This is a genomic window from Pleomorphomonas sp. JP5 (genome assembly GCF_023721815.1).
In the GTDB taxonomy this organism is placed as follows: Bacteria; Pseudomonadota; Alphaproteobacteria; order Rhizobiales; family Pleomorphomonadaceae; genus Pleomorphomonas.
Genome location: NZ_JAMDLI010000002.1, coordinates 281878 through 368086, shown reverse-complemented (window position 1 = coordinate 368086; position 86209 = coordinate 281878). Strand labels below are relative to the sequence as shown.

At 64.5% G+C, this 86209-nt stretch carries 71 protein-coding genes, 1 tRNA gene and 1 pseudogene (1 of these 73 cut by a window edge); 43 read left to right on the top strand and 30 right to left on the bottom strand.

Features of this window, described 5'->3' with window-relative positions:
- The 3 genes and pseudogenes from M4J40_RS03565 to M4J40_RS03555 form a co-directional block, all read left to right on the top strand.
- Positions 1 to 315 (top strand): annotated as a pseudogene (locus tag M4J40_RS03565) (UxaA family hydrolase); the annotation flags it as partial.
- An 18-nt stretch (positions 316 to 333) separates the two neighbouring features.
- Entirely contained in the window at positions 334 to 1269 is a 936-nt protein-coding gene (locus M4J40_RS03560; RefSeq protein WP_251752155.1) for a sugar kinase, read from the top strand.
- Between the two features lie 30 nt (positions 1270 to 1299).
- A complete protein-coding gene (locus M4J40_RS03555) occupies positions 1300 to 1932 on the top strand; it encodes a bifunctional 4-hydroxy-2-oxoglutarate aldolase/2-dehydro-3-deoxy-phosphogluconate aldolase (RefSeq protein ID WP_251752154.1) in 633 nt (210 codons plus the stop codon).
- A 150-nt stretch (positions 1933 to 2082) separates the two neighbouring features.
- On the opposite strand, the gene M4J40_RS22590 is transcribed toward M4J40_RS03555, so the two are convergent.
- The gene (locus M4J40_RS22590; protein WP_405030709.1) at positions 2083 to 2355 is read right to left on the bottom strand and encodes a DUF5110 domain-containing protein; all 273 of its coding nucleotides are present in this window, start codon (positions 2353 to 2355) and stop codon (positions 2083 to 2085) included.
- 399 nt (positions 2356 to 2754) lie between these two features.
- Between M4J40_RS22590 and M4J40_RS03550 the strand changes: the two genes are divergently transcribed.
- The 6 genes from M4J40_RS03550 to M4J40_RS03525 all read left to right on the top strand — a co-directional run bounded on the left by M4J40_RS03550 (position 2755) and on the right by M4J40_RS03525 (position 7907).
- Complete coding sequence (locus M4J40_RS03550) at positions 2755 to 3258, top strand: rubrerythrin family protein (protein WP_251752152.1); 504 nt, start codon at positions 2755 to 2757, stop codon at positions 3256 to 3258.
- A 292-nt stretch (positions 3259 to 3550) separates the two neighbouring features.
- The gene (locus M4J40_RS03545; RefSeq protein WP_251752150.1) at positions 3551 to 4747 is read left to right on the top strand and encodes a site-specific integrase; all 1197 of its coding nucleotides are present in this window, start codon (positions 3551 to 3553) and stop codon (positions 4745 to 4747) included.
- 162 nt (positions 4748 to 4909) lie between these two features.
- Positions 4910 to 5119: an AlpA family transcriptional regulator gene (locus M4J40_RS03540; protein WP_251752148.1), complete on the top strand. Its 210-nt coding sequence runs from the start codon at positions 4910 to 4912 to the stop codon at positions 5117 to 5119.
- A gap of 7 nt (positions 5120 to 5126) precedes the next feature.
- On the top strand, positions 5127 to 5450 hold the full coding sequence (locus M4J40_RS03535) for a hypothetical protein (protein ID WP_251752146.1): 324 nt from the start codon (positions 5127 to 5129) through the stop codon (positions 5448 to 5450).
- Positions 5451 to 6123: 673 nt separating this feature from the next.
- Positions 6124 to 7614: a YfjI family protein gene (locus M4J40_RS03530; protein WP_311134063.1), complete on the top strand. Its 1491-nt coding sequence runs from the start codon at positions 6124 to 6126 to the stop codon at positions 7612 to 7614.
- Positions 7611 to 7907, top strand: coding sequence for a hypothetical protein (locus M4J40_RS03525; protein ID WP_251752142.1), 297 nt, complete (start codon positions 7611 to 7613; stop codon positions 7905 to 7907). Before M4J40_RS03530 ends, M4J40_RS03525 begins: the two co-directional genes overlap by 4 nt.
- Before the next feature lie 93 nt (positions 7908 to 8000).
- On the opposite strand, the gene M4J40_RS03520 is transcribed toward M4J40_RS03525, so the two are convergent.
- Entirely contained in the window at positions 8001 to 8507 is a 507-nt protein-coding gene (locus tag M4J40_RS03520) for a hypothetical protein (RefSeq protein ID WP_251752140.1), read from the bottom strand.
- Positions 8508 to 9451: 944 nt separating this feature from the next.
- On the opposite strand from M4J40_RS03520, the gene M4J40_RS03515 reads away from it, so the two are divergent.
- From M4J40_RS03515 to M4J40_RS03500, 4 genes are all read left to right on the top strand, one after another.
- A complete protein-coding gene (locus M4J40_RS03515; protein WP_251752139.1) occupies positions 9452 to 9712 on the top strand; it encodes a hypothetical protein in 261 nt (86 codons plus the stop codon).
- A gap of 52 nt (positions 9713 to 9764) precedes the next feature.
- Positions 9765 to 12533, top strand: a complete 2769-nt coding sequence (locus M4J40_RS03510) for a glycoside hydrolase family protein (protein ID WP_251752137.1) — start codon at positions 9765 to 9767, stop codon at positions 12531 to 12533.
- 9 nt (positions 12534 to 12542) lie between these two features.
- A complete protein-coding gene (locus M4J40_RS03505; protein ID WP_251752135.1) occupies positions 12543 to 16286 on the top strand; it encodes a hypothetical protein in 3744 nt (1247 codons plus the stop codon).
- 74 nt (positions 16287 to 16360) lie between these two features.
- The gene (locus M4J40_RS03500) at positions 16361 to 17050 is read left to right on the top strand and encodes a hypothetical protein (protein WP_251752133.1); all 690 of its coding nucleotides are present in this window, start codon (positions 16361 to 16363) and stop codon (positions 17048 to 17050) included.
- A gap of 38 nt (positions 17051 to 17088) precedes the next feature.
- Here M4J40_RS03500 and M4J40_RS03495 read toward each other — a convergent pair whose 3' ends face one another.
- From M4J40_RS03495 to hemC, 7 genes are all read right to left on the bottom strand, one after another.
- Entirely contained in the window at positions 17089 to 17562 is a 474-nt protein-coding gene (locus M4J40_RS03495; protein ID WP_251752131.1) for a hypothetical protein, read from the bottom strand.
- Positions 17552 to 18055, bottom strand: coding sequence for an ImmA/IrrE family metallo-endopeptidase (locus M4J40_RS03490; protein ID WP_251752130.1), 504 nt, complete (start codon positions 18053 to 18055; stop codon positions 17552 to 17554). The genes M4J40_RS03495 and M4J40_RS03490 overlap by 11 nt, the downstream gene beginning before the upstream one ends.
- 290 nt (positions 18056 to 18345) lie before the next feature.
- Entirely contained in the window at positions 18346 to 18834 is a 489-nt protein-coding gene (locus M4J40_RS03485) for a hypothetical protein (RefSeq protein ID WP_251752128.1), read from the bottom strand.
- Between the two features lie 241 nt (positions 18835 to 19075).
- Positions 19076 to 19151 (bottom strand) — tRNA-Thr (locus tag M4J40_RS03480).
- Between the two features lie 103 nt (positions 19152 to 19254).
- Positions 19255 to 20925, bottom strand: coding sequence for a heme biosynthesis protein HemY (locus tag M4J40_RS03475; protein ID WP_251752127.1), 1671 nt, complete (start codon positions 20923 to 20925; stop codon positions 19255 to 19257).
- 30 nt (positions 20926 to 20955) lie between these two features.
- On the bottom strand, positions 20956 to 23049 hold the full coding sequence (locus M4J40_RS03470; protein ID WP_251752125.1) for a uroporphyrinogen-III synthase: 2094 nt from the start codon (positions 23047 to 23049) through the stop codon (positions 20956 to 20958).
- 3 nt (positions 23050 to 23052) lie between these two features.
- Complete coding sequence (gene hemC, locus M4J40_RS03465; protein ID WP_251752123.1) at positions 23053 to 23973, bottom strand: hydroxymethylbilane synthase; 921 nt, start codon at positions 23971 to 23973, stop codon at positions 23053 to 23055.
- 211 nt (positions 23974 to 24184) lie between these two features.
- On the opposite strand from hemC, the gene tsaD reads away from it, so the two are divergent.
- On the top strand, positions 24185 to 25264 hold the full coding sequence (gene tsaD, locus M4J40_RS03460; RefSeq protein ID WP_251752169.1) for a tRNA (adenosine(37)-N6)-threonylcarbamoyltransferase complex transferase subunit TsaD: 1080 nt from the start codon (positions 24185 to 24187) through the stop codon (positions 25262 to 25264).
- Positions 25261 to 26244: an NAD(P)H-dependent glycerol-3-phosphate dehydrogenase gene (locus M4J40_RS03455; RefSeq protein ID WP_251752121.1), complete on the top strand. Its 984-nt coding sequence runs from the start codon at positions 25261 to 25263 to the stop codon at positions 26242 to 26244. The genes tsaD and M4J40_RS03455 overlap by 4 nt, the downstream gene beginning before the upstream one ends.
- A gap of 255 nt (positions 26245 to 26499) precedes the next feature.
- Here the strand turns inward: M4J40_RS03455 and M4J40_RS03450 are convergent, their stop codons facing one another.
- Positions 26500 to 27711, bottom strand: coding sequence for an NAD(P)/FAD-dependent oxidoreductase (locus M4J40_RS03450; RefSeq protein WP_251752119.1), 1212 nt, complete (start codon positions 27709 to 27711; stop codon positions 26500 to 26502).
- A gap of 344 nt (positions 27712 to 28055) precedes the next feature.
- Between M4J40_RS03450 and M4J40_RS03445 the strand changes: the two genes are divergently transcribed.
- Both M4J40_RS03445 and M4J40_RS03440 read left to right on the top strand, forming a co-directional pair.
- A complete protein-coding gene (locus M4J40_RS03445) occupies positions 28056 to 29084 on the top strand; it encodes a hypothetical protein (RefSeq protein WP_251752118.1) in 1029 nt (342 codons plus the stop codon).
- A 2-nt stretch (positions 29085 to 29086) separates the two neighbouring features.
- Positions 29087 to 30103, top strand: a complete 1017-nt coding sequence (locus tag M4J40_RS03440) for a carbohydrate kinase family protein (protein ID WP_251752116.1) — start codon at positions 29087 to 29089, stop codon at positions 30101 to 30103.
- A gap of 45 nt (positions 30104 to 30148) precedes the next feature.
- Here M4J40_RS03440 and M4J40_RS03435 read toward each other — a convergent pair whose 3' ends face one another.
- Positions 30149 to 31621, bottom strand: a complete 1473-nt coding sequence (locus tag M4J40_RS03435; RefSeq protein WP_251752114.1) for an FGGY-family carbohydrate kinase — start codon at positions 31619 to 31621, stop codon at positions 30149 to 30151.
- Positions 31622 to 31883: 262 nt separating this feature from the next.
- Here M4J40_RS03435 and M4J40_RS03430 point away from each other — a divergent pair, with 262 nt between their 5' ends.
- The 3 genes from M4J40_RS03430 to M4J40_RS03420 are packed head-to-tail and all read left to right on the top strand — an operon-like array spanning position 31884 to position 35361.
- On the top strand, positions 31884 to 32816 hold the full coding sequence (locus M4J40_RS03430) for a substrate-binding domain-containing protein (protein WP_251752112.1): 933 nt from the start codon (positions 31884 to 31886) through the stop codon (positions 32814 to 32816).
- A gap of 53 nt (positions 32817 to 32869) precedes the next feature.
- Positions 32870 to 34399 carry a sugar ABC transporter ATP-binding protein gene (locus tag M4J40_RS03425; protein ID WP_251752111.1) on the top strand — a complete coding sequence of 510 codons (1530 nt, stop codon included), beginning with the start codon at positions 32870 to 32872 and terminating at the stop codon, positions 34397 to 34399.
- A gap of 11 nt (positions 34400 to 34410) precedes the next feature.
- A complete protein-coding gene (locus tag M4J40_RS03420) occupies positions 34411 to 35361 on the top strand; it encodes an ABC transporter permease (protein WP_251752109.1) in 951 nt (316 codons plus the stop codon).
- Between the two features lie 59 nt (positions 35362 to 35420).
- Here M4J40_RS03420 and M4J40_RS03415 read toward each other — a convergent pair whose 3' ends face one another.
- The 8 genes from M4J40_RS03415 to M4J40_RS03380 form a co-directional block, all read right to left on the bottom strand.
- The gene (locus M4J40_RS03415; protein WP_251752107.1) at positions 35421 to 36686 is read right to left on the bottom strand and encodes an AGE family epimerase/isomerase; all 1266 of its coding nucleotides are present in this window, start codon (positions 36684 to 36686) and stop codon (positions 35421 to 35423) included.
- A 121-nt stretch (positions 36687 to 36807) separates the two neighbouring features.
- Complete coding sequence (locus M4J40_RS03410; protein WP_251752105.1) at positions 36808 to 38895, bottom strand: alpha-galactosidase; 2088 nt, start codon at positions 38893 to 38895, stop codon at positions 36808 to 36810.
- Positions 38896 to 39098: 203 nt separating this feature from the next.
- The gene (locus M4J40_RS03405; protein WP_251752102.1) at positions 39099 to 40028 is read right to left on the bottom strand and encodes a metal ABC transporter substrate-binding protein; all 930 of its coding nucleotides are present in this window, start codon (positions 40026 to 40028) and stop codon (positions 39099 to 39101) included.
- A gap of 99 nt (positions 40029 to 40127) precedes the next feature.
- Positions 40128 to 40358, bottom strand: coding sequence for a sulfurtransferase TusA family protein (locus M4J40_RS03400; protein WP_251752100.1), 231 nt, complete (start codon positions 40356 to 40358; stop codon positions 40128 to 40130).
- A 2-nt stretch (positions 40359 to 40360) separates the two neighbouring features.
- A complete protein-coding gene (locus tag M4J40_RS03395; protein WP_251752098.1) occupies positions 40361 to 40531 on the bottom strand; it encodes a hypothetical protein in 171 nt (56 codons plus the stop codon).
- 4 nt (positions 40532 to 40535) lie between these two features.
- Positions 40536 to 41135, bottom strand: a complete 600-nt coding sequence (locus M4J40_RS03390) for an SCO family protein (RefSeq protein WP_251752096.1) — start codon at positions 41133 to 41135, stop codon at positions 40536 to 40538.
- Between the two features lie 90 nt (positions 41136 to 41225).
- On the bottom strand, positions 41226 to 41726 hold the full coding sequence (locus tag M4J40_RS03385) for a disulfide bond formation protein B (RefSeq protein WP_251752094.1): 501 nt from the start codon (positions 41724 to 41726) through the stop codon (positions 41226 to 41228).
- 304 nt (positions 41727 to 42030) lie between these two features.
- A complete protein-coding gene (locus M4J40_RS03380; RefSeq protein WP_251752093.1) occupies positions 42031 to 42228 on the bottom strand; it encodes a DUF1674 domain-containing protein in 198 nt (65 codons plus the stop codon).
- A gap of 89 nt (positions 42229 to 42317) precedes the next feature.
- Between M4J40_RS03380 and htpX the strand changes: the two genes are divergently transcribed.
- The 9 genes from htpX to mbfA all read left to right on the top strand — a co-directional run bounded on the left by htpX (position 42318) and on the right by mbfA (position 52360).
- Entirely contained in the window at positions 42318 to 43298 is a 981-nt protein-coding gene (gene htpX, locus M4J40_RS03375; RefSeq protein WP_251752091.1) for a zinc metalloprotease HtpX, read from the top strand.
- Positions 43295 to 44737 (top strand): RsmB/NOP family class I SAM-dependent RNA methyltransferase, encoded by a 1443-nt coding sequence (locus M4J40_RS03370; protein WP_251752089.1) that lies wholly within the window; start codon positions 43295 to 43297, stop codon positions 44735 to 44737. The genes htpX and M4J40_RS03370 overlap by 4 nt, the downstream gene beginning before the upstream one ends.
- A gap of 113 nt (positions 44738 to 44850) precedes the next feature.
- On the top strand, positions 44851 to 46632 hold the full coding sequence (locus M4J40_RS03365; protein ID WP_251752087.1) for a heparinase II/III family protein: 1782 nt from the start codon (positions 44851 to 44853) through the stop codon (positions 46630 to 46632).
- A gap of 116 nt (positions 46633 to 46748) precedes the next feature.
- Complete coding sequence (gene purH, locus M4J40_RS03360) at positions 46749 to 48338, top strand: bifunctional phosphoribosylaminoimidazolecarboxamide formyltransferase/IMP cyclohydrolase (RefSeq protein WP_251752086.1); 1590 nt, start codon at positions 46749 to 46751, stop codon at positions 48336 to 48338.
- 101 nt (positions 48339 to 48439) lie between these two features.
- A complete protein-coding gene (locus M4J40_RS03355; protein WP_251752084.1) occupies positions 48440 to 48724 on the top strand; it encodes a PepSY domain-containing protein in 285 nt (94 codons plus the stop codon).
- Positions 48717 to 49277 (top strand): cytochrome b/b6 domain-containing protein, encoded by a 561-nt coding sequence (locus tag M4J40_RS03350; RefSeq protein ID WP_251752083.1) that lies wholly within the window; start codon positions 48717 to 48719, stop codon positions 49275 to 49277. Before M4J40_RS03355 ends, M4J40_RS03350 begins: the two co-directional genes overlap by 8 nt.
- Positions 49277 to 49978, top strand: a complete 702-nt coding sequence (locus tag M4J40_RS03345) for a response regulator transcription factor (RefSeq protein WP_251752081.1) — start codon at positions 49277 to 49279, stop codon at positions 49976 to 49978. The genes M4J40_RS03350 and M4J40_RS03345 overlap by 1 nt, the downstream gene beginning before the upstream one ends.
- Positions 49975 to 51375, top strand: coding sequence for a HAMP domain-containing sensor histidine kinase (locus M4J40_RS03340; protein WP_251752079.1), 1401 nt, complete (start codon positions 49975 to 49977; stop codon positions 51373 to 51375). Before M4J40_RS03345 ends, M4J40_RS03340 begins: the two co-directional genes overlap by 4 nt.
- A 7-nt stretch (positions 51376 to 51382) precedes the next feature.
- Positions 51383 to 52360, top strand: a complete 978-nt coding sequence (gene mbfA / locus M4J40_RS03335; protein ID WP_251752077.1) for an iron exporter MbfA — start codon at positions 51383 to 51385, stop codon at positions 52358 to 52360.
- A 59-nt stretch (positions 52361 to 52419) separates the two neighbouring features.
- Here the strand turns inward: mbfA and acs are convergent, their stop codons facing one another.
- From acs to M4J40_RS03310, 5 genes are all read right to left on the bottom strand, one after another.
- Complete coding sequence (gene acs, locus M4J40_RS03330; RefSeq protein WP_251752075.1) at positions 52420 to 54363, bottom strand: acetate--CoA ligase; 1944 nt, start codon at positions 54361 to 54363, stop codon at positions 52420 to 52422.
- Positions 54364 to 54538: 175 nt separating this feature from the next.
- Entirely contained in the window at positions 54539 to 55210 is a 672-nt protein-coding gene (locus tag M4J40_RS03325; protein WP_251752074.1) for a methyltransferase, read from the bottom strand.
- Positions 55207 to 55620, bottom strand: coding sequence for an EVE domain-containing protein (locus M4J40_RS03320; protein WP_251752073.1), 414 nt, complete (start codon positions 55618 to 55620; stop codon positions 55207 to 55209). Before M4J40_RS03320 ends, M4J40_RS03325 begins: the two co-directional genes overlap by 4 nt.
- Positions 55621 to 55651: 31 nt before the next feature.
- Positions 55652 to 55936: a YciI family protein gene (locus M4J40_RS03315; RefSeq protein ID WP_251752072.1), complete on the bottom strand. Its 285-nt coding sequence runs from the start codon at positions 55934 to 55936 to the stop codon at positions 55652 to 55654.
- Between the two features lie 246 nt (positions 55937 to 56182).
- Positions 56183 to 56506 (bottom strand): hypothetical protein, encoded by a 324-nt coding sequence (locus tag M4J40_RS03310; protein WP_251752071.1) that lies wholly within the window; start codon positions 56504 to 56506, stop codon positions 56183 to 56185.
- 313 nt (positions 56507 to 56819) lie between these two features.
- Between M4J40_RS03310 and M4J40_RS03305 the strand changes: the two genes are divergently transcribed.
- From M4J40_RS03305 to pyc, 5 genes are all read left to right on the top strand, one after another.
- Positions 56820 to 57344: a peptide deformylase gene (locus M4J40_RS03305; protein WP_251752070.1), complete on the top strand. Its 525-nt coding sequence runs from the start codon at positions 56820 to 56822 to the stop codon at positions 57342 to 57344.
- 55 nt (positions 57345 to 57399) lie between these two features.
- Positions 57400 to 58191: a DeoR/GlpR family DNA-binding transcription regulator gene (locus M4J40_RS03300; protein ID WP_251752069.1), complete on the top strand. Its 792-nt coding sequence runs from the start codon at positions 57400 to 57402 to the stop codon at positions 58189 to 58191.
- Positions 58192 to 58410: 219 nt separating this feature from the next.
- Positions 58411 to 59970 carry a glucan biosynthesis protein gene (locus M4J40_RS03295; protein ID WP_251752068.1) on the top strand — a complete coding sequence of 520 codons (1560 nt, stop codon included), beginning with the start codon at positions 58411 to 58413 and terminating at the stop codon, positions 59968 to 59970.
- Positions 59958 to 62144: a glucans biosynthesis glucosyltransferase MdoH gene (mdoH, locus tag M4J40_RS03290; RefSeq protein WP_251752067.1), complete on the top strand. Its 2187-nt coding sequence runs from the start codon at positions 59958 to 59960 to the stop codon at positions 62142 to 62144. The genes M4J40_RS03295 and mdoH overlap by 13 nt, the downstream gene beginning before the upstream one ends.
- A 282-nt stretch (positions 62145 to 62426) precedes the next feature.
- Complete coding sequence (gene pyc / locus M4J40_RS03285; RefSeq protein WP_251752066.1) at positions 62427 to 65867, top strand: pyruvate carboxylase; 3441 nt, start codon at positions 62427 to 62429, stop codon at positions 65865 to 65867.
- A gap of 75 nt (positions 65868 to 65942) precedes the next feature.
- On the opposite strand, the gene M4J40_RS03280 is transcribed toward pyc, so the two are convergent.
- Positions 65943 to 66770, bottom strand: coding sequence for an inositol monophosphatase (locus M4J40_RS03280; protein WP_251752065.1), 828 nt, complete (start codon positions 66768 to 66770; stop codon positions 65943 to 65945).
- Positions 66771 to 66900: 130 nt separating this feature from the next.
- Here M4J40_RS03280 and M4J40_RS03275 point away from each other — a divergent pair, with 130 nt between their 5' ends.
- The 4 genes from M4J40_RS03275 to M4J40_RS03260 all read left to right on the top strand — a co-directional run bounded on the left by M4J40_RS03275 (position 66901) and on the right by M4J40_RS03260 (position 73637).
- Complete coding sequence (locus M4J40_RS03275) at positions 66901 to 67782, top strand: YhjD/YihY/BrkB family envelope integrity protein (protein WP_251752064.1); 882 nt, start codon at positions 66901 to 66903, stop codon at positions 67780 to 67782.
- A gap of 111 nt (positions 67783 to 67893) precedes the next feature.
- Positions 67894 to 68205, top strand: coding sequence for a hypothetical protein (locus M4J40_RS03270; protein ID WP_251752063.1), 312 nt, complete (start codon positions 67894 to 67896; stop codon positions 68203 to 68205).
- A gap of 196 nt (positions 68206 to 68401) precedes the next feature.
- Positions 68402 to 73141, top strand: a complete 4740-nt coding sequence (locus tag M4J40_RS03265; RefSeq protein WP_251752062.1) for an NAD-glutamate dehydrogenase — start codon at positions 68402 to 68404, stop codon at positions 73139 to 73141.
- Between the two features lie 181 nt (positions 73142 to 73322).
- Positions 73323 to 73637: a DUF2794 domain-containing protein gene (locus M4J40_RS03260; protein WP_251752168.1), complete on the top strand. Its 315-nt coding sequence runs from the start codon at positions 73323 to 73325 to the stop codon at positions 73635 to 73637.
- A 3-nt stretch (positions 73638 to 73640) separates the two neighbouring features.
- On the opposite strand, the gene M4J40_RS03255 is transcribed toward M4J40_RS03260, so the two are convergent.
- From M4J40_RS03255 to M4J40_RS03245, 3 genes are all read right to left on the bottom strand, one after another.
- Complete coding sequence (locus M4J40_RS03255; protein ID WP_251752061.1) at positions 73641 to 74693, bottom strand: aldo/keto reductase; 1053 nt, start codon at positions 74691 to 74693, stop codon at positions 73641 to 73643.
- A gap of 18 nt (positions 74694 to 74711) precedes the next feature.
- Positions 74712 to 75245, bottom strand: coding sequence for a DinB family protein (locus M4J40_RS03250; RefSeq protein WP_251752060.1), 534 nt, complete (start codon positions 75243 to 75245; stop codon positions 74712 to 74714).
- Between the two features lie 134 nt (positions 75246 to 75379).
- Positions 75380 to 76009, bottom strand: a complete 630-nt coding sequence (locus M4J40_RS03245; RefSeq protein WP_405030708.1) for an arylesterase — start codon at positions 76007 to 76009, stop codon at positions 75380 to 75382.
- 118 nt (positions 76010 to 76127) lie between these two features.
- On the opposite strand from M4J40_RS03245, the gene M4J40_RS03240 reads away from it, so the two are divergent.
- The 4 genes from M4J40_RS03240 to M4J40_RS03225 all read left to right on the top strand — a co-directional run bounded on the left by M4J40_RS03240 (position 76128) and on the right by M4J40_RS03225 (position 80943).
- On the top strand, positions 76128 to 76823 hold the full coding sequence (locus M4J40_RS03240; protein ID WP_251752059.1) for an ABC transporter ATP-binding protein: 696 nt from the start codon (positions 76128 to 76130) through the stop codon (positions 76821 to 76823).
- Positions 76820 to 79390, top strand: coding sequence for an FtsX-like permease family protein (locus tag M4J40_RS03235; RefSeq protein ID WP_251752057.1), 2571 nt, complete (start codon positions 76820 to 76822; stop codon positions 79388 to 79390). The genes M4J40_RS03240 and M4J40_RS03235 overlap by 4 nt, the downstream gene beginning before the upstream one ends.
- 135 nt (positions 79391 to 79525) lie before the next feature.
- Positions 79526 to 80275: a Bax inhibitor-1/YccA family protein gene (locus tag M4J40_RS03230; protein WP_251752056.1), complete on the top strand. Its 750-nt coding sequence runs from the start codon at positions 79526 to 79528 to the stop codon at positions 80273 to 80275.
- A 134-nt stretch (positions 80276 to 80409) separates the two neighbouring features.
- Positions 80410 to 80943 (top strand): GNAT family N-acetyltransferase, encoded by a 534-nt coding sequence (locus M4J40_RS03225; protein WP_251752054.1) that lies wholly within the window; start codon positions 80410 to 80412, stop codon positions 80941 to 80943.
- Between the two features lie 61 nt (positions 80944 to 81004).
- Here the strand turns inward: M4J40_RS03225 and M4J40_RS03220 are convergent, their stop codons facing one another.
- The gene (locus M4J40_RS03220) at positions 81005 to 82036 is read right to left on the bottom strand and encodes an aspartate-semialdehyde dehydrogenase (RefSeq protein ID WP_251752052.1); all 1032 of its coding nucleotides are present in this window, start codon (positions 82034 to 82036) and stop codon (positions 81005 to 81007) included.
- Between the two features lie 628 nt (positions 82037 to 82664).
- On the bottom strand, positions 82665 to 85361 hold the full coding sequence (acnA, locus tag M4J40_RS03215; RefSeq protein WP_251752051.1) for an aconitate hydratase AcnA: 2697 nt from the start codon (positions 85359 to 85361) through the stop codon (positions 82665 to 82667).
- 316 nt (positions 85362 to 85677) lie between these two features.
- Between acnA and ccmA the strand changes: the two genes are divergently transcribed.
- Positions 85678 to 86209 carry the 5' portion of a heme ABC exporter ATP-binding protein CcmA gene (gene ccmA / locus M4J40_RS03210; protein WP_405030707.1) on the top strand. The gene runs 110 nt beyond the window's last position, so 532 of the gene's 642 nt are visible here — the first part of the coding sequence; its start codon is at positions 85678 to 85680; its stop codon lies beyond the right edge, outside the window.

Genomic DNA, 86209 nt, shown 5'->3' with positions numbered 1-86209 from the left:
GGCAATGACGGCGTCGCCGTCACCGCGCTCGCCGCCTCGGGCTGTCACATGGTGCTGTTCACCACCGGTCGCGGCACGCCGCTCGGCGGCGTCGTGCCCACCATGAAGATCGCCACCAACTCCGACCTTGCCAACCGCAAGCCGCACTGGATCGACTTCGACGCCGGTCCCATCGCCACCGGCGAGACCACCGTCGAGGGCCTCCGCGACAGCTTCGTCGAGGCCGTCCTCGATATCGCATCCGGAAAGCCGACCAAGAACGAAACAAACGACATCAAGGAAATCGTCATCTTCAAAACAGGCGTGACGCTGTGAAGAAAGGGCGAGTGAAACATGCTCACACTCGGAGACTTCGCCAGCATCGGTGAATGCATGGTGGAACTGGCGCCCACCGGCGATGGGCTGTTCCGGCAGGGCTTTGCCGGCGATACGCTGAACACCGCCTGGTACGTGCGTGGCCTGACACGTCAGGGCACGCGCAAGGTGCGCTATGTGTCGGCGATCGGAACGGATGCTCTGTCGGAAAGCATGTTGAGCTTCCTGTCTGACGCCGGCATCGACACCCGTTCGATCATCCGCCTGGATGACCGGACCGTGGGACTCTATCTCATCACGCTGGTTGGCGCCGAGCGTTCCTTCACTTACTGGCGCAACAACTCCGCCGCCAGACGCCTTGCCTCCGATGTCGAGCGGCTGAAGGTCGGGCTCGACGGCGCTGGCACAGCTTATCTCTCCGGCATTACCCTGGCCATTCTGGAGCCTGAGGATCGGCTGAGATTGCTTTCGGTTCTCGCAGCATTTCGGAGTGGCGGCGGCGAGGTGATATTCGACCCCAACATCCGTTCTCGTCTCTGGAGCGATCGAGAGACCATGGCACGGGTGACGACCGAGGGATACAAGGTGGCGAGCATCGCGCTGCCGACCTTTCCCGACGAAGCCGATCTCTATGGCGACCATACGCTGTCCGATACGGCCGATCGCATCGCCGCTCTCGGCGTCCGCGAGGTCGTCGTCAAGAATGGCCCCGAGCCGGCCTTGCTGCGCCTTGCGGGGGAGCCTGACATCTCCGCACCAGCCCTGACCGAGGTGAAGCCGATCGACACGACCGGCGCCGGCGACAGCTTCAATGGCGGTTACATCGCGGCGCGTCTGGCCGGCCGCTCGCCGGAAGAGGCCGTGCACCTCGGTCATGCGGTCGCGGCGCGGGTGATCCGTCATCGCGGCGCTCTCGCCCCCTTTGAGGCCTTCGCCGACCTCAGCGTCTTCTGACCCATCGCCTCTGGAACAGGATCCGTCATCATGTTCGACACCTCCGCCCTTCTCGCCGTTCTCCGCCGCGCGCCGGTGGTTCCCGTTCTGATCATCGATCGGTTGGAAGACGCCGTGCCGCTGGGCACAGCTCTGGTCAAGGGCGGACTGCCGGCTCTGGAAGTCACCATGCGCACCCCCGTGGCGCTTGAAGCCATCAAGGCCATGAGCGCCATCCCCGGCGGTGTGGTTGGTGCCGGCACCGTGCTCGACCGTGTCCAGGCCAAGGCGGCCGTCGAGGCCGGCGCCAAGTTCCTGGTCAGCCCCGGCGCTTCGCCTGACCTTCTGGATGCCGCCATCGAGCTCAACGTGCCGCTGCTGCCCGGCGTTGCTACGCCTTCCGAGGCAATGGTGGCCCGCGAGAAAGGCTATCGTGTCGTCAAGTTCTTCCCGGCCGGTCCGGCTGGTGGCCCAAGGTATCTGCAAGCGCTGGCCTCGCCGCTCGGCGAGATGGCGTTCTGCCCGACTGGCGGCGTCAGCCTGGACAACGCACGAGATTATCTGAAGCTGAAGAACGTCGTCTGCGTCGGTGGTTCCTGGGTGGCGCCGACCGACGCCATCAAGGCCGGAGACTGGGCGAAGATCGAACAGCTCGCTCGGGAGGCGGCGAACATCGTGGGCTAAGCACCCTCATTGGGTCGTCGCTCCCGAGGTGGTTCCACATCAGTACGACACGTTCAGCCTCGTGTGTCGTCCCTAGGGATGGGGTTCGACAATACTGACGAACGACCAAAGCCTTGCCAATGCTTTTGGCACTTGTAGGTTGGGCGAAAGTCACTCCAAGAGGACGGAAACACGGTCGCCGCGAGACTCCACCGAAATGGCGTCGGACAACGCTGTGAGCGATACTCTTGGACGAACACGGCAGATCGTCAGATGGCGGACCGGTGACATCCCCGGGTAGGTTCCCTGGCACTGGCCGATATCGAGGATGCTCCGAGCATCGTCCCAGCGGAACGGGATACAGGCGGATTCTCCGCGCTCGTAGCCAAGGCCGATACCGTCATCCTCGTAGAGTTCGAACGCGCCATCGGATCCCGGAAACACGAGAATGGTCAGGACGTCCCTGCCACTTGCTTGCACTTCTCAACGGATGTGGTTGCGTTTTACTGGCTAGGCCATGCTCGGTTTGGCTTCAGAATCATCCATCGGGCCGCATACGCTGGGCTTCGTTGCCGAACAGACGCTGGCACCGCAGCTCGCCGAGCTCGGCGTCATTCTGTTGAGTTTCAGGGTGTGAACTGCACCTCAAGCGTGAGGCTAACCGGGAGGTTGGTTCCGTCCGGCTTCACCCTTCCGGGCTGGCGATCTTTCCTTAGAAAAAATCTCAAGTCCGTAGGGTATTTCACGGGGTTGTCCCGATACTCGGGCACAGGGCGTAGGGCTAGTCTCGCTGGTTGGGGACCCGCGCCGTCCCCCGTCGTTCAATCAAAGAAGGCAAGCATCATGCCCACCACAACGGACAACCTTAAGGAAGCCTTTGCCGGCGAAAGCCAGGCAAACCGCAAGTACCTCGCCTATGCCGATGCCGCCGTCCGGGAAGGCAAGCCGGGCGTCGCCAAGCTGTTCCGCGCCGTCGCCGCCGCCGAGACCATTCACGCCCACGCCCACTTGCGCGCGCTCGGAGCAATCAAGGGCACGCTCGACAACCTTGCCGACGCCATGGAAGGCGAAAGCCACGAGTTCACCTCAATGTATCCGGCAATGGTGGCAACGGCCAAGGCCGAAGGACACAAGCGCGCCATTCGCTCGATGAGCGAGGCGATGGAAGTCGAGAAGATCCACTACGGTCTGTTCGGCGATGCGCTCGAGGCCGTGAAGGCCGGTGGCGATCTCGGTGAAGTCGTCATCCGCATCTGCCCGAACTGCGGACACACGGTGATCGGCGATGCGCCCGAGGCCTGCCCGGTCTGCGCTTGCGCCGGCGAACACTACAAGATCATCGAGTGATCCGATTGGCGCCGCCAGGACGGGCGGCGGCGCCGATCTGCCGACAGTCATGAGAGGGGCCATCGCACGAGCGAAACCGCTGCGATGAATGCCGTGCCGTGAACTGGGATGGGGAAATGGTGCCGCACGACGGCATCGGAATCCCTACTCGCTTGATTTCATTTATGTTCATCCGTGAGCGAGCACGGAAATCGTTGCCGAATATCAATAGGATATTGAGGCGACGGTATGCAGGTTCATTCAACGATGGCCACCCAAGCCCATATCGAAAGGTGGAGCGAAGGGTGGAGCAATGTCGAGGCCTTTGAACAAGCTGGGCGCGCGATCGGTCCAGACTCGCCCCTCTGGCAAACACAGCGACGGCGGCGGGCTTTGGCTCGTCAAGACAGATCAGAAATCCGGCTATTGGGTGCTGCGTTTCACCATTCACGGCAGGCGCCGGGAGATGGGGCTTGGCTCGATCGCCGTTGTCTCGTTGAAAGCGGCGCGCGAGGATGCCGCGAAATGGCGCGCCGTTGCTGCGGCCGGGCTTGACCCCATCGTTGAACGCGAGCGGCTGGCGCGAGAGGCGGCGCACAATCTCCACCTGTTCAAAGACGTTACCGACGACTGTTTCGAGGCGCTGAAAAAGTCGCTCAAGAAGGAAGGCAAGGCCGGGCGCTGGCGCTCGCCGCTCGATCTTCACGTTCTGCCGAAGCTCGGCAAGATGCCCGTTTCGCAAATCGGGCAGATCGACATTCGCGACGCCCTCAAGGGCATTTGGTTGAGCAAGCCGGATGTTGCCAGGAAGGCGCTCAATCGCATCAGCGTCGTTTTCAAACATGCCGCAGCGCTCGGCCTCGATGTAGATCTTCAGGCGCCGACGAAGGCCAGGGCGCTGCTTGGCGCGCAGGGATATAAGCCCGAACACATTCCCGCCGTGCCTTGGCCTGATGTCGCGGACTTCTATGCCTCCCTCAATGACGGCTCGCTGACCCACCTCGCTCTTAGGCTGCTCATCCTGACCGGCGTTCGTTCCGCGCCGTTGCGCTTCATTCGGCTGGACCAAATCGACGGGGATGTTTGGACCATTCCAGCGCAAAACATGAAGGGAAGGGAGGGCAAGACGGAGGATTTCCGGGTTCCACTGTCTGGCGAGGCGTTGCGCGTTATCGAGCAGGCGAAACCGCTCGCCCGAGACGGATGGCTATTCCCGTCGGTCAGGAAGGGCGTGATTTCAGACGCGACCATGGCGCGCTTGATGGAGCGCCGAGGCATGAAAGAGCGGCCGCACGGTTTCCGCTCGTCCTTGCGCGACTGGATGGCAGAGGCGACCAACACACCGCACGACATCGCGGAGACCATGCTTGGCCACAGCGTCGGCGGATCTGTCGAGCGCGCCTATCGCCGCACTGACTTTCTTGCTCAGCGGCGCGCCATCCTGGAGCAATGGGCGTCGGTCGTGACGGGGAAGACTGTTGCCGAAAGCTCCGTTGCCGATGCGGCTTGATTCGCTGGAATCGATAGGATCAGCCAGCGACGGGCCGTAACCGCTCGCCGGCTACCGGTTCAAGAGCCCCGGAAGCTGGTCTATTTCCCATTAATGGGCACGGCGCAAACCGCCTGATGCAAGCATAGCCACATCGGATCAATCCAACCCGATGAGGTGAAAATGAACCAGGTACTAGTCAACACGGCTCATCCAGACCCGTGGCTTTCTGACGCGGAAGCCGCCGCTCTTGTTGGCGTCAGCAAATCGACCTTCAGGCGCGGCGTGACCGATGGGCGCTTCCCCAAGCCCGTGCGTCTCGGCGGATTGGTGCGCTGGCCACAATCTGAAATCTTCCAGGCGTTGGAAGCCCTCAAAGCCAACCGGGCATGAGGGCTTTATGCAATCCCGGAACAGCACTTCAAAAATCGACTTCGACGGCATCAACCGGGCAGCGTTGCGTTGTCTCCCGGCCCTTCTTGCGCGCTGGCTCCCCGATGGCCGGCGGATCGGTCACGAGTGGACCGCCCGCAATCCCCAGCGGGCGGATCAGCGCGCCGGCAGCTTCCGCATCAACCTGAAAACAGGGAAATGGGCGGACTTCGCAACGCAAGACAAGGGCGGCGATGTCGTCTCGCTGCTGGCTTATCTCACTGGCGAAAATCAAGCCGATGCGGCCTGCACACTGGCCGGTATCGTAGGGGTCGACATCTATGAGCATTAATCTGTCGCCCCTCACCGCAGACGAGCGAGGCAGCATTCCGGCCGACGCGGCAAGCGCCGAAGAGTGGCGCCCGGTCATGCCGGTTCCCGAAACTGCCCCGCCGCTGACGGGCGCCCTCCTGGACCAGTTCGCGCCGCGCGGTTTCCAACGGGCCGGCGCCTGGAAGTATGTCGACGCCGAGGGACGAATGCTCGGCGCTGTCGCCCGCTTCGATCGGCCCGGCAGCGCGCCGGCAAAGCAAGTGCTGCCGATCACCTATTGCCAGGGTGTCGGCGGCCGGGTCGAATGGCGCGCCAAGGGTTTCCCGGCGCCGCGCCCGTTGTTCGCCCTGGACACACTCGCCGGCCGGCCCGACGCGCCGGTGATCGTGGTGGAAGGCGAGAAGACGGCAGCGGCGGCCGGCAAGCGCTTTGCGGAGTATGTCGCCACCACCTCGCCCGGCGGTTCCAAGGCGGCGCGCAAAGCCGACTGGTCGCCGCTCAAGGGGCGGCGCGTCATCATCTGGCCGGATGCCGACGCGCCAGGCGCCGCCTATGCTGCTGACGTTGCCGAACTGGCACGCGCGGCGGGCGCCTCGTCGGTGGAGACCGTCAAGCTACCCGCGAGCCTTCCCAAGGGCTGGGATGTCGCCGACGCGTTGCCGGCCGGACTGACCGACGCGGATCTTGCTCGCTTGCTGGAAGCGGCAGGCTCGCCCGCTGCCTGGGCCGCTCCTGTCGCGATCACATCGAGCCTGCCTCCGGTCGATCCATTCGAGCCGGAAATGCTACCGGAAGCCCTGCGCGGCTATGTGTTCGATGTGGCCGATCGTCAGCAATCGGTGCCCGACTTCGTCGCCGTCGCCGCGCTTTGCGGTCTCGCAGCGATGATCGGCAACCGGGTTCGCGTCGGGCCGAAGCAAAACGACGACTGGATCGAAGTCCCCAACCTCTGGGGCGCCATCATCGGCCCGCCGTCGGCCATGAAGTCGCCGGCCATGCAATCGGCGCTCGCCCCGGTCTACGCCCTTCAGGATGAGATGCGGCAAGTGTGGCAAGCCACCATTGAGGCCGGCGACATTGACGACTTGCTCACGAGCTTCGACGAGAAGGAAGCCAAGAAGCGCGCGGCCAAGGCGATCAAGGACGGCGACCGGGAAGCGGCTCGCGCGATCCTCGCCGGCCTTCAGAAGGACGACGAGGACGCGCCGCCGTGCCCGCGCATCGTCGTCAATGATGCGACGGTGGAGAAGCTTGGCGAACTGCTCAACGAGAACCCGCGCGGCCTGCTGCTGATGCGCGACGAACTGCCGGGCTTCCTCGCGCGAATGGAGAGTGAGGAATACGCCAGCGAGCGGGCGTTCTACCTGGAAGCCTTCAATGGCTCCGGGCGCTTCACCTATGACCGCATCGGGCGCGGCACGGTCCACATTGCCAATTGCACCTTGAGCCTTATCGGCGGTGTCCAGCCGTCTCGCATTGCGCCGATCGTGCGCGGCGCCATCACCGGCACCTCAAACGACGGCCTTATCCAGCGGCTTCAGCTCGCCGTCTGGCCGGATCTCCGTTCGTCGTGGCGGTGGGTGGATCGCCACCCCAGCAAGGAGGCGCGCGACGCATTCGAGAAGGTGTTTCGCGATCTGCACGAGTTCCCGCTGGGCCGCCCCGATCAACCGTTGGTGCTGCGCTTCTCGCCGGATGGACAAGACCTTTTCCGCGTGTGGATGGAAGAGATCCAGTCCGAGGCACGAGCCGGCAACCTGTCGCCCGTCCTGGAGGCGCATTTGCTGAAGATGCCGAAGACGGTGGCGAGCCTCGCCTTGCTGTTCGAGTTGATCGACGGGGGCAAGTTCGAAATCGGCCGAACGGCGACGCTGCGAGCGCTCGCCTGGGCCGACTATCTGCGCAGCCACGCGCGCCGGCTCTACGCATCCGGCGGGACGATGGTCGAGGACGGCGCCCGTCTGATTGTGGAGCGGCGCGGCCAGCTTCCCGACGAGTTCTCGGCGCGGGATGTCTATCGGAAGCATTGGGCCGGCCTGAGCGACGGGGAGACGGTGGCCGATGCCATCGAGCTCCTGATCAAGACCAACCATTGCCGTGAGACCAAACGGGGCGAAACCCAGATGGGCCGGCCGGCGATCGCCTACCAATGGAACCCGGCGCTTGGAGCGTCCACACAATGAACCGGTGGATCACGGCGCTAAAAAATCACGGAAACGCGCCTGAGACGAAGCGCCAAAAGTGCCAAAACGCTCCTTGGAGGACTTTCGGCACTTCTGGCACTGCCGGTTCCAAGCAGAACGCGGATTTTTCGGAGCCGCGAGACGACCAAGCGAGGCGCTATGCCGACTGGACCAAGGAGGGGCGGCGCGACCTCTACGAGGAGCGGGCGGCGATCATGGAGTATGACGGCGGGTTAGCTCGGGTGGATGCTGAAGCGAAGGCGCGGCGTGAGGTGAATTGTCTGTGCTTCTAAGGTTCTGGGACCTATATACGTGCTTGACCTGCTTTAGGCGGGTACAAAAAAGCCCGGCGGCGAAGGCCGAGCTCTTTGTAAGTATTTAGAATATCAGATCAAATCGTCGTCGTCGATAGCATCATCGTCATCTATCATCGCTTCTAATGCTGCCTTTTGAGCCTGAAGCACCTTTATAAGCCGATCGATATCCCTGACGGACCGAATGGCCAGAGTTCCTGTTAGCGTCGATCCATCGAACGAAACCGTGAATGGCCTCCCGGCCAGCGGCGGCGGTGTAGGGACGGGCGCCGGCACGACCGGAGCAATGGCGGGGGCTGTTTCCATTGAGGCATCCTTAATGATCGGCGCATGGCGTCCATCATTATCAGCCGGTTCAGAGGCAGATGCGATGTCTAATGTCTCGCGATAAAACTGGATAACCTGATCTAGTGCCCCCTGGGAAAAGCCATTACGCGTCAGATACGACCGCAGGGCTTCATCGCTAGGCGCCCTATCTGGCCACTTCTCCCTTAGCTCATTAAAAAGCGCGGGCTTAAAAGCAGCCTCTTGCAGCGCAGCGGCTTTTTCCTCCGGTTCATGTGGATACAAAATCCGCATGGCCAGATCGCTAACTCGAGCTTCTCCGTCGCCGACAGACTCGATTAGACCATACTTCCCAAGCGCTGACAGAACCGTAGCTGAAGCTCCGTTCAGACTGCTGAACCCTAAGTGCTTAGCAATAGCCTCTCGGGAAGCAGGATTGCGAGCCTCGACTTTATGTAGCGTCCGCACTCGCTCTAAAGCAGCCGGGAGGCTAAGAGCCGGATAATTTGGGCTTCGGACGCGGGCCATGACGATTCTCCCCAAAGTTGGTAGAACGGTATTTAGTCCATTACGCCGATAAAATCAAGATAACGCGAATAAGACGAATTGCGCGTAATTGGCGTTGCGATACGCGCCGGGACTGATATTATATCTACGACGCGAATCGCGCCGGACAGGAGTGGTGCTAATGAGAGTTGGACGGCCCCGCCGCCAGGCCACCAGCCCAGCGGGGAGACCAACAAAGAAGGCCAGAACCCGGTTGCAACGGGAACTGGCCTTCGTGGTGGCAAGGTAACCGGGCGGTTAGGCTCGATTCATTGCGTGTGCAAACCAAGAATCGCATGCCGACCGCCCACCCGCAACTCCTTTTTGAAAGGAGCCTGCCATGGCTTGCGCTCGCGCTTGTCATCGCGTCCGTGCCTATGTGCGGATTCGTTTTGGGCGGCTTGAGCACGTTTGTGCTCATTTCCGCTGCTGCGGCTAATCACTCTGGTTAGCGTTACGATTTCTTGGGCCGCCGCAGGGTCGCATCCTGCGGCGGCTTTCCTTTTTTCGATCTCTCGACGGTTTAGTTGAGTTCTTTCGGACCGGTACGGACGAGGCGGCCAAGCAAATCTCAATCGCCCAATTTGGCTTAAGTGGCCGCTCCTGCATTATCCAAGTCCAAGAACGGCTTCCCGTGATCCTCGAAACGCCCGTTCACTAAAATAGCAATCGTTAGTGAACGAGGGCGATAAATGCCAAGGGGATCGGCTCCAGGTGAGCGGCGGGGCGGACGGCAGAAGGGCACACCGAACCGGCCGGCTTCCGTGCGAGCCTTCCTTGAAAGCGCTGGCGTCAATCCGGCCGAGCGGCTGATTGTCTTGGCACAGCGGGCCGAAAGTGCCGGCCAGATCGCGCTCGCCGCTGACATCTGGAGCAAGCTCGCCGTCCTGGCGCATCCGAAGCCCCAGCCGGCGACACCGCCCGCAATTTCCGACCCGCACGACAATCCGTGACGCGCTGAACCGGCGCGGCTAACGCTCATCTCATGACATTTTAGGGGGCTCAATGCCTGTTGTACCGACCTACGGCGAGCCGCGCGCTCAGCTTCAACCAGGGCTGAACTTCCGCGACAACACCCACGCGACCGGCGCCATGTTCGGTGCCCAAATCGGCCAAGCTCTCGGCACCGTTGGGAAGGGACTGGCGGACGTTGGCGAGGCCTTGGCCGTCGTGCGAGATCACGACGAAACCAACTATGCGAAGGAAGCCGACAACAGCTTCGCCGGAGCCATCCGCGAATTCGGCTATGGCGAGAATGGCTATTTCAGCAAACAAGGTGCTGCCGCCATCGAGGGCCTGAAGCCTTTTGAGGAGTCGTTGCGCGAGGCAGCGGAGAAGAGCGGCGCCGGCTTGTCGCCAGTGGCGCGGGAGAAATTCCAGGCGGCCGCGAACCAGCGCATCCAATCGACCCTTCAGACCGCCTACGCATACGCGATGGACCAACGGAAGACCTGGACCATCGCAACCGGCAATGCCCGCCTGGACGGCTTCCAGAACGACGCGCTCACCCACTACACCGACCCCGACGCTGTCAATCTGGCGATTGCTGCGGGACAAGCCGAGATCCGCAGCAACCCGGCCTATTCGCCGGACGTGATCGCGATGAAGGAACGCGAGTACGTCTCGACCGTTCGCTATAACACCGGCCTGCGGCTGCTCACCGACGATCCGAAGGCAGCGGAGGCCTATTTCAACGCCCACAAGACCGAGTTCACCGGCGAAGATCAGTACAAGTTCACCGAGGCGCTGAAGACGCCCTTGCTCAATGCCAATGTGCGGGCGAACACGGCGAACTATTTCAAAGGCGGCGCCGGAGATCAGGCCGCGCCGACCGATGCGGCGAGCCTCATTCGCGCCAGTGAGGGCTTCCGCACCCAGCCCTATTGGGATGTGAACGCCTACCGCATCGGCTACGGCAGCGACACCATTACCAAGGCAGACGGCTCGATTGTCAAAGTCGCGCCTGGGATGACCGTGACACGCGAGGACGCGGAGCGCGACTTGGCGCGCCGCATCAACACCGAGTTCGTGCCGGGCATCATCCAGAAGGTTGGCCAGGAGGCTTGGGCGAAACTGCCGGCGAGCGCGCAAGCGGCTCTCGCCTCCGTCGCCTACAATTACGGCTCCCTGCCGTTCCGCGTCGCGAATGCCGTGGTCATGGGAAGCCCTGAAGAAATCGCACGCCAGGTCGAGGCGCTTCAGACTGACAATGACGGCGTGAACAAGGATCGGCGTTTGCATGAAGCGGCGATCATTCGCGGCGCGGCCGGCATTGGCGCCACCCAGCTTTCGGACGGCGGCACGGCTCCCGATGTGGAGGCATTCGTCTCCACCATCGCCAACCCCGATGAAGCGGCGCTGACGCGCAAGGCGATCTATGAGCAGATCGGCCAGCAGCAGACCGCGTTCAAGGCCATGAGCAAGGCTCAGGAAGATCGGTACGAGAACCGCATTGCCCTGGGTGACGGCTCGCTGACGGTCGACGAGATCCAGGGCGACCCCCGGCTTGATGACGGACAGCGGGCGAAGCTCACCAACTCGCTGAACGCGAAGAACAAGGACATCGTCGAGACGCGCCAAAGCGTCGATGCCTTCGCCGCCGGCCGCTTGGTTGTCGACGGCTACAGCGAGGCGGGCCGCAAGACCAACGATGCGGTTTGGCAAGCCGTATCAGTGAGTGCCCCGCCCGAGCAGCGGCCGAAGCTCCTCGATGCGCTCATCGGTCAAACCGGCGTGGTTCCGACGCCCGTCATCAACGCGATGCGCTACAACCTTTCCAGCGGCAACGCAGAGAACGCCCAAGCGGCGCTTCAACTCGGCTCGCACCTCCGCGCCGTCGACCCGGCGGCGCTGGCTCGCTCGCCGTCGGGCGGCGCGCTGGCCGATCAAGTCGCTCTGTTCGATCACTACACGTCGACGGTCGGGCTTTCTCCGGCTGAGGCCACGCGGCGCATTCTCGATGCCCAAGATCCGGACAAGGTCCGCCAGCGCGCCGCGCTGATGGACACCGAACCGATGAAAAAGGCGATCGACGCGGCGGCCACCGAAAGCAACGTTCGCTCGCTGTTCGGCGGCGGCTGGTTTTCCAGTCCGCCAACGCTTGGCAAGACGGCGGCGCAATCCGCCGCGATCGTCAGCGACTACCGCGAGACGCTGACCGAGGCCGTGTTCGATGCCGGCGGCGACATCGACGCGGGGACCAAGCTCGCCAACGATCGGTTTCAACGCCGCTACGGTACGTCCGCCCTGTCGATGGACGGCCCTGATACTGTGATGTTCCTGCCGCCGGAGAAGACCTATCCGGCCGACCCCAAGGGAAGCCACGATTACATCCGCGAGCAGGCGCTTGCCGATCTCACCGCCAAGGGCATTCAGCCCAAGGCCGTTTTCCTTGTCCCCGACGAGACGACCGAGGCCGACTTTCGCGCCGGCCGGGCGCCGCGCTATCAGGCTTGGTACGTGGACAGCGAAGGGAAGTATCAGCTCGCGCCATCGCGCTTCTTCGCCACGCCGCCGGCCGGCAGCGGAAAGCCGGCGACAGATCCCAGCCTTATCCCCTCGCTGGAGGCCATACGCCAGGGCGAGATTCAGTGGAACACGGACATCAGCCCGGCCGACATGGCGCCCGGGCCGATGGTGACCGGCCCGGCACCGAAAATCGAGTTGAGCAACCCTGAGCCCGACAAAGCGACGACTTCGGACATCAGCCCGTCAGACATGCCGCCGGGGCCGATGACCGTCCCAGCCGTCAAGCCAGCCAAAGCCAGCGAGTGAGGCCCAAAGATGCCGTTCGATGAAACCAGCCCCGTCGGCCCCGTCGACGATTACCTCGCGAGCCAGAAGCTCGGCGCCGTGCCCGATGCCGATCCGAGCGTCGCCGATTCCGCCGTCGCGTCGTTCCGGCAGAACAACCCGATCACGTCGACGCTGACCAACAAGACCCTTTACGACAAAGCCACCGGCGGCTTTTACGACGTGGACCCGTCCTTCTCGCCCTATGCCGGCGATTACCTCGAGGGATACGAGGACCAGCCGGAACGCTTCCTCGAGGTGTTCAACGCCAAGGCCGGCGACCAGGTCAAAGCGCAGATCGACATGGAGCGGCGCGACAAGGCGACACGCGAAAAGTCGGGCTGGGTCGGGACGGCTTTCGACATCGGCGCCGGCATCGCCGATCTGACAATTTTGTTTCCCGGAACGGTCGGCTTGCGCGGTGCGCGCGCTGGCGTTGGCTTTGTCCGCGCCGGGCTCGACGTTGGGCTCGCTGCCGGCAGCGCCACATTGGCTCAGGAAATGGCGCTCCAGGCCAGCCAGGAGACGCGGACGGCTGAGGATAGCCTCTATAACGTCGGCGGCTCGGTGCTTCTTGGTGGCCTTCTGGGAAGCGCCGCGCACGGCGCGCTGTCGGCGATCGACCATTTCCAGGGATCGGCGGCCATCGACAAGGTGAAGGCTCCCGGCGCCGACATGGCGACCGATGCCCTCCATCGAGAAATGGCGGCCTATGCAAACGGCCTAGGCGGCAACCAGCCACTGCCGCAGGGTGTCAGCGCCCAAGGCGTCGCCCCCGAAAAGCTCGCCGATTACGACATCGCCGGCAAGGCCGCGCGTGCCACAGCGAAAGCCACGGCGCAGCTCAACCCCCTCCTGCGAACTCTCCAGAGCCCGGCTCTCATCGTGCGCCAGGTTGCCGCCGGCCTGATGGAGAACCCCGTCTATCTGATGAAGAACCTCGACGGCGCGGGCGACGCGGCGGCGGAAAGCGCCATGCGGCAATGGTCGATCGGCGCCACCGCCGACGCCATCGAGGCGAACCGCGCCGCCTACGCCGACGCCCGAAAGGCCGGGCTCGCCATGAGCCTGGACGATTTCAACGCCGAGGCCGGCCGGGCCATGCGGCGCGGCGACACGAGCAGCGTTCCCGGCGCCAGCGAAGCGGCCGAGGCTTGGCGCTCCAAGGTGTTCGATCCGTTGAAGCAACAGGCGATCGACGCCGGTCTTTTGCCTGCCGATGTCGACGTGAAAACAGCCGAGAGCTATTTCAGCCGCATGTGGCGCCGGCCGGTCCTGGAAGCGCGCGAAGGCGAGTTCCGCGATATCGTGCGGCGGTGGGTCGACGATCAGATCACCTTCCAGGCGGAAAGCCAGGCTGCGAAGGCCGCGAAGAAAGCCAACGCGCTCCGGTCGGAAATCGATGATCTCGAAATGACCATTCTTCGCCGGGCCGAGGATGCGAAGCGCCGGGAAGCCGGCGGCGAGATCTCCGTCGATGCCGAGACGGAACGGCAGATCTTGCGCGCGGTCGACCACATCCGCGCCAGGACAAAGGCGCCGGCGCCCGAAACGCTGACGCAGTTCCTCCACCGCAAAGGCGGCTTGTTCGACGAGCGCGGCGAGTTGGAAGCGCTGGGCATTTCCAGCAAGACCCGGCCGGGCTTCGTACGGAAGCAAAAGCGGACGCTGTCGAACAAGGAGGGCGGGCTAGATCTCGATACCGCCGCGCGTCTGGCTTGGGATGAAGGCTTCATCCAGTCCGCAGACCGGCCGACGGCCAACGATCTCCTGGACCACTTGGCCGAGGATTTCGGCGGCCGTCGGCGGGTGGTGAGGGAAGCGGACCGGGCCGCCGCCGCAGATGCCGACGTGTTCGACCAAGTCGTCGCCGATCTCGGCCGCATGGGTGTCGACGTGGGCGTGAAACAGCAGATGTTCGCCACCGCCGACGACCTGAAGAACTTCGCAAAGCGCGTTGCCGAAAGCCTGAATGCCAAGGACCGGCAAACCGTCGCCAAGCTGAGGGCGGCGCTCGCTGCCACGGCGGCCGGCACCGGTCATCGTGGCGCCGTCGATTTTGTCAGTGCTGCCGACCGGGCCGATTACATCAATGGGATTGTCGACGACGTTTTCGCCCAGCTCACCGGGCGCGGTGGCGCGTCGACCAATTTCCAGCCGGTCATGGCGGCGCGCGGCCCGCTCAAGGAACGGACGTTCAACATTCCCGATCACCTCGTTGAGGACTTCCTGGAGAACGATATCGAGTTGGTCGGCCGGCGCTATGCTCGCATCATGGCCGCCGACATCGAGCTCGCCAAACGCTACGGCTCGCCGACGCTCAAGGACCAGATAGCGGAGATCCGCGACGAGTATGCCCGCCTTCGAGAGGTGCCGGGCGCTGACCGGAAGAAGCTGGGCGCCCGCGAGCGTGCCGACATTCGCGATATCGAGGCGGTGCGCGACATGCTGCGCGGCGTCTATGGCATGCAGTCGGCCGGCGAGCCATGGGCGCGGATGCTCGCGGCGGCGCGCCTCTTCAACTACACCCGCATGATGGGCGGGGTTGTCATCGGCTCGCTTGCCGATGCCGCCCGGCCGGCCATGGTTCACGGGCTGCGCGCCTACGTGAAGGACGGTCTCGGCCCGCTGCTCCATGGGCTTGAGGCCGTCAGGATGAGCGCCAAGGAGGCCCGGCTTGCCGGCGCCCTGGGCGAGACCATCCTTCATTCCCGCATGGCCGCGCTGTCGGAAATCACCGATCCGTACCGGCATGGCACGGTCATTGAGCGGCTGATGGAAAACCTGTCGACGCGGTTTTCCCGAATGACCGGCCTCGATCTCTGGGACGATTTCAACCGGGCCTTTGCCTCTCGCATGACCCAGAACCGCATTTTCGACAACGCTATGAAGGCGGCGAGGGACGGCTTTGCTTCGCTGCCGGAGCGCGAGCGGGCTTACATGGGATATCTCGGCATTGGCCAGGAGCGCGCCGAACGGATCGGTGCGCTATTCCTGAAGCACGGCGAGACGGTCGACGGTGTCCACGTCGCCAACACCGAAGCATGGAGCGCCGACCCGGCCGGCGACGCCTTGCGCCAAGCGTTCCGCGCCGCCGTGGCTAAGGATGTCGGCTCCATCATCGTGACGAAGGGCGTTGGAGACGTGCCCTTGCTGGCAAGCACGCCGATCGGCAAGTCGCTGCTCCAGTTCAAGAGCTTCGCCATCGCCGCGAACCAGCGCGTGCTTCTTCGCGGCCTTCAGGAAGGGCAGACGCGTTTCATCGGCGGGGTCACCGGAATGGCGACGATCGGCATGTTCATCTATTGGCTGCGCCACGTCGCTTTTGGAACGGACGTATCCGACAATCCGGGAACGTGGCTCGCCGAAGGCCTGGACCGGAGCGGCATCTTCTCGGTCCTGTTCGAGGCGAACAACACGTTCGAGAAAATGGGATTGCCGGGCATCTACACGGGCGCGGCGGCGGCGTTCCCCGGCAGCAGCCAGCGCGCCCCGGCCAGCCGGTTCGCCTCGCGTGGCGTGGTCGACAGCTTGCTAGGTCCGACCGCCGGCACGGCGCGCGATATCGCGACGGTGCCGGCGACGATTGCCAATCTCATGAAGGGGAACCCGGCGGCGCATTCCGATTATGTGCTTGCGAAGCGATTGGCACCGTTCATCGGGCTTTGGTTCGTTCGTCCGCTGTTCGCGCATGTTGTTGATCCGGCGCTTGATCCTCATTCAAGGGTGCAATGACGGCCTATTTGCTTATCGACTGCGGCGAGACCTGGTGGAACTAATCATCTCAACGTTGAACGGAGAGGATGAGCATGGGGCTTCGCAGCTGGTTCGATAAGCGAGCTTCAGCCGTAATGTCCGGCGAAGCGCAAAGGTTTCTTATTTCGATACAGGGAGCGGATCAATCAGTTCTGGATTTGACCATGGCCCAAACGCTGCTTTACGCGGCGGTGCTTAAGAGCAAGGGAAGAGATTTGTATTTGATGGACCATTGGATCCACTCAGAGGCTCATTTCCCTACCGAAATTGCCGGAACTATAAGGATGATGCAGAAAGACGGGCGCCCGGAAATGGCTGTTGGCGCTATGACTTGGCTCCATAGTTCAAGAGCGCTTCTCTATCCTGAGATCCGCCTCTACGGGCGCCAAATTTGGACCGAGCTTGCAAAGGCGACGGATGAGGCTGAACACCTCGCCGAAATAATGGCAGCTAACGCGGGAGTGGCACATTACCTCGAAGACAGAGAATACGTTCCTGACGGACTGGAGCTCAGTTTTCGTCAGACCGACGTAAGTAGCGTGCCAGATCGAGGAGGCCCCGCCCTGAAGGCAGACACCGCAAAAGATGCGATTGTCCAGAAAGCAATAATCGGCGCCAAATTCCTTGGGATGCAGACTCCCAGGGACGCAGCGGAACTTACGATGGGGAGGTCTCTAACTGATAAGGAATGGGAGCAGTATAAGGAACCCTGGGGGCGCAATTGGTTCAATGCGAGTAATTGATCAGCCCAGCAGCTGGCTTGTACATTCTCTCGGGAGCGCTATTCTTTAAAGCCGTCAAAAAGCGACCGAACAACAACGTGCGCCAACCCGATGATTTGGGCGAAGTTTTGAACTAGCAGAACCGGGAGCAGCCATTCGTATTTTGTGAAGTCCCAGCTACCGGTACCTACTTTTCTTAGTAGATAGATTTGGAAAACAATAAGCAAAAATATGATTCCCATCATGAACCAGGACCAGTTCTTTTTATTTTCATGATGGGCTTTGAAAGCTTTCAGCGCCTCGAAGGCACGCTCTCGGCTTAGCTCGTCGGACAGCGTACCTTCGGTTGGCTCGGGCGGCTCAGGCTTGTTCGTAGGGACGGGATTTCCGCCTAACTGAATTTCCTTGAGCACTTCTTCGACCGTGACGTCTAAAAGAGTTCCCCCGCCGTTACCTTGTTCTTGCTCGGGGCAAGAAGAAGCCGGCGAAGCGGTGGCGCTCTCTGACGAAACTACGGTCGAACTAGGTGCCATATTTGAGGCGATTCTCGATCATCGAGCGGCTCACATTGAACACTTCGGCGAGCGCAACGACTGGCGCGCCAGATACTTGCTTTAACAGCCGCTCAGGAACCAGGAGCTCCGCAGCGAAGGCATTCGCCTCCTGCTCGAACGCGTTGCTCCTTTCAACAGACTGGAATCTTGGCAAAACCGGATAGAGTTTAGGGTTCGCCTCGAAAGCAGAACGATGCAGAATCCAATGCCCAAGCTCATGTGCAACGGTAAATCGCTGCCGCTGCGGCCGATCTGCCATGTTCACATAAATTCGGTGTGTGTTGAAATCTACAAAGCCCGCGACCTTGTCGGAAAACTTCCCCATGTCCGTGAAGACAACGTTGACCCCGCTGTTTTCCGCGATCTCAGTCACCGGAATTGACGGCGCGCTAATATTCTTCACCAGTTCGGAAGCTTTTTCTCTAGCCCCTCTCCAGTTGGGAGAGGCAGAGGCATGCGTTGCGAACGCCATAATTGACCCTCCTTCTGAATTGAACGGCTGTCGTAAGCCACTGTACTGATTTGCCCGCATATGGGCTCTACCTAGCTTGATATATGGCGATTGGTCTTTCGTCGCAATCGAGATGATTGATTATATCGTCGGGGATTTCACGATGGCGCGCCGGAGACGCAAACGGGACAGCAGCTTCCTTAGCTAGAGCGCAGCACCTTGCAGTCGGGTCACTGACGATTGGCTGCATGCCCGTAAGGGTAGTTTCTGCCGGCGGCATTCTGACGCATATGTTGGATTTTCTATCTAGATTATTGTCTATTGTTACAATCCATTGAAAATATAGGGGGGTCGATATCCCTTCTGTTCTTTGCAAAGATCGCCCATTTAGTAAAATAGACGAAATCCCTGGATATACTATCTAAGTAAGAACCGTATTTTACGGATATGTACGAGGTATCATATCCGTCATAACAGTATATCAAGAACCCCTCATTCGACAGGATCAGAGATCCATCAAGTAGATCCGTCGACGAGTTCCATTCCATGGAGGCGTATTCAGGAATCACGATAGGGTCATCAAATATAAGGGCTGGACGCTCGATATGGCCGTGCAAATTCGTTCTTATCGGCCTGTCCGGAAAGCGGGAATTAAGAAGGAGAGTTGCGTAGCCCTCTCCCTCTATTGCAGGAGTGGTGACGAGGCCGAAAACTCTGTCTTTATATGCCTTGGCGCAGAAGAGGCTTCCAACATCGCTCTCTGAAATCAGCGCGATCCGTCCCGCGAACTCCGCTTCCATCTCGCTCCCCTCCGACTCACAATCCATTGATGCGAACGAAAGCCCTCGCTAGCGCAGGATGCAATCCGTCAAAAGGAGTGCCTATAGCGAGGATTTGGAAGCACCAAAGGTAAAAGGCGGTGTGAACGGAGCGCCCCGCTTACATTGTGTGAGCACTTTACAAAAGGTGGAGCAAAAGAGGGATGGCGGAGGTATCGGCCGCCCTTAATCTGTTGATTAGTCTACATTTAGTTGATAAAAATGGTGCCGCACGACGGATTCGAACCGCCGACCCCATCATTACGAATGACGTGCTCTACCAACTGAGCTAGTGCGGCGCCAGCGCGGGAGTTGACCCCCGCGCGACGGGGCGTTGATACCGGCATCCCCGGCTAATTTCAAGCACCGCTTCGGAAGAAAATGAAGCTGGCGCCTATCGTCTTACGAGAACGGCGATTCCGGCGTCAGACTTCGCGCCAACCCCTTGCCGTTGGCCGGTCCTGGATCGTCGGGCGGCGGCGGCAGCACCGCCAGGGGATCGACCGCGACACTGCCCGTCGCCGGGGTGGGGGTAACGGTCGCCGTTGGCTTTGCCTGCTCTTTGGAAATGATTGGAAGAGGCGGAGCCTCGGCCTTCTCCTGCACGACAGGCGGCTCGTCCTTGGGTTCGGCGACCGGTGCCGGCGGTTGCTCTTCGAGCTCGACGACGGAGGGCGGCGCGGCTGGCGTTTCCTTCGCTTCCACGACCGGCAACGCCTCCGGAATGGTTGGCTGGTGTGGCTTGGCCGCGATGACGGCAAGGTCGTTGCCGTCGATCGCCTCGCCGATCTCGCGCTCGGCGGGCACACGCCATTCCACCGCGTCGAGGCGGCCGGACAGCGGAGAGAGCGGTTGCCAGGCGTCGAGCACCAAGCCATCGGCAGTCCAGGCGGAATCGCGCGGCGCTCGCACGGCACGCGCCAGCCACTCGCGGACACGGCCGACGTCGCCGCTCTCGCTCTCTTCGAGTTCCGCCATCATCAGGCAGACGCGCTCGGTCGGCGCCTGGCGGAGCGCCTTGGCAAGCGCTTCGCGGGCCAGTGTGAACTCACGGGCGTCGAGGGCGGCACGGGCCACGGTCACGGCGCTTTCGGGATGAACCGGCTTCAGGTTCTCAAGCATGTGGGCGCGCTTCAGGCGATCGCGAGCCGAATCGCCCGGGCGCAGATGCAGATAGGCGATGGCAAGATCCGGATGCGGGTTCAGCTTCCAGGTGGCTTCCAGTACCTTGGCCGCCCGACGCGTGTCGAGTTGGCGAGCCAATGTGCGAGCGGCGACGGTGGCTGCCGGTACGAAGTCGGGCGCGATCTTGTGCGCTTCGAGGGCGAAGGCGCGCGCCTTTTCCGGTTCGCCATCCTCGATTTCGAGGGCGCGTGCCGTAAGTAGCACCGCGCGCGTACGGTTGGCGTCTCCCTTGCCGACCAAGCGTCCCGCGACGCTCTGGTCGAGGACGGACAGTGCTTCGCTCCAGTTCCTGTCGGCGGAGAGATAGTCCATCATGGCGGCGCCGGCCCACGGTAGGGCAGGGTTTTCCTTCTGCGCCTCGGCGGCGAATTGACGGGCGGCGGCCGCTTCACCGGCGCGTGTCGCTTCGATGTAGAGCCCCCGCAGACCGAGCAGGCGCGTTTCCGGCGTCTTCAGCATGCGCGTGAAGGCCTGCCGGGCAGAATCGCTTCGCCCCTCGAGCTGGGCGGCTTGAGCGGAAAGCAGCAACACCAACGGCTCGCTCTCCAAAACGCGATTGGCTTCGGCGGCTTCGCGCTGGGCAAGACGATAGTCGCCCGAGCCGACGGCGATCATGCCCCGCGAAAGCGCGCGGTAGCCACGGTCGCGCCGACGCCCGGCGAAATAGGTGCGAAGGCCGCGAGGCGCGCGCCAAAGGCCGGATGAAATCTTCCAGACGACAAGAAGGGCAACCGCGAGAACCAGCAGCGCGACCACGACGACGCGCAGGGGCGGCGCCGCGGCGCCGCCCGGCCAACTGACCGAGACGGCAACCGGCACGCCACCCAGCCAGTCGAAGGCGAGGACGGCGAGAAACAGCGCGGCGACCGACAGAAGAATGCGGATCATCTCGGAGCCTTTCCGAAGCGGGCGGCGGGGTCAGTTGGTGGCGGGCACCGACAGACGGTCGACGATACGGGCGGAGATGGCCTTGATGCCGGCATCGACGCGAACGCGGGCATCGAGTTCGGCGAGCCAGGTCTCGGCCGGGGGGCGGGCCCAGGCGGGCAGGGTGTCGGCGGCCGCCTTTGCCGCGGCTGCGTCGCCGCGCTTCAGGGCGTCACGGATCGCTTCGACGGCGCCGGAGGCCGGGTCCGTCGCGGCCGGACCGGTCTCGCGATAGTTGACCAGGGACTTGGCGCTGTCGAAAAATCCATCCACCCAGCCCTTGCCGGGCTCGACCGGTCGCCGCGCCAGCATGGCATCGACCGGCAGCGTGGCCAGCAGCCGGTCACGGGTTGGCACGCCTCGGTCGGCAACTGCCCTGAGATCGTCAAGGCCGGGCAGATCGGGGGCGGCCGCGGCAATCACGGCCAGGTCTGCTGCGAACGGTTGGCCGGCGTCGATCTTGCCGGACAGCGAGGTGAGAGCGAGCGACAGGGCGGCGATCTCGCCGCCCCTGGGAGCGTTGGCGAGACGTTCTTCAATGGCTGCGAGGCGAGGCTCCAGGGCAGAATTCTCTGCCTTCAGGGTGTCCGCTTCCGTGGTCAGGTCGGCGAGGCGGCTTTCCAGCGTGGCAATGGCGGCGGGATCGACGGTCGGCTTGTCGGTCGCCGCTTTCTCGGCTGCGTCCAGCCGAGCGGCAAGGTCATCGATGCGGGTTCCGATCGGGGCGAGGTCGGTGGCCGGGGCTTCGCGCCCTTCGAGAGCGGCGATGCGGTCGCCGAGCGTTTCCATCGCGGCCTGACCCGCCGCCAGCCGATCGGCAACCTCTCCGAGGCGCGTTTCCAGCGTCGCCGGATCGATGCCGCTGCTGCCCTCGCCGTTGTCACGGACCGGCAGAACGGCGAGCAACACCAAGGCTGCGGCACAGCCTCCGACGAGACCGGCGCCCAGAAGAGGCAACAGCGTCTTCATCTGGCTGGGGCGGTCGGTTCGTGGTGGAGCGGCGGCAGCCGCTCCCGTATCCGTCGAATCCATCATCGGTCTGTCCGGCTTGGGCGGGTCACCGATCGGGGGCTGATCCCCCGGCAGCGGTTCGATGGGAGTAACGTCCGGCCCGGGAGGTTCGATGATCGGCTTCTCCGGTTCCGGAGGTTTGGGCGCGGGCGGCTCGGGAGCGGGGGGCTCGCGAGGTGGTTCCTGGGGCGGCTTGGGCGGTTGGGCAGACTTTGCCACCTCCTTCGCCTCAAGGTCGATGACAGGCGCTTTCGGGCGATTGCGCCGGCCGGCAGCGTCCTTGCGGTGGTCTTCGGATGTCATGGTCTCAAGTCCCTCCGCTTCTTGCTCGCCGCCGACAGTTTCGCGCAGCCGGGCGGCGAGCGCAACGCTAGCGTCAACCAGAGCCGGTCCGGTTGGTTCCGGCGCCACCACGAGGTCGGCGACGTGGCCGGCCAACGGAGCGGCGGCGGCTTCCGATAGTGCCACGACGCCGAGGCGGGCGAGGCGCGTCTCCCAGCCCATCGTGTCCATGAGATCACGGAAAGCTTGCGCGGAGCGGCGCGAGGCGACGATCAGTCCGGTAATGCGTTCCTCGTTGAAGGCATCGACGACCTCGGGCGCGAGTGTTTGGCGCGGCTCGGCACGATAGAGTTCCGCTTCGGAGACCGTGACGCCAAGCGCGGCCAGCCGGCCGGCGATGTCGCCGGCCTTGTCTCGGCCTCCGGCGTGGACGAGCCGATGGAACCCGGCGCGGGCGACAAGGTCGACGAGATCATCGGCGTTGCCATCGGCCGAGCGAACATCGGTGAACCCGGCGGCACGGGCATCGTGGGCGGTACCACCGCCGACGGCGATCACCGGCAGCCGGGTGAGCGTATCGAGGCCTTCCGCGCCCTTCAGGATTGCCACCGTCTGGCGCGAGGTAAGGATCAGCGCTTCGGCGTCAGGATCGGCCGTGCGTACGCGGTCGACAGGATCGGCCGCCGGTTCGATGCTCAGCATCGGTTCCGCAAGAGCCGGAACACCACGGGCGGCGAGGGCCGCCACCATGTCGCTCGCCTGCGGTTCCGGACGGAGGACGAGTAGGACCATGGCTCAGTTCCCGCCGAAGAAGCCAGGGCCGGCCAGCGCGGCGAGGCGGTTGCCAAGACGATCTCCAACCCCCTCGGGGTCGGGGCCGCTTTCCCATCCCTCGTGCGCGACGCGCCCGTCCGGTGTCAGGATCAGGCCATGAAGATCGACGCACTCGTCCGATACCACGGCGTAGCCGGCGATCGGCGTGCGGCAGGAACCATCGAGCCGAGCGAGATAGGCTCGCTCGCAGGCAAGCGCGATGGCCGTGGGCGCATGGTGGATCGGCGCCAGGAGCTCGGCCACCCTTGCGTCACTTGTCCGGCTCTCGATGCAGATTGCTCCCTGGCCGACCGCCGGGGGAAAGGATTCGATGTCCAGGATCTCGGTCGCGACGTCGAGCATGCCCAACCGCTTCAGGCCGGCGACGGCGAGCAGCGTCGCATCGGCGACGCCTTCGCCCAGTTTGCGGAGCCGGGTCTGGACGTTGCCGCGATAGGGGATCACCGCCACGTCCGGGCGGAGACGGCGGACGATCGCGCCGCGTCTCAGCGAAGCGGTGCCGACCACGGCGCCCTCGGGCAACTCGGCAAGCGAGCCGTATTTCAGCGATACGAAGGCATCGCGCGGATCCTCGCGCTCAAGGAAGTGGCCCAGCACGAGGCCGTCGGGCAGAACCGTCGGCATGTCCTTGGAGGAGTGAACGGCGATGTCGAGCGCACCGCTCTGCAGAGCGGTCTCGATCTCCTCGGTGAACAGCCCCTTGCCGCCCACCTCGGCGAGCGGCCGGTCCTGAATGCGATCGCCCGCCGTGCTGATCGGCACGATCTCTACCTCCGGCGCCCTGGCTCCCCAAGCCGCCATCAGGCGGTCGCGGACCTCATGGGCCTGGGCAAGAGCGAGCGGGCTTCCGCGCGTGCCGAGGCGGATGGGTTTTGGTTGCACCGGTTCGCTCCCCGTGTGATAGAGCCGTGAAACGAAGGCGTCGGCCGGCCGACGGTCGAAGACGGCGGCGAATCGTCCCTAACGTTTCGCCTTGTCATGGCAACACTTGGACCATGGGACGGCGAGAGGCAATGTGTTCTTGGGTCTCGTCTTTCGTGACCGCGTCGGCATCGGCGAAGAGGGATTGACCAGGATGGGCGACCTTGGGGATATCGTCGTTCTCGGCCTCGAAAGCTCCTGCGACGAGACGGCCGCCGCCGTTGTGCGCCGCCGCGCAGATGGATCGGGCGAGATCCTCTCGAATGTCGTCTTCTCGCAGATCGAGGAACACGCGGCCTTTGGCGGCGTGGTGCCTGAGATTGCCGCCCGCGCCCATGTCGAGGTCATGGACGGTCTTGTCGATGCGGCGCTCTCCGAAGCGGGGCTTTCGCTTGCCGATATGGACGCGGTGGCGGCGACGGCCGGACCCGGCCTGATCGGCGGCGTGCTAATTGGCCTCACCACCGCCAAGGCGCTGGCCTACGCGGCGAGAAAGCCGCTGGTCGCCGTCAATCATCTCGAAGGACATGCGCTGACGGCCCGCCTCACCCATGGCGTCGAGTTTCCCTATCTGCTGCTGCTGGTATCGGGTGGGCATAGCCAGATCCTGAGGGTCGACGGCGTCGGCCGCTACAAGCGCATCGGCACCACCATCGACGACGCGCTCGGGGAAGCGTTCGACAAGACGGCCAAGCTGTTGCAACTCGGCTATCCCGGTGGGCCGGCCGTCGAACGGATGGCGGCCGACGGCGATCCTCGCCGCATAGCCTTGCCGAGGCCGCTCATCGGTCGTGACGAGCCGAATTTCTCCTTTTCCGGGCTCAAGACGGCAGTCCGCCATGAGGCGGAGGCCTTGGCTCCGCTCTCTCGCCAGGACGTGGCCGATATTTGCGCGTCCTTCCAGGCGGCGGTCTCGGATGTGGTCGCCGATCGGGTCGGCCTTGCCGTGCGACGGTTTGCCGAGACGCTCGCCGACAGTCGTGGGCCGGCGCTGGTGGTGGCTGGCGGCGTTGCGGCCAACAAGGCGATCCGCGCCCGGCTCGACGCCGTGATGGCAGGTCTCGACGGCCGTCTCGTCGTACCGCCGGGGAACCTCTGCACCGACAATGGCGCCATGATCGCCTGGGCCGGCGCCGAACGGTTGGCGCTCGGCTATACCGACGGATTTGACGTGGCGGCGCGGCCGCGCTGGCCGCTCGACGACGTTGCCGCACCGCTGGTCGGCCATGGTCGGTTGGGGGCGAAGGTATGAACGGCAAGATCGGTGTCTATGGCGCCGGCGCCTGGGGCTCCGCGTTGGCCTTGACGGCGGCGCGAGCGGGGGCGGAGGTCGTGCTCTGCGGCCGGAACGTCGACGAGGCGGAGAGGCTGAACGCCACGCGTCGGAGCTCGCATCTTCAGGACGCCGTCTTCCCGTCGTCGGTATCGGCCCACGCCGATCCGCGTTCGCTTGCCGACATCGATCTTCTGCTCCTCGCCGTCCCCGCTCAATCCTGCCGGTCGGCCGCCGTCATGCTTGCCGATTTTGTCGGACAGGGGACGGTGATCGTTTCCTGTGCCAAGGGCATCGAACAGGCAACTGGCGCGCGGCCGTCTCTTGCGATTGCTTCGGCGCTTCCGGGGCGACCGGTCGCCGTGTTGTCGGGGCCTGGATTTGCCGATGACGTGGCGCGTGGCCTGCCGACGGCGGTGACCATTGCGGCCGAGGATGCGGGGCTTGCAGACGCCATTTCCCGCCGGCTCGCCGGTCCCACGTTTCGGCCCTATGCCGCCACCGACGTTGCCGGTGTCGAGCTGGGTGGCGCATTGAAGAACGTGCTGGCGATCGCGGCCGGCATCGTTGCCGGTCGGGCGCTCGGCGCTTCGGCGCAAGCGGCTGTCATTACGCGTGGCTTCGTCGAGATGCGCAGGCTCGCCGCTGCGTTCGGTGCGGAGGCCGAGACGTTGATGGGCCTCTCCGGCTTTGGCGATCTGGTGTTGACCTGTTCGTCCACCCAGTCGCGAAACTATTCCTTCGGCTTGGGCATTGGTCGCGGAGAGCCGCCGGCAAGCTTCGGCAAGCTGGCCGAGGGCGCGGCTACCGTCGGAATCGCCGTTCAAAAGGCGGCTGATTTTTCGGTCGAGGTTCCGATCATGGCCGCCGTGGCCGAGGTGCTCGCTGGCCGCCTGTCGGTCGATGACGCGGTGGACCGGCTGATGGCGCGTCCGCTCAAACGGGAAAATATCATCTGAAACCGGCTGGCTGTTGCAATTTGCAACGCGAACGGGGGCGGACTGCCTCACCGATCAGCATATAGACGTCCAAGGTCGTCTTGGGCGCTACATGTTGGAGGTGGCGAAATTGCGCCCGGAAACCGAATCGCAACCATGATCGACGAAACTCCTCTACGTCGGCATCAGGTCGCGCGTAGCCGGCCGGTCCGAATGGACACCGGGTCCGCCCTCGTATTGTTCTTGCGTAGAGGGCGGCCCGAGCCCCTTTCCCGATTATCCCAAAAGTTCCTTGAGCGGTTTCGTCTCGATGTCGCGCCGGGATACGCGCTTGCCCGCTTCCAATAGCTTTTTCGCCGTCACGAAGGCGGCCGGGAAGTTGAGGGCGTCGACGGCGATCATCGCGCCTTCCGCGAAATACCATACGGCGTGACTGCCGGGGCGTGGGCCATCGATTTTCAGCGTGTCGTCGTAGCCATGATGGAGGCCGGCGATCTGCAGCTTTGCGTCATACTGGTCGGACCAGAACCATGGCTGTGGCGCATAGGCGCCGCCCATGCCGACAAGGGCCGCGGCGGCGGCTTCTCCTTGGTCGAAGGCGTTCTGTACCGATTCGAGGCGAATCAGGCGGCCGCCATAGGGGAAGCGGGCGCAGTCGCCGATGGCAAGAATGTGCGGGTCGGAGGTGCGCGCGAACTCGTCGACCAGAATGCCGTCGTCGACGGCGAGGTCAGAGGCCTCGGCGAGACCGGTATTCGGCGCGACGCCGATGCCGACAACCGCGAGATCGGCGACTAACGTCCGGCCGTCCGTAAGCTCGGCGCCGGTGAGGCGACCTTCGGTGCCGACGAGACGAACGATGGCGGCGCTCTCGAGGATATCGACGCCATGATCTTGGTGGAGCTCACGAACCAGATCCGCCGTTCCGGCAGCGGCGACGCGCTTCAGGATGCGGTCGGCGAGCTCGATGACCGTGACGTCGAGCCCGCGCGTTCTGGCCACCGCTGCCGTCTCAAGGCCGACATAGCCACCGCCGATCACCAGCAGACGACGTCCGGGGCGGAAGTCCGCCATCAGCGCGTCGGCGTCGGCCTTGTCCCGCAGGGTGTAAACGCCCTGAAGATCGCCGCCGATCACGGCCGGCAAGCGGCGCGGCGTGGCGCCGGTCGCCAGAACCAGAGTGGCGAAGGCAAGTTCCTGTCCGTCGTCAAGGACGACGACTCGCCGCGTCCTGTCGATCTTTGTGGCCTTGCGGCCGGTCAGCACCGTCACGGCATTGGTCTCGTACCAGGCCGGTGGCTTCAGGAGCAAACGGTCGAAGGTCGCTTCTCCGACGAGGTATTTCTTGGACAGCGGCGGCCGCTGGTACGGCAGGACCGGTTCGTCGCCGACGATGGTCACGGGGCGGTCGGACCCGAGCGCGCGGAGCTTGCCCGCGAAGGCAGCGGCGGCTTGGCCGGCACCAATGATGACAATGGGATCGCTCATCGTTTTCTCCCGCTTCGACGGAGCCTGCTTGGGCCTCTGGCGCAAGCTATATCGAGATCGCGCCATGTGCGGAAGCGTGGCGTCGAACCGGGCTGTAGCGCCTTCCGTCTTTGGTCGCATCGGCCGCCAAGCTCCGCACGAAAGCCGCTCTACGTTCCGAACGGGGCTTGTCACCTGCTTTGAACCGTCACAACATGCGGGGTGGGTGAGCGACGATCTGCGGATCGGGGGGCGACCCGAATGCAAGAAAACGAGCCGTCGCCCAGCCGTTGGATGGGATGGCGGGAGGAAACGTGGAGCCGCGCGGCCGGGGAGGGCCTGGCACCGGCGGATTGGAGTGATCGATGTTCCGTCTTGACGAAAAGCTTGCCCGCATTCGGGCGGGTGCCTATACGCGCGCCGATTTCATCATCGCCGATGCCAAGGATCCGGACATGGGGCCGTCGATTCCCGGCGCCGGTCCGCTCAGAGCCAAGGACGGAACGCTCGGCCGCTACCAGACGCGCCCGGAATTCCTGAAGAACGTTCAGGCGATCGTTGAGCAAGACATCGTCGACATCATGTTGACGTCGGCCTCCAGTCTCGAACTGCTCAACGAACAGGACGTCTACAAGAATTCGAAGGTGAAGCCGGCCATTCGCGCCAACGACACCACCGATATCTGGTTTGTGCGTGGCGGCGTTTATCCCAAGAAGCCGTCGCGGCCGTTCCGTACCGCGTCGCTGTCGCGCGTGACGACCGGCACCGTCGATCCGGCGCCCGGCGCACCACTGGTCGGCACCGACCTCGGCCTTTATTCGATGACCTTCAATAACGATCTCGACCACGACTACGCCTCGCTCGAGGCGTTCGCCGAGTTCCGTTACGAAGCGTCGCTGAACGGCTTCAAGTACTTCCTTGAGGTGTTCAATCCCAACGTCGACACCGGCATCGATGCCGATCTCGTGCCGCACTACATCAACGACTGCATCGCCCGCTGCCTCGCCGGCGTGACGAAGGCCGACAGGCCCGAGTTCCTGAAGATCGCCTACAACGGTCCGAAGGCGATGGAGGAACTGGCCTCCTACGATCCGACGATCATCGTCGGCGTGCTTGGCGGTGGCGCCGGTACGACGCGCGATTGCTACGAGCTGCTCTTCCAGTCCGAGAAGTACGGCGCCCGCGTCGCCCTGTTCGGCCGCAAGATCAACCTCGCCGAAGATCCGCTCAGCATGGTCAAGCACATGCGGGCTGTGGCGAGTGGCGATCTTACGCCGTCGGAGGCGGTGAAATCCTATCACGGCGATCTCGCCAAGGCCGGCATCAAGCCGAGCCGGGAGCTGGCCGCCGATCTTGAAGTGACGGAGAAGCCGCTCAAGGCCGGGCTTGCCTGATCATGGCAGCGGCAAGACGCGGCATCGTCACCGGAGGGACCTGGTGCGTCGACAACAACCGCTTGGTCAGCTTCTGGCCAGAGGAGGACGGCATTGTCGAAATCCTCTCCCAGGAACTGGCCGGCGGCGGTTCCGGCTGCAACCTTGCGGTCGATATCCGCCATCTCGATCCGAACATGCCTGTCGAGACCATCGCCATCGTCGGTGACGACGAGGGCGGGCGGTTTCTGCGCGGCATCGCCGAGGAAGCTGGCATCGATCACCGACAAATGCACGTCGACGGTTCGCTGCCGACGCAGTTCACCGACGCCTACGCCTCGGCGACGACACGCCGCCGCACGCATCTTTTCGCCAAGGCGGTGGCGGCTGCCCTTACGCCCGATCACTTCGATTTTTCGTCGACGACCGGGCGTATTCTCCATCTGGGGCTGCCGGGCTTCCACAAGCAGCTCGACGGCGTCTGGGAGGGTGGCGACAATGGCTGGGTGACGATACTCAAGAGGGCGCGCGCGGCCGGCCTCAAGACCAACATCGAGCTGGCCAGTCTCGAAACGCGCATCCTTGCCGACACCGTCATGCCCTGTCTCGATCATCTCGACTACGTCGTGGTCAACGACACCGAGATCGGCGCACTCGCGGGGCTTCCCACCGTCAGTCATGGTGTGACCGATGCGGGACTTTGCGAGGCGGCTGCGCGGAAGGTGCTCGAGGATGGCGCCATGGAGCTGGTGGTGGTTCACTGGCCGAAGCTCGCCATCGCCGTGACGCGCGATGGCACCGTTGCCCGAAAGGCGTCGGTCTCCATTCCGGCCGAGCTGGTCGTCGGCGCCAATGGGGCCGGCGACGCCTTCGCCGCCGGCATGATCTATGGCGTTCATGAGGACTGGCCGCTCGAAAAGTCGTTGGCGCTGGCGCATGCCACGGCGGCCTGTTCGTTGCGGTCGGTCACCACCTCCGGTTCGGTGGTTGGCTGGCAGGAAACGCTGCGGCTTGCCGATACCTGGGGCTGGCGCACCTGACGATACCCCCCGGCGGGGCATGACCTGCCGGGGATTTCCGCTGCGCTACCAGGCGGTAAAGGCGGCGCGCGCGGCGTTGAAGGGCTTCAGCGCCGAATAGAGTTCGCGGTACTCGCCGTAGAGAAAGTCCATCCGCTCGCGCCGTGACGGGTCGGGCTCGAACACGCGGTCGGTCACCACCAGCCGATCCGCCGCTTCGTCGATGGACGAAAAGCGACCGGCGCCGACGCCGGCCAGGATGGCCGCTCCCAGCACACCGGCATCGAGCGTCTTGAGCCGGCGAATCGGTCGCCCCAGCATGTCGGCGCGGATCTGGCACCACGGGTCGGAAGCTGCGCCGCCGCCGGCCATGGAAAAGCTCGTCGCCGCCTGCCCCGCCGACGCTTCCAGCGCCTCCAGGAGCCAGCGCACCGATGACGCTACGCCCTCGAAGACGGCGCGCGTCAGCTCGGCCGGCCCCATCGAACCGTCAAGGCCAATGAAGGCACCGCGCGCGCCGATGTCCCAGATCGGGGCCCGTTCACCCTGGAGATGGGGCAGGAACAAGGGTGTGGGACGGTGCGGATTGCTGTTGGCGACAAGGACCGACAGTTCCGACGGCGGGCGTCCCGTGAGGTTCGACAGCCAGGCGAGCGAGGCGCCGCCGGCCTGTGTCGGACCGGCATGCATGGTGATGCCTTCGCAGGTCGGGAAGGCGATGACGCCGGCAGCCGGATGGCGCGCGCTCGATACCAGGCCGATGATTTCCGACGTCCCCGAGAGATACATGCATTCGCCGTCGCGAAGGACGCCAGTGCCGATGAGACCGGCCCAGGCATCCATGGCACCGGTTACCATGGGGATGCCGGCAAGCGGCAAGCCCGGCCGGATACGTCCAGCCGTCTGCGTGAAGCCCCGAAGCGGTGGCAGACGGTCGGCTATTCCCGGAACCAGATCGAGGAGGCGGGACACGTAGGTCAGCGACTGGTCGATGACGCCGAAAGCGGCCATCGGGTCGGCGGTGGCCTCGCCGGTGAGTTGAAGGATGCAATAGTCCTTGGGCGCCATCAGCCAGCGCGTTCGCGCCCAGAGATCGGGGTGGTGCCGCTTCAGCCATAGAGCGCGGGCCAGTGGATGGCTGGCGTCGATCGGCAGCGGGGCGCCCCACCAGCCAATGCGCTCTTCGGCGGAAATCAGCGCATCGAGTTCGGCCGCCTCGGCACCGGCGCGACCGTCCTGCCAGGTGATGGCGGGCATCAGCGGAGCGCCGTCCATGTCGACGAACACGTGGGTGTTGACCTGGCTGGTCAATCCGACGGCGGCGATCGCACCGTTCGTCAGTCCGTCCGACAGATGTGCCAGCGCTGCCGAAACGCGGCTCGTCCAGTCGGCGGGATCCTGCTCGGCCAATCCCGGTGCAGGTCGCTTCATGGGGTAGGGGTCGGCGAAGGTGCGGAGCGCCGCGCCGCTGTCATCGAACAGCGTGGCCTTGACGGAGGTGGTGCCGACGTCGATGCCGACGAGAAGGGGCGTCATCATGGAAGAGGTCCGGGAGGCAGATCGTTCGCCGCCGAGATCACCACGCCGGCAGCGGCCTGTCCATCGCGGTTTGTCATTTCTTGTCCGAAAAGGCTCGTTTGGCGAGTAGCTTGGCCTTGTCTTCGCGTCATGAATCGAGGGCGATCGGCAGGCTTCGTGTTGAATGGCTTCCGTCCGGCTGATAACTGTTTTTCGGCCGGCGGGGAGAAGGAGGATGCGTACCTCCGACGACCGGTCTCAGAGAAAAATGGGGAACGCACACATGACTGCTACGCTCCGCATGCGGCTTCCGGCCGCCGCGCTGTTTCTTTCCGCCGTGTTCGCGACCGGTGCCGCTCTCGCGGACGGCAAGATCGCGGTGATCACGCCCTATCTCGCCCAGCCGGGCACACAGTTCTACGTCGAAGCTTTCCAGGCAGCCGCCAAGGACAAGGCTTGGGACGTCAACGTCATCGACACCAAGGGCGATGTCGCCGCCGTCATTTCCCGCCTCGAGGACGCTGCGACGCAGAAGGTCGACGCGGTGGTGATCAACGTCGATCCGGCTCAGGTCGAGGCGGGGCTCGCCGCCGTCAAGGACGCGGGCATTCCCATTGTCGGCATGGATGCGGGCGCCAGTCCCTATCTCGTCACCAACGTCACGTCGAACGGTTACGCCATGGCGGCCGACACCGCCGCCTATGTCGCCAACAGGATCGGTGGCAAGGGCAACGTCGTCATGTTCGTGTTCGATGCCTTCCCGCCGGTGCAGGTGCGCGGTGTGATCGCCGATGCCGTCTTCGGCAACAATCCCGACATCAAGGTGCTGGATCGCGTGACGCCCGACGTGTCGGACGGCGGCATCGCCGACAGCCGCGCCAAGATGGAGGCGATCCTCGCCGCCAATCCGGACAAGGGCTCGATCTCGGCCGTGTGGGCCGCCTGGGACCAGCCGGCGCTCGGTGCGTTGCAGGCGATCGAGGCAGCCGGCCGCCAGAGCGAGGGCATCGTCATCACAGGTATCGACGCCAATCCGCAGGCCCGCGAGGCGATCGCCGCCGGTGGTAACTTCGAGGCGTCCATGGCGCAGGACTTCCACGGTATCGGCGCGGCCGCAGCTGAGGCCGTCGCCCAGACGCTGGCCGGCAAGCCGCCGAAGTCGTCGGTTACCTACGTGCCGACCAAGCTCATCACCGCCGACAACGCCGGGGATTGAGACGTTTCGTGACGGATGGGCGGCTTGGCCGCCCACCGAACCAGGTTCTCACCATGTCGCTGCTGTCCATTCAGGATCTTGAAAAGAGCTTTGCCGGTGCCAAGGCGCTGGGGGGCGCCTGCCTCGACGTTCGTGCCGGTGAGGTGCATGCCCTGATGGGCGAGAACGGCGCTGGCAAGTCGACGTTGATCAAGGTGCTGGCCGGCGTGGTGAAACCGGACACCGGGTCGATCGCCATCGATGGCGCGCCGGTTGCCATCGGGTCGCCGGCCGATGCGCTTCGCCTCGGGCTCAGGTTCATTCACCAGGAACTCTCGGTCGTGCCGCATCTGTCGGTGGCGGAGAACATCTTTCTCGGCCGCGACTATCCCCGCCGCTGGGGCGTCATGATCGACTGGGACGGCCTCAACCGCCGTGCGGCGGCGGTGCTCGCCGGCCTCGGCGTCACCCATATCCCGCCCGGTCGCAAGATGGCGCGCCTGTCGGTGGGCGACCAGATGCTGGTGAAGATCGCTACCGCCTTCCAGGATGCCAGCGTCGATGGCGACGCTCCGGCCCGGCTTTACGTCATGGACGAGCCGACGGCGGCGCTGTCGGCCGAGGAGTCCCAGCGCCTCTTCGCCGTCATCCGGCGCCTGCGCGCGGCGGGCGCCGGCATCATCTACGTGTCGCATCGTCTCGACGAGGTGATGGAACTCGCCGACAGGCTTACCGTTCTGCGCGACGGTGCGACCGTGGCGACCCGCGACATTGCCGGGCTGCAGAAGCTTGAGGTCATCGAGCTGATGATCGGCCGCCGGTTCGCCGAGGGCTACCCGCCGCGTCTTGCGCCGGTGTCGGGCGAGGTCGCGCTTGGTGTCGAGCATCTGTCCACAGGTTATCTACAGGATGTCTCGTTCGAAGTGCACAAGGGGGAGATCCTTGGGCTTGCCGGACTCGAAGGCGCCGGGCAGAGCGAGGTCATCCGGGCGATCGTCGGTGCCGATGGCGGTCACGATGGTGCCGTCAGTCTCGCCGGCCGGCCGGTCAGGATCGAGGAACCCGTTTCGGCCTGGGCCAAGGGGCTGGCGTTTCTGCCACGCGAGCGGCGTCAGGAGGGGCTGGTTTCGTCGGCGTCGATCGCCGGCAACGTGTCGCTGCCGCATCTCGACGATCTCGTTCGCTTCGGGCTGGTCCTTGACCGGGCAGCGGAGGCGGAGCAGGCGGTGGATCTCGGCCGGAAGGTGAAGCTGAAGTCCAAGGGACCGAAGCAGAAGGTTCGCGAGCTCTCCGGCGGCAACCAGCAGAAGGTGGTATTCGCCCGAGCCATAGCCGGCCCTCCCGAGGTGTTGCTGCTCGACGAACCCACCCGTGGTGTCGATGTCGGCGCCCGCTATGACATCCACGCCCTGCTTCGCGAACTGACGGCCGAGGGAAAAGCGGTGGTGCTCGCTTCCTCCGACCTGCCCGAACTCGTCTATATGGCCGACCGCATCATCGTCTTCCGGGACGGCAGGGTGGCGACCACCGTTTCCACCGAGGGCCTCGACCAGGCCAGGCTTGCCGCCCTTTGCTTCGGCTCTCCGGCCGCGCCCTCCGCCTGAAGGAAATACCCGTGGCTTCCGCGCTCAAGACATACGGCACGCTGATCGGTTTTGTCCTTGTCGTCCTGTTCTTCTGGATCGAGATTCCCGATACCTTCATGACGGCGAAGAACTGGCTGAACATCAGCCAGCAGGTGTCGATGCTGGCGGTGGTCGCCTTCACGATGACCATCGTCATGGTGATGGGTGACTTCGATCTTTCCGTCGGTTCGATGGCGTCTCTGGCCGGCATCGTGGCGGCGCTGGCCTTTCGCGACGGGCACGGGGTGTGGGTCGGCGTGGCGCTGGCGCTTGGCGTCGGCCTTCTCGGCGGGCTCCTCAACGGGGTACTCGTCGCCTATGTCGGCATCCTGCCTTTCGTCGCGACGCTCGGCACGCTGACGGTCTATAGCGGCCTTGCCTTTCTGGTGTCCGGCGGCAAGACCATCTTCGGGCGCGACATTCCCACGGCTTTCTCCGGATTTGCCCGCTCGGGCATTCCGCTCGCGGATATGGTGAGCCTGCCAAGCCTGACAATCGTCGCGGCGGTTGTGCTCTTGGTCGTCTGGTTCACGCTGGAGCAAACCACGTTCGGCCGCCGGCTCTATGCCATCGGCGGCAACAAGGAGGCGGCCCGCCTCGCTGGCATCCGCGTCAGGCGTCTGCGCTTCCTTGCCTTCGGTCTTAGCGGGCTCGGTGCGGCGACGGCCGGCCTGATGTATGCGAGCCGGGTTGCCTCGGCCAATCCGACACAGGGCTCGGGCCTGATGCTCGACGCGATCGCCGCCGTCTTCCTCGGCATGACCATGAGCGAGGAAGGGGAGCCTCACGTAGCGGCAACCCTGATCGGCGTGCTCATCTTGGGCGTACTCGGCAATGGCCTCACCCAGATGAGCATCGACAGCTATGTGCGCGAGGTCCTGATCGGCTCGATCATCGTGCTCGCCGTCGCCTCGTCGTCACTCGGCAAGACCAAGGGGTGAACGAGAAAGCGCCGCCGGCCAGGACCGACGGCGCCCGTCAACCGTACCTCTTCCGGTGATCAGACCCTGATGCCTTCGTTCATCAGTCCGTTCACGAGGCTGCCGGACGTTGGCAGCAGCGGAATGAGGCAGGCCTGTACCGAATGGTAGATGTCCGGTCGGCCGTAGAAGGGGTTGGTGGCCGGCCGGCTCTCCGCGTCGAGCTGCGGGATGAAGGCGCCGGTCGTCCGATCGATCAGGTGATCCGTGGTGAAATCCCAGATGCGCCGGTACCAGTTCTCGTAGAATGGGTCGCCAGTGATCGACGCCAGGAAATGGGCGGCGCCGATACCCTCGCAGCACGGCCACCAGAAGCGGTCGGCGATCGACGGTTTGCCGTCCCAGCCGACGGTGTAATAGAAGCCGCCGCGTTCGCCGTCCCAGCCTTCGGTGACGGCGAGGCGGAAGAGGCTTTGCGCGGCTTCCGGCAGCCAGAGGAGCTTGCGGCCGCCGAGCTCCCAAAGCTGGAGCAGCAGGCGTGCCCATTCCAGCCAATGCCCGGGCGTCGAGCCGTAGGGCTTGAACATCGGGTTGCCGACATACTCGAGCGTCACGTTCCATTGGGCGTCGAAATGCTCGGGCAGGCGCCAGCCGTTGCGTGAGGCGAAGCGATCGATGATCAGCTCGGCAATGCTTTCAGCCTTGCGGAGATACTCCGCGTCGTCGGTCACCTCGAAGGCTGCCATCAGCGCTTCGGTGAGGTGCATGTTGGAGTTCTGGCCGCGATAGTCGCCGATCGGCTGCCAGTCGGCGGAAAACTCCTCGGCGACGGCGCCTGGGTCCGTTTCCCAGAACCGGGATACCAGGATGTCGGTCACATCGGCGATCAGTCTGTCGGCGGCCGGGTGGCCGGCCGCCTTGGCGGTGGCGGCGGCCAGAAGAACATGGGCATGGCCGTAGGCCTGCTTGGTCGGATCTGTCAGGGTCCTGTAGCCGACGCCCCAATGATAGCCGCCGTTCGATGCATCCCTGTGATCGTTCCAGAGGAAGTTCATGCCCTGGTCGACCACATTGGCGGCGCCCGGCCGGCCCATGAGAGAGGCGATGCCGAAGGCATGCACGAGGCGGGTCGTGATGTGAAGATTGCGCGATGGCGGCAGGCCGCCATCGGCACCCGGCGCCATCGGCCGTCCGGCTTCATCGAGCTCGAAATAGCCGCCGAGCGGGTTGCGGCATCCCGCCTCGAAGAAGGAGAACAGCGCGTCGGCGCGGCCGAGCAACCAAAGACGATGAGGCGTGCGCTCCACCCAGCGGCTACGCGCGGCGGACTTCAGTTGCCTGAGCATTGTTCTTCCTCCCTGGCGGCGGTTTGTTGGCCCTCCAGCCTCTCTTTCTTTTTTAGCACCGCCCGGAGCAGGAACAATCTCATGAGATCACTGAAATTGGCCTTTCGACTGAAATGGTTGATTACCTCACCGGCGTCAGCTCAAGAAGATAGGCGGTTTCAGGCCTTTGCATGGGCAGAGGCAGACCGGCGCTTGCCAGCGCCGCCGCGCTGAATGTCATCTCTCCGGACAGCAGCTTCGCCTGTCCGTCACTCATCCTTATGAAACCCGAGGGGCAGTCGCCATGGGTGGCGGCGATTCGCCATATCTGTTCGGGCGGGCCAGGCAGACGGAGGACGAGCGGCTCCGGCTGTTCGGAGACCATGGTCGGTCCTTGCGCCACGAAGACGGCGGCTCGCTCGGATGTCATGGCGCCCCAGACATAGCGACCATCGCGGGGATCGAGGTTGAAGTTGGCGCCGGGCGCATGGAGAAGCGGCCTCAGGCGCTTGTGGAGGGCAATGAAGCCGGCAAGTTCGGTTCGTTCGGCCGGGCTCATGTCGAGCGGGTTCAGCTCGACGCCGAGGTGGTAGGCCAGCGCCACCATGGCGCGGAAGGTCAGGGACAGCGTCCGCCCGGACTGATGGCTGGGATTGGCTGAAACGTGGGCGCCCATGATCTCCGGCGGCAAGAACAGGCTGGCGCCGCGCTGGATTTCGAGGCGGTCGAGGGCGTCGGTGCAGTCCGACGTCCAGACGCGCTGGGTGTTGGCGAGCACGCCATAGTCGGTACGGCCACCGCCGGAGGCGCAGCTTTCGATCTCGACGTGGGGGAATGCCGCGCGGACACGAGCCATCAAGGCATGGACGGCACGGGTCTGGGCGGTTGTGACCGCGCGACCATCGGCGCCGCCGACGTGCGTGAGGTCTCGGTTCATGTCCCACTTGATGTAGGAGATGGCGTGGGAGGACAACACGGCCGACAGCTTCTCGAACAGATAGTCGGACACCTCCGGTCGCGTCAGGTCGAGGACCTGCTGGTTGCGCGAGCGCAGGAGGGGGCGCCCCTCCACCTTGAGCGCCCAGTCGGGATGGGCGCGGTAGAGGTTGGACTCTTCGTTGACCATTTCCGGCTCGAACCAGATGCCGAACTGCATGCCGAGCGACGTCACATGGTCGACGAGCGCCTTCAGGCCGTCGGGATACTTGCGACGGTCGACGATCCAGTCGCCGAGCGACGTGGTGTCGTCGTCGCGGCGGCCGAACCAGCCGTCGTCAAGAACGAAGCGCTCTATGCCCAGGGCAGCGGCGGCATCGGCCTGCGCCTTCAGGGAGGCGAGCTTGTGATCGAAATAGTTGCCTTCCCAGGTGTTGAGCGTCACCGGGCGGGGGCTCATCGCGCCGTCCGGCCAGGACAGGATCTCGGATCGCACGAAGGCCTGCAGCGCCGCGGCGTCCTCGGCGGCATAGGCGACCGGGCTCTGGTAGCTCTCCCCACGGGACAGGCGGATTTCGCCCGGCTCGAACAGCGCGCCGAGGTGGACGAGCCGCCGGCCGTCGTCGAGCGTATCGACGGCGACGATGTGGTTGCCGCTCCATCCGAGATGGAAGGCGAAGCTCGCACCTCCGACGGCGACGCCGAGGTATGGCTGCCGATCATGGCTGGTGCGGCCGCGCCGGTTCTCCTGCAAGGTGATGCCGGCGGCGAGCGGGTGACGGCGGATCTGGAACTCCCGCCCCCACATGCCGGTGAAGCGGGTGGCGATCGCTTCGCCCGCCGGAAGCAGGAAGCTGCCGGCCATGCAGCGATCAAGCGTGTAGACGCCATCCTTCACGGACGTCAGGCGGCTAGAGAGGCCGAGCACCCCGGTGTCGCTCGTGCGGATGGAAATTTCGATGTCGATGCCGGCGATGGCGTCGCTTGCCGCGAGCACCGTGGTCGGGCCATCCTGTCGGCTGGTCCAGCCAGAAAAGTCGAGCAGAAAGTCACGGCCGTCGCGATGGCCGACGATGGCCGGCCATCCGAAAGCGCCCATGCCTGCCACCGGCAGGAGTGCTGCGGAGGGGACGTCGACGTCCATGCCGTTGATGCGGCTCGAACGCGGCACGTCCGGCCAGAAGTCGGGGGTCGCCGCTCCCAGTCCGAAGGCGAGGATCTCCGGCATGCCGCGGTCAGGCAAGCCGACCGAGAGCGAAAGCGGACCGGCTGAGAGAGTGACGGTGGACGGCATGAACGGCCTCGACTCCAGGAGCAAGAAAAGACGATGGGGTGGCATAGGATTCCCCTTGCCGTCTCCATCGTCACAGTCTTGCCGATATAGATCGCCCTGGGGTCGTCGTTCCAGCCGCTTTTTGGGGAAATTGACCTTTTGAGCCGAGATTCCCTATCGTTAGCACATAATTACTTGTTGCGTGGCAATCCGCAACGCGAGCGTCACGGCTTGGGTGCAAGGGCCTCGGTGAGCGTGCCGATGTTGTGCCGGATCATGTCGACGTAAGTCGGCGCGGGGCCGTCCTTTGCCGAGAGGGCGTCGGTGTAGAGTTCTCCTCCGACAACGGCGTGGGTTTCGGCGGCGATCTGGTCGACCAGCCGACGATCCTTGATGTTCTCGACGAAGATCGCGGGTATGGCATCCTCACGGATTTGGCGGATGATGCCCGCGACGTCGGCGGCCGTGGCTTCGGATTCCGTGCTGACGCCCTCGGGCGCCAGAAGCTCGAGGCCGTAGGCGGCCCCGAAGTAGCCGAAGGCATCATGGCTGGTGATGATCTTGCGCCGGTCGGCCGGCAGGGCCGCCATGGCCGTGCGAGCCTCCGTGTCGAGCGCTTCGAGTTCGGCGACATAGGCTGCCGCGTTGGCGTCGTAGATCGTCTTTCCCCCTGGGTCGGCGGCGTCGAGGCCGGCGGCGATGTTCTTCACGTAAGTGACGGCGTTGGCAACATCCTGCCAGGCGTGCGGGTCGATGCCGTGATGATCATGCCCGGCATGGGCGGCGTCGGCATGATCGTGATCGTTCTCTTCCTCGGCCATTTCGCGGGGCGCGACGCCCTGTGACGCCACGGTCACCGGTCCGGTGTAGCCCGACGCTTCGGCGAGGCGGTCCATCCACCCCTCGAAGCCAAGACCGTTGACGACAAGGAGCTTGGCAGCGGCGACGGCTTTGACGTTGTCGGGCGTCGGCTCGTAGACGTGGGCGTCGCCATCGGGGCCGACGAGCGTTGTGACCGCGACGCGTTCCCCGCCGACGCGGCTCACCATGTCGCCAAGGATGGAAAAGGAAGCGACCACCGGCAGGCGGTCGGTGGCAAAGGCTGGGCCAGCGGTCAGGATGGCGAGAACGGAAGCAAGCAGGAGGCGGTTCATGAGGCTCTCTATGTTATGTTATAACATAACTATGGTTGGACCCAATGCATGGCGGTGTCAAGGGGCATGGCCGTGTCGGAGAGAACTGGGTATGCCCGGCTAGCCGCCCCTGGCGATCACGAAGCGCAGGACGGCCCCATCCTTTTCCTCGGCCATCAGCCCGTGACCCTGTTCGCGGCAGAAATGGGGTATGTCGATCGCCGCCAGGGGATCTGTCGCTTCGACGACCAGAAGCTCGCCGGGCGCCATGCCGCGCAACGCCTTGCCGGCTCTCAGCACCGGCAGCGGGCAGTTGAGCCCCTTGAGGTCAAGACGCAGCGGTTCGGCCATGATCAGGGCAGGGCGGTGCGACAAAGATCGACAAAGGCACGGACGCCGTCCGAGCCAGCCGACAAGGCCACCCCGAAGGCTATCACCGCCAATGGCAAAGCGAGTGAAGCCAGGTGGTCGGATAGCCGGACGCGTTTGCTGACTTCCTTGTCGGTCTCGGGTTGATTGGACATCCGTTCAGCTCCCGGCGATCAGGGTCTTCAGCTTCTTGAGCGCGACGTCCTGGTCTTCCATGTAGGCGATGGTGCCTCGGAAGCGACCGTCGGCGCCGAACATGAAGCTCGAAGCCGTATGATCCATTCCATAGTCGCCGTCGGTGCCGGGAACCTTGCGGGCATAGATGCGGAAAGTCCTGATGGCATCGTCGACCTGCTCCCGGCTTCCGGACAGGCCAAGCACTATATCGCCGAAGGATGACAGGTAGTCTTTCAGTACGTCCGGTGTGTCGCGCTCCGGGTCGACGGTGACGAACAACAGGTCGACCTTGCCGGCGTCCGGTCCGAGCTGTTCCTTCAGCGCGGCGTATTCACCGAGCGTGGTGGGGCAGACGTCCGGACAGTGGGTGTAGCCGAAGAAGATGACGTGCGGCCGGCCGGCAAAGGTCTTGTCGGTGACGGCGCGGCCGTTCATGTCGACAAGGCTGAAGGGACCGCCGATGTCGCTCGCCGCGACGCTGGCATTTTCCATGAAGGGAAGTCGACCGCCGAAAACGAGCCAGCCGGTGGCGCCGAACAGCACCGCGACAAGCAGCCAGACGATGATGCGCAGAGCTTTCACTTCTCCTCCCACCGTCGATGGCATCGGATCGCGTTGAGACTAACCAAGAACGAGTGCGCGCGAAATGGCCAACTTTAGGCGCGACGGGTGTCAGATCAGGGCGTCGCGGCGGGCAAAGATGCCGCGCCAGCTCATGACGCCGACGAACAGGGTCGACAGAGCGTCCCAGCCGGCGAAGGACAGGCCGAACAAGTTGATCGGCGCTTCGGAGCAGGAGACGAGCCGGGTGCCTTTCACCGCCGCCATCAGGTCCGTGGCGCTGGTGATCACGGTGGGGGCGCCGCCGCAGTCGGACGGGCCTTCCCAAAGCTTCCACTCGGCGCCGACGTGATAGCCGGCGAGCGCCGAGCCGACGAAAAATATGGCTCCACCGACGAAGTAGAGGAGGCGAGCAAGGCGCGGCATCCGGGACGACAGGAGCAGGCCGACGAGCAGGATCGGCAGGCCGACGTAGTAGGGGACGCGCTCTTGCAGGCAGAGCTTGCAGGGGAGGTAGCCGCCGATGATCTCGAAGCCCCAGGCGGCTACGATGGCAAAAAGGCCGGCCAGAAATGCGAGACCGGGAGCACGAAGGGCTGCGGGAGCGGACATGGAACACCTAAACGACGACTGCGGCGGTTCCGGCCTAACAGCTTGGAACGAGCCACGCAATCGACGAATGGGGTGTTCGGGAGCGGTTGCCGGTCGAAAAAGCGCCCCCGGCCGCGCCTCAAAAGGCGCAACGCAGGCAGAAACGAATTCCGGGGGGCTGGGGGGCTGGATTGAGCCGGAACCCGTCCGCAGCGTCATTGCCGGGGGACGAGTGCATCCTGCTGGCCCGACTTGGCGTCGACAAGGCGGGAATGGGGCCAAACTGTGAAAGACGATCAGAGCTTCGTGATCGTTGGTCGAATAGCTAAAAGTCGGCCGCGATGCCCTTCACTTCCCAATCGCCATAGCGGGCAGGTTCGAGGCCACCTCGGCCGCCGATTTCCTTGGGCCGGCTTTCGCTGGCAAGGCGGCGGCGCTCCTCGGCTTCGGCGAGGGCACGGCGGGCGGCGGGTGACAATGTCTTCCCCGAGGCCGCTTGGGGCTTGTTCTCAATGTCGGTCATGGGCGCATCCTTGATGGAGGTTGGATAGCATACCATCTTGTCATTCGGAAAATCCGGATCAGCATATCAGCCGGAGACCGGAAGGACAGATGAACTTCTTCAAGACCTCCCTCCTCCTCGCCGCGATGACGGCGATCTTCATGGGCGTTGGCTACCTGATTGGTGGTCAGGGCGGCATGCTGATCGCGCTGGTGGTCGCCGCCGGCATGAACCTCTTCTCCTACTGGAACGCCGACAGGATGGTGCTGGCCATGCACCGCGCCCGTCGCGTCGACCGGGCCAGCGCGCCTGAGTATTACGGCATCGTCGAGCGGCTCGCCGCCAATGCCGGGCTGCCGATGCCGGCGGTCTACGTCATCGACAATCCGCAACCCAACGCCTTCGCCACGGGGCGTGATCCAGAGCACGCCGCCGTTGCCGCCACTACGGGTCTCCTGCAGATGCTCGATCGCGAAGAGATCGCCGGCGTCATGGCCCATGAACTCGCCCACGTGCAGAACCGTGACACGTTGACCATGACGGTGACGGCGACCATTGCCGGCGCCATCTCGATGTTGGCCAACTTCGGCCTGTTCTTCGGCTCGATGAACCGCGACAGCGAGAACCGGAGTCCTCTGGGCGGTATCGGCATACTTCTCGCCGCGATCGTCGCACCGCTCGCCGCGATGCTGGTGCAGATGGCCATTTCGCGGACGCGCGAGTATGCGGCCGATAGGCGCGGCGCCGAAATTTCCGGCAATCCGCTGGCGCTCGCCTCGGCCCTCGACAAGATCGCCGGCGCCGCGCATCGCGTGCCGAACATGACAGCGGAGCAAAATCCTGCTACGGCGCATCTGTTCATCATCAATCCGCTGTCCGGCGCCAGGATGGACAACCTGTTTTCGACCCACCCGGATACCGGCAACCGCATCCGCGCCCTGATGGCGATGGCGGATGGCGGTGGTTTCGGGCGGCGCAGCTCCGAACCCGTTGCGGATGGCCCCTGGGCCAACCCGCGTGGCTCGCGGGGCGGTCCGTGGGGTGGAGGCAGCTCCGTCGGACGGCCTTCAAACCGTGGACCCTGGGGATGACCGCAGACAACAATGGCCGCAAGGGCGGCGGGAAAACCGGCAATACGTTCAGGCCGGCACGCCCTCATGATGGCCAGAAGGGCGCGGCGTTCAAGGGTGGGCGTCCGCCCCAGGGTGGCCGGCGACCGCCACGGCCGCAGGGCATCGAGGCTCGTGCCGTTGCCGTGGGGCTGGTCGATGGCGTCCAGAAGGGCCGCCTTCTCGACGCGTTGCTCGACAAGGGTTCCGCCGCGGAGCGATATCAGCGCCTCGATCCACGCGATCGTGGTCTTGCCCGCGCCATCGTCGGCTATGCCTTGCGCCGCCACGGCCAGATCGAGGACGCGGTCGGCCGCTTCCTGACCCGGCCGCTTCCCGACGATGCCGGCACGTTGAAGGCGGTGATTGCCGTTTCCGCCGCCCAGATCATGTTCATGGACGTCGCCGACCACGCCGCCGTGGCGCTTGGCGTCGAGCTTGCCGGCGCCGACAAGGCGTCCGCGCCCTTCAAGGGCGTGGTCAATGCGGTCTTGCGCCGCGTCTCCGAGAACAAGGCGGCCATCCTCGCCGAACAGGACGCCATCACCCTCAACACCCCGGCCTGGTTGATGGAGCGCTGGAGCGGCAACTATGGGGCCGACGTCGCCCGCGACATCGCGGCGATGAATGCCCTGGAGCCGACGCTCGACCTTACCGTGAAGTCCGATCCGGACGGGTGGGCTGCCCGGTTGGGCGGGATCAAGCTCCCCAATGGCTCGGTGCGGCTTCCCGTTACCGGCGCGGTCGAGAAGATCGACGGTTACGAGGAAGGCGGCTGGTGGGTGCAGGATGCCGCCGCCACGCTGCCCGTCCATCTCCTGGGCGACGTCAAGGGCAAGAAGGTCGTCGACCTCTGCGCGGCGCCCGGCGGCAAGACCGCGCAGCTTGCCGCGCTTGGCGCCGACGTTACCGCCCTCGACGTGTCCTATCATCGCCTGCAGCGTCTTGAGCGCAACCTCTATCGGCTCGGTCTCAAGGCCAACCTCGTCAAGGCCGACGCCACCGAGTGGCTTGGCGGAACCTTTGACATGGTACTGCTCGACGCGCCCTGCACGGCGACCGGTACGCTGCGCCGCCATCCCGATGGGGCGGTGGGCAAGAAACCGGCCGACGTGACCGCGCTCGCCGCCGTGCAGCGCCGCCTGATCGATCAGGCGATCCGCATGCTGCGTCCGGGTGGCCTCCTCGTCTTTTCCACCTGTTCGTTGGAACCGGAAGAAGGACAGGACCAGATTCGCCGTCTCAGGTTGATCGAGGCGCCGCTCGACGTGGTGCCGGTGACGGCGGACGAGGTGTTCGGCTTGTCGGAGATCGTCACGCCGGAAGGGTTTGTCCGGACCCTGCCGTCGCACCTGAAGCTGGAAGATGCCCGGCTTTCCGGCCTCGATGGCTTTTTCGCCGCCCGCCTCCGTCGTCAGTGACGACGGTCGCCGGGGTTGGCCACCGACAAAATTGATCGGTTTCGCATACCACTTGGTAACCAAGGCGGGCGTCTCATGTCGTGATGAGCGCCTCCGGTTCGTCCGGAGGTCGAATGATTCTTGCTCCAGCACTGAAAGGGGGCCTGACGATGCGCGCACAAGTCGCCGGCACGGCCCGGCTGGTGCTGTTCGCCGGTGAACTGGCCCTGCGGCGCGCCGTGACGGCGCTCGAACGCGGTCCTTTCTCACGCTGGCGCTGGCCCGGCTCGACGCCCGAGCGGCTGGTCATCGCCCCGCAGGACATTCGCACCACCGACCCGACGATCGCCACCGACATCTACGCCGGTCTCTACGCCTTCGCCGGAAAGATGGTGGAGACGGGAGGACGCTCGCCCTTCGACATGCCGTCGCCGTCGGTCGAGTGGACGCGGGCACTGCACGGTTTCTCCTGGCTGAGGCATCTTCGGGCCGCCGAGAACGCGCTGGCCCGACAGAATGCCCGGGCCCTCGTTGCCGACTGGATTGCCCTCGAGGCCCACGCGCCGCCGGAGGCCTTCGAGACCGAGAACATGGCCAGGCGGGTCATCGCGTGGATCACCCAGTCGCCGCTGATCCTGAAAGATGCCGATCGTGCCTTCTACCGCCGCTTCCTGCGCTCGCTGGTGCGGCAGGTCCGCCGGTTGCGTGGCCGCCAGAGCGACACGGTCGACGGTTATCCGCGTCTTCTCGCCGCCGTGGCCGTCGGCGTCTTTGCCCTGTCCGCCGACAACCAGGGGCGGCTTGCCAGGCAAGCCGGACAGCGGCTCGAGCAGGAACTCAAGCGGCAGATCCTGCCGGATGGTGGTCACATCAGTCGCGACCCCTCGGTGATTGCCGATCTCCTGACCGATCTCCTGCCGCTGCGTCAGGCCTATTCCAATCGAGGCGTAAACCCGCCGCAGGCCCTGATCGTCGCCATCGACCGCATGATGCCGATGCTGCGCTTCTTCAGGCATTCCGACGGAAGCCTGCCGCATTTCAACGGCATGAGCGCCAGCCACGCCGGTCAGCTCGCGACGCTGAACGCCTATGACGACACGCACGGTCGGCCGGTGGAGAACGCCAGCCATTCCGGCTACCAGAGGCTCGAAGCGGGTGGCACGGTGATCCTGATGGATGCCGGCCCCATTCCGCCGGTTGGCGTCAGCCAGAGGGCGCATGCCGGTTGTCTCTCCTTCGAGATGTCCAGCGGGCCCAACCGCTTCATCGTCAATTGCGGCGCGGCCGACGACCCGCGCTGGCATTCGGCTGCCCGTTCGACGCCTGCCCATTCGACGCTCTCGTTGGAAGACATGTCTTCCGGCGCCTTCCTCGATACGTCGCGACTCGTTCGCCGGCTCGGTCCGGTGATGATCGACGGTCCGCGCCATGTGCCGGTGGTCCGCGAGGATCGCGACGACGTCATCGCCCTGGTGGCAAGCCATGACGGCTACTCGGGCCGGTTCGGAGCCATTCACGAGCGTCGGCTCGTCCTACGTATCGATGGCGGGGAGATCGTTGGTTCCGACCGCCTGAGCTTTGCCGGGCGAAAGCCGCGCCACGACCGCTTCGCCATCCGGTTCCACCTGCATCCGCTGATCCGGGCAACTCGCACGGCCGGTGGCGACGTGTTGCTCGTCGCTCCCGACGGTGAAGCCTGGACCTTCACCTGCGGCCTGATCGCCCCGGAGCTCGAGGACAGCGTGTTCCTGTCCGACACGCTCGGCCGCCGCAAGAGCCTGCAAATCGTCCTGCCGGGGCGAGCGCGGGTGACGCCGGAAGTGGCCTGGGCGATGACCCGTACCGCCGAGGGACAACGCGGCCGGGGGCGGGGGCGCGACCCCAAGCTTGGTCCGGATCTGTTCGGCGGGGGCTGATCGTCGGCTCTCGGCAGGAAAAGCGGCGATTGTCGACCCAAATCGATTGGGCGCGGGTTCCGCGCGGCGGCCATTCATGCTATCGCGCCGCCATCCCCTTTCCCGGAGACATCCCCATGGCTGGCCATCCTGATCGCGTCGCTCCAAAGCGCGCGCTGCTTTCCGTTTCCGACAAGACGGGCCTCGTCGAGTTCGCTCGCGCCCTCGCGGACCGTGGCGTCGAGTTGCTCACCACCGGCGGCTCGAAGAAGCTTCTGAGCGAGGCCGGCATCCCTGTCACGGAAGTCGCCGATTTCACCGGCTTCCCGGAAATCATGGATGGCCGCGTCAAGACGCTGCATCCCAAAGTGCATGGCGGTCTTCTCGCCGTCCGTGACGACGCCGGTCACGCCAAGGCGATGGCCGATCATGGCATCCAGCCGATCGACATCCTCGTGGTCAACCTCTACCCCTTCGAGGAGACGGTGGCTCGCGGCGCCGGCTATGAGGAGACCATCGAGAATATCGACATCGGCGGTCCCGCCATGATCCGCGCCGCCTCCAAGAACCACGCCTATGTGACGGTTCTGGTCGAGCCGGCCGATTACGAGGGTATCGTCGCCGAGATGGATCAGGGCGGCGTGACCTTCGATACGCGCCGTCGCCTGGCCGCCAAGGCCTATGCGCGCACCGGCGCCTATGACGCGGCGATTTCCGGCTGGTTCGCCAGTGTGCTGGGCGGCAAGACCGGCGATTTCGTCGCCGTCGGCGGCAAGCTTGCCGAGGACATGCGCTATGGCGAGAACCCGCACCAATGGGCTCGCTTCTACCGCTCCACGGAGATCCGGCCCGGCGTCTCCACGGCGACGCAGCTGCAGGGCAAGGTACTCTCCTACAACAACATCAACGACACGGACGCCGCCTTCGAGCTGGTGGCCGAGTTCGACAGGGCGGTGCCGGCCGTCGCCATCATCAAGCACGCCAACCCCTGCGGCGTCGCCACCGGCGCGACGCTGCTCGAAGCCTATACCAAGGCGCATCGCTGCGACCCGGTGTCGGCTTATGGTGGCATCGTGGCGCTCAATGGCACGCTCGACGCGGACACGGCCAAGAAGATCGTCGAGATCTTCACCGAAGTGATCATCGCCCCGTCGGCCACCGACGAGGCGATCGCCATCGTCGGCGCCAAGAAGAACCTGCGCCTGCTGGTCACCGGCGGTCTGCCCGATCCCAAGGCGCCCGGTCTCACGGCCAAGACGGTGGCTGGCGGTCTGCTCGTCCAGTCGCGCGACAATGGCGTCGTCACCGCCGCCGACCTCAAGGTGGTGACCAAGCGGGCGCCGACCGACGCCGAACTCGCCGACCTCCTGTTCGCCTTCAAGGTCTGCAAGCACGTCAAGTCCAACGCCATCGTCTACGTGAAGGATGGCGCAACCGCCGGCATCGGCGCCGGCCAGATGAACCGTGTCGATTCCGCGCGCATCGCCGCCATCCGGGCGGCCGAGGCGGCCGAGACGGCAGGGTTCAAGGACTCGCTGGCCAAGGGATCGGTCGTCGCGTCCGACGCCTTCTTCCCGTTTGCCGATGGTCTTGAATCGGCGATCGCCGCTGGCGCCACCGCCGCCATCCAGCCGGGCGGTTCGATCCACGACGCCGAGGTGATCGCCGCTGCCGACAAGGCCGGCATCGCCATGGTGTTCACCGGCATGCGTCACTTCAGGCACTGAGGCGCGACCCCTTCCTGCCGACAGGTGTTCGACAGGTTTCTCGACCCATGGTGAGCGGGCCGGCGCGATCGACGCGCCGGCCCGTTTTTCGAGGAACCCGCATGAAGACCTCTCTGATCGCTGTTGCCTTCGCCCTCGTTCTCACGCCCGTCGCCGCCTTTGCCGACGAAGACAGCGCCAGCTGCACCACCGCCGCCAAGGATACCTGGCTCAGCATCGATGCCATCAAGGCCAAGGCCGAGGCGGCCGGCTATAGCGACATCAAGAAAGTGAAGGTGGAAGGGACCTGCTATGAGGTCTACGCCTTCGACAAGAATGGCAAGAAGGCCGAGGTGCTGTTCGACCCGTCGACTGGCGAGAAGGCCGGTGACGAGGCGAATGGCTGACGTCATGTCCGAAACGTCCGTCGGCGGCGATGCGCCGCCGCGGACGATCCGGGTCTGGGATCCGGTCGTCCGCCTGTTTCACTGGACGGTGGTCACCGCCGTCTGTCTCAATCTTTTCATTCTGAAGCCCGGCCGCTTCTACCATCGCTACGCCGGGTATGTGGTGATCGGCGCCGTGTTGGTTCGGCTGTTCTGGGGGTTCGTCGGCTCCCGGCACGCCCGCTTCCGCGACTTCTTCCCAACGCCCTCCCGTCTTGTTCCCTATCTCAAGGCATTTCTTCGCGGCGAGGAAGCGCGTCATCTCGGGCACAATCCGGCGGCGGCGGTCATGATGCTGGCGCTGATGGGGCTGCTGCTCGCCACCGGTGCGACGGGCTGGATGATGACGCTCGACGCCTTCTGGGGAGAAGAGTGGCTCGAGGAGTTGCATGGGGGGCTTGCCAACGCCATCATGGTGCTGGCGCTGGTCCATGCGGCCGCTGCCATAGTCGAAAGCCTGCGCCACCGCGAGAATCTGGTCTGGTCGATGGTCACGGGCAGAAAGCGCGCCTGATGCGTCTTCTTCTCGTCGAGGACAGTGCCCGCCTCGCCGCATTGCTCGGAGAAGCCGTGCGCGAGGCTGGCTGGCGTCTCGACGCGGTCGGCACGATGGCCGAGGCGGAAGCGGCAATTGCCGTCACCGATTTCGACCTGATCCTGCTTGATCTCGGCCTGCCGGACGGCGACGGGCTTGAACTCTTGCGCGCCATACGTCGCGCCTCCGACGTGACGCCGGTCTTGATCCTTACTGCCCGCGGTACGGTGGAGGAACGCATTGCCGGTCTCGACGCCGGCGCCGACGATTATCTGGTCAAGCCATTCCATCATCGCGAGTTTCTGGCGCGTTGCCGAGCCATGCTGCGGCGGTCGCCGACGGCCTTGCAACCGGTGCTGGTCGCCGGTCGCCTGGCCTATGATCCAGCGGCGGCGCTGTTGACCGCCGACGGAACACCGATAGCGCTGCCGCCGCGCGAACGGGCGCTCTGCGAGACGCTGATGCGCGATATCGGCCGTCTGGTGCCGCGCCGCCGCCTCGAGACGACGCTGTCGGACTATGACAGCGAGCTGACCGCCAATGCGCTCGATTTGGCGGTGTCTCGCCTGCGCAAGCGGCTCGACGGTACCGGGAGCGGCGTTGAGATCGCCACGGTGCGTGGTCTTGGCTACCTGATGCGAGAGTGCTCTTCGGAGGGTGTCGACGAGGAGGCCCCATGAGCGGGCGCCGTCGCAAGCGTCTGGCTGGGCTGGTTGCCCGCCGTATTCTCGTCTTCGCACTGCTGGCCATGCTGTTGCAGGTGGCCATGGTCTTTGCCCGCTACTGGTTCGATGACGAGGAACTCGGCCATATCCTGGTCGAACGCGAGACCGAGGCAATTTCGGCTTCCGTCCATCGCGTGGCCGGTCTCCTGACTCTCGATCCGGACGCGCCGGTGCTCGACCGCTATATGGGCGATGTCGACGTCGACGACATGGATGCCGGAGATCATGCCGACGACGAGGTCGGCAATCATCCGCCGCCGGCCACTTTCGTGCGGATCCGGGGCGCGGATGGACGGGTCATCTACTCCAACTGTGGCGAGGAATGCGAAGAGCACTTCCTGCCGCCGCCGGGCAACGCGCCCGATTTCTGGCAGCGGGCGATCGAGCCCGGCAAGCCGCTCAGTGTCGCGGGGGGACGTGCCTTCGTCATTGATGGGGAACGTGTGCTCATCGATGTCGCCGTCCTGCACGACCCCGGCAACTTCCTCGGCTCGATTCTTACCCATGAGATGATCGATCACATGCTGGTGCCGATGGGGCTGATGCTGGTGCTGACCATTGGCGCTACCATTCTGTCGATCGGAGCGGCGCTTCGCCCGGTTTCCGCGGCGGCACAAGCGGCGGATGCCCTGGATCCCCGATCGCCAACATCTCTGTCGATCGATGAGGCGATGCCCTTGGAAGTCGCGGGCTTGGTGGAGGCGATCAACAGGCTGTTCGCCCGCACGGCCGAGATCATGGCGGCCCAGAAGGTGTTCTCGGCCGCCGTCGCCCATGAGATTCGAACGCCGCTCGCCGTGCTCCGTCTGGAGCTCGACCGGATCGCCGATCCCCGCGCCCGGCGGGCCGAGGCGGATATCGAGCGTCTCTTGCACATCCTCGAACAGTTGACCGCTCTTGCTCGCCTTGACGTGGTCGATGACGACGCCTTCGTCGAAACGGACCTCGCCGGTCTCGCCGCCGACGTGGTGGCGGACATGGCGCCTCTCGTCCTCGATCGAGGCGCAACCATCGCTTACGAAGGCGATGGCCCGGTGCCGAGGAGATTGGTACCTTCTCTGATACAGAACGTCGTGAGAAATCTGATAGAGAACAGTCTCAAGCACGCTGGTCGCGGCGTCGATATCGTCGTGGCGGTTGGCCTGGATGGCAGTCTCACTGTCTCCGACAACGGCTCTGGTTTTGTTCCCTGCGAGGTGCAGGGCGAGTTCGGTCGCGTGAAGAGGTCAGGATCGCTCGGTCTCGGTCTCACCATCGTCGAGCGGATCGCCGAACTGCACGGCGCGGCGCTTTCGGTTCGCTCCGCTCCGGGTGAAGGCTGCAGCGTTCACCTCGCCTTCGTCCACGAATGAGGAAAAGATGTTCAACTCACTTGGCAACCGACGCCGTTTCTCCGATCTCAACGAGCAGGAGATCCTGGCTCTCGCCATCTCCAGCGAGGAGGACGATGCCCGCATCTACGCGAGCTACGCCGAGAAGCTGCGCAAGGACTTTCCTGCGACGGCGGCGATGTTCGACGAGATGGTCAAGGATGAGGACGGGCACCGTCGCTTCCTGATCGCCGAGCATGAACGTCTGTTCGGCCCGGTGATCCCGCTGATCCGTCGTGAGCATGTAGCCGGCTATTATGCCCGCCAGCCTGTTTGGCTTGTCGAGAATCTCGGGGTCGAGCGCATTCGCGAGGAAGCGGCGCGCATGGAGGCGCAAGCCTACAAGTTCTACATCGAGGCGGCCAAGCGCGTTTCGGACGCCGGCGCCCGCCGTCTGCTCGGCGATCTCGCCGAGCAGGAACGCCATCACATGGAGGGCGCCGAGGCCGCGCGCGAAGAGAACGTCGGCCCCTCGGACGAGCAGGAAGAGGCGATGGTTGCCCGTCGCCAGTTCATTCTCACTTATGTGCAGCCGGGTCTTGCCGGTCTGATGGACGGTTCGGTGTCGACGCTGGCGCCGATCTTCGCCACCGCCTTCGTGACGCAAGACACCCACAAGACGCTGCTGGTGGCGCTGGCCGCTTCGGTCGGCGCCGGCATTTCCATGGGCTTCACCGAAGCGGCCCATGACGATGGCGTCATCTCCGGCCGCGGCTCGCCGATCAAGCGCGGGCTCGCCTCCGGCATCATGACGGCGATCGGTGGCCTCGGCCACGCCCTGCCTTATCTGATCCCGCACTTCTGGACCGCGACGTCGACCGCGCTCGCCATCGTGTTCGTCGAACTCTGGGCGATCGCCTGGATCCAGAACAAGTATATGGAAACGCCATTCTTCCGGGCGGTTCTGCAGGTCGTGCTCGGCGGCGCGCTGGTTCTCGGCGCCGGCATTCTGATCGGTGGCGGCTGATCTGCTTCGCCAACTGATTTTACGCGAAGTCGGGGCGGCGCGAGCCGCCCCTTTGCGCGTCAGGCGTGGCGATTCTGGCGGTGATCGATAAGGTCCGTCACCACGGACGGATCGGCCAGCGTCGACGTATCGCCGAGCGAGCCGAAATCGTCCTCGGCGATCTTGCGCAGGATGCGGCGCATGATCTTGCCCGAGCGCGTTTTCGGTAGCCCCACGGCGAACTGGATCTTGTCGGGGGAGGCGATCGGGCCGATTTCCCGTCTTACCCACTGGGTCAGCTCGGAGGCGAGCGTGTCGGTGGGCGCTTCTCCCTCCATCAGCGTGACATAGGCGTAAATGCCCTGTCCCTTGATGTCGTGCGGATAGCCGACGACGGCGGCTTCGGCCACCTTCGGATGCGCAACAAGTGCGCTTTCCACTTCTGCCGTCCCCATGCGATGACCGGCGACGTTGATGACGTCGTCGACACGGCCGGTGATCCAGTAGTAGCCGTCCTCGTCGCGGCGAGCGCCGTCTCCGGTGAAGTACATGCCCTTGTAGGCCGAGAAGTAGGTCTGCACGAAGCGATCGTGATCGCCGTAGACGGTGCGCATCTGGCCGGGCCAGCTCGTCAGAAGCACGAGATTGCCCTCGGCCGGACCATCCAGCACATTGCCGAGCGCATCGACGATGGCCGGTTCGACGCCGAAGAACGGTCGTGTCGCCGACCCCGGCTTAAGGCGCGTGGCGCCCGGCAGCGGCGTGATCAGGATGCCGCCCGTCTCGGTCTGCCACCAGGTGTCGACGATCGGGCAGCGGCCGTCGCCGACGACGCGGTGGTACCAGAGCCACGCTTCCGGATTGATCGGCTCGCCAACGGTGCCGAGAATGCGCAGAGACGATCGAGACGTGCTCTTCACCGCTTCCTCGCCGTGAGCCATCAACGATCGGATAGCCGTCGGCGCGGTGTAGAAGATCGTCACCTTGTGACGATCGATCACTTCCCAGAAGCGCGATGGGTTAGGATAGCTCGGCACGCCTTCGAACATCAGCGTCGTGGCGCCGTTGGCCAGTGGACCGTAGATCACGTAGGAGTGGCCGGTGACCCAACCGACGTCGGCGGTGCACCAGTAGACGTCGTCTTCGTGGCAGTCGAACACCCACTGATGGGTGAGAGAGGCGTAGACCAGATAGCCGCCCGTCGTATGCAGCACGCCCTTGGGGCTGCCGGTGGACCCTGACGTGTAGAGGATGAACAGCGGGTCCTCGGCGTTCATCGGCGAAACCGGACAGTCCGTGGCGATGCCTTTCGACGCCTCGTCATAATAGACGTCGCGCCCCTCCAGCATGTTGACCGGCTTGCCGGTTCGGCGCACCACCAACACCTTGGATACGTCGGGGCATTTTTCGAGCGCGGCGTCGACGTTGGCCTTGAGCGGAACCCGTCGACCGCCGCGTATGCCCTCGTCGGCCGTGATGACTATCGGGCTGCCTGCGTCGCGAATACGGCCGGCGATGCTGTCCGGAGAGAAACCGGCAAACACCGTCGAATGAATCGCGCCGATGCGGGCGACGGCCAGCATGGCAAAGGCGGCCTCGGGAATCATCGGAAGATAGATGGTGACGCGATCGCCGCGTCGAACGCCGGCTTCCTTCAGGACGTTGGCAAAGCGGCAAACCTCTTCCTGAAGCTCGCGATAGGTTATGGCCCGCTGCTCGGCGGGATCGTCGCCTTCCCAGAGGATCGCCACCTTGTCGGGCGTGCGGTCGGCATGGCGGTCGACGCAATTGTAGGCGGCATTGAGGATGCCGTCCTCGTACCAGCGGATCGATACGTGATGTGGATCGTAGGAGGTGTTCTTCACCCGCGTGAACGGCTTGATCCAGTCGAGGCGCCCGGCCATGGTCGCCCAGAACCCGTCGGGATCCTCGATGGAACGCTTGTAGAGCTCCAGGTACTTGTCATTGTCGATGAAGGCCGAAGCGGCAAGAGCCGCCGGCACCTCAAACACCTCACCGGTCATATGAAATCCTCCTCGCGTCAGGCCCTCCTCGGCCACACGCCCATCGATTCCAGTATGATCCGTCAAAACACGTAAATCCATTAGCCGCCCGGCTAATCGGCAACGCTTAGTGGTTCGACCGAGACATTTGCGTCAGCGTGACACAAGCCTCAGAGCAAATGTCAAATTCGCTCCACTAGTTGGTGGATCCGGGCCAGGTGAAGCGCCAGACGCGCGTCGTCCGGATGTCGCGGTCCTCGATGGCGCGAGAAACCGGCACGTCGTAGGTGGCCAGGGGGGCGACACCCATTGTGGGCAGGTAGGCTCGCCCTGGATCGCCGAACAGAACTGCCAGGCCCGCGTTTTGCGCGGCACGCAGGAACGGTTCGACGCGGGCAGCCATCGGTCTCTCGTAGAAAACGTCTCCGGCCAGAACAACATCGAAGTCGTCGGCGCCCCGGTCGAGATAGTCGATCTCCGGCGTCTCCACCTCGACGCCGTTGTCTGCGGCGTTGACCCGGATGGCGGCGCGAGCATAGGGGTCGATGTCGGCGGCAACCACCTTGCACGCGCCGGCAAGGCAGGCGGCGATGGCGACGATGCCGGAGCCGGAAGCGAAATCCAGTACGCGCTTGTCGCGCACGATTTCCCGATGATCGAGCAGATGACGGGCCAGTGCCTGACCACCGGCCCAGGCAAAGGCCCAGAAGGGTGGGGGCAATCCCATGCGGCCGAGATCAGCCTCGGTCGCCTGCCAGAGGCTTATCGCCTCATCGGCGAGCCGCAACCGCAGTTCCGGAACAAACGGCAGCGCTTGCGGCCGCGTTTCCCGCAGAACGAACGCGTGCTCGCGGGAAAGTTCGCTCAATTCTCAGCCATGGCGAGAACGGTCTCCCATTCGTCGTCCGTGACCGGCTGGACCGAAAGGCGCATCGAGGTGACGAGGCTCATCTTGGAAAGCGACGGCTCCGCCTTGATCTCGGCGAGCGTGACGGGGCGCTTGAGATCTCGAACCGCCCGTACGTCGACACAGTCCCAACGGGGATCGTCGGTCGTGCTGTCGGGATGAGAAAGCGCAATCACCTCGCAGATGCCGACGACGGCGAGGCCCTCATTGGAGTGGTAGAAGAAGCCCTGGTCGCCCAACTGCATCGCCCGCATGTTGTTGCGGGCAAGGTAGTTGCGCACGCCGTCCCATTCGGTGCCGGCTGGACCCTTTGCCTTGAGAGCGGCGAAGGAGAACTTGAAAGGTTCGGATTTGAATAGCCAGTGGGCCATGGGCGCTCCCTGCCGCTGCGTCTTTACGAACTCAGCCCGGCGCGCCGATCACCCATTTCCACGGCTTGATGTCGACGCTCTCGAACAGGCCGGCCCGTGCATAGGGATCCTCCGACAGCACCGTCTGCAACGTCTTGAGATCAACGGCCTCGGTGATCAGAAGGGAGCCGATCATGTTGCCTTCGTGATCGAGGTAGGGTCCTCCGACCAGAATGGTATCGGCGTTGGCCTTGACATATTCGAGATGAGCGGCACGGTTGGCCTGACGGACGGGTAGATGCCCGATCTTGTCGGTGCAACTGACGACATAATGCATGGTTCGCCTCGAACGCGACGATGGAATGAGGCTGACCCTAGAGCATTTCCCGGCCGGATGGAACCGTTCGATCGAAAGCTTGCACGGGGGAGCTTGCGATCGTTGCAGGGCAGCCCAACTCTCCGACCACGAAAGCAGGGGCCGTGAAAATGGCCCCGACGGAGGTGCCGTCGAGGCCATTTGGCAACCGGAGTAACTGAGGGCATCGTCTCTGGTCGTCCGCGTTACGACGGCCAGACCGGAGCGTCAGATCGCGACGAGATCCGGCACTGCCGAAGTCGGAGCCGAAACGCTGAGTGCGCGGGAGTAGGCGGCGCCGATGCCACTGATGATGCCGGGCGCGAAAACGTCGATCACTTCCGAACGGACTCGGGAGGCGTAGTCTCCGGCGGCGGACAAGAAGGTGAGCGGCGGGAACACGAGGGTCCGCTCGGCGGAGCTGACGGTCGGCGCTGACATGGCGGCCATCACGACAGACTTCGGAACGTTCATGCTGAAGGCGGAAGCGCCGGTGGAGGAGGCGGCGACGAGGAGGGAGGCAAAAGCCGCGGCGACAAGAAAGCGTTTCATATTGCAGGACTCCGGAACGCGATTGCCTGCTTTCTATCAGGGCCGGTTGAAGGCCCGGTTCCGAGATGAATCGCAATTTTTTCCTTTTCGGCAGGCTTTCGTTAACCTGCTCCGTGCCCATATTTACGCTTCATTCACCGTATCGGAGCCGGGTTTACAGTAATTTTTTGGAAACGGCGGGTCTCCGGGCTTTTTGCGGTGAACGGGCGTTAGGAAGTGTGAACAACTCGTCCGGCCTAAATACTACAACGTATGAATTCTCTCTCCTTAGTGGTGGTAAGGCTTTGTTGACGCTGACTAGAGATTTCAAGCCATGAAGCCGTCGACGCTTTTGACTTACCCCGATGCGCGGCTGCGGTCGGTTGCCGATCCGGTGGAGGTCTTTGATGATGGGCTCGCGGAGCTTGCCGGCGATCTCGTTGCTGCCGTCGAGGCTGCGCCGGCCATTGGTCTGGCCGCGCCGCATATCGGCGTTCTTCGGCGGGTCATCGCCGTGCGGCCTTCGGGCGGGGCGGGCGTTCGCGTTTATGTCAACCCGCTGATCGATTGGGCTTCCGTCGAAACGATGGCCAACGAGGAAGGCTCGGTCGCCATGCCCGGCGTCAGTGCCGAAATCGAGAGGCCACGGTGCGTGCGTGTCGTCTACTCCGACCTCGATGGTCGCCAGGGTATCGAAGAGGCGGAGGGCTTCCACGCCGCCGTGCTGCAGCATGAGATCGATCAGCTCGACGGCATATTCTGGATAGACCGATTGTCTCGCCTGAAAAGAGAGCGACTACTCAAGCGTTTTCGGAAGCTCGGCGGTCGAACCTCGCCATCTGCCTTTTTGTCGCCGTGAGTTTCCCGCATTCGTCGCTAGACTGCGCGCGCGAACCGTCTGCCCCGAGAGAGTTATGCTGATCGACCGCCAACATGCCATCCTGGATCTTGCCCGCGAGGTCGGCCGTGTGCTGGTCGACGACCTCGCGACGCGCTTCGAGGTGTCGCCGCAAACCATCCGCAAGGACCTCAACGAGCTTTGTGACCGCCGGCTGCTGGCTCGCGTGCATGGCGGAGCGGTGCTCGCATCGACGGTGAAGAATGTCGGCTATGAGGCGCGGCGACAGATTTCCGCCGTCGAGAAGCGGGCGATCGGTGAGGCCGCCGCCGAGCTCGTGCCCAACGATGCGTCGCTGTTCATCAACATCGGCACCACCACCGAAGCGGTGGCGCAGGCCTTGCTGCAGCATTCCGGCCTGATGGTGATCACCAACAACATCAATGTGGCTAACCTGATGCGCGCCTATTCGGGCATCGAGGTCGTGATCGCCGGCGGTCAGGTACGCCACTCCGACGGCGGCATCGTCGGCGAGGCGGCCGTGGATTTCATCCGCCAGTTCAAGGTGGATTTCGCCATCATCGGCACGTCGGCCATCGACGAGGATGGGGCGCTGTTCGATTACGACTTCCGCGAGGTGAAGGTGGCTCAGGCAATCATCGCCAATGCCCGCCGGGTGATCCTGGTGGCCGACGAGACCAAGTTCGAGCGGACGGCGCCTGTCAGGATCGGCTCGGTCGATCAGGTGGATGTGTTCGTGACCGATCGCTGCCCTCGGGAGGGTGTTCGGCGCCTCTGCGCGGAGGCCGAAGTGGAGCTCATTGAGACCGCGTCCGGTCATGGCGGGCATGCGGGCGAGGATGTATAATTTCGATGGTCGGCGGCGTATGGTTCTATGCACCAACGTGCCGGTCTGGTATCCACATGACATGTTGGAAACCAACGGGTAACAGGGCATTTTCGGGGCATCGGACGAGCTGGCGCCGCGCGCTTCACGGCGTGACGGGAACCTTGTGTTTCGTCCCTGTTCCCACGCCCATAGTGAATGACGAGTGGAGCCGCTGTGGACCTTTCTGACGGGAATCCCATGATCGATCGCCGCGATTTTCTTGCCCGGGCGCTGACGGCGGTGGGTGCCGTCGTGGTTGCGACCGGGGTTCCGGCTGCGGCGCGGGCGGCAACGCTGCAACATCAGTTTGCCGTGACCGGACCGTTCACCCGATCGACCGTGGCCGAGATTGCGCGTGCTCTCTCCAAGAAGCCTTACGAAGCACCGGACACCAGTCTGCCGCCGATCCTCGAGAACCTCACCTACGACCAGTATCGCGATATCCGATTCCGTCCGGAAACGGCCATCTGGGCCGACAAGGGCTTGCCCTACCAGATGCAGCTTTTCCATCGCGGCTCCTACTTCAAGGAGCCGGTCGAGATAGCGCTCGTCGAGAATGGTCAGGCGACTCACGTTCCCTACGATCCCAACCTGTTCAACTATGGACCCTTGGTGCCGCAGCCGATTCCATCGGAGGATATCGGTTTCTCGGGTTTCCGCCTGCACTCGCCGCTCAACAAGCCCGACGTGTTCGACGAGGTGCTGGTCTTCCAAGGCGCCAGCTATTTCCGCTCGCTGGGCAAGGATGAGGTCTACGGCCTGTCGGCGCGCGGTCTTGCTCTCAAGACCGCCGATCCGGAGGGCGAGGAGTTCCCCTTGTTCCGCGCCTTCTGGGTGGAGACGCCGACGGCCGGCTCGGACACCTGTGTCGTCAACGCTCTGCTCGACAGTCCTTCCGTATCGGGCGCCTATCGGTTCACCATTCGCCCTGGCCTGCCGACAACCATCGACGTCGAGGCTCAGCTGTTTCCGCGCGCCGATCTCAGCAAGGTCGGTCTTGCTCCGGGAACGTCGATGTTCTTCTTCTCGGCCAACGGCCGTACCGACATCGACGACTTCCGGCCGGAAGTACATGATTCCGACGGCTTGCTCATGGTGACCGGCCGTGGCGATCGTTGGTGGCGTCCGCTCGCCAATCCCAAGGAACTGCAGATCTCGGCCTTCCAGGATCGCAGTCCGCGCGGGTTCGGGCTTATCCAGCGCGATCGCAACTTCGACTCCTACCAGGATCTCGAGGCTGCCTACCAGAAGCGACCGTCACTCTGGATCGAGCCGGTGGGCGACTGGGGCGCCGGCGCAGTGACCTTGGTCGAGATCCCGACCAACTCGGAGATCCATGACAACATCGTCGCCTACTGGGCGCCGCAGGACAAGATCCCGGCCGGTACCGAGTTCTTCTTCGCTTATCGCCTGTTCTGGGGCGGCGACCCCGCCCTGGGCTCTGGTGCGGCCTACGTCACCGCGACACGGTCGGGCAGGGCGGGTGTCGGCGGTCCGACGCCGGTTCGGCTGTTCGTCATCGACTACGGCTTCTTCGAAGGCGTCGATCCGGCCAAGCTCGGCGCCGCCAAGGCGTCGGTCCAGGCTTCCAAGGGCACGGTGAAGAACATCGTCGTCGTCAACAACTCCGAAACCGGTGGGGTGCGGCTCAGCTTCGAACTGGATCCGCAGAACGAGACGCTGATCGAGCTGACCGCGACGCTTGCCTTCGATGGCGGGCAGACGGCCGAGACCTGGGCGTTCAGATGGACAGCATAGTTCGCGATGTCGCCGTCAACGGGCGATACGCACCAGGCATGCCTCCGGAAAAGCCGGCGGACATGCCGGCTCAGGATCTTCGACGGTTTAGCCGGAAGAGCCGCCGGCGTCTGGTAAACCCTGAGAGCCGGTCGTCGTTCCTGAAGCGCTTCGCGGTGATCGGCGGTACGGCGGCCTTGCTGGCCTACGCGTTCAACGAGATGTATGCGGTGCTTGCGCTCGGCGACCTCACGCCGATCGAGCGCGTGGTGCTGGTTCTCTTCACCGTGACCTTCGCCTGGATCGCCCTGTCGTCTGTGGCTGCGGTGTTCGGCTTCCTCAAGCTGGTTGGTCGGCGCTTCGCCCAACCGGGGCCTGTGTCGGACGAGCCTCTGCGCAAGCGGACGGCCATGCTGATGCCGACCTACAACGAGGACCCGTCGCGAATCTTCGCCGCCATCGAGGCAATGGCCCGCGACGTCGAGTCGCTCGGTCAGAGCCATGCCTTCGACTGGTTCGTGCTGGCCGACACCACAGACCCGGAGGTGGTGCTTCAGGAGGAAGCGGCGCTCCTGGCCGCGCGCGAGCGCATCGGCAGCTTTACCCGCGTCTACTACCGTCGCCGGCGCAACAACACAGCCAAAAAGGCCGGTAACGTCGGCGATTTCTGCAAACGTTGGGCAAGCGCCTACGATCATCTCTTGGTGCTCGACGCCGACAGCCTGATGGAAGGACGGACGATCGTCGAGCTGGCGCGCCGGATGGAAGCCGACCCGGACGCCGGTCTCATCCAGACCATCCCGACGCTGGTCAACGGCACGACGGTGATGGCCCGGCTGCAACAGTTCGCCGGGCGGGTCTACGGACCGGTGGTCGGAACCGGCCTTTCCTGGTGGGTGCAGAAGGAAGGCAACTTCTGGGGTCATAATGCAATCATTCGCACGGAAGCGTTCCTGAACTCCGCCGGCCTGCCCGAGCTCAGCGGCAAGCCGCCGTTCGGTGGCCACATCATGAGCCACGATTTCGTCGAGGCGGCGCTGATCCGTCGCGCCGGTTGGAACGTCATCATCGCCGACGATCTTCCCGGCTCCTACGAGGAAAGCCCGCCGTCGCTTGTAGACCTGGCCATTCGTGACCGCCGCTGGTGCCAGGGCAATCTGCAGCACCTGAAGGTGATCGGGGGGCGAGGTCTTCACTGGGTGTCGCGCTCGCATATCCTCACGGGCATCATGAGCTACCTTGCCTCACCGCTCTGGCTGCTCCTGATCCTGTCCGGTCTGGCGCTGACCTTGCAGGCCCATTACATCAGGCCCGAATATTTCAAGGACGAGTTCCAGCTGTTCCCGTCGTGGCCGCGCATCGACGCCGAACGAGCGCTTGCCTTGTTCACGCTGACGATGGGTGTTCTGTTCCTGCCGAAAGTCCTCGGGCTTTTGGCATTCTTCTTCAACTCTCGGGATCGCAAGGCAGCTGGCGGCTTCCTGGGCCTCATCCTGTCGTTCATTTTCGAGGTGATCGTGTCGGCACTGGTTGCGCCGATCATGATGCTGATCCAGACCGGCGCGGTCACCGAGATCGTGTTGCACCGCGACGCCGGGTGGAAGCCGCAGCGGCGCGACGACGGCGGCCTGCCGATCGGTGACCTTGTCGTTCGTCACCGTTGGCACGTGCTGGCGGGTCTGGCTCTCGCCTGGGCGGCGATTGCCGACAGCTGGGTGCTGTTTGCCTGGTTGTCGCCGGCCATTCTCGGCATGGTGTTCGCCGTGCCGATCTCCGGCCTTACCGGCTCCACTGCCGTGGGGCGCTTCGTCAAGTGGTTGGGTCTTCTTCGCATCCCCGAGGAGCGTCTTCGTCCCGGCATCCAGGGGCGCATGGACGAGGCCCGCCCGGCCTATATCGAAGCGGTGGCCGCCACGCCGAGTCTCGTCGACATTGTCGCCGATTCCAATCTCCTGATGCAGCACCTGGCGCTGGTCGACCGCATGGCGCCGCGTCCGCCCGGACGCGTGGATCCGGTGTCGGCCCTGGCCTTGGCCAAGATTGGCGAAGCCGAGACGATAGAGGAGGGCGTTTCCTTCCTTGATACGAAGGAGCGGGCGACGCTGATCGCCACGCCTCGCATTCTCGAAGCGCTGGCTCAGAAGCCGGTCAACCGTCAGGCTCTTGCAGCACAAGGCGAGACGCGGTCCGCCTGAGCGAGGCGGTGGCGATCAGCCACCATCGCCATGCACACTGGAGGAAGCCGCCATGCATGTTCTGCATGGCCTATTCCTCCTGCGACTGGAACATGATGCGTCCAGGCGCCGTAAGTGACCATGATAGCTCGTAAATCTAAATCGGTTTGATCGCGTCGCCATCGGTCGACGCTTTTTCGCTTCACCCAAAGGACGAGGCCAAAAAGCCTCGTCGGGATATGACATTAGCCTTCAAGCCGTGCTAGGGAAGCCGCCGACGTAGTTTCACGTATGGAGCTTGCCGTGCCGATCACCAAGGTGCTTGTCGCCAATCGATCCGAAATCGCCATCCGCGTTTTTCGCGCCGCCAATGAGCTCGGTCTGAAGACGGTTGCCGTCTTTGCCGAGGAGGATCGGCTGGCGCTGCACCGCTTCAAGGCCGATGAGGCCTACCAGATCGGCGCCGGGTTGGGGCCGATCGAGGCCTATCTCAGCATTCCCGAGATCTTGCGGGTCGCCAAGGAGTCCAAGGCCGACGCCATTCATCCCGGTTACGGCCTCCTGTCGGAAAGCCCGGAGTTCGCCGAGGCCTGTCGCGACGCTGGAATCATCTTCATCGGTCCGTCGCCGGAAACCATGCGTCAGCTCGGCAACAAGGTGGCGGCGCGCAATCTCGCCATCGAGGCTGGCGTTCCGGTGATGCCAGCCACCGATCCGCTGCCCGACGACATGGAAATCGTCAAGGCGGAGGCCAAGCGCATCGGTTACCCGGTGATGCTGAAGGCCTCGTGGGGCGGTGGCGGTCGCGGCATGCGCGTCATTCGCGACGAGGCGACGTTGCTGCGCGAGGTGGTGACCGCCAAGCGCGAGGCGATGGCAGCCTTCGGCAAGGACGAGGTCTATCTCGAGAAGCTGGTGGAGCGGGCCCGCCACGTCGAGGTGCAGATCCTCGGTGATACCCATGGCAACATCGTCCACCTCTTCGAACGTGACTGCTCGGTGCAGCGGCGCCACCAGAAGGTCGTCGAGCGGGCGCCGGCGCCCTACCTCACCGATGCCCAGCGCGATGAAATCACCAGCTATGGCGTCACCATCGCCAAGGCCGCCAGCTATTACGGCGCCGGCACCGTCGAGTTTCTGATGGATGCCGACAGCGGCGCCTTCTATTTCATCGAGGTCAATCCGCGCATCCAGGTCGAGCACACCGTTACCGAGGAGGTGACCGGCATCGATGTGGTGCGCGCCCAGATCCGCATCCTCGAAGGCTTCGAGATCGGGACACCCGAATCGGGCGTGCCAGAGCAGGAGGAGATTCGCCTGCACGGTCATGCGCTGCAGTGCCGCGTCACCACCGAGGATCCCGAGCAGAACTTCATCCCCGACTATGGCCGCATCACCGCCTATCGCGGAGCCACCGGCTTCGGCATCCGTCTCGACGGTGGCACCGCCTACGCCGGCGCGGTGATCACCCGTTTCTACGATCCTCTGCTGGAGAAGGTTACCGCCTGGGCGCCCACCCCGATCGAGGCGATCAACCGCATGATGCGGGCGCTGCGCGAGTTCCGTATTCGCGGTGTCGCAACCAACCTGACCTTCCTCGAGAGCATCATCTCGCATCCGAAGTTCCAGCAGAACCGCTACACCACCCGTTTCATCGACGAGACGCCGGAGTTGTTCCAGCTGGTGAAACGCAAGGACCGGGCGACCAAGCTTCTGACCTATATCGCCGACGTTTCCGTCAACGGTCATCCGGAAACCCGCAATCGTCCGCAGCCGGGCGAAGGGCCGAAGCCGGTGGTTCCAACCTTCTCCGGCGGCATCACACCCGGCACCCGCGACCTTCTGGCCTCGCGCGGACCGGAGGCGCTCGCCAAGTGGATCCGCGAGCAGAACAATGTTCTGGTCAGCGACACCACCATGCGCGATGGTCACCAGTCGCTGCTGGCGACGCGCATGCGTACCCACGACATGGCCAACATCGCCGAGGCCTATGCGCGCGGCTTGCCGGGCCTGTTCAGCCTGGAGTGCTGGGGCGGCGCCACCTTCGACGTGGCCATGCGTTTTCTCACCGAGGATCCTTGGGAACGCCTCGCCAAGATTCGCGACAAGGCGCCCAACATCCTGATGCAGATGCTGCTGCGCGGGTCCAACGGCGTCGGCTACAAGAACTATGCCGACAACGTCGTCCGCCAGTTCGTGCAGCAGGCCGCCGCGAGCGGCGTCGATGTGTTCCGTGTGTTCGATTGCCTCAACTGGATCGACAACATGCGCGTCTCCATGGATGCCGTGCTCGACCAGGGCAAGGTGCTTGAGGCGGCCATCTGCTACACCGGCGACATCCTCGACCCCGATCGCGCAAAGTACGACCTCAAGTACTATGTCGGCATGACGCGAGAGCTGGAGCACGCCGGCGCCCATATCATCGCCATCAAGGACATGGCCGGTTTGCTGAAGCCGGCGGCGGCCCGTGTGCTGTTCCGGGCGATGCGCGAGGCCACCGATCTGCCGATCCACTTCCACACCCACGACACCTCCGGCATCGCCGCCGCGTCGGTGCTGGCAGCGGTGGAGGAGGGCGTCGACATCATCGACGCCGCCATGGATGCCTTCTCCGGAAACACCTCGCAGCCCTGCCTCGGGTCGATCGTCGCGGCGCTCGAGGGTGGCCCTCGGCCGACCGGCCTCGATCAGCAGGCCATTCGCCGCATCTCCTTCTACTGGGAGGCGGTGCGTCACAAGTATGCTGCTTTCGAGAACGATCTGAAGGGACCGGCGTCGGAGGTCTATCTCCACGAGATGCCGGGTGGCCAGTTTACCAACCTCAAGGAACAGGCCCGTGCTCTCGGCCTCGAGACGCGCTGGCACGAGGTGGCAAAGATGTATGCCGACGTCAACCGGATGTTCGGCGACATCGTCAAGGTGACCCCGTCGTCGAAGGTCGTGGGCGACATGGCGCTCTTGATGGTCTCCTCGGCGCTTACCCCGGAGGACGTGCTCGATCCGGAGAAGGACGTCGCCTTCCCCGATTCCGTGGTTGAGATGTTCCACGGCGATCTCGGACAGCCGCCGGGAGGTTGGCCCAAGGATCTTCAGGCCAAGATCCTGAAGGGGGCCGAACCCATCACCGTGCCACCGGGCTCGTTGATTCCGCCGGTTGACCTCGAGGCGGCGCGCACCGAGTTGACCGAGAAGCTCTCCTGGACGCCGACCGACCAGGATCTCGCCAGCTACCTCATGTATCCCAAGGTGTTCCTCGACTTCGCCAAGTCGCAGGAGACCTACGGGCCAACCTCTGTCCTGCCGACTCCGGTCTATTTCTACGGCATGCAGGCTGGCGACGAGCTCAACATCGAGCTCGAACGCGGCAAGTCGCTCGTCTTGATCTGCCAGGCGATCGGCGAGCCGGACAACGAGGGCATGGTGCGGGTGTTCTTCGAGCTCAACGGCCAGCCGCGCATGGTGCGGGTACCCGATCGGTCGAGCGCCGCGTCGGTGCAGGCACAGCGCCGGAAGGCCGATGCCGGCGATCCTGGCCATGTGGCGGCGCCGATGCCCGGCGTCGTGTCGACGCTGGCCGTGAAGCCGGGACAGGTTGTGAAGGCGGGCGACGTTCTGCTGTCGATCGAGGCGATGAAGATGGAAACGTCCATCCACGCCGAACGCGACGGCACCGTCACCGAGGTTCTTGTCGCCGCTGGCGCCCAGATCGATGCCAAGGATTTGTTGGTGGTGCTCGGCGAGTAAGGTCAGAGATCTTGGCTGCACAAAGGAAATGGTCGGCGAAAGCCGGCCATTTCGCATTTCCAGAGAGCGGGTTGCCTAACCGCTAAGCGCCGTTGCAAGCTCGGTCCAGCTCGCCTTGTCGGGCGCCATGAGAAGCCCGCCGGCCCGGAGGTCGGGGCGGTAGGGAGAGCCGTCGAGCAGCGCGGAGTAACCGCCCGCCTCCCGGTGGATCAGCCAACCGGCCGCATGATCCCATGGCGACAGCTTGTGGTAATAGCAGAACTGAATGCGACCATCGACGAGCAGACGCATCTCCTGGCCGCCGCAGCGGTAGTTCATGATGCCCCAGGTGCGTCCGAAGCCGCCGAGCAAGCGCTCTCGCTCCTCCGGCGAAGCGTAATACCAGCCGGCGCAGCCCTGCATCTCGGAGAGCGGCGCGGCCGGCGCTACGTGGAGCGGCCGGTCCGGCTGGCCCTGGCGGACGAGAAAAGCGCCACCGCCGTCGATCGCGCAGGCCGCGTCGTTACGAACCGGGTCGTAGATGATGCCGCCCTTCACTGCGCCGTGCTCGACGATGGAAATGATCACCGCGAAGGCGGGAACGCCGTTTGCGTAGTTGAAGGTTCCGTCAATGGGATCGACGACAACCGCGCGGGGCGCGGCCATCAGGCGGTCGATCAGCGTCGGCTCGCGCTCCATGACCTCTTCGCCGACGAACAGGAAATCGTCGCCCCAGGCGGCCCGGACGCGCTTTTCGATCAACGCTTCGGATGCGATGTCGGCGACGGTGACGAAATCGGAGGCGTGCGCCTTGGTCTTGATGTCGGCGGCGGTAAGGTTGGAGAAATGCGGCATGATCTCGATCTCCGCCGCCGCCTGGGCGGTGGCGACGAGAAAATCGATGTCCTGACGGGTGACGGTCATTGCGAACTCCGGATTATGCGCAGCATGGAATGCACCCAAAGAACGACGGGAGCAAGACGGCAGGCGCAGCCCAACTCTTGCATTTCTCTCCGCATAGACCAACTTGTTCAGGGAATTAGGGAGAAACGCCGTGCGGGCTATCGGACGCCTCATCGCCCCGTTCTGGCGGGCCGCTCTGACATTCAGTGCCGCGGACGGTTGGGCGATCGCCTCGCATGTGGCGCTATCTTCCTTGATGGCCCTCTTTCCATTCCTGATTTTTCTCACCGCTATTGCGGCCTTTTTCGACCTCAGCGCGCTGTCGGCGACGGTGGTTGCGCTGATCTTCGAAAGCGTGCCGGCCAGTATCGCCGGCCCGATCGCCGGCGAGGTGAAGAACGTGCTGCTGGTTCCGCGCCGCGACGTGCTGACCATCGGCGTGGCGCTGGCGCTGTGGTTCGCTTCTTCCGGCGTCGAGGCGATGCGCGTCGGTCTCAACCGCGCCTACGGCACGACCGAGAACCGAAATTTTCTGTGGCTGCGGCTCGAGAGCATCGGCTTCGTGCTGCTGGGAACGATTATCTTCCTGACCATCGCCTTCCTGGTGGTGCTGGCGCCGGTGGCCTGGACCGCGCTCGTGCATCTGGTCCCGGCGATCGAGGATTTCGCCTGGCCCCTGACGTTCCTGCGCTTCGGTCTGACCTTGTTGATCGCCGGCGGCGGTCTCATCGCGTCGCATCTGTGGCTGCCGGCCGGTCGACGGGGCATTGCCGAGATATTGCCCGGCGTCGGCCTGACGCTGGCGGCCTGGATTGCCGGCGCTTACGGCTTTTCGCTCTATCTCGCTGATTTCGCCAACTATGCCTCGACATACGCGGGCCTTGCCGGCGTGATGACGGCCATCGTCTTTCTCTACCTCATGGCCCTCATTCTGCTTTACGGCGCAACGCTCAACGCGGCGATCGCCGAACGGCGTCGGCGTGCTGTCGAGGCCGGTTCGTCGGAGGAACCATTGACATCCCCCGAGCCATGATGGAAGCCGTAGGCTGCGGTGATGCCGCCGGACCGTCTTCGGCCCGAGGCCACCGATGCCAATCCTAGACTTACCCGCCGGCGTTCTTGTCCGGACAACAGGGAGATAGCCATGTACACGCTCGAAATCGCCGGCATCGCGATCGCCACCACCGACGCCGACGAGGCAGAGGCGCGCGAGATCTTCGAAAGCGAGGATTTCCTCGACGACATTCGCGGCTTCACGAGCGCCGGCAGCCCTGTCTGGGACGGCGTTTCGGCCTTCGTCATCCGCCAGGCCAACGAGGATGAAGTCGAGGCCTTTAGCGAGATCGACGACATCGAAGACGAAATCGACAGCGAAGAGGGGGACGAGTTCGACGGGGAGGGCGCCAACATCATGTTCCTCGTCGATATCGATCAGTTCGACGACGAGGAGGAATGAAGTCGGCCTCCGTGAACGCGGTTGGCGCCGAGTCCGCAACAGCGCGAATTGGATTCGTCGTGCGGACCGGGTTGACTGTGTGCTCCGAACATTCGGGCGGCGGCGCGGCCGCCGCCTTTCCGGTTGCGTCTTCCCTTGATCGGCCGGAGCGGTGCGATAGCCGGCGCCGGCCCATTCGGGGCGGCGGGAGTTGTCGATGAAGCGCGTGATGGAAGTGCTGAAGGAGGCGCGCCTCGATGAGGCCGCCGATCTGGCCGCCCGCGGCAGCAGGCCGGAAGTCGCCAGCCTTTTGAAGACCCTTTACGGCAAGGGCGCCGCGGAGGATGTGGTTGCCTATGCGGCAAACGAACTGGTCGCCTTCGCGGAAGGGGCCATGTCGAGCCTGTCGCTCAGGGTGCCTGGCATCCATTCGATCCGCATCTACAATCCCACGTGGGATGATGAGGCAAGCCATCGCAGGGAAGTGACGGTCGTCGACGTTCTCAACGACAACATGCCGTTTCTCGTCGACTCGGTCATGCAGGAACTGACCGACGCCGGCATAGAGGTGCGCCTGATGGTGCATCCCATCCTCTCCGTGGTGCGCGGTATGAGCGGTCGTCTGCTGTCGATCGGCGATGACCCGGACTCCAGCCGCGAGAGTTTCATCCACATCCACATCGCCCGCCTGCCCGACGCCATTGCTGCCGATCAGCTGGAGACGCGCCTCGATGGCCTGCTGACCGAGGTGCGGGCCGCCGTCGACGACTGGCCGCGCATGCAGACGCTGGTCAAGTCGGTGATCAACGTCTACCGGCACACACCGCCGCCTTTGCCGCCGGAGGCGGTGGCCGAAGCGGTCGAGTTTCTGAACTGGCTCAATACCGACAATTTCACCTTCCTGGGGCTCCGGGAGTATGCCGTCGGCACCGATGGAGACAGCGACGAGCTTACCTCGCTCATTCCGACGGGTGGTTACGGTCTGCTGCGCGACCCCGAAGTGCGGGTCTTGAGGCGCGGCCGCGAGATGGTGCAGGTGACGCCGGAGATCACCGAGTTCCTCAGGCAGGCCGAACCGCTGATCGTTGCCAAGGCCAACGTCAAGGCGCGCGTTCACCGCCACGCCTATCTCGACTACATCGGTATCAAGCGCTACGACGCCCACGGTCGCCTCGTCAGTGAAATCCGACTGCTCGGCCTGTTCACCGCGTCGGCCTACACCCGCTCCACCCATTCCATTCCCTACCTTCGTCGCAAGGTGGGGACGATCATGGCTCGCGCCGGATTCGATCCGGAAAGCCACTCGGGGCGGGCGCTGCGCAACATTCTGGAAAGCTATCCGCGCGATGAGCTGTTCCAGGTCGACCTCGACACGCTTCTTGATTTTTCCCTGGCCATTCTGGAACTCGGCGAGCGGCCGCGCATCCGCGTTCTGGCCCGCCGGGACAAGTTCGACCGGTTCGTGTCTCTCCTGGTGTATGTGCCGCGCGATCGCTACAACACCGACACGCGGCTCGCCATCGGCAACTATCTCGCGGATGCGTTCGATGGCCGTGTCTCGTCGGTTTATCCGGCGTTCCCGGAAGGTCCGCTCGCCCGTGTTCACTACATCATCGGACGTGACGAGGGGGCGACGCCCGCTGTCGCTCAGGCGGAACTGGAAGCCGCCGTCGCCCGCATAACCCGCAACTGGTGCGACGGCTTTGCCGACGCTTGTCGGGCGAAGTTCGGTCCTGCGCGTGGCCGCAAGCTGATCGAGCTCTATGGCCGCGCTTTCCCCGAGGCCTATCGGGCGAGCTATTCCGCCGAGATGGCGGTTGCCGACGTGACACTTCTCGAACTGTTTGTCGGCGATCGCGGCACGGCGGTCGACCTCATCGGCGGCAATCTGCCATCTCCCCGCGTCTCCATGCGCCTGATGAGCCGGGGCGGCCCGGTGCCACTGTCGGCCCGCGTGCCGGTTCTGGAGGCGATGGGTTTCACGGTGCTCGAGGAAAGAACCTTCGAGATCGGGCGCTCGGGCGAGACCATCGTGCTGCACGACATGGCGCTCCGCCGTGCCGATGGCGTCGATGTGGATCTCGCGCGCGATGGCAACCGACTGAAGGCGCTGTTCATGGCGGTCTGGCTCGGACGGGCCGACAGCGATCGCCTCAACGCACTGACGCTCGTCGCCGGTCTTGGTTGGCGCGAGATTGCCATGCTCCGTGCGCTCGCCCGCTATCTCAGCCAGATTGGTCTCGCTCACGGCCACGCCTATGTCGCCGAGGCGCTGGTGCGCAACGCTGGCGTGGCAACGCTTCTCGTCTCGCTCTTCACCACCCGCTTCTCCCCGACTTTCGAAGGCGATCGCGCGGCGCGACTCCGGGCCTTGCATGGTGAACTCGAGGCGGCGTTCCGCGAAGTGCCGATCCTGGATGACGATCGCATCCTCAGGCGGCTTGCCAATCTGATCGAGGCGGCGACCCGCACGACCTTCTTCCAGATCGGAGCCGATGGCGATCCGCATCCGGTGATGGCGTTCAAGTTCGACGCTGAACGGATCGATGGTTTGCCGGCGCCGCGCCCGTTCGCCGAGATCTGGTTGCATGCACCCGACGTCGAAGGCGTCCATCTTCGCTTCGGCAAGGTGGCGCGGGGCGGGTTGCGCTGGTCGGATAGGCCGGAGGATTTCCGCACCGAGATCCTTGGTCTCGTCAAGGCGCAACAGGTCAAGAACGCGGTCATCGTACCGGTGGGCGCCAAGGGGGGCTTCGTCGCTCGCCGTATCGGCGATGATCGGGCGGCGGCCGGCGTTGCCGCCTACGAGCGCTACGTCGGGACGCTGATCGATCTTACCGACAACATCGTCGATGACGTCGTCGTCCCGCCCGTCGGGACCGTCCGTTACGATGGCGACGACCCCTATCTCGTGGTGGCGGCCGACAAGGGCACTGCCAGTTTTTCCGACGTTGCCAATCGCATCGCGTTGTCCCGTCGTTTCTGGTTGGCCGACGCCTTTGCCTCCGGCGGCTCGGATGGCTACGACCACAAGAAGATGGGAATCACGGCGCGCGGCGCGTTCGAGGCCGTGAAACGGCATTTCCGCGAACTCGACCTCGACGCCCAATCCGATCCGTTCACCGCTGTCGGTGTCGGCGACATGTCGGGCGATGTGTTCGGCAACTTCATGCTGCTGTCGCCATCGATGAAGCTCGTTGCGGCCTTCGATCACCGCCATATCTTCATCGACCCGGATCCCGACGTCGAGGCAGCGCTTGCCGAGCGGCGGCGGTTGTTTGACCTACCGCGTTCCAGTTGGGGCGACTACGATCCGGCGAAGCTGTCGCCGGGCGGCGGCGTTTTTCCGCGAACGCAGAAGTCCGTCGCACTCTCCGATGAGGCACGGAGGGTGCTCGGCATGGATGCCGCGGTTCTCAGCCCCGACGAACTCGTCACAGCGATCCTGAAGGCGCCGACCGATCTTCTTTTCTTTGGCGGTATCGGCACGTTCGTGCGTGGCGACGACGAGAGCAATCTCGACGCCGGTGACCGCATCAACGACGGAGTCCGCATCCCGGCCGGTTCTCTCAGAGTTCGCGTTGTGGGCGAGGGGGCCAACCTTGGCGTGACGCCGAGGGCGCGGGTTGATTTTGCCCGGCGCGGCGGACGGATCAATTCCGATGCCATCGACAATGTCGGCGGTGTCGCGACCTCGGACGCCGAGGTCAATATCAAGATCGCATTTGTCCGGGCGATGGCTGCCGGCCGACTGACGCTGTCAGAACGCAACGAGATGCTTGCCGAAATGACCGACGACATCGCCGCCGGCGTGCTGCGGCTTTGTCGTCGGCAAGTGGTCGCCTTGTCGGTGACGCGCGCGCGCGGCTCTGGAGAGCTGCCGCGCCTGATGCGCCTGTCGGCGGTGCTCGCCGAGCGCGGCCTGCTCGACCCGCGCCGCGAAGGCCTGCCCGACGAATCGGCGGCCAGTCGTCTGGCCGCTATGGGCGAAACGCTATCGAGACCGGAAATCGCCATCCTGATGGCGCATGCCAAGCTGATGCTGTCCGATGATCTCTTGGCGGGCCGCCTGATCGATGATCCGGCGCTCAATGACTGGTTGGTCCTGGCGTTCCCGCCGGCCATGCGGGAACGCTTTGCCGACGACATTGCCGCCCACCGCCTGGCTCGTGACATCCTGGCCACGCGTGTCGCCGGCGCTGCGGTTGACGCGGCTGGCCCGACCTTTGTCAGCCGTCTCGGCGACGAAGCGGATGTGGACGCCGAGGCGGCTGTGCGCGCTCTCGTCGTGGCGGCGGCGGCTTTCGGGACCGATGGGGTCACGGCCGAAATTGACGGACTGGAGGGCAAGGTCTCGGGTGCCGTCTGGGTCGAGCTTCGGCGCCGTGTCGCCGATTTCCTGACCGACGCCGCCCTGTGGGTGGCCCAGAACGTGAAAGCCGAAGGGGATCTCGCCTCTGCCATCGAGCGGTTGGCCGAGGGCGTGCGCCGTTTCCGCGACAGCGCGCCGGCCGGCAAGGTCGATGGCGAGCTTGTCGCCGCAGGCGTGCCGGAGCGGCTGGCGGCTCGCATTGCCAGCCTGCCGGCTGAACTCGGAAGCCTCGACCTGATCGTCATCGGCGAGGAGGTTGGCCGGGCTGTCGACGAGGTGATGCCGGTCATGGCGGCGATCGACGAAGCGATTGCCGCCGATCTGGTCGCTCGTCTGGCAGAGCTGGTGAGGCCGTCCGATCTCTATGAGGGACAGGCGGCGGAAATCGCTTGGCGGACATTCGCCGTCGCGCGTCGCCGTATCGTCGCCCGGGCGATCGCCGAGGGTGGGGCCGATATGTGGACGACGGCGCGCGAATCGCGAATCGGGCGGCTGAGACAGCTCGTTGGTGACCTTCTCGTCGGTCCTCCGACGGTGGCAAAGCTGACTGTGGCGGCAGGTCTGGTTGCCGAGTTGGCCGAATGACGGCCTTCGGGAGCCCGTTTCCTCGTTGCATTCGGTGGCAGCTGGCGCAATCATGACGGTGACGTGACGATCACCGTCGGAGGTGCGCTTGAGCGGCGAGAGCAACGAGGAGGCGGGAGAGCCCGCAAATCTGGTCGCGCTGGCGCGTGGGACTGCGCCGGCGCCCGTCGACTCCCGGCCGGTGGCTCGGGAGGTCCCTTACGTCGCCTTCGATCGGCACGAGCTGTCCGAGATCCTGAAGGTCTACGGTCGTATGGTGGCGGCCGGGGAGTGGCGCGATTACGCCATCGATCATCTCTCCGACCGAGCCGTCTTTTCGATCTTCCGGCGGTCTTCCGAGGTGCCTCTCTATCGGGTCGAGAAGAATCCCAAGCTGGCGCGACGGCAGGGCGCCTATTCGGTGATCGCCCAGACCGGCATGATCCTGAAACGCGGTGGCGAGCTGGCCCGCGTGTTGCGCGTCATCGACAAGTCCTGGCTGTCGGTTGCCGAGTGAACGTCACGGGCAAGGGTTGCCGAAGCGCTGATGCAGGTCGTCGACGGCCGCCTGCATGTCTTCGGTCCAGACGAAGCCGGCGGCGGCAAGGTTGCTTTCCACTTGATCTTCGGCCCTCGGTCCGATGATGACCGAGCCAACCGTCGGCTGGTTCATGGCGAAGGCGACGGCGAAGGTCGTCGGGTCGGCGCCAAAGCGGCGGGCGAGATCGACGTAGGCGGCAATCGCCGCGTCGGCATGCGGCTTCTCGTAGCGCTGGAGGCGATTGAACAGGGCCTTGCGACTGTTCTCCGGCAGCGCGCCGTTGCGATACTTGCCCGTGAGGTAGCCCTGCGCCAGCGGCGAGTAGGGCAGGAGGCCGATCTCTTCCCGCAGTGCGATCTCCGCGAGGCCGCCCTCCCACGTGCGGTTGACCAGGCTGTAGGCGTTCTGCACCGTGACGGGGCGCGGGCCGATGCCTTGCTCGGCGGCGAAGATGAAGCGCATCAGCCCATAGGGACTCTCGTTGGAGAGGCCGAAGTGGCGGATCTTGCCGGCGGCGACCAACTCGGCGAAAGCGGCCGCCGTCTCCTCGATGGCCGTCTCGTCGACGGCGGGGACAAACGGCTTGAAGCGCGAAGGAACGGTTCCCCAATCGGAGACGGCTCGATCCGGCCAGTGGATCTGGTAGAGGTCGATATGGTCGGTCCTGAGCCGGCGAAGCGATTTCTCGACGGCTTCGAAAATCTGCGTCCGGGTGAGGCGGGTCGGCGAACCGTCGTCGCGAAACCAGTCATTGGAGCTACGGCCGCAGACCTTGGTGGCGAGGACGATATCGTTCCGTCGACCGCGCGCGGTCAGCCATTCGCCGATGATGGTCTCGGTCGCGCCTTGCGTCTCGCGTTTCGGCGGTATCGGGTACATCTCGGCGGCGTCCAGAAAATCGATCCCGAAGCCTACGGCGCGGTCCAGAATGGCAAAGGCTTCGTCACGGGAGGTTTGCTCGCCGTAGGTCATCGTGCCCAGGCAGATGGGCGTGACGAAGAGATCGGATCGGCCGAGGCGACGTTTTTGCATGGGGTGCCTTTTCGGAGTTCAGTCGATGTCGGGCAGGAGGGCCAGAAGGTCGGTGACGCCGACATCGACGCCCGCCTGGGTGAGCAACGTGGAGACCTGACCGCGATGATGGGTTTGGTGATTGAAGATGTGCGACAGCACCGACGACAGCAGCTTGCGCCGTTGTGTTCCGTCCGTTCGGCTGTAGGCGAATGCCCCGGCGAGATCGGCGTCCGTCAGCCCGTCCACGAAGCCGACGATCATCCGATCGATGCGTTCGCGGATCGGCCGGAGATGGGACAGATCGTCCGATACGACGAAGCTGACACTCGTCGGTCGCGGCAAGCCGGCAAGATCGAAGCGCCCGGAAAAGGGGGGATGATTGGCCAGTCGGCCGAACCAGATGAGGTCAGCGGCGACAAGGTGGTTGAGCGTGCCCAGGATGGAGCCGAAGAAGGCGCCACGGTCGCGGGACAGCTCGTCCGCCGTCAGCCGCTCGGCAGCGGCGTAGACCTTGGTGTTCATCCAGGCGTTGTAAGGCGCCATCAGGCGGAAATGATCGAGGCTGCTCACGATGGTTCTCCCCAACCGATCTTGCCAGGATGCCTTTGCGCGGCTTCCGTGGCTAGTGCTTCGCCAACGGCTTTCGCATCGGCTTGACGATATCCAGCCATGCCGACCCGTGACCGAATGTCAAACTCAGTCCGCTAGCCCTTGCCTTTGATCCGTTCGATCAGCGCCTCGACGGACGGAAGGATGCGCTCGACGATGATGTCGACGCCAGCGGCATTCGGATGCATGCCGTCGGCCTGGTTGAGGCTGGCATTGCCGGCGACACCCTCGAGGAAGAACGGGTAAAGCAGGGCGCCGTGTTTCTCGGCGAGGTCGGGAAAGATCGGATCGTAGCGGGCGCCATAGACGACGCCGAGATTGGGCGCCGCCCTCATGCCGGCGAGAAGCACGGGCGCCCCGGTTTCGTTGATGCGGGACAGCAGTTCGTCGAGGCTTTCGCGGACGAGCGACGGATCGTGGCCGCGCAACATGTCGTTCGCGCCGAGTTCGACGATGACGCCGTCGGCGCCGTCCGCCAGCGCCCAGTCGAGACGGGCCAGTCCGTCGGCGACCGTATCGCCGGAGACGCCCGCGTTGACGATGTCGACGTCATGGCCGCGCTTGACGAGCGCCGCTTCCAGCCGGTCGGGAAAGGCGTCCTGGCTAAGTACGCCGTAGCCGGCGGTGAGACTGTCGCCGAGCGCGACGATACGCATGGACTTGGCTTCCGCGCCGGCAAGGCCGACGAGGAGGGCGAGAACGAACACGAAGATGCGGTGTCTCACGGCCTTTTGACCCGGCTTGCAATGGTTTCTAGGCCAACCATATGACAGGCTCGGGCTTTCTTCGGCAAGCCCCGCAGACGTCACGTTTGCCCGAACCGCCAGAACCGAAAGCTCGCCCTTGCCAGATCCAGCCATTGCTCTCTCTCAGGTCGATCTCAGTCTTGGCAGCGGTGCTGCCCGCGTTCACATCCTGAAACGCCTGTCGTTTTCTATCGAGGCTGGCACGAGTGTCGGCATTGTTGGCCCTTCGGGCTCGGGCAAGTCGACGCTCCTGATGGTGCTTGCCGGTCTCGAGCGGGTGGACGGCGGCACCGTATCGGTCGGCAACGAGCGGCTCGACCGCATGGACGAGGACGCCCTTGCCCGCTTCCGCGGGCGTTCGGTCGGTATCGTCTTCCAGTCCTTTCACCTGATGCCGACCATGACGGCGCTGGAGAATGTGGCGGTGCCCCTGGAACTCAGTGGCCGGCGCGACGCCTTCGAGCGGGCGCGGGTCGAACTCGAAGCGGTCGGCCTTGGGCACAGGCTCGACCATCACCCGGCAGAACTCTCCGGCGGCGAGCAGCAGCGCGTCGCCATCGCCCGGGCTCTGGCGCCCGAGCCGTCGATCCTGATCGCCGACGAGCCGACCGGCAATCTCGACGCCGACACCGGCCGCGACATCATCCGCCTGATGTTCGAGGCGCGGGCCAGACGTGGCGCGACGCTGGTGCTGGTCACGCATGATCGGGCGCTCGCGGACGCCTGCGACCGCCGCATCGGCATGCGCTCGGGCGAAATCGTCGAGGATATCAGGGCGGGGGCGACGCCGTGAGCGGCCGCTCGCCGGGCTGGAAGGTCGCCGTTCGTCTCGCCGCCCGTGAGGCGCGCGGCGGTTTGTCGGGCTTCCGCATTTTCATCGCGGCCATCGCGCTTGGCGTCGCGGCCATCGCTGCCGTCGGTTCGACCAGCCGGGCGATCACCGAGGGCATTTCCCTGCAAGGGCGGGAGATTCTGGGTGGCGACATCGCGGTGCGTTTCGGTGGCGAAACCCCACCTGAGGCGGTGGTTGCCTCCCTTGCCACACGTGGTCGATTGTCGGCGGTGACGCTGGTCAACTCGATGGCGCGACGCCTCGACGGCGAGGCGCAGGCGCTTGCCCGCATCAAGGCGGTCGACGGCGCGTATCCGCTCGCAGGGGAGCTGCGCCTCGCAGGGGGCGGTCGGCTTGCCGATGCCCTGGCGCCGGGGGCGGATGGATCGATCGGTGTCGTCATCGAGCCGATCCTCGCCGATCGTCTCGACGTGAAGGTCGGTGACCGCATCGCCATCGGACGGGCAACCGCCGAAGTGCGCGGATTGATCGAAAAGGAATCGGATCAGGTCGGGACCGGCATCGCCTACGGACCACGGGTGATGATGAGCAGGGAGGCGCTCGCGGCAACCGATATCGTTCAGCCGGGCAGCCTTGTCGCCAACACCACTCGCATTGCCCTGCCCGATGGCACGACGGACGATGCCGTTGCCGCCGTCGCGGCGGAGATGAAGGCAGCCCAGTCCGACAGCGGTCGGACCGTTTCATCGCGGCTCGATGCAGCCCCCGGTCTGGAGCGTAACGTCGATCGTTTTTCGCAGTTCCTGACGCTGGTCGGCCTGACCGCGCTGATCGTCGGCGGTGTTGGCGTCACCAATGCGGTGAAGGCGTTCATCGATCGCAAGCGCGACACCATCGCCACGCTGAAGGCGGTGGGTGCGCCGGGTGGTTTCGTGGTGGTCGTCTATCTGATCGAGATCGGCGTCATCGCCGGCATCGGCGTGGTGCTGGGGCTTGCCCTGGGGCTCGTGCCACCCTTCTTCGCGGGCGGGTTGATCGCTTCGGCGCTCGAGTTGCCGATCGAGATCGGCGTCTATCCCGGCGAGCTGATGCTCGCCGCCGCCTATGGCTTTCTTACGGCCTTTGCCTTCGCCATCTGGGCGCTCGGCCGCGCCCATGACGTACCGGTGAGTGCTCTGTTCCGCGACAAGGTGGCGCCGGAACGGCGGCTGCCGCGTCGCGTCTATGTCTTGGCTACCAGCGTGGCGGTGCTGCTTCTCGCCGTGCTCGCCGTCGCCACCGCTGCCGACCGCTTCGTGGCAGTGGTGTTCATCCTGTCGATGGCGGCGATCTTTGTCGTGCTCACCGGCGTGGCCGACCTGATCCGTCGCCTTGCCGGTCGATTGCCGGCGGTTGGTTCGGCGGAGCTCCGGTTGGCGTTGCGCAACATCCACCGACGCGGAGGCCTGACGCTTTCGGTGGTGCTGTCCCTCGGCCTCGGGCTGACGCTGATGGTGACGCTGGCCTTGATCGACACCGGGCTCAGGCGGCAGCTCACATCCACCTTGCCGGAGAAGGCGCCCACCTTCTTCGTGCTCGACATTCGCTCCAACGACCTCGACGCTTTCTCGCGGCTGGTCGAGGCGACGGTGCCGGGCACCACGCTCGAGACCGTGCCGATGCTGCGCGGCCGCATCACAGCGCTGAAGGGGACGCCGGTCGACAAGATCGATGCGCCCGAAAGCGCGCGCTGGGCGCTGTCCGGAGACCGGGGCATCACGATATCGGACGAACCACCGGCCAATTCGACGCTCGCGTCGGGCGCTTGGTGGCCGAAGGATTACAAGGGCGAGCCGCTTGTCTCCTTCGAGGACGAGCTGGCGCGCGAGTTCGGCCTCAAGATCGGCGATACGGTTACGGTCAACGTGCTCGGTCGTGAAATCACCGCCAGGGTGGCCAGTACGCGCAAGGTCGAATGGCAGTCGCTCTCGATCAACTTCGTGATGGTGTTCTCGCCCAGTACCTTCGCAGGTGCGCCCTATTCGGTGCTGTCGACGGCAGCGCTGCCGACGAGCGGCGACGCGGTGGCCGACCGGCAAAACGAAGGGCGGTTGATCCGGGCGGTGGTGGCGGAGTTCCCGACAGCCACGATGGTGCGTGTCAAGGACGTGCTTACCACGGTCAACGATCTGGTTGGCTCGCTGACGCTGGCCATTCGCGCCGCCGCCTCCATCGCGCTCGCCGCCTCGGTGCTCGTTTTGGCCGGTGCGCTTGCCTCCGGACATCGCCAGCGCGTCTACGATGCCGTGTTGCTCAAGACTTTCGGCGCGACGCGGGGGCGGGTGCTGCTCGCCTTTGCGCTCGAGTACGCGGCGCTCGGCTTTCTCACCGCCATATTCGCCTTGGCCGCTGGCGCCTTGGCTGCCTGGGGCGTTCTTTACGGCATCATGGACGTGCCGGTCGATCTCAATCCCTGGGTGGCGCTTGGAGCCGTGGCCTGTGCGCTTCTTCTGACCATCGGACTGGGACTGCTCGGCACCTTCAGGGCGCTATCGGCCAAGGCAGCGCCGGTACTCCGGAATCTTTAAATCTTCGTCATGTTTGATGGACTCGTCGGGCGTGCCCTTGAGCTTTCATCGGGGTAAGCCCATATTGTCTCTTCGAGCGAGGGGAGGCTCGCCTCCCCCGCGACCTTGTATTTCCAGAGAAGGATCGACGCCCCAATGGCATTCCCTGAACGCAACATCCCCTCGGGCTACGGTTCCCGGGCCTATTCCGCGGAGATCGATCAGGGTCTCCGCAGCTACATGCTGTCGGTCTACAACTACATGGCCATCGGCCTCGCCGTGACCGGTGGCGTCGCGGCGCTTGCCGCCAATGCCGCGGTGGCGAGCTGGGATCCGATCATGCTCACCTCCTTCGGCGCGGCGCTCTATACGAGCCCGTTGCAGTGGCTGGTGATGCTGGCTCCGCTCGGCCTGGTGCTCGTGTTCTCCTTCGGCATCCAGAAGCTGTCCATGCCGGTGGCGCAGGGCCTGTTCTGGGCTTTCGCGGCGCTGATGGGCCTGTCGCTGTCATCGATCTTCCTGGTCTACACCCAGCAGTCGATCACGCAGGTGTTCTTCATCTCGGCCGCCACCTTCGCCGCGCTCAGCCTCTACGGCTACACGACCAAGCGCAACCTCAGCGCCATGGGCTCGTTCCTGATCATGGGCCTGTTCGGCCTGATCATCGCGTCCCTGGTCAACATCTTCATGCAGTCGTCGGCGATGGAGTTCGCCATCTCCGTGCTCGGCGTCGGCATCTTCGCCGGCCTGACCGCCTACGACACGCAGACCATCAAGGAGATGTACTTCGAGGGCGATGATCGCACGACGGCCGGCCGCAAGGCCATCATGGGCGCCCTCAACCTCTACATGGACTTCATCAACCTGTTCATCATGCTGCTTCGCCTGATCGGCGACCGTCGCTGACGACAGGGCAAGTCCTGACCGAAGATGCGGCGCCGGGTCATCCCCGGCGCCGTTTTTGTTTGAGGCTGGACGATGGGCATGCGATCTAGGGCACGGGCGCACTGCCGCGCCGTTTGCTCTTCCGGATCCGACCCATGCTGACCATTCGTCCCGCCCGTGAAAGTGACATCCCGGCGATTGCCGCCATCTACCAGGAGGCCGTTCGTACCGGGACCGCTTCATGGGAACTCGAGCCGCCGACCGATGCGGAGATGCTGAAGCGCTTCGAGGCCATCACCAGCGGCGGCTATCCCTATCTGATTGCCGAGATGGGCGGCGCGCTGGCCGGTTATGCTTATGTCAGCGCCTATCGGCCACGTCTTGCCTACCGCTATACGGTGGAGAACTCGATCTACATCGATCCGGGCCGGCGGGGGCAGGGTATCGGCAAGTGCCTTCTCCAGGCCCTGATCGACGAGTGCGCCCGGCGCGGTTTCCGGCAGATGATCGCGGTGATCGGCGACAGCGGCAACGTTGGCTCGCGCAAGCTGCACGCGGCGCTGGGGTTCACGCTGGTCGGCGTCGCGCCGGCCCTCGGCTACAAGTTCGACCGCTGGCTCGATCAGGTTCTGATGCAGAGAGCGCTCGGCGATGGCGAGCACACCGCTCCCGGCGAACTCGCTCGGTAAAGCCAAAAGAAAAGCCGCCGCGAAGCCATCGCGGCGGCCAAATGTCGATGGGCAATGCCCGTCAGGCGGCCTTCTTGGGCTTCAGGAGGCTGCGGTTGAGAAGCACCTCGGCGATCTGCACCGCGTTGAGCGCGGCGCCCTTGCGAAGGTTGTCCGACACCACCCACATGGTGAGACCGTTTTCCACCGTGATGTCCTCGCGGATGCGCGAGATGTAGGTGGCGTCTTCGCCGGTCGCCTCGTAGGGGGTGATGTAGCCGCCGGGCTCATGCTTGTCGACGACGAGGCAGCCGGGCGCCTCGCGCAGGATCGAACGGGCCTCGTCGGCGCTGAGCGGCTTCTCGAACTCGATGTTGACGACTTCCGAATGGGAGACGAACACCGGAACGCGGACGCAGGTGGCGGTCAGCTTGATCTTCGGATCGAGGATCTTCTTGGTTTCCGCCGTCATCTTCCACTCTTCCTTGGTGAAGCCGTCCTCCATGAAGACGTCGATGTGCGGAATGAGGTTGAAGGCGATGCGCTTCGGAAACTTCTTCGGCTCGACCGGGTCGGAGACGAAGATGGCCCGGGTCTGGGTGAACAGCTCGTCCATCGCGTCCTTGCCGGCGCCGGAAACCGACTGATAGGTCGACACGACCACGCGCTTGATGCCGGCCTTGTCATGCAGCGGCTTCAACGCCACGACCAGTTGGGCGGTCGAGCAGTTCGGGTTGGCGATGATGTACTTCTTGGTGAAGCCGGCAGCGGCGTCGGCGTTCACTTCCGGAACGACCAGCGGCACGTCCTCGTCGTAGCGCCAGGCCGAGGAGTTGTCGATGACCACACACTTCTGGGCGCCGATCTTCGGCGACCATTCCTTGGAGATCGAGCCGCCAGCCGACATGACGCAGATGTCGATGTCGGAGAAGTCGACATGCTCCAGGGCCTGCACCTTCAGCGTCTTGTCGCCGAAGGACACTTCGGTGCCCTGGCTCCGCCGCGAGGCGACGGCGATCACTTCGTCGGCGGGGAACCCGCGCTCGGAGAGGATCGAAAGCATTTCGCGGCCCACGTTCCCGGTGGCACCGACCACAGCGACCTTGTAACCCATGTTGGACTGACCTTCTGATTGTGTGGCGTCTACGCCGAAACAGTCGTCCCCCGCCTTGTCTGGCGGCCGGTCGCTCTTCAGTCTGTCAGGGAGACGTTCGAGGAGGCCACCTTCCGCCTCCTCAGACCCGAGGAGGACGATGCGGGGCGAGGAAGCGTCGATTACGTCGTAGTCGTTTTCGTCGTCGCCGTTTTCGTCATGGCAAGCCCGGCCGGGACAAGACCCAGCTCAATGACCGCCTGACGGGAACCATTCGCGAACGACATGGACCATTCCTCTCTCGAATGTCGGGCTTTATGGCTGAAAGGATCTGATCGGTCAAGACGAAACGGGTTCAAACTGTCTGTGGTTCCGGGACTCTGCGGTTTGCCGACGCCAACTTCCGTCCGTTCTCAGGCGGGCTCGATTGGCGATCCGGAGTGCACACGGGGATGCGCCCGTGCTTGGCGAAGATGCCTGGAAGTGGCCTTCGTTTCACCGGTCACCGTTTCGAGAGATGTGCCGCAAGCAAACCGCAAGGGCGGCGGCCCTGAAACGAAAGGGCCCATCCTGCCGGACGGGCCCATCTTGTTCAGTGTGCGAAGTGGAGCCCGGACGGCCTCTGGCGAGGCCGGCCACAAGGCGCTTCTCAGGCTGCGAGCTGGCGCAGCACGTAGTGAAGGATGCCGCCATTCTTGTAGTAGTCGAGTTCGTCGAGCGTATCGATCCGGCAGAGAAGCGGCACATCGATCACCGAACCGTCGGCGCGGGTGATGCGGGCGGTCAGCGTCTGGCGCGGCTTGACGTCGGCGATGCCCTCGATGGTCACCGTCTCGTTGCCGGTGAGGCCAAGGGTCTTCCAGGTGGTCCCTTCCTCGAAGGTCAGCGGAACGATGCCCATACCGACGAGGTTGGAGCGGTGGATGCGCTCGAAGCTCTCTGCGATTACCGCCTTGACGCCCAGCAGATTGGTGCCCTTGGCCGCCCAGTCGCGCGACGAGCCGTTGCCGTACTCTACACCGGCGAAGACAACCAGCGGAACGCCCGCGTCCTTGTAGCGCATGGCGGCATCGTAGATGTACATCCGGTCGCCCGAGGGGTGATGGACGGTCCAGCCGCCCTCGACCACGTTGCCCGCATCGTCCTTCACCATGTTGTTCTTGATGCGGATGTTGGCGAAAGTGCCGCGCATCATCACTTCATGGTTGCCGCGCCGGGTGCCGTACTGGTTGAAGTCGGCCGGGCGCACCTGATGGCCGGTGAGATACTGGCCGGCCGGGCTCGCTACCTTGATCGAACCGGCCGGCGAGATGTGGTCGGTGGTGATCTTGTCGCCGAACAGGCCGAGGATGCGTGCGCCGACGATGTCGGTGACCGGCGGCGGCGTCATGGTGATGCCGGCGAAATAGGGCGGGTTCTGCACGTAGGTCGAGCCGATGTTCCAGCCGTAGGTCTGGCCGATCCCCGCCTCGACGCCACGCCACCGTTCGTCGCCCTTGAACACGTCGGCATACTTCTCCTTGAACATGCCGGCGGTGATGAAGGTGGCGATGGTCTCGTTCACCTCCTTGTTGGACGGCCAGATGTCGCGGAGATAGACCGGCTCGCCGTCGGAGCCGACGCCGAGTGCCTCGGTCGACAGGTCCTTCTGCACGCTGCCGGCCAGCGCATAGGCGACGACCAGCGGCGGGGAAGCGAGATAGTTGGCCTGCACGTCGGGGCTGACACGGCCCTCGAAGTTGCGGTTGCCCGACAGCACGGCAGCGGCGACGATGCTGTTGTCGTTGATCGACTTTGAAATCGGCTCGGGCAACGGACCGGAGTTGCCGATACAGGTGGTGCAGCCGAAGCCGACCAGGTTGAAGCCGAGGGCGTCGAGATCCTCCTGCAGGCCGGACCGGCTGAGATACTCGGCGACGACCTGCGATCCCGGCGCCAGCGAGGTCTTCACCCACGGCTTGACCGCGAGGCCTTTCTCGCGCGCCTTGCGGGCAAGGAGGCCGGCGGCCACGAGCACGCTCGGATTGGAGGTATTGGTGCAGGAGGTGATGGCGGCGATCACCACGTCGCCATGGCCGAGGTCGAAGTTGCCGCCCTCGACCGGATAGCGGGTGCCGATGTCGGCGAGCTTCTTGTACTCGGCTTCCATGGCGGAGGCGAAGCCGGACTTGGCGGCGCTGAGCGAGACCCGGCCTTCCGGACGCTTCGGACCGGCCAGCGAGGGGACGACGGTGGAGAGGTCGAGCTCCAGAACATCGGTGAACACCGGATCCGGCGTATCGGCGGTGCGGTAGATGCCCTGGGCACGAGCGTAGGCGTCGACCAGAGCGACGCGGTCGTCGGCGCGGCCCGAGAACTTCAGATAGCGGATCGTCTCGGCGTCGATGGGGAAGAAGCCGCAAGTGGCGCCGTATTCCGGGCCCATGTTGGCGATGGTGGCGCGATCGGCCAGGGTCAGGCTGTCGAGGCCGGGGCCGAAATACTCGACGAACTTGCCGACGACGCCCTTCTTGCGCAGCATCTGGGTGACGGTGAGAACCACGTCCGTGGCGGTGACGCCCTCGGTCACCTTGCCGATCAGCTTGAAGCCGATCACCTCGGGAATCAGCATGGAAACCGGCTGGCCAAGCATGGCCGCCTCGGCCTCGATGCCGCCGACGCCCCAACCAAGCACCGAGAGGCCGTTGACCATGGTGGTGTGGCTGTCGGTACCGACGCAGGTGTCGGGATAGGCGTAGGTGACGCCGTCTTCCTCGTTGGTCCACACCGTCTGCGCGAGATACTCGAGGTTGACCTGATGGCAGATGCCGGTGCCCGGCGGCACGACACGGAAGTTATGGAAGGCGTTCTGGCCCCACTTGAGGAAGTTGTAGCGCTCGACGTTCTGTTCGTACTCGCGGGCGACGTTCTGGGCCAGCGAGGAGGCGCTTCCGAAATAGTCGACCACGACCGAATGGTCGATGACGAGGTCGACCGGCACGAGCGGGTTGATCTTGCCCGGATCGCCGCCGAGCGAGACCATGGCGTCACGCATGGCGGCGAGGTCGACGACGGCCGGAACGCCGGTGAAGTCCTGCATCAGGACGCGGGCAGGCCGGTAGGCGATTTCCTTGTCGAGCTTGCCCTTGTTGTCGAGCCATGCGGCCATGGCCTTGATATCGTCCTGGGTCACCGAGCGGCCGTCCTCGAAGCGAAGCAGGTTCTCGAGGATCACCTTCAGCGAGGCCGGCAGACGCGAAACACCGGCGAGGCCGTTCTCCTCGGCGGCCTTCAGGTCGTAGTAGACGTAGGTCTTCGAACCGACCTGAAGTTCTCTCCTGGACTTGAAGCTGTCGAGCGACGGCATGCGCGGGCCCCTTTCAATGCCGGGGGGCGCCTTGCCGGGGACGGAACACGGCGGTGCCGGCATCCGTTCGGGGCAGGGTCCTCGCCACCGGCGAGCTGTTTGACGTTTACGTAATGGTCACTTGGCGACCGGAGACTTCCTTGCGCCTTATAGAGAATAAGCTGACGCCTCACCAGACCTTGAGTACGAAATTCTACCACATAACGTCGCATTCCGCGTCCCGCGCCCGGATCGCTCTGGTTCGCCCCAAAAGCGGCTTACGCCACTGGCCGTGATGTTCTATTGGGAAGGACCGCCGTTTGCGCCGGAGACGCCCGTGAACCAGCCTTTCCAGCCCTTCAGTCTCGTGGTCGAGACGCTCAGTGTCGATCGCGGTGGCCGTCGGGTGATCGAAGACGTCGGCTTCGAGGTGGCCGGGGGCGAGGCGATATTGGTCACCGGTCCGAACGGCGTCGGCAAATCGACGTTGCTGAGGGCTCTCGCCGGGCTCGGGCGACCGGCAAAGGGGGCGGTGCGCCTTCTGGCCGATAGTGTGGCCGATCCGGAAGAGGTCGGTCGCCATGCCCACTATCTCGGTCATCGCGACGCGGTAAAGCCTGCCTTGACCGTCGGCGAGAACCTTGCCTTCTGGCAGGATTTCCTTGGGGCGGACGGAGGCGAGCCGGTGGACACTGCGCTTGACGCCGTGGGGCTTGCCGATCTTGCGGCTCTGCCCGCCGCCTATCTTTCGGCAGGGCAGCGAAGGCGACTTGCCATCGCGCGCCTTATCGCAGTGCGGCGACCGCTCTGGCTGCTGGACGAGCCGACCGCTGCCCTTGACGTCGCCTCGGAAGCGGGGCTTGTCGGGC

What these genes read in the sequence shown, in the direction of transcription:
- M4J40_RS03355 (WP_251752084.1), top strand. Translation starts at nt 48,440, where the DNA reads ATGAAGACCTCTCTGATCGCTGTTGCCTTCGCCCTCGTTCTCACGCCC.
- M4J40_RS03445 (WP_251752118.1), top strand. Translation starts at nt 28,056, where the DNA reads ATGTTCCGTCTTGACGAAAAGCTTGCCCGCATTCGGGCGGGTGCCTAT.
- M4J40_RS03440 (WP_251752116.1), top strand. Translation starts at nt 29,087, where the DNA reads ATGGCAGCGGCAAGACGCGGCATCGTCACCGGAGGGACCTGGTGCGTC.
- M4J40_RS03455 (WP_251752121.1), top strand. Translation starts at nt 25,261, where the DNA reads ATGAACGGCAAGATCGGTGTCTATGGCGCCGGCGCCTGGGGCTCCGCG.
- M4J40_RS03470 (WP_251752125.1), bottom strand. Translation starts at nt 23,049, where the DNA reads ATGGTCCTACTCGTCCTCCGTCCGGAACCGCAGGCGAGCGACATGGTG.
- acs (WP_251752075.1), bottom strand. Translation starts at nt 54,363, where the DNA reads ATGACCGGTGAGGTGTTTGAGGTGCCGGCGGCTCTTGCCGCTTCGGCC.
- M4J40_RS03315 (WP_251752072.1), bottom strand. Translation starts at nt 55,936, where the DNA reads ATGCATTATGTCGTCAGTTGCACCGACAAGATCGGGCATCTACCCGTC.
- M4J40_RS03380 (WP_251752093.1), bottom strand. Translation starts at nt 42,228, where the DNA reads ATGACCGACATTGAGAACAAGCCCCAAGCGGCCTCGGGGAAGACATTG.
- M4J40_RS03475 (WP_251752127.1), bottom strand. Translation starts at nt 20,925, where the DNA reads ATGATCCGCATTCTTCTGTCGGTCGCCGCGCTGTTTCTCGCCGTCCTC.
- M4J40_RS03395 (WP_251752098.1), bottom strand. Translation starts at nt 40,531, where the DNA reads ATGTCCAATCAACCCGAGACCGACAAGGAAGTCAGCAAACGCGTCCGG.
- M4J40_RS03425 (WP_251752111.1), top strand. Translation starts at nt 32,870, where the DNA reads ATGTCGCTGCTGTCCATTCAGGATCTTGAAAAGAGCTTTGCCGGTGCC.
- M4J40_RS03230 (WP_251752056.1), top strand. Translation starts at nt 79,526, where the DNA reads ATGGCATTCCCTGAACGCAACATCCCCTCGGGCTACGGTTCCCGGGCC.
- M4J40_RS03305 (WP_251752070.1), top strand. Translation starts at nt 56,820, where the DNA reads ATGAAGCCGTCGACGCTTTTGACTTACCCCGATGCGCGGCTGCGGTCG.
- htpX (WP_251752091.1), top strand. Translation starts at nt 42,318, where the DNA reads ATGAACTTCTTCAAGACCTCCCTCCTCCTCGCCGCGATGACGGCGATC.
- M4J40_RS03450 (WP_251752119.1), bottom strand. Translation starts at nt 27,711, where the DNA reads ATGAGCGATCCCATTGTCATCATTGGTGCCGGCCAAGCCGCCGCTGCC.
- M4J40_RS03515 (WP_251752139.1), top strand. Translation starts at nt 9,452, where the DNA reads ATGCCAAGGGGATCGGCTCCAGGTGAGCGGCGGGGCGGACGGCAGAAG.
- M4J40_RS03320 (WP_251752073.1), bottom strand. Translation starts at nt 55,620, where the DNA reads ATGGCCCACTGGCTATTCAAATCCGAACCTTTCAAGTTCTCCTTCGCC.
- M4J40_RS03280 (WP_251752065.1), bottom strand. Translation starts at nt 66,770, where the DNA reads ATGACCGTCACCCGTCAGGACATCGATTTTCTCGTCGCCACCGCCCAG.
- M4J40_RS03505 (WP_251752135.1), top strand. Translation starts at nt 12,543, where the DNA reads ATGCCGTTCGATGAAACCAGCCCCGTCGGCCCCGTCGACGATTACCTC.
- M4J40_RS03545 (WP_251752150.1), top strand. Translation starts at nt 3,551, where the DNA reads ATGTCGAGGCCTTTGAACAAGCTGGGCGCGCGATCGGTCCAGACTCGC.
- M4J40_RS03555 (WP_251752154.1), top strand. Translation starts at nt 1,300, where the DNA reads ATGTTCGACACCTCCGCCCTTCTCGCCGTTCTCCGCCGCGCGCCGGTG.
- mdoH (WP_251752067.1), top strand. Translation starts at nt 59,958, where the DNA reads ATGGACAGCATAGTTCGCGATGTCGCCGTCAACGGGCGATACGCACCA.
- M4J40_RS03350 (WP_251752083.1), top strand. Translation starts at nt 48,717, where the DNA reads ATGGCTGACGTCATGTCCGAAACGTCCGTCGGCGGCGATGCGCCGCCG.
- M4J40_RS03550 (WP_251752152.1), top strand. Translation starts at nt 2,755, where the DNA reads ATGCCCACCACAACGGACAACCTTAAGGAAGCCTTTGCCGGCGAAAGC.
- M4J40_RS03430 (WP_251752112.1), top strand. Translation starts at nt 31,884, where the DNA reads ATGACTGCTACGCTCCGCATGCGGCTTCCGGCCGCCGCGCTGTTTCTT.
- acnA (WP_251752051.1), bottom strand. Translation starts at nt 85,361, where the DNA reads ATGCCGTCGCTCGACAGCTTCAAGTCCAGGAGAGAACTTCAGGTCGGT.
- M4J40_RS03225 (WP_251752054.1), top strand. Translation starts at nt 80,410, where the DNA reads ATGCTGACCATTCGTCCCGCCCGTGAAAGTGACATCCCGGCGATTGCC.
- M4J40_RS03400 (WP_251752100.1), bottom strand. Translation starts at nt 40,358, where the DNA reads ATGGCCGAACCGCTGCGTCTTGACCTCAAGGGGCTCAACTGCCCGCTG.
- M4J40_RS03405 (WP_251752102.1), bottom strand. Translation starts at nt 40,028, where the DNA reads ATGAACCGCCTCCTGCTTGCTTCCGTTCTCGCCATCCTGACCGCTGGC.
- M4J40_RS03340 (WP_251752079.1), top strand. Translation starts at nt 49,975, where the DNA reads ATGAGCGGGCGCCGTCGCAAGCGTCTGGCTGGGCTGGTTGCCCGCCGT.
- M4J40_RS03220 (WP_251752052.1), bottom strand. Translation starts at nt 82,036, where the DNA reads ATGGGTTACAAGGTCGCTGTGGTCGGTGCCACCGGGAACGTGGGCCGC.
- M4J40_RS03435 (WP_251752114.1), bottom strand. Translation starts at nt 31,621, where the DNA reads ATGATGACGCCCCTTCTCGTCGGCATCGACGTCGGCACCACCTCCGTC.
- M4J40_RS03540 (WP_251752148.1), top strand. Translation starts at nt 4,910, where the DNA reads ATGAACCAGGTACTAGTCAACACGGCTCATCCAGACCCGTGGCTTTCT.
- M4J40_RS03255 (WP_251752061.1), bottom strand. Translation starts at nt 74,693, where the DNA reads ATGCAAAAACGTCGCCTCGGCCGATCCGATCTCTTCGTCACGCCCATC.
- M4J40_RS03490 (WP_251752130.1), bottom strand. Translation starts at nt 18,055, where the DNA reads ATGGCGTTCGCAACGCATGCCTCTGCCTCTCCCAACTGGAGAGGGGCT.
- M4J40_RS03300 (WP_251752069.1), top strand. Translation starts at nt 57,400, where the DNA reads ATGCTGATCGACCGCCAACATGCCATCCTGGATCTTGCCCGCGAGGTC.
- M4J40_RS03370 (WP_251752089.1), top strand. Translation starts at nt 43,295, where the DNA reads ATGACCGCAGACAACAATGGCCGCAAGGGCGGCGGGAAAACCGGCAAT.
- M4J40_RS03535 (WP_251752146.1), top strand. Translation starts at nt 5,127, where the DNA reads ATGCAATCCCGGAACAGCACTTCAAAAATCGACTTCGACGGCATCAAC.
- M4J40_RS03485 (WP_251752128.1), bottom strand. Translation starts at nt 18,834, where the DNA reads ATGGAAGCGGAGTTCGCGGGACGGATCGCGCTGATTTCAGAGAGCGAT.
- M4J40_RS03385 (WP_251752094.1), bottom strand. Translation starts at nt 41,726, where the DNA reads ATGTCCGCTCCCGCAGCCCTTCGTGCTCCCGGTCTCGCATTTCTGGCC.
- M4J40_RS03520 (WP_251752140.1), bottom strand. Translation starts at nt 8,507, where the DNA reads ATGCGGATTTTGTATCCACATGAACCGGAGGAAAAAGCCGCTGCGCTG.
- M4J40_RS03365 (WP_251752087.1), top strand. Translation starts at nt 44,851, where the DNA reads ATGATTCTTGCTCCAGCACTGAAAGGGGGCCTGACGATGCGCGCACAA.
- M4J40_RS03265 (WP_251752062.1), top strand. Translation starts at nt 68,402, where the DNA reads ATGAAGCGCGTGATGGAAGTGCTGAAGGAGGCGCGCCTCGATGAGGCC.
- M4J40_RS03310 (WP_251752071.1), bottom strand. Translation starts at nt 56,506, where the DNA reads ATGAAACGCTTTCTTGTCGCCGCGGCTTTTGCCTCCCTCCTCGTCGCC.
- purH (WP_251752086.1), top strand. Translation starts at nt 46,749, where the DNA reads ATGGCTGGCCATCCTGATCGCGTCGCTCCAAAGCGCGCGCTGCTTTCC.
- M4J40_RS03345 (WP_251752081.1), top strand. Translation starts at nt 49,277, where the DNA reads ATGCGTCTTCTTCTCGTCGAGGACAGTGCCCGCCTCGCCGCATTGCTC.
- M4J40_RS03415 (WP_251752107.1), bottom strand. Translation starts at nt 36,686, where the DNA reads ATGCTCAGGCAACTGAAGTCCGCCGCGCGTAGCCGCTGGGTGGAGCGC.
- M4J40_RS03510 (WP_251752137.1), top strand. Translation starts at nt 9,765, where the DNA reads ATGCCTGTTGTACCGACCTACGGCGAGCCGCGCGCTCAGCTTCAACCA.
- M4J40_RS03495 (WP_251752131.1), bottom strand. Translation starts at nt 17,562, where the DNA reads ATGGCACCTAGTTCGACCGTAGTTTCGTCAGAGAGCGCCACCGCTTCG.
- M4J40_RS03270 (WP_251752063.1), top strand. Translation starts at nt 67,894, where the DNA reads ATGTACACGCTCGAAATCGCCGGCATCGCGATCGCCACCACCGACGCC.
- M4J40_RS03410 (WP_251752105.1), bottom strand. Translation starts at nt 38,895, where the DNA reads ATGCCGTCCACCGTCACTCTCTCAGCCGGTCCGCTTTCGCTCTCGGTC.
- M4J40_RS03500 (WP_251752133.1), top strand. Translation starts at nt 16,361, where the DNA reads ATGGGGCTTCGCAGCTGGTTCGATAAGCGAGCTTCAGCCGTAATGTCC.
- M4J40_RS03295 (WP_251752068.1), top strand. Translation starts at nt 58,411, where the DNA reads ATGATCGATCGCCGCGATTTTCTTGCCCGGGCGCTGACGGCGGTGGGT.
- M4J40_RS03560 (WP_251752155.1), top strand. Translation starts at nt 334, where the DNA reads ATGCTCACACTCGGAGACTTCGCCAGCATCGGTGAATGCATGGTGGAA.
- M4J40_RS03525 (WP_251752142.1), top strand. Translation starts at nt 7,611, where the DNA reads ATGAACCGGTGGATCACGGCGCTAAAAAATCACGGAAACGCGCCTGAG.
- mbfA (WP_251752077.1), top strand. Translation starts at nt 51,383, where the DNA reads ATGTTCAACTCACTTGGCAACCGACGCCGTTTCTCCGATCTCAACGAG.